Origin of the sequence: Pseudomonas khavaziana, assembly GCF_019145205.1 — a bacterium.
In the GTDB taxonomy this organism is placed as follows: Bacteria; Pseudomonadota; Gammaproteobacteria; order Pseudomonadales; family Pseudomonadaceae; genus Aquipseudomonas; species Aquipseudomonas khavaziana.
Genome location: NZ_JAHSTT010000005.1, coordinates 170,582 through 285,924, shown reverse-complemented (window position 1 = coordinate 285,924; position 115,343 = coordinate 170,582). Strand labels below are relative to the sequence as shown.

Below are 115,343 nucleotides of genomic sequence, written 5' to 3'. Positions count from 1 at the left end.
TAGTATCTAGCCTCTCACGTAGATGATGAGCCATAGCGTTCCAGGAAGAAAACGGACTCGAGGGCTAAAGAGAAACAAACTCTGCTAAACAGGCGGGTGCGCATCCTTCACCAATAAGTCGGGAGGCTCGTCGCAACCGCTATATAAATGTTTACGAGGCAGTTTCGGCGCTCTACGAAAGTGATATGCGCCGCGCCAGGTCCTCGAAGTTTTGCAAACCGGTTACTTATTGAGACATCGTCTTGCGTCATGGCTCAATTACAGAGTGAGCCGAGGGCAGATAGCTCTTTGACTCAAGCAAGGAAAGAATACATCAGGAGGCCAGTCATCGGTGGATTTCGGTTCATTGCCGCCGAAAAGCAGGATGGCGGTAAGCCTAATATGATTTGGAGGCTCCAATAGTGCGTAAAGATCAATAATGAAAGATTCAGCAGGTTCAATTTTTTTCCAAACGGTGACTTCAGGAAACTGATAGTCGCTACTGTACACTGCGTCGGAGCGCAGATAAATTTACGCCCTCAAACTTTGTACTGGATGTACATTGTATGAAGTCGATGCAAGGGAGGGGAATTATGTGCTGGTGCTACAGCAAGAAACTTATGGAGGAGCTAGTTGCAGCGGCTACAATTAGTGCAAAGGTATAGATCTATCTTTAACTTTTTAAAGCTATTATCCTAGCAATGGTGACGTTTGATAATTAAGGATCATGCAGTGATTGAAGAGATTGTTTCGGCGCTTGCTGGATCTATAGTATTTGTTATAAATCAGGACTACTATTCTTCCAAAAAAGCTATCGCTGCTTTCGGCTCGTCCTTTCTGATGGGAGTTGCCTCGGGTGAGGCTATTACCGTATTCATGTCTTCTTACTTTGGTGACGGGAAAAATATTTCTATAGAAACAAGTGCGTTTCTTACTAGTGCATTTATAGTTCCTGTAAGCCGTATACTATACAGAAGGCTTAAGTTTTAGTTAGGGAATATTATACATCGTCGAAGGAACCGCTGACGTCACAGAATAAATTGCAATGTTCGAATCGAGAGAGAGAGCCACCGGTAGAACCCGCCACTCACACCAAAAGGATTCAAGCTCGGATAATTGCCTCTACGTTCAGCTGACTCAGGGTCAAGTGCTTAGCCAATTAACCTCCGAACTCGGCGTCAGGGCATTTGGGCAATAAATTGGCAGATCAATGGGCATGTAGTGTATACGTTGACGGGACAACCACAAAGGAACGCAAAACTATGAGCGCATCGCGCACAGGAGCAATGTGTGGATCTGTATTTACACTATATTTTTTAAGCCAGCGCGACACGGTTAAAAAGCAGTTACACAGTTTTGGGGATCTTGGTCTATCAGAAATACAGCTCTGCGGCGCACTTACACCTTGCGTGGTTCGTTTTATTGGCCTTTGCAGTTTATCGGTCCAGATTTTATAGATTGCGTGTTGATGCGCTGCTTGTGCAACAACTATTTTACGGAGAGAGCGAAAGTTGAAAATCAGTGAACAGGGCGTCAATTTAATTAAGCGATACGAGGGCTTTAGAGCCAAAGCTTATCAGTGTTCTGCCGGCGTCTGGACTATTGGCTATGGAAGTACTTCTGATGTATATCCTGAGCTTTCTATTACCGAGCAACAAGCTGGTGAGCGTCTTCGCAACGATATTAAACACGCTGAACTAGTGATTAATCTCCGGGTGGTTGTTCCGCTTAATCAGTGTCAGTTTGATTCGCTTGTTTCATTTGTATTTAATATCGGAAAAACGGGTTTTGAAAAATCCGAAATGTTAGCCTACCTTAATGCTGGTGATTACCTTGATGCAGCTAATCAATTTCTAAGGTGGAACAAAGTTGGCGGCAACGTTGTTTATGGACTTGTTAAGCGTCGAGAGGAAGAAAAGAGAATGTTTGAAAAAGGAACTGGTTTATGACGTTATTGCGTATGTTTCCGCATTTTATCATACTAATAATGTTGGCAGGGCTCGGGGGGGCGGCCCATTGCTATTACGGGCAGGCTTCATCTTGGCGCAAGAAAGCTCATGTAGCGGAGAACCTTTTTAGACAACAGACTATAAGCTTACAACAAGCTAACCAGCGACAAAAAACACTGGCGGATTTGGATACACAACTAACGGAAAAACTGGTCCATGCTGAAAATGAAAGCACAATTCTGCGCGCTCAACTTGCTTCTGGTGCTCGTCGGATGTACATCCAAGCAAATCACACCCTGCGCAGTGGAAGTAATGTCACCTCCGCCTGCCGCATGGGCGATGCTACCACCGTCGAACTCTCTGGAAAAACTGGACAAGATCTTCTCTCTATCCGAGAAGAAATAATACGTGATAGAAAAAAAATAAAGTATTTGCAAGAGTATATACGTATTGGCTGTATGCGTGAGGCACATTGAGTTATGCGGTATTTATATGCCTGCGTATCGTACCAATGATAAATAAAAAGACAGCAATCCAGGAGCTCTGATTCATGATCACTCCATCTGAAGAAAGCTATATACAGGCTGAGGCAATTCGAAGCTATATTGACAGAAAACTATCTTGTATTGGAAGGCTTGAATATTTATTTATGATCATTAATAAAAAAAATTTTCACGATTGCTTACCGCTTCTTCGTATCCGGAAGAATGGACTGCAGAATACGAAAAGATGGAGCGCCATCTTATAGATCCCATTGTACGCATGGCTTTAAAGCGAGTATCACCTTTCACGTGGGAGGATGACATCGCATTGTTAGCGGAATTACAAGGCAGTAAGATTTTCTCCTGTTCAGGAAGAGGTGAAATTGTAAATGGTGTAACTTTTGTACTTCATGATGGAATGTATAATATAAGCTTATTGTCGATTTTATTTGAGCGAAACTTTCAGGCAGAACTCGAAGGCAAAGTAATGTCTAATAGATGCTGCTTGCAAATGCTACTCATTGATATTGATGAGCAGGTTAAACGAATTACTCAGTCGAAAAACTTGCGCGCCAATTTGCTAGAGGACAAGGGATTTTATTTAACTCCGCGAGAAGAAGAAGTTCTTTATTGGGCTGGCATGGGAAAAACATATGCGGAAATCTCAATAATTGCGAATATAGCTGTCAGGACTGTTAAGTTTCATATGGCGAATGTTGTCGAGAAGCTAGGAGTTGTAAACTCCCGGCAGGCAATTCGCTTAAGTTCCGAGTTGAATCTTGTCGCGCACTATAAAAATAGTTAGCCCAAAGCTCCATCCGATCAATCGCAACCGGTTCTGAATTAATATAATGAATGCATTGTTGACATGACAGATAGCCATGAATAATGAGCTTGCACTTTTCACAAGAAGGAGCGACTGCAGAAACTGAGTGCAACACCCAATCTTCCGGTACGGTGTTGTTCTTATGTCTTATCACAAACTTAGGGCAGGTCTGAAATACCCACCCTCTTTAGGAGACCGCCGTCATGATGCGTCCCGACGCCAAAGCTGAAAAAGTGTATCTGTATTCCAAGCCCGTCGACTTTCTAAAAACCATCTACGGCCTTACCGCTCTAGTTGAGTTTTATATCACAGGCGCGGTGTTTGATCCGGTGCTTTTTTTCTCAACGAGACCTCGGCGGTATCAAGGACCAAGAGCACCCTGATGTAAGGTGTTGCCATGCCAACGAAAGTACTCACATCTCAGCACTGAGGAGCGCGTCGCCATCATGGTGACGCAGCTTCAACAACTCACTCAAAAAATTCAACGGCATCCGTTACCTACCTGAAATTCACATGGAGTAGTTATTTTGAAAAAACCACCAACTTTCCAACGCAACGACAATAAGATTATTATGGGCTTTTGGCACAATTGGGCTCCAGAACCAGGCCAGGGCTATAAAAGGGGGCGCTTTGCGGAAATGGAACTGTCCAGTATCCCTCTTCAATATAATGTTATTGCAGTCGCTTTTATGAAGGTCTTGGATAGCCGCGATCGGATACCTGACTTCAAACCATATCGTGGCACTGCAGCGGAATTTCGTCAGCAGATCGACTTAGTCCACGCTCAAGGACGAAAAGTTTTGATCTCCCTCGGGGGGGCGGACGCACATATTGAGCTAATCTACGGCGACGAAAAAGCATTGGCCAATCGTATCATCGATCTGACCGACCAGTACGATTTCGACGGTTTGGATATTGACCTAGAACAGGAAGCAATTACAGCGGCAAACAACCAACACGTAATTCCTGCCGCATTAAAAACTGTCAAAGACCACTATCGCACACGGGGTAAAAACTTCACGATCAGTATGGCACCGGAATTTCCATATTTGGTGAAAGGCCGTGAATATAACGCATACATTGATGGGCTGGAGGGATATTACGACTTTATCGCCCCACAATTTTATAATCAAGGCGGCGATGGTGTTTACGTAGATGAGATAGGTTGGATCGCACAAAACAACGATCAACAAAAAGAAAACTTTCTTTACTACTTGACCGAAAGCTTAGTAACCGGCACCCGTGGTTTTATAAAAATCCCTCACAACAAGTTCATTATAGGTTTGCCTTCGAATAATGATGCAGCTGCCACGGGCTACGTGATCGATCCGAACAGTGTGTATAACGCGCTGACGCGTCTCAAAACAGCAGGCTTGGATATCCTAGGTTTAATGACTTGGTCAGTAAACTGGGACGCTGGCGTCAGCAGCAACGGCGACGCCTATGCTTGGGAATTTATCAACCGATACGGCTATCTCGCCGGAAATGGCACAGAACCGGAGCCCGATCCAGAGCCGGAGTTCCCTCAATGGGCTACCGATACGCGCTATAGAGATAATGACACCGTGCACTGGGAAGATTCGGTATGGGAATGCCTAACAGTTCACTCCTCAAATATCTACTGGCGTCCAAACCTGGCAACCTCCCTATGGCGAAGAGTTGTTAAACATAAAAAAGGCGGTACACAGATGACTGAACGCAATTTGAATATGATCAGCACCAGCAAGTCAGGCCCCCAACTTCGCCATGGCCATGTCCCTTCTCCAGCCTCCCGTGCTTATTTTGCATGGCTCGACGGCAAAATTGACAACGGCATGTTGAACCAGCGTGAGTGCGGGAAATTTTTCCCTGCTCAAACGAGCGGGTTAACCGACAGCGTTGCTCCAGACGACGTCACTAACTTTCTCCCCCCACCAGACGGTAAAATTGCAAGCGCCAATCAAGGAAATGGCAATTTTCTGGACGACGTTGGCACGCATTGGAAAAAACACAGCGTTACGTCTTCCGAGATGTTAAAATTTACATGGCACTATACCGCACTCCACGCGACCCGCCGCTGGAATTACTTTATCACCCGCCCGAACTGGAACCCGAACCTACCGCTTAGCCGCGCTCAGTTCGAAGATAAACCCTTCTATAAAGTGGAACTGACTGAACAGCCCTATTGGAGTCATGGGGCGGCTCTGACCCCACCGCAACCTACCGAACATAACGTCATGCTGCCACAGCGTTCTGGGTACCATGTGTTGCTCGCAGTCTGGGAGGTGGCCAACACCGGAAACGCCTTCTACCATGTCATCGACTTAGATTTCTCAGATAATGACTCAGACAATGACAACCCGGATGAAATCACGCCAGTTGCTCCGGACGGGCTACGCGCTGGCAAGGTTAGTACCAATAGCATCACGCTAACATGGAGCGCGTCTGCCCCCCCTACTTCCCTCTACCGCTTGTACCGAGACGATACTTTAATCGGCCAATGTTCAGAGCTAACACTTACTGACAGCAATCTGAGTGAAAACACTACTTATCGCTATGCTGTAAGCTCCGTTAACGCAGAGGGTAAAGAGTCTGCACCAAGCCAGACGATAACAGCCAAGACTAACGCGATGATAGTCCCAGGCTCCCCCCCCCTTGCCCCGTCAGGCCTGCATGATATGGGTGTCACTGCCGATACCGTTAATTTAATGTGGCGCGCGCCCATCGGTGGTACCGAAATTTCTGGTTATGTTATCTACCGAGACGGTAATGAAATTGCTCGCACCGGCATTGCTCAAATGACCTATGCCGATACCGGCCTTACATCCAAAACCGCCTATCGCTATTTTGTAGCCGCATTTGATGCTAAAGGGCAACTGTCAGTTCCATCCAATGTCCACTCAGCGACCACGCTGGAGAAAGAGGACAGCGGGGACAACGAAAATACCCCTTACCCGAAGTGGGCCCAGGGCAGCTACTACACAACGGGCGTCAAAGTCAGCCATAACGATAAAAAGTGGATTTGCCTACAAGCTCATACCGCCCATGTAAAAGAGTGGGCGCCAGGTGTGGCTGAAAGCCTATGGCGCATTACCAACTGATGGTTGCGCAGCGTCGACCAGATACCAAATAGAGAAGTTGCCGCAGTGCTCCTGCTAAATTTTTCGGCTGAACACCCGACGGGATGCTCCATCCCCGCTTGGACGTAAGCGGCTGGCGAAGTCATCTACCAATCCAGCAGGGGTCGCGGTAGGGATGGCAGTTACCTGCCACCCCCGCACAGATCCGTACGTGCGGAACTACCGCATACGGCTCCTGCCTCGGTATGTGACGCGAAGCGATCCTCAGGGTACGGACGTGCATTTCTGGGCTAGGTATGTAGAGGTCGGCAAGACGTCCGTAGCGTGACCACTGAAGCCGGTTACGCTGGCTTCGACGTTTGAGGGGTTGCCGCCATAGACGACATACCGCCGAACGAAAACCACCCAGACGTATTAGGTTTCCTGGCACCGCGTGGTAATTGAAGTAACTACTCACCACCCGAGTGAGCCATTGCTCTTAAACGGCGAAGTCAGCGGCACCGTCTGAACTGGGAACGCATGGCTACGTTGGCCCGGCTATTCATACCCTATCCAAGAGAGCTACCAATGCATCCGCATCCCATAACCCGCTTCGGCGTCAAAACCCAAGGCAGGAGCCGTATGCGGTAATTCCGCACGTACGGATCTGTGCGGGGGGTGGCAGGTGACTGCCATTCCTACCGCGACCGGTAAAAGAACTCCGATCAACTAAAAGACCGGAACGATGGTCAGACGAGACATGCAACTGGCCCCCTATCGGGACGGAGTATTTAAACCCTGAAAGGGTACTGAACGTGACCGAAAAGGCCGCGTAGTTGGACGGCGGATGCGACAACTACCTCGCAAGCGCCGCTATCATTTGCTAGGCTCAGTGGTACCACCTTTCAAGGAACTGTGGATCGTGCAACACCGCCAATCCTCGCAAACGTGAAGGGGGCGAGTAACTCGGAGTGGGAGCATTCCTCGATTCACTCAATCCATAAAGAGCGCTCACGGTCCCCATCCCAGCAAGACCCGGGGACGCGTCGGAAATCTTGGAAATAGGTCTGCTCAGGCCAGAGGAATAAAAAGAGCTGGCCGCAAAAGCAGATTTATATGTTAAGGCGGATTTAGATGCAGTAAATGAAGCAATAGAGTTTAAGGTTTTTTCTGTTTTCTGTTGAGATATATGAGCAGTTTTGAGAGACTCTTCTCGAATCATGTTGTTCTGATTGTTTGATATCTCTTGGTCCCTAAGAAGCTCTTTCGACTTCCCATGCCGAACTGCTGCTCGGTGCTTAATCTCCCGGTGATTCTGAGACAATGTTTCTTTATAGTTCTTTGAGCGCTGATATAGATAATCATTTTCCGCAAAGTGTGGTTGCAACCTCTCAAACATATAATCAAATGGATTAACACTAACCTTTTTTGATTCTTCTCCCGAACTAAATTCCTCACGATATTTTAGCACGGGGTTCTCGATTAAAGCGTTACAATTGTGGGCTGATATAGCCTCCTCTTGGAGTTTTAGTAAGTTTTCTCCAAAATTTTGAAGATACTTTCTGTGTGAGGAAGGCCGTACATAGGCCTGCGAGCCGTTAATTCCAAATGTTTTAGTTAATCGCATGAAATTTTCACGATCACTTTGGCCAAGGTTTTTCAAGAAGCCTCTTTGACTTAACACGCGAATAGCATTAATTGAGGATTCAAGGCTTCCCGCTGTGCCTTTTACAACCTTGTCAAGGTATTTATTTATTTCGCCGACAAGCGTTTCGGGTCTTCCAAAAATGTCAAAGCGATTCATATTACTTCGGAGCGTATCCGTAATCAGACTATTGTCCAACCCATTCGACAACATGACCACCGTAGAGAGAGCATTACCACCCCAGGCAGCATCCAGATTCTTGGCAGCGTCAATCATAAACTTGCTCATGGATTTAAATAGCGAGCCCCTTAGTTCGGGTGAAAAAGTTCTATCTTTAGTGAAACGGCATACGTCGACACAACAATTGGTAAGTAGCACATCATAATGAGTTAGTGCTAGAGCCTTATATTTAGAATAAGGGTTGTCATTTAATCTTACGATACTGGAAATTTCACTCAGGATATTTTGTATGTTTTTTTCAATATTTTGAGGCAGAAACTTATCCGCAACACTATGCGATGCTCTTACTACTGAGCTTGTTTGCACCGCCAGATGAGAATTGAGGTTTTCACCCTCCATATTAGGTGAACACATACTCGCCTCGGCTTTCACTGTAGACGATTTTATTTTATTTTCAGCATAGATACGTGCTAAACCTAAGAGATTCGATCCGGATAAGGTGACATATGGTAAAAGGCATCCCGCTGGCAGGCCGTGGGCTCTCTCATACTCTGGGCGCTTTAATCCATTAGGCTGCTTATTAAATACTATGGCGTGTTTACATAACTCATCGTCAGATTGAGAGCTGACCTTCGCCGCATTACCTGTCATTGAGATAGCCCCATCACTTGTGCTTATAAGAATACTCCCTTCTTTAGCGGGATTTAATGCGCCATACTCTGTAATACCCCTACAAGCCACATTAAGAGATTCATGTCTTACTTCTTCATTTATCGCATTCATAACTTGCTGCGATAAGTTCTCAGCCCTTTCTGCAATATTCGTTTCTTTGTAGATTTTTTTTGACGTCAATTTTTCAGTTAAGTTGCCTTTTCTATATGTATCGCTGCTGACTTCCAAATCGCCATCTAAACCAGAGTAAAACTGTCTAAGGGGTATGTTGTGCTCGCTACGGATTTTATTTTCGGTCAGCGGCAGATCTTCATACCCCATAATTCCTACCACCTCATATTCATCAATTTGTTTGTAGTGTCCTGCTCGTGACATTCCGGCAATGGATTCGTGTGTTAACTTCGACTCTCCATACAGGTTGCGGTAAGCATGCAATAACTCATGCGCTAACCCCACGAATGGAGGTCTGTCACCATCAGGAGTACTAACTTGCACAGGATTCCACTTTATCGACGATACTGAGCCTTTATTTAATAAAGAGGCATTTTCTTCGGAAGCAGCACGAGTTACATTTGTTCCAAGATATCGGCGCCTTTCAAAAAATAGCCATGAGGTTTTCGTCGAATCGGCTGGCTGAATGCATATTTTATAACCAAACTTAGCCTCAGCCCCGCGTTCGCCTCCACTTGCAGTAATTGATTCAAGCAATCGCTTTCCGATGGGACGGCTTGCGATCACTTCCAAGGCTCGGTTTACTGCATGGACGAACGTTAGAGAGTCGTCATCTTTTGTACGTATCAGAATGCCATTCCAACTCGTGGCTGTGTCTATACGACCCATATTCGCTTTTTCTCCAGCTACCCCAGCCCGACTGCATAATGCAGATAATCCTCTGGGGACGTGTGACGCCAACAAATTTGGCCGTTGCTCCTCAAGCTGGGCTTCTGTTACGACACTTCGGCGCTCCTTTGGCTGCATTGCAGATTTGCGTAAAAACATCGTTATCCCCTCGAAGTAAAAATAGTGTTAACGAAACATCCAGCGTATCCGATCCATGACCCACACCTACCGCCAGACTACCGCCTCGTTTACCGTGGCATTTCCGGTGAGCAGTTCCATGGTAACAATGCTTCGTAGTCTTCTACCGTCGACGCATGCGGTATCCGCTCCAGCACGTGGCGCCGCAGCCACGTATAGGGCACTTGGCCGTTGATCTTCGCGGTCTCGATCAAACTATAGATCTGCGCACTGGCGCTCGCACCTTTGGGCGTGTCGCTTAAGAGCCAGGCCTTGCGCCCGATGACAAACGGCTTTATCGCTCTTTCATCAGCCGAGTTCAGTGGGTGCGAATCCCACCCGGCTACTGTCGCTCCGGCCGGAAGCACTTTGGAGCAGTTCAGGAGGCAACGAATGGGCTGAAGTATCTGAAGAAAAGGCTTCTTTAGGAAGTCAGTGACTGTGCAGGCCGTAGCGCGCAGCGAACACCGAGCAGGCCCCGAAAAGGCTTTGCGGTAGCCGACCTGCCATAATAACGGGGAAGGTTGATAGTGCTGAGGGATCGAGCGTCAGGCGAACTTGGCACTGCCGCCGGGGTAGTGGTGATGGCATGTACAGAAGAGAACTCATACGAAACAGGGGAAGCCTGTCAGGGTGAAGTGGCCGTTAGACACGGCCATACAAACAGAGCGCCCGTGAGGGATGGCTCTGGCTCGGACAGGTGGCGGATGGGCTCGTAGTACCGTTGAGGCCGGGTAATGCCGGAGTAGGAAAGTAGCCCAGGTCCAAGAGAGGAGTACAAAGTGGTAAGAACGATGGGATTGGCGCCAAGCCTACTAACCCAAGTGTGAAATCTTGTTCGGAAACTACAGCGTGCCCTGTATGTGAAAGCTAAGACAGAGCCAGACTTTCGCTTCTACAGCCTGTGGGACAAAGTGTATCGAATTGATGTACTGGTCATCGCCTACCAGCGTTGCCGCGCAAACCGAGGCAGCCACGGTGTGGATGGCCAGCGATTCGATGACATTGAAAGCATGGGGCCTATGGAGTGGCTGGCTCAGCTACATGAGGAGCTGAAGTCGGGTGGATATCGACCTCAGCCCCTGCGGCGGGTATGGATTCCCAGAAAGAACGGAAAGCTTCGTTCCTTGGGGATCCTTGTATTCGAGACCGCGTTGTTCAAATGGCTGTCAATCTCACACTCCAAGCGATTGTCGAAGCGGATATGCAACCATCGCAGTATGCTTTCAGACCTCGTCGAGATGCTAAGGAAGCGGTGAGACAGGTGCACCATTACACCGCAAGGATTGGGTTGAGAGATGTCGTCGATACGGATCTTCGTGACTATTTCAATACCATTCCGCACGGGCCTTTGATGAAATGTCTGGCCCGGCGTATCTCGGATGGCAGGTATTGCGGCTGATCAAGCAGTGGCTTGAAGTAACCGTTATCGAACGCATTGACGGAAAGCCTCGACGTACCAACGAAGCCAAGCACACGCACCGTGGCAGCGCCCAAGGATCGGTGATTTCGCCGCTGCTAGCCAATGTGTATTTCAGGCGCTTCATTCTGGCTTGGGAAAAGTTTGGCTACGCCAGACGTCTGCATGCAAGGATTGTGAATTACGCGGACGACATGGTGATCTGCTGCCGCCCCGGCAGTGGAGAGCAGGCAATGGTGCTGATGAGTGGTTTGATGGCGCGGCTGGGGCTGACGGTCAACGAAGAGAAAACGGCGCTGGTGAAACTCCCAGAACAGACATTCGACTTTCTGGGGTACAACCTAGGCAGGCAATACGATCGTCATGGGAAAACCTATATCGGCACTCAACCTTCGAAAGGAGCGATGAAATCAATTATTGGGAAAATCCATGACGAAACAGCGATCAGCATGACGTGGGATACGGTAGAGCACCGGATAGTTGAACTCAACTCGATACTTCGAGGCTGGGCTGGCTACTTCGATCAAGGGCCTGTGCTCAAGCACTATCGCATCCTGCAACGTTACACTGAGCGCCGTATCCGACGCTGGTTGGTCAAGAAGCATAAGCGACGAGGCCGCTCTGTGTACCGTCTATACCCGGATGCATTTCTATATGGAAAGCTAGGCTTGCATCAGTCGCCCGTGCGAATGGCCGATGTGTCGAGTGCGAAGGCATATCGATCTCGGACGAAAGCCGGATGCGTTAGTAGCGCACGTCCGGTTTGACGAGCGGGGTGTGGAAACGGAGCGCAAGCCACCGCGCCACATCCCCGACTCTATCAATGGGTAAATCACCGCTGCCGGCATAGCGTGACAACGCCACCCAGCGCTTGAGCGCTATAGTCCATTGCCCTGGCCAGGCCGCTGCCGTTCGCCACACCTGGGCGGGTTGATAGCAGCCATTGATGCAGTGCCTGCAACTTGACCGCTGCTTCGCCGGTGCGCAGTTGTTGGCGTGCTTCACAGGTCAGTGTTCGGCCCCGTGATTCGATTTCGTACAGTTCAGCGATCCGCTGCAAAGCCTCTGCCGCTACCGCACTTTGATTCGCCGCATGTAATTCAAAAAACTTGCGACGTGCATGTGCCATACAGCCCACTTCGGTAACGCCCTGAGTAAACAACGCCTTGTAACCCGCGTAATCGTCAACCACCAAGTGGCCTTTCCAGTCATCCAGAAAAGCTCGTGCATGCGCGCCACTGCGCCCGGCCTGGTAATCAAATACCGTGATGCCCGTCCCAGGATCCAGGTCGTTGCTTCGATAGACCCACAAATAGGCTCGTTGGTTTGCCCTTGCCAGGGTCAAGTTGCTGTACCGGTGTTTCGTCGGCATGCAGGATCAGGCGTTGGCGCAACAGTTCGGCCAATCGATCAGCCAGCGGTTGCAAGGCAAATCCATATCGGCCCACCAGTCGGCCAAGGTTGAGCGTGCCAGGGTCACACCGGCGCGGTTGGCAATCTGTTCAAGACGATACAGCGGAAGATGATCGAGATATTTACTGATCAACACCCAGGTAATCAGTCCGGCAGCCGCCATGCCGCCGTCGATGATGGTCGGCGCAACGTCTGCTGAAGCAATACGTTCACAGGGTCGGCAGGCGTACTTGCTGCGGACATGATGATGTACAAAGAACTTTGCAGGCTCGACATCCAATTGCTCGGTGATATCTTCGCCTACTTTGATCCATTCACTGCCGCACTCGGGGCAATGACATGCCTTGGGATCGTGGCGATGTTCGATACGGGGCAGATGTTCTGGCAGCGGCTGACGACCGGCACGAGAGCGCCGTGCTCGCTGTTCAAGTACGAGCGCGTCAACCTCAATCTCAATGGCAGCGCAGTCGGCACCGGCCGTTTCTTGAAAAGGTCACGCTGTTCGGGTGACAACGCCTCGTTTCTGACCCCGAACCGGATGCGCTTGTAGTGCGCCAATTCAAGGGTCAATGCCTGGATTTTTAAGGCGTCGTATTGAGCCTGGGCACGTAACTTATCGACATCCTCCCCCTGTGAAAGCGCGGCCATGATCTGCTCCCGCAGTGCGGGATCAAGGTTGAGGGCGGCGATTTCGTCGGCGATAGGCATCCGTGGATTTTACTGAAAAGTAAGCAGTATCGTTATCTGAAGGATATTGAAGGGTATTTTTCTACACTGTCCAGTGATTCATCGGGCGAGCTTCCAGGCGCTGCCAGTCAACGCCGGTGATCAGCCACTGCCATTGAGCCTGAGTCAGTGTGAAGACTGTTTCGCCGGGGGCAGGCCACACAAAAGCGCCTTCATGCAAACGACGCTGGCTGAGCCAGACGCCGATGCCATCTCACTGTAGAAGTTTGAGGCGGTTACCTCGGCGATTTCGAAAAGCATAGGCGGTGCCGTTGCACGGCGAAGTGCCCAGCACATGCTGAACACGCGCCGAAAGACCGTCGATGCCAAGTCGCATGTCCATGGGCTCAAGAATCAACCAGACCTGTGTCGGCAACAGCATCAGCGCATCTCCCGAAGCAAATGGGCCAGCCACGCCGGCTCCACTGTGCGGGACAATACCAGTTCCCAGCCGCCGGGATGGCGCAGCGACAGTTCGTTTGCTTGCACAGGCTCGTGCACGGCAATGGGAACCATCGTTAGGGGCTCGTTTTCCAGCTCGCGGCTTCGAAACCAATAGCCAAAGGACTTAGCGTTGAGCTGGTGCTGCTGGCAGTAGGCGACTTGCGTGAGCGCGCCGCGGCGCCATGCCTGAACGTGCTCAGCCCAGAATGTACGCCGGGCGGTGAGTGTGGCAGGTGGTTTCATATATGCTCCCTCGTGGAAGGGCGTAGCGTGACGAGCTCTGAGAGGAAGTTACAGGTGGCTGGGCTGGACGCTTACTACATACCTAGACCCAGAAATGCACATCCTTACCCTGAGGATCGCTTCGCGTCACATACCCGAGACAGGTGCCGTATGCGGTAGTTCCGCACGTACGGATCTGTGCGGGGGGGCAGGTAACCTGTAGATGTCACGACCCCCACGAGGAGGCAGATATTGGAAGCACCGACAAGCCCATACCCCCCACTTTTTGATGACGCCTAGATGCACCTGGGAGGCAGGCCGGTATAGCGAGCGCTGCATAAGCGTTATAATGGGAGATAAACTCACGAGACGTGACCACCCGCTGCTGATCCCACTTCAGCAAGCCGTGATTGAAATGTTGGTAGGTTAGCGGTTGGTCCATTACTGCCTTTTTTCGATTAAGCCAATATGACGCTCGTGCTGACTGATCGATAGGATGTCCGTTCGTCGGCCCAGGAAAAAGGCAGCAAAACAGTTAGATTAGGTAACCGTTTGATTTGTGGATAATAAAGTTGATTTAACAGTTAGCGGAGCTCCGGAAGAAATGAGCGACTCTCCAATGGCCACCCCCCTGACCGCCGACAACCTTCTACGCGCCAGCCAGCAGGCCCAGGCCCTGCGTGTGGAATTGCGCAAGGCCGTGATAGGCCAGGACCCGGTGATTGACGACGTGCTCACCGCCTTGATAGCAGGTGGTCATGTGCTGCTCGAAGGCGTGCCAGGCCTGGGCAAGACCTTGCTGGTGCGTGCCCTGGCCCGTTGCTTTGGCGGTGATTTCGCACGTATCCAGTTCACCCCGGACCTGATGCCCAGCGATGTCACCGGCCATGCGGTGTACGACCTGCAGACCGAACAGTTCAAGCTGCGCAAGGGGCCATTGTTCACCCACCTGTTGCTGGCCGACGAAATCAATCGCGCCCCGGCCAAGACCCAGGCGGCACTGCTCGAAGCCATGCAGGAGCGCCAGGTTACCCTGGAGGGCGAGGCGCTGCCCATCGGCCAGCCCTTCATGGTGCTGGCGACCCAGAACCCCATCGAGCAGGAAGGTACCTACCCGTTGCCTGAGGCCGAGCTGGACCGGTTCATGCTCAAGGTGCGCATGGACTACCCCGACGCCCGGCAGGAACTGGAGATGGTCCGCGAAGTGACCCGCTCGTCCAGGGCCGACATGCTGGATGTACAGCCGCTTCGCACGGTGCTGCAAGCCGAGGACGTGGTGCTGATGCAGGAAATTGCCAGCGCCCTGCCCCTGGATGAACAGGTACTCGACTACGCGGTGCGGCTGGCGCGGGCCACGCGCAGTTGGCCGGGACTGACTATCGGTGCCGGCCCCAGGGCCTCCATTGCACTGGTACGCGGCGCCCGCGCCCGGGCGCTATTGCGCGGTGGCGAGTTCGTGACGCCAGATGACATCAAGGGTTGTGCGCTGGCGGTGCTGCGTCACCGGGTGCGCATTGCGCCGGAACTGGACATCGACGGCCTGGAGGTTGACCAGGTACTCCAGCAGCTACTTGACCAGATTGCTGCACCAAGGCACTGACGCAGCCATGAAACCGACCCGTCTGTTGCTGATCTGGCTGGGTGTGCTGTTGGGCCTGAACACCCTGTTGGGCGCTTCGATGGCGCTGCAGGTCAAGCTACCTCAAACCTTGCACTCCATCGCCTGGGGCCTGCTTCTGGCCCTGCTGCTCCTGGCGACACTGGATGCGGCACGCTTGCGCCGCCGTCCCTCGGCGCGTGTAAACAGGAAACTGCCCGGCAGCCTGGCGCTGGGGCGCTGGGAAGAGGTGCGCCTGTGCCTGGAGCATGACTACCCTCAACCACTGACTGTAGGGGTGTTCGACCACGTGCCCGACGGCTTGAGTGTGGATAACCTGCCCCAATCCATCCAATTGCACCCCGGCGCACGCGCTGAGCTGGGCTATCGCGTTCGCCCCGTGCGCCGCGGGCATTTCGCCTTCAGTCACTGCGAACTGCTGCTGCCCAGCCCATTGGGGTTGTGGTCGGCGCGCAGATTCGTCGAAACCCATGATGCCACCCGGGTTTACCCGGACTTCGCCCGTTTATACGGCGCGCAGTTGCTGGGGGTGGATAACTGGCTGAGCCAACTGGGGGTGCGCCAACATCAGCGGCGAGGGTTGGGCCTGGAGTTTCATCAACTGCGCGAGTTTCGTGAAGGTGACAGCCTGCGCCAGATCGACTGGAAGGCCACCGCTCGCCAACGCACGCCGATTGCCCGTGAATACCAGGATGAACGCGACCAGCAGATCGTGTTCATGCTCGATTGCGGCCAGCGCATGCGCAGCCAGGACGATGAACTGTCCCATTTCGACCACGCCCTCAACGCCTGCCTGCTGCTCAGTTATGTCGCCTTGCGCCAGGGCGATGCCGTAGGGCTGTGCACCTTCGCCAGCGACCAGCCGCGCTACCTCAAGCCGGTCAAGGGCAGTGGCCAGTTGAATAGCTTGCTCAATGCGGTCTACGACCTGGACACCACCCGTAGAACCGCTGACTACCAGGCTGCCGCCAGCCAATTACTGGTGCGTCAAAAGCGCCGGGCACTGGTGATCATCGTCACCAACCTGCGCGATGAGGATGATGAAGCGCTGATGACGGCCGTCAAACGTATTGGCCGACAACATCGGGTACTTGTGGCGAGCCTGCGGGAGGAAGTCCTCGACCAGTTACGCCAAGCCCCCGTGCAGACCTTGCCCGAAGCCCTGGCTTACAGTGGCACGGTTGATTACCTCAACACCCGCAATCAACTCCATGATCGTTTAAGCGCCCATGGGCTTGCAGTATTGGATACGCTGCCATCAGACCTGGGCGCCACGTTGGTGACGCGTTACCTGGGGTGGAAAAAAGCCGGTACGTTCTAATATGCCTGCATTCAGACGGGGGCCTGCTGGGGATCAAAGCTGAAGTACTGCACCAGCGCGTTGATCAGTTGCCCATACGCTTCGGGTGGCTGATGCACCGTGAACCCGGAGTCGTAATGCTGCGGGTTGACATCTTCATGGCTCCACAAGCAGGTCGCCGTCAGATCAATCGTCTGGAATTCGCCTTGCGCCACCGGAATTTTCAAACACAGCTGAAAATCCACATCGACCATCATGGGTAATTGGCTGATCAGCATCAGCCCATTTTCAGACACATTGCCCAAGAACCCAATCGGCTTGTCGGTAACACGATTGAACACCTGCAAAAAATAAGGCAGTTGATGCCGTTCGATCCGTCGCTCGGTAAACATGATGAAGTCGCCATCCAATAGCCAAGAGTCTGGCCGTGCCAGTGATTCGGAACGAGCAGTCGCTCGCTCTCCCTGGAGATCGGTGTGACAACCGGTAGCGTTTGTCACAAGACAGCTGCCGAATCCAGGCCCTGCATTCGTTCGAATAGAAACTTGTACAAACGAACATTCAAAGAATAGCCCAGGACTGGCGACGGGCCAGCTACAAAATGACAAATTTCATTATAAAGATGCCGGCCGTGGTTTTACGGCACCTGCACTCGGGAAATGCCCCAGTTGTTGCAAGGTATCGAGCCGCGCACGGGCGCGATAGGCGTACTCACTTGAAGGGTATTGGCTGATGATGAACTGATAGGTTTGTGCGGCATCAACAAACAGTTTCTGCCGTTCCAGGCACTGCCCGCGCAGCATCGACACCTCCGGCTGCACATAACGGCGGGTACGGCTTTCGCGATCGACCTGGGACAACTCCAGGGTGACGCGCGCGCAATCGCCCACCCCATAGGCACGGTAAGCGTTGTTCAAATGGTGGTCCATCGACCAGCGAGTACAGCCGACAACACTGACGGCCAGGGCAGCAACGAGCAAAATTCGCATGGGGGGTTCTCCTGTCTTGTGCAGTGTATCGACCCCTGTCCGAAAATCTTCAAGGATGTTTGCCCAGTCAAGCGCAGCAAAAACAAGCCAATCGTCGATAAGTAGTGCAAACGAACAATGACTACAACGAAAGAGCATAGTAGCCTTCTCCAGCGCTTGAACTCAGGAGTCTGTGCATGTCCGTCCGTCGCACCAAAATCGTCGCCACCCTTGGCCCGGCCAGCAACTCGCCGGAAGTCCTCGAACAGCTGATTCTGGCTGGTTTGGACGTCGCCCGTCTGAACTTCTCCCACGGCACCCCGGACGAGCACAAGGCTCGCGCCAAGCTGGTGCGTGACCTGGCCGCCAAGCATGGCCGCTTCGTTGCACTGCTGGGTGACCTGCAAGGCCCGAAAATCCGTATCGCCAAATTTGCCAACAAGCGGATCGAGCTGAAAATTGGTGACAAATTCACCTTCTCCACCAGCCACCCGCTGACCGAAGGCACCCAGGACGTCGTGGGTATCGACTACCCGGACCTGGTCAAGGATTGCGGCGTCGGTGACGAACTGCTGCTGGACGATGGCCGCGTGGTCATGCGCGTCGACACCGCGACCCCGACCGAGCTGCACTGCACCGTGATCATCGGCGGCCCGCTGTCCGATCACAAAGGTATCAACCGCCGCGGCGGTGGCCTGACGGCGCCAGCCCTGACTGAAAAAGACAAGGCCGACATCAAGCTCGCCGCTGAAATGGAAGTCGACTACCTCGCCGTGTCCTTCCCACGCGACGCCGCCGACATGGAATACGCCCGTAAACTGCGCGACGAAGCCGGCGGCACCGCCTGGCTGGTGGCGAAGATCGAACGCGCCGAAGCCGTGGCCGACGACGAAACCCTCGACGGCCTGATCAAGGCGTCCGACGCGGTGATGGTTGCCCGTGGCGACCTGGGCGTGGAAATCGGTGACGCCGAACTGATCGGTATCCAGAAGAAGATCATCCTGCACGCACGCCGCCACAACAAGGCCGTGATCGTTGCGACCCAGATGATGGAGTCGATGATCCAGAACCCGATGCCGACCCGTGCCGAAGTGTCCGACGTGGCCAACGCCGTGCTCGACTACACCGACGCCGTGATGCTCTCGGCTGAAAGTGCCGCCGGCCCGTACCCGCTGGAAGCCGTGCAGGCCATGGCGCGCATCTGCGTTGGTGCTGAAAAGCACCCGACCAGCAAGACCTCCAGCCACCGCATCGGCAAGGTCTTCGAAAGCTGCGACCAGAGCATCGCCCTGGCCGCCATGTACACCGCCAACCACTTCCCGGGCGTGAAGGCGATCATCGCCCTGACCGAAAGTGGCTACACGCCGTTGATCATGTCGCGCATCCGTTCCTCGGTGCCGATCTACGCGTTTACCCCTCACCGCGAAGCCCAGGCCCGCGCGGCATTGTTCCGTGGTGTGTACACCATCCCGTTCGACCCGGCTTCGCTGGCACCGAACGAAGTCAGCCAGAAGGCTATCGACGAGCTGGTCAAGCGCGGCGTGGTAGAGAAAGGCGACTGGGTCATCCTCACCAAGGGCGACAGCTACCACACCACCGGTGGCACCAATGGCATGAAGATCCTGCACGTGGGCGACCCGCAGGTCTGAGTGACACGCTGAAAAACAAAAGCCCTGCCATGTGAATGGCGGGGCTTTTTGCATTTCAAATCAGAGTCATCTGCTGGCTATAAGAGCCTCATCGCGGCATGGATATGCACACAACAATATAGCAACCAACGGTAAGCGCGATGCGCAGCGAGCCGCCCTTGATCTTGATCTGCTTTTGATCTTGATCTTAAGCGCCCCGTCAAACCACGCTGGCCGGAATTCGACAGGGATTTGGGGGGTAAACCGGCAGGGATGCCGGTTTAGCCGCCCCGCGCCATGGATGGCGCGTGGCGGCGGTCCCCCAAATCCCTGTCGGATTACGGGCACACCGAGCCTAAGCGAGGTGCCGAGTGGTGGGGCAAGAGCGTTTTGCTTACTTTGCCGCTTTTGCAAAGTGAGCCGCCGTAAGGGCGGAACCAATAGCAGCCGTTATCGCAGCAACGGATATGTACTCGGTCTGATCCAACATCCTTGGTCGGCTGTCAGGCCGCCATCGGGAGCAAGCCCCCTCCCACATTTGGATTGCAGTGCATTAGTTAGATAGCTATAAGCTGCCCGGGAGCAGGTACCCATGCCCACCGCGGACAAGCCCGACTCCCACATTGGAATGCGGTCAACTGTGGGAGCCGGGCTTGCCCGCGATGGCGCCAGAACAGCCAACACCGTTCTATCGCCGGGCGATAAACCCCGACAACGCCGCAATCGCCTCCGGCGATCTCAAGCGCTGGGTAAACAACGCCCCCTCCTCCTCGATCACCTGCCGCAACTGCTCGCGATCAACGCTTTTCATCAACTGCTTGGTGACCTGCACCGCGCCCGGCGCCAGGCTTTCAAAACGTTCGGCCATTTCTCGCGCCTTGGCCAAGGCCGCCTCGCCACTGCCCAACGCCTCGGTGGCAATCCCCCACGCTGCGGCTTGTTCGCCAGTGAAACCCTCGCCCAACAACAGCAGTTCAGCCGCCTTCGCATGCCCCAGCAACCGCGGCAGGATCAGGCTCGAACCAAACTCAGGGCACAAACCCAGGTTAACGAATGGCATGCGCAAGCGTGCATCGCGGCTGATATACACCAGGTCGCAATGCAGCAACAGCGTGGTGCCAATGCCCACCGCCGCTCCAGCCACGGCGGCGATCACCGGTTTGCGGCAGTTGAGCAGGCTTTTCATAAAGTGAAACGGTGGGCTGTCGAGATCGTTGGGTGGCTGGTCGAGAAAATCGCTGATGTCATTGCCGGCGGTAAAACACTCGCTGCTGCCCTGGAGCAGTACGGCGCAAATATCCGAATCTGCATCGGCCTGTTCCAGCGCCTCGGCCAGTTGCGTATACATGGCACGGGTCAGGGCGTTTTTCTTGTCAGGGCGATTGAGCTGCAAGGTCAGCAACCCGCGTTCGCGCTGCTGCAGGATGGCGTCGTTCATGGCGAATCTCGCGGCAAAGGGATTCAGCGCTCAACCACGGGGCAGGAACACATCGGCCAGCAGTTGATTGCGCGGCAGTCCGGCCAGGAACAGGCGCTTGGAAAAGGCCTCGACGCTGACAGGGTGACCGCAGAGTAAAGCCAGCGTTTGCCGCGAAACAAGCCGCAGTTGCGCCAATGCCTGGTTTAACTCTGCCGCCGTCCATAGCTCCACCATCAGGTTCCCATGCTGCGTGGCCAGCGCCGCCAGGGGGGCGGCCAGGTAATGAGCCTCGGCATCATGGGCCAGGTGAATGACGCGGATGGCACCTTGATGATCCTGGCGCAGCGCTTCGCGCAATACGCCCCACAACGGACCCAGGCCGGTGCCGGCAGCCAGCAGCCACAACGGCCGCGATTGCCAGTCAGGGTCATAGTGCAGCGCCCCGCCCCGCAACTCGCCCAGGCGCAGAGGCTCGCCAACCTTGAAATGGCGAGCGGCATCGCTGAATTCACCGTGTTGGCGGCAATCGATATGAAACTCCAGGTATGCATCCTCCTGGGGCAAGCTCGCCAGGGAATACGGACGCGCCACCTGCCCCGCCCACAACACCAGATGCTGCCCGGCCCGATACCGCAAGCCACGCTCCGGTTGCAGGCGCAGGCGCAGCACTGTCGAACTCAGCCAGTCGGCCCCCACCACCTGGGCCGCCACACCGTCACGCAACGGATCAAAGGCTTCGACCTGGAGATCGCCGCTGACCCGGCACTGGCACGCCAGGCGCCAACCTTGCTGACGTTGCGCCGGGCTCAGGGCGTCGGGCTGCTGGTCTTCAACCTCGCCCTGGCAACGCACCAGGCACGCATGGCAGCTGCCGGCCCGGCAACTGTAGGGCACGGCGACTCCCGCCTGGTTCAAGGCATCCAGCAGGTTAGTGCCGGTGGGCACCGACCAATGGCGTTCGCCGACGTGCAGTTCAGGCATAACACCGTTACCTCTATTGGTAGGAGCGAGCTTGCTCGCGAAGATCGCTAACGATAACGCGGACAACCTGATGAAACCCACCAGATTCACGCTTTTCGCGAGCAAGCTCGCTCCTACAGATAACCGGGCCGGGCATTCGTGACCATAGTCGGGTGTATCGGCCACCGCGCCGGGTTATACTGCCGCGCCTTTTTAGCGTCGCGCCTGCACCACTTTGGCGTGCCTTGGAAAGATGGTTTCAGCCGACCGACGCAATACTGAAGCCACCTTTATTGAATGTTCCCTTATAGAGGAGCGCGACTCATGACCGTGATCAAGCAAGACGACCTGATTCAGAGCGTTGCCGACGCCCTGCAATTCATTTCCTATTACCACCCCGTTGACTTCATCCAGGCCATGCACGAAGCCTACCTGCGCGAAGAATCGCCGGCGGCCCGTGACTCCATCGCCCAGATCCTGATCAACTCGCGCATGTGCGCCACCGGCCACCGCCCGATCTGCCAGGACACCGGTATCGTCACCGTGTTCGTGCGCGTAGGCATGGATGTACGCTGGGACGGCGCCACCATGGGCCTGGACGACATGATCAACGAAGGCGTGCGTCGCGCCTACAACCTGCCGGAAAACGTCCTGCGTGCATCCATCCTCGCCGACCCGGCGGGCGCGCGTAAAAACACCAAGGACAACACCCCGGCGGTGATCCACTACTCCATCGTCCCGGGTAACACCGTGGAAGTGGACGTAGCGGCCAAGGGCGGTGGTTCCGAGAACAAGTCGAAAATGGCCATGCTCAACCCGTCCGACTCCATTGTCGACTGGGTGCTCAAGACCGTTCCGACCATGGGCGCCGGCTGGTGCCCACCAGGCATGCTCGGCATCGGCATCGGCGGCACCGCCGAGAAAGCCGCGGTGATGGCCAAGGAAGTGTTGATGGAATCCATCGACATCCACGAGCTGAAAAAGCGCGGCCCGCAGAACCGTATTGAAGAGATGCGCCTGGAGCTGTTCGAGAAGGTCAACCAACTGGGCATCGGTGCCCAGGGCCTGGGTGGCCTGACCACCGTGCTCGACGTGAAGATCATGGACTACCCGACCCATGCCGCCTCCCTGCCGGTGTGCATGATCCCCAACTGCGCCGCCACCCGTCATGCGCACTTCGTGCTCGACGGTTCCGGCCCGGCGTCGCTGGAAGCGCCATCGCTGGACGCCTACCCGGAAATCGTCTGGGAAGCCGGCCCGTCGGCCCGCCGCGTCAACCTCGACACCCTGACCCCGGAAGAAGTGCAAAGCTGGAAGCCGGGCGAAACCGTGTTGCTCAACGGCAAGATGCTCACCGGTCGAGACGCCGCGCACAAGCGCATGGTCGAGATGCTCAACAAGGGCGAAACCCTGCCGGTGGACCTCAAGGGCCGCTTTATCTACTACGTCGGCCCGGTTGATCCGGTGCGCGAAGAAGTGGTTGGCCCGGCTGGCCCGACCACCGCGACGCGGATGGACAAGTTCACCCGTCAGATCCTCGAGCAAACCGGCCTGCTGGGCATGATCGGCAAATCCGAGCGCGGCCCGACCGCCATCGAAGCGATCAAGGACCATAAGGCCGTGTACCTGATGGCCGTGGGCGGCGCCGCTTACCTGGTGGCGCAAGCCATCAAGAAATCGCGCGTGGTGGCGTTCGCCGAACTGGGCATGGAAGCCATCTACGAGTTCGACGTGAAAGACATGCCGGTCACCGTGGCGGTCGACAGCCAGGGTGAGTCAGTGCACATCACCGGTCCTGCCATCTGGCAGAAAAAGATCAGTGAGAGCCTTGCGGTAGAAGTACAGTAAGTCGATGTGGGAGGGGCTTGCCCCTCCCACACACGTCCCAGACAGCTCATGGTATGGTGCTCGCCCTTACCGTGCCTGTTCATCATCGTATGATCGTGATCCCTCGCCCCCTGCGCCTGACCTTTTACTCGTTATTGATCATCGCCGGTGCGGTGCTGGCCGCTGCCTTGGCCACACGCCATGCCGAACGCCAGGCCCTGGTGGATGACGCCGCTCGCGCCAATCAGCAGCTTGCGCTGTATGCCAACTCCCTGCACACCCTGATCGAACGCTACCGCGCCCTGCCCGCCGTGCTGGCCCTGGACTCGGAAATGATCCGCGCCTTGAAGGGCCCGCTGGATGGCACCACCCAGGACGTGCTCAATCGCAAGCTCGAACGCATCAACGGCGCCGCCCAATCATCCACCCTGGAGCTGATGGACCGCACCGGCCTGGCGGTGGCCGCCAGTAACTGGAATCTGCCCAGCAGCTATGTCGGCCACAACTACGCATTTCGCCCGTATTTCAGCCAGACCCTGAGCCAAGGCACCGGGCGTTTTTACGCGGTGGGTGTGACGACTGGCATTCCCGGTTACTTCCTTTCCAGTGCGGTGGTCGATGAACACGAGCAGTTCCTCGGCGCCATGGTGGTCAAGCTGGAATTCCCTGAGCTTGAACGCGAATGGGCCCAGGGTAATGACTTGCTGCTGGTCAGCGATGCGCGGGGCATTGTGTTTATCGCCAACCAGCCGGGCTGGCGTTATCGCAACCTGCGGCCGTTGTCCGAAAGCGACCTGGCTGAACTCAAGGCCACCCGCCAATACGACAAGAAACACCTGCAGCCGCTGGAGACCAGCGTTCTGCAGCGCTTCGACGAAAACAGCCATTTGATGCGCGTCAATGGCCCCGACGGTAATGCCAATTACATCTGGGAGTCCCTGCCGTTGAAAGCCGAGGGTTGGACCCTGCACCTGCTGCGCAAACCCCTGTTCCCGTTTGAAGACCAACGCAACGCCGGTCTCGCCGCCGCGGGATCCTGGCTGGCGCTGGTATTCCTGGCGCTGTTCCTCAGCCAACGCTGGCGCCTGGCCCGCTTGCGTCAGCGCAGCCGCGAAGAGCTGGAACAGTTGGTCGAGGAACGCACCCAGGCGCTGCGCACCGCCCAGGATGGCCTGGTGCAGTCGGCCAAGCTGGCGGCACTGGGGCAGATGTCCGCTGCCCTTGCCCATGAAATCAACCAACCGTTGACGGCCCAACGCATGCAACTGGCGACGCTGCGGTTGTTGCTCGACCATGGCCGGGTGGACGATGCCTACAAGGCGCTCACGCCGCTCGATGACATGCTCACGCGCATGGCCGCGCTCACCGGGCACCTCAAGACCTTCGCCCGCAAGAGTCCCAGCGGCCTGCGCGAACGCCTGGACCTGGCCACCGTGGTCGATCAGTCCTTGCACTTGCTCGACGCGCGCCTGCGTGATGAAGCCATCGGCGTCGTGCTGGACCTGACGCGCCCGGCCTGGGTACGCGGCGACGCGATCCGCCTGGAACAGGTATTGATCAACCTGCTGCGCAACGCGCTGGACGCCATGGCCGACAAGCCGCGCAAGCGCCTGGAAATCCGCCTGCATGCCGATCAGCAGCTGTGGCAGTTGACTGTCAGCGACAGCGGCGGCGGGATCGCCGAAGCACACCTGAACAGCGTGTTCGATCCGTTCTTCACCACCAAGCCGGTGGGCGACGGCCTCGGTTTGGGGCTGGCGGTGTCCTACGCTATCGTGCATGAATTGGGCGGTCGCCTGAGCGCCGGCAACCGTGGCGACGGCGCAGTGTTTACCCTGACCTTGCCGATTGCATTGGAGACGCCAGCGCCATGTTGAACGCCGTAATTGTGGTCGATGACGAAGCCAGCATTCGCACCGCCGTCGAGCAATGGCTGAGCCTTTCGGGGTTTGAGGTGCAATTGTTCAGTCGCGCCGAAGAATGCCTGGCGCACCTGCCCAAAGACTTTCCCGGGGTGATTTTGAGCGACGTGCGCATGCCCGGGCTCAGCGGCCTTGAACTGCTGGCCGAGGTGCAGCGGCGCGATGCCGACCTGCCGGTGATTTTGCTCACCGGCCATGGCGATGTGCCGATGGCCGTCGAAGCCATGCGCGACGGTGCCTACGATTTCCTGGAGAAACCCTTCAGCCCCGAGGCCCTGCTCAACAGCCTGCGCCGGGCTTTGGACAAGCGTGGCCTGATCCTGGAAAACCGTCGCCTGCATCAACAGGCCGATCACCGCGCACAGCTGGAATCCAGCCTGCTGGGGGTGTCCAAGGGCCTGCAAAACCTACGTCGTCAGGTGCTGGACCTGGCGACCCTGCCGGTCAATGTGCTGATCCGTGGCGAGACTGGCAGCGGCAAGGAGTTGGTTGCTCGCTGTCTGCACGACTTTGGCCCCAGGGCGAAAAAGCCGTTTGTAGCACTCAACTGTGCCGCCATCCCCGAGCAGCTGTTTGAAGCCGAGTTGTTCGGCCACGAAAGCGGCGCCTTTACCGGCGCCCAGGGCAAACGCATCGGCAAGCTGGAATATGCCCATGGCGGCACGTTGTTCCTGGATGAGATCGAAAGCATGCCCCTGGCCCAACAGGTGAAACTGCTGCGGGTGTTGCAGGAACAGAAGCTGGAGCGGCTGGGTTCCAACCAAAGCATCCACGTGGATCTGCGCATCATCGCCGCCACCAAGCCTGACCTTCTGGAAGAGGCCCGAGCCGGGCGTTTTCGTGAAGACCTGGCCTATCGCCTGAACGTCGCGCAACTGCGCCTGCCGCCGTTGCGCGAGCGCCGCGAAGATATTCCGTTGCTGTACGACCATTTCGCGCAAAGTGCTGCTGAACGTCTGGGCCGTCATGTCGAACCCTTGAGTGGGCCACAGTTGGGGCGCCTGCTCAGTCATGACTGGCCGGGGAACGTGCGTGAACTGGCCAACGTCGCCGAGCGCCAGGTGTTGGGGCTCGGCGATCCGGAACCGGAAGGGATCGAAGCCGGGCAATCGTTGGCGGCCCAACAGGAAGCGTTCGAGGCACATTGCCTGAAAGCCGCGTTAACCCGGCATAAAGGCGATATCAAGGCAGTGCTGGCCGAGCTGCAACTGCCGCGCCGGACCCTCAATGAAAAGATGCAACGGCATGGGTTGGCGCGGGAGATGTTTCTCTAGCGACCTTCCGATCGCCATCGGGGGCAAGCCCCCTACCACAGGGGATCTGCGCTTGACTGACCGGCATCAGGGCTTGCCCCCGATGGCGTCAGCAACCATAAGCGGATTTCCGCTTACCAGCCAAAAATCATCGGCAACTTTCCGCTCAAAAAAATCCTGCAACCCTTCTATTCCGGGCCTTCATCTACCTGGCACAGCTCCTGCTATAGCCCGAACCAGGCAGTGCTCAAGCACGCTCCATAAAAACAACTAGATGAAGGATCCTTCAATGGATAACTCCAATACCTTGCCTCTGGGGTCGGCAACTGCGCCGGCAAAAGAGCGCACCACTTCCAGCCGAATCAAATCGATCTTCAGCGGGTCGGTCGGCAACATGGTCGAGTGGTACGACTGGTACGTCTACGCCGCCTTCTCGCTGTACTTTGCCAAGACCTTCTTCCCCAAGGGCGACACCACCGCCCAATTGCTCAACACCGCCGCGATCTTCGCCGTGGGCTTCCTGATGCGTCCGATCGGTGGCTGGCTGATGGGCCTGTATGCCGACAAAGTCGGGCGTAAAAAAGCCCTGATGGCCTCGGTCTACCTGATGTGCTTCGGCTCCCTGCTGATCGCCCTGAGCCCAAGCTATGAAGTCATTGGTATCGGCGCGCCGATCCTGCTGGTGTTTGCCCGCTTGCTGCAGGGCCTGTCGGTCGGTGGCGAATACGGCACCTCTGCCACGTACCTCAGCGAAATGGCGACCAAGGAACGCCGTGGCTTTTACTCCAGCTTCCAGTACGTGACCCTGATCTCCGGCCAGCTCATCGCGCTGGCGGTGCTGATCGTGCTGCAACAACTGCTGACCACCGAGCAACTGTATGCCTGGGGCTGGCGTATCCCGTTCGCCATCGGCGCTTTGTGTGCAGTGGTCGCGCTGTACCTGCGTCGTGGCATGGAAGAAACCGAATCGTTCACCAAGAAGGAAAAAGCCAAGGAAAGCGCCATGCGCACCTTGATGCGCCACCCCAAGGAACTGATGACCGTGGTCGGCTTGACCATGGGTGGCACCCTGGCGTTCTACACCTACACCACCTACATGCAGAAATACCTGGTGAACACGGTCGGCATGAGCATCTCCGACTCCACCACCATCTCGGCGGCGACGCTGTTCCTGTTCATGTGCCTGCAACCCCTGGTCGGCGGGCTGTCGGACAAGATTGGCCGGCGGCCGATCCTGATCGCCTTCGGTATCCTCGGCACCCTGTTCACCGTGCCGATCCTCACCACCCTGCACACCATCCAGTCCTGGTGGGGGGCGTTCTTCCTGATCATGGCGGCGCTGATCATCGTCAGCGGCTACACCTCGATCAACGCCGTGGTGAAAGCCGAACTGTTCCCTACCGAAATCCGCGCCCTGGGCGTGGGCCTGCCCTATGCCCTGACCGTGTCGATCTTCGGCGGTACCGCTGAATACATCGCCCTGTGGTTCAAGAGCATCGGCATGGAAACCGGCTACTACTGGTACGTGACCGCGTGTATCGCAGTGTCGCTGATGGTCTACGTGACCATGAAGGACACGCGCAAGCATTCGCGGATTACCACGGACTAAAAATCTGGGAGGGGGGCAACCCCCTTCTCATATTGGATATGATGTGGGCTTCAGAACTGAGAGCAGAACAGGTCATGTCCGACGATATCCACTTCTACGAACCCGCCAACGGCCACGGCCTGCCCCATGATCCGTTCAACGCGATTGTCGGCCCGCGGCCGATTGGCTGGATTTCGTCACACGACCGCGAGGGGCGCCTGAACCTGGCGCCCTACAGTTTCTTCAATGCGTTCAACTACATTCCGCCGATCATTGGTTTTTCCAGTGTCGGGCGTAAAGACAGCCTGAACAATATCGAACAGACAGGCGAGTTCGTATGGAACCTGGCCACCCGCCCGCTGGCCGAGCAGATGAACCAGAGCTGCGCGGCGGTCTCGCCCGAGGTGAATGAATTCGAGTTATCCGGCCTGACGCCGGTGGCCTCGAAAATCGTCGACGTGCCACGGGTGGGCGAGAGTCCGGTGTCGTTCGAATGCAAGGTGACGCAGATCATTCAGCTGCAACGTGCTGACAAAGAGCTGGTGCCGAGCTGGCTGGTGCTGGGCGAAGTGGTGGCGGTGCATATTGCCAAGTGGTTGCTCAAGGATGGTATCTACGACACCGCTGCCGCCGAGCCGATTTTGCGTGGCGGGGGACCCGCTGATTACTTCCAGCTGGGCCCTGAGGCCCTGTTCAAAATGTACCGCCCAGGCGCTACGAAACCCTGACTGAAATGCATTAAAAATGTGGGAGGGGCGGTGCGACGATTCGACTTGCTCCCGATAGCGGTGTGTCAGCCAGCAAATTTGTAGCTGATACATAGCCATCGGGGGCAAGCCCCCTCCCACATTTGGCTCATCTGTGTTGTTTAGTTCGCAGCAGGTGCCCAAGTCAGCTGACCTTCCACGTCCACATCGACCAGGCACTCAAGTTGCTGCGTCGCCGCGTCATCGGCATCGGACGCCGTCTTGAACGTCTGCCCGTCGAGGATCTTGTGGAACTGCGGGGCGCCCATGCCATCCAGTGCCTTGACGGCGACGGCGGCGCTGTAGCCATCTTCTCCCGGTACTACGGCGGAAACGGCTTCGTGGTGGGCAAATTGTCTACGTGCCATGTTGCAAGTCCTGGCCAATTAAAAGTCGGCCATTGTAACCCTCAACCGGCCAGTTGCAGGTACTCGCCGTAGGCATGGGCGGCAGATGCATCGGTGAAGGTCTGGAAGTCCATGCTGCGGATCACCATGTCGTTCAACAGCTCGGTGAGGATCATCAGGGCCGGCGAGTTGAAGTAGGCGCTCATGGCCTGTTCGCTGCTCCAGAACCCTGAGACCAGCCACACATCGGGGTCGACCTGTGAATGCTGCAACGAGAATTGCAGGCAACCCTCGGCCTGGCGTCCTGGTTCGATCAAACTGCTCAAGCGTGCACCGAGTTCGGTGCTGCACCCGCTACGGGCGCGGATAAAGGCCATATGGCTCGCGGGAATGGGGGTGGACATGTTCGACTCTCCCGTTGAGAAGTGATGCTCGGCAAGCACTGTGGGGGCGTGTTGCCACAGGATCAAAGATAACGGCGCGGGTACGGGCGCGGTTAGTCGATTCCTGCAGGCTTATTGCACAATCCTGCGAAAAGCCTAGATAGGACGTTTGCCCCCAGGATTTATTCCACGCGTTCGCCCAGTGTTTCAGGGAGATGACAGGCCTGGCGCTTGCCTGATTCACGACAGATCGCAGGATCAGGCAAGGATCAGGCAGAATCGACGTAACACTATTTGAAAAGCTGCCGCTAAGCTGAGCCCATCAAAGCAGCGTGTAGAGGACGCCCCATGCCGTCGCCCGATCCAAAGTCCACTCCTCTCGATGCCGAGATGGAAAAGCAACGCGCCGAGTTGGCCAGTATCGTGCACCGCCATACCTGGGAAGACGGCTCCTACGGCACCGCGATCACCTCGCTGTACCTGAACCGCCACAACACACCGCGGGATTTCATGCCGGTGCTGGTGGAACCTGCGCTGTGCATCCTGGCCAGCGGCAGCAAGGAAGTGCGCCTGGCCGACGAAATCTTCGCCTACGACCCGCTCAACTACCTGGTGTTCTCGGTGGCGATGCCGGTGGCCGGGCGGATTATCGATGCCAGCGCCGAGAACCCCAACCTGTCGGTGCGTATCAACATCGACCCGACGCAACTGACGGCCCTGATCGCAGAGGCCGGGCCCATGGGCGTGCCTTCGCGCCCGTCGACCCGCGGAATGTACGTCGACCGCATCGACCACCAATTGCTCGACGCCGTGCTGCGCTTGACCCGACTGCTGGATACGCCCAAAGACATCGCCATGCTTGCGCCGCTGATCAACCGTGAGATTCTCTACCGCTTGTTGCGTGGCCCCCAGGGTTATCGCCTGTATGAAATCGCTGTGGCCAACAGCCAGAGCCATCGTGTCAGCCAGGCGATCAAATGGTTGAACGGCAACTATGAACAACCGCTGCGCATCGACGACCTGGCCAAAGAAGTGAACCTGAGCGTCTCGACCTTGCACCATCGTTTCAAGGCGATCACTGCCATGAGCCCCCTGCAATACCAGAAACAACTGCGTTTGCAGGAAGCCCGACGACTGATGATTGCCGAAGGGCTGGAAGCCTCGGCGGCGGGCTATCGGGTAGGGTATGAAAGCCCGTCGCAGTTCAGCCGGGAATACAGCCGGTTGTTTGGCGCGCCGCCGCTGAGAGACCTGGCCCGGCTGCGCCAAAGTATTTAAACGGATGGAGATCAAAATGTGGGAGGGGGCTTGCCCTAATGCCAGTCAGTTAAGGCTTTTTTGTAGGAGCGAGCTTGCTCGCGAAAAACTTACAGGCGCCGCGCTCATTCAGCAAAGACGCGTTATCGTTGACGTTTTTCGCGAGCAAGCTCGCTCCTACAGAAGGCGATGACCGCTTAACTGACTGGCATTAGGGCTTGCCCCCTCCCACGTTTAATCAGCGTGTGTTCAGTCAAGTCCGCGGGGCAGTTGCAGGGTGACGCGAAGGCCGCCTTCGCGCAGGTTTTGCAAACTCACTTCCCCTCCATGGCTATGGGCGATGTTGCGCGCAATCCCCAATCCCAACCCATACCCCTGCTGCTGGCCGGCCAGGCGAAAGTGCGGCTCGAAGACTTGCTCCAGGCGCTGTTCCGGCACACCTGGCCCTTCATCATCCACATGCAGGGTGAACAGCGCGCCATCGTCCTCAATATGCAAATGCGCGTTCTGCCCATATTTCAAGGCGTTGTCGATCAGGTTGCCGATGCAGCGCTTGAGCGCCAGCGGCTTGCCCGGATAAGGCGCCAAGGCCGCACCATCCAGAGTCACGCGACCATTGCCATTGGGCGCCAGGTAGGGCTCCACCAGGCATTCGAGTACGTGGTTGAGGTCTACCGGCTGGATGTTTTCGTGAATGTCGGTGTCTTTCACGCATTGCAGCGCGCCCTTGACCAGCAACTCCAATTCATCCAGGTCGCGGCCGAACTTGGCTTGCAGGTTCTCGTCTTCGAGCAGTTCCACACGCAGCCGCAGGCGGGTAATCGGTGTGCGCAAGTCGTGGGAAATCGCGCTGAACAACTGGCTGCGTTCGGTCAGGTAACGGCTGATGCGTTCGCGCATCGCATTAAAGGCACGGCCCACCTCCACCACTTCACTGCCGCCGCCTTCGGCCACCGGTTCCACATCGGCGCCCAGGGACATGTCCCGCGCCGCACGCGCCAGGCGTTTGAGCGGCCGGCTTTGCCAGTGCACCAGCAGGCCGATGAACAGCAGCAGCAAGCCGCTGGTCAGCACGATAAACCACACCTGCTGGGACGGCAGGCCCTGTTCTTCAAGGCTGGTATAGGGCTCGGGCAGCAGCGAGGCGATGTACAGCCATTCTCCGGGGGCAAGCTGGATCTGGGTGACCAGTACCGGCGGGTTTACCGGTTCCAGGGTCAAGGCGTAATGCGCCCAGGAACGCGGCAGCTCGTCGAGCTTCAAGCCGGCATTGAAGATACGCAGATCTTCGGCGCTGACAAACTCCACCGAGATAAGCACGCTGGCGCCCAGGGTCTGGCGCAACACGTCATCGACCGCTTCCAGCACCGCCTGTTTGCGCGGAGTTTGCGGCAGCAAGGCCATATCCAGCGGGCGATCATTGAGAGTCACGACAAAACGCGTGCCGCCCATGCTGCGCAACTGGTCGAGCACCAAGGGCCGATAGGCCACCGGCAGCGAACGAAAATAACTCACGCTGGCGGTCATCGAATGCGCCAGGCTACGGGCGCTGGTGACCAGGCCCTCAAGTTGGGTGGCGCGCAACTGCGAGACCCAGATCACGCTGGACAATGCCTGGGCGAACAGCACCACCAGCAAGGTCAGCAGCAGCATGCGCCCCAACAGCGAGCGCGGCACCGGAAAGCGGCGGCGTCGTTCGGCCGGGTGGTCAGTGGGCATTGCCGGCAACCACGCTGGCTGCCAGTTGATAACCGCTGCCGCGCACAGTGCGGATCAGCCGCGGGGGTTTTTCGGTATCGCGCAGGCGTTGACGCAGGCGGCTGACGGCCATGTCGACGATACGGTCCAAGGGCATCAGGTCGCGGCCACGGGTGGCGTTGCCGATGGTATCGCGGTCGAGGATCTGTTGCGGGTGGTCGAGAAACAATTTGAGCAAGGCAAAGTCGGCGCCGGAGAGGATCACCTCTTCACCGTCAACGTGGAACAGCCGATGGCTGATCGTATCCAGGCGCCAATCGTCGAACACCAGCACGTCGCTGCTGCTGCCGCGCTCCTGGCCAAACTGGCAACGACGCAGCAGGGCCTTGATCCGCGCCTGCAATTCGCGGGGGCTGAATGGCTTGCCGATATAGTCATCGGCGCCCAGCTCCAGGCCGATCACCCGGTCGGCTTCGTCGGAACTGGCGGTGAGCATGATGATCGGCACCTGCGCCTGGCGCGGGTGCTGGCGGATCCAGCGACAAAGGCTGAAACCGTCTTCGTCCGGCAGCATCACATCGAGGATGACCAGGTCGCACGGCGCCTCGTTCATCGCCTGGCGGAACCCCGCGCCATCCGGCACGCCACGCACCTGGAAGCCGGCGCGACTGAGGTAGGTTTGCAGCAATTCGCGGATTTCCTGGTCGTCGTCGACGAGGAGAATGGATTTACTGATTACGCTCACGGGGTCCTCCTTGTTGTTATGGGGGGCTCTTCAGGGCCTCATCGGGGGCTGGCCCCCGATGAGGCCATCACTGCCTACGCAAAAGCCTGCTCAAGCGCCACACCCGCCCCGGTCAACCCGGAATATGGCGCGGTCACCAGCCACACCGGAATGCCCTTGAAGTAGTCGCTCATGCAGCCTTTATCCGCAAAGCTCTTGGCGAAACCGCTGGCGATAAAGAAGTCGGCAAACCTCGGTATTACCCCACCCACGATGTAAACGCCACCGCGCCCACCCGTGGTCAGTACGTTATTGCCCGCCACCCGGCCCAGCCAGATGCTGAACTGGTCCAACACTTCCATGGCCACGGGGTCACCAGCCAGCCCCGCTGCGGTAATAGCCTCGGGACTGTCCAGCACCGGAGTATGCCCGTCGACCGCACAGATAGCGCGGTACAGACGCGGCAACCCACCGCCACTCAACGCGGTTTCGGCGCTGACATGGCCAATCTCGTTGTAAATGTGCTGCCACAGCTGGGTTTCCCGCGGGCTGCTCAGGGGCAGGTCGACATGCCCGCCCTCCCCCGGCAGCGCCGCGAAGCGGCCAGCGCCCAAATCCAGCAACGTCCCCACACCGAGGCCGGTGCCCGGGCCAATCACTACGGCCGGGCGCAACGGTTCCGGCGTGCCTTGGCAGACCACGCGGAATTCGTCGGGCTTGAGGCGCGTCATGCCCAGGGCCATGGCGGAGAAATCGTTGACCAGCAGCAGTTCATCCACCTGCAACGCCTGGCAAAACGCAGTCTTGCTCAAGCGCCAATGATTGTTGGTGAATTTAAATTCATCACCGCTCACCGGCCCGGCCACCGACAGGCACACCGCGCCGATATCGCCGACTTGCAGGCCCTCTTCCTTGAGGTAGACCTTGATGGCCTCCTCAGGGCTCGAGTGATCTGCGGTGGCATGCACGCGGATCGAATGCAGTTCCTGGTCCCGCCACAACGCAAAGCGGGCGTTGGTACCCCCGATGTCACCGACCAGCGCAAGTTTCACTTAAGCGTCTCCAAGGCACAGGTAAAGGCGCTGGCGCCCTGCTCTGCGGAGCTCGCGGCCAAGCGCATGAATGCAAACAGCTCACGACCGGCGCCTACGTTATTGCCCAACAGGCCCGTGGCAGGCGTGCGCGCTGCAAAAGTTGCGGCGTCTACCTTAAGCTCCAAGGTGCCGGTAACGCCATCCACACGAATGATATCGCCATCCTGCACTCGCGCCAGTGGCCCGCCGCTCTGGGCTTCGGGGTTGACGTGAATCGCGGCGGGGATCTTACCCGAGGCGCCGGACATACGCCCGTCTGTCACCAATGCGACTTTGAAACCTCGGTCCTGCAACACGCCGAGGAACGGCGTCATTTTGTGCAATTCGGGCATGCCGTTGGAGCGCGGGCCCTGGAAGCGCATCACCGCAACGAAGTCTTTTTCCAGCAGGCCGGCCTTGAAAGCGTCCGCCAGGTCCTGTTGGTCCTGGAACACCACCGCCGGCGCTTCGACAACCTGATGCTCCGGCGCCACCGCCGAGACTTTCATCACTCCACGGCCAAGGTTGCCTTCCATCACGCGCAGGCCGCCTTCGGGCGAGAACGCCCGAGCCACCGGGCGCAGGATGGTTTCGTCGAGGCTTTCGATGGGGCCGTCGCGCCAGACCAGCTCGCCATCGACCAGGAACGGTTCCTGGATGTACCGGCTCAAGCCCTTGCCAGCCACGGTATTGACGTCTTCGTGGAGCAGGCCGGCTTCGAGCAGTTCACGGATCAGGAACGACATGCCGCCCGCCGCCTGGAAGTGGTTGATGTCGGCCTTGCCGTTTGGGTACACGTGGGACAGGGTCGGCACCACCTCGGAGAGGTCGGCCATGTCCTGCCAGGTCAGGATGATGCCCGCCGACATGGCGATGGCCGGCATGTGCAGGGTGTGGTTGGTGGAACCACCCGTGGCGTTGAGGGCGACGATGGAGTTGACGATGGACTTCTCGTCGACAATCTCGCCGATCGGCGTGAAGTTGCCATTGGCCTTGGTCAAGCGGGTGACCTGGTGCGCGGCCTCGCGGGTCAACGCATCACGCAGCGGCGTGTACGGGTTGACGAACGACGCGCCCGGCAAGTGCAGGCCCATCACTTCCATCAGCAGCTGGTTGGTGTTGGCGGTGCCGTAGAAGGTGCAGGTGCCGGGGCTGTGATAGGACTTCATCTCCGATTCCAGCAGTTCTTCGCGGCTGGCCTTGCCTTCGGCATAGCGCTGGCGCACATCGGCCTTCTGCTTGTTGGAGATACCCGACGGCATCGGCCCGCCGGGCACGAAGATCATCGGCAGGTGGCCATAGCGCAGCGCGCCCATCATCAGGCCGGGGACGATCTTGTCGCAGATCCCCAGCATCAGCGCGGCGTCGAACATGTTGTGGGACAGCGCTACCGCCGTGGACATGGCGATGACTTCACGGCTGAGCAGGCTCAGTTCCATGCCTGGCTCACCCTGGGTCACGCCGTCGCACATGGCGGGCGTGCCGCCAGCGAACTGGCCGACCGAGCCCACTTCACGTAGGGCTTTCTTTATTTGTTCAGGGAAATGTTCGTAGGGCTGGTGCGCCGAGAGCATGTCGTTATACGAAGAAACAATTGCCACGTTGGCGGCATTCATCATGCGCAGGCTGTTTTTATCTTCGGTGCCGCAACCGGCCACGCCGTGGGCGAAGTTGGCGCATTGCAGCTTGCCGCGCATCGGCCCGTCGCTGGCGGCGCCGCGAATGAGCGCAAGGTAAGCCTCGCGGGTGGCGCGGCTGCGGGCGATAAGCCGTTCGGTGACCTCAAGGACGCGGGGATGCATGTATAGAACTCCAGGCTAACGGATGTGGCGACCTGAGTGTCTATGCTGATCAAACGCCCACGGCTCATGGGATGGCAGGGGGTCGTTTGGATCATCGGACCAGTTGATTCAGGTCACTCGTTGTAGATTGAACAAAATATTGCCACTAAAAAGGCTTGTTTTCTATTTTTATGCGAATAATCTTGTAATTCTTACAACAAATCGACGATAGGCACTTTCCAATGACTCTACGTATCGCAATCAATGGTTTTGGCCGTATCGGCCGTAATGTCCTGCGCGCACTGTATACCCAAGGCTATCGCCAGGATTTGCAGATCGTCGCCATCAATGATCTGGGCGACAGCTCGATCAATGCCCACCTGCTCAAGTACGACACCGTACACGGCACTTTCGATGCAGAGGTCGCCCACGATCAGGAAAGCCTGACCGTCAATGGTGACCGGATTGCCGTCAGCGCCATTCGCAACCCCGCCGACCTGCCGTGGGCTGCACACAAGATCGACGTGGTGTTCGAATGCACCGGTCTGTTCACCGACCGCGACAAGGCTGCCGCCCATATTACCGCCGGCGCACGCAAGGTGATCATCTCAGCACCGGCCAAGGGCGCGGATGCCACTGTGGTCTACGGGGTCAACCATGACATTTTGCGTCAGTCCCACCAGATCATCTCCAACGCTTCTTGCACCACCAACTGCCTGGCACCGGTAGCCCAGGTGCTGCACCGTGAGCTGGGTATCGAAAGCGGCCTGATGACCACCATTCACGCCTATACCAACGACCAGAACCTTACCGACGTCTACCACACCGACCCCTACCGCGCGCGTTCGGCCACCCAGAACATGATCCCGAGCAAGACCGGCGCTGCCGAAGCGGTGGGCCTGGTGCTGCCGGAACTGGCGGGCAAGCTGACCGGCATGGCGGTGCGTGTACCGGTGATCAACGTGTCCCTGGTCGACCTCACCGTGCAATTGAAGAAAGAAGCCACGGCCGATGAGGTCAATGCCTTGCTCAAACAGGCCAGCCAGCATTCGAAGATCCTCGGCTACAACACCCTGCCGCTGGTTTCCAGTGACTTCAACCATAACCCGCTGTCGTCGATCTTCGACGCCAACCACACCAAGGTCAGCGGCAAGCTGCTCAAGGTACTGGCCTGGTACGACAACGAATGGGGCTTCTCTAACCGCATGCTGGATAACTGCCTGGCGCTCTGCAACGCCGAATAAACTCACCTGTGGGAGGGGGCATGCTCCCTCCCACAGTTACATTTTGTCCAGAGTAGGTTCAGGGAAATAGCCACTTGCCATTTCAGTTGATGATAAGCATTATCATTCACTGCAAATCGGTCTGGTATCACTGTGAGCCAATCTCGCTTCAACCACGTCTTTCTCACCCAACGGGTGATTCTGCTTCGCACTCTGCAGCGCATGGTCAATAACCACAGCACGGCCGAGGACCTGTTGCAGGAAACCTACCTGCGCGTGACTCGGGCCCTGAGCGAGCGGCCAATCGACCACCTCGAACCTTTTGTCTACCAGACAGCGCGCAACCTGGCGCTGGACCACCTGCGTTCACGCCGGATCCAGGCCCGCACGTTGCAGGAAGATGTGCCACTGGACGTGCTGCAAAGCGTGGCGGCCCCGGTCAGTACGCCGGAAGAAGCCACCCAGGCCGAGCAACTGCTGGAGCACCTGAGCGTCAGCCTCGGCCAGTTGAGCGCCCGCCAGCAACGGATTTTCATCCTCAGCCGCCTCCACGGTTGCAGCTATCAGGAAATTGCCGATCAGTTGAACGTGTCCTTGAGCACCGTGCAAAAGGAACTGAAATTGATCATGGCCATCTGTGTAGGTGTGGCCGAACGGTTGGATCAGCCTTAAGCTTCACCCGACAGAGCTATCGATCCAAGCTGTAGGAAAGATGAATAGAACGTGGCGAAGACCCGAGGAACACCGTGACGGACCCGAATAAACTGCCCCCTCATGAGCTGGCTCATGAGGTGTTGCAAGACGCGGCCATGGATCAAGCCCTCGATTGGCTGATCGCCTTGCAGTGCCCACAACCCGGGCAGCAGGCCGCGTTCGACGCTTGGCTGGCCGCAGATCCGGCCCACGTCCACGCCTTCAGCAAGGCCCGTGCCGCCTGGGGTGGCGCGCCAGTACACAGTGCCGCCGTGGCCCTCGCTGCGCCGCGCAAGCCAAGGGGTTGGCGCCGGGTCAAACCGCATTGGAAACCCCTCGCTACCGCCGCCGTGCTGCTGATCGGCCTGTTCAGCTTCAGCAACCTGCCGGTGCGCCTGCAGGCTGACCACCTCACCGTGGTCGGCGAGCGCCAGCGCCTGCAACTGGACGATGGCTCCAAGGTGCTGTTGAACACCAACTCGGCGTTTTCCAGCAGCTTCAAAGACCACCAGCGCATTGCCCGCCTGTACCAGGGCGAAGCGTTTTTCGAAATCGCCCCCACCCGTGGCCTGCCCCTGGAAATCGACGCCGGCCCCGTGCGCGCCAGCGTGCGCGACACGGCATTCGCCGTGCGCTACCTCAATGGCGAAGCACAGGTACAGGTGCAGCGTGGCGATGTCGACTTGAGCAACACTTTCGACGATGCCCGCGTGCGACTGAGCGCCGGGCAAAGCATCCGCATCGGGCCTAAGGGGTTCGGCCAGCCGGCCAAGCTGGATGCCGGCAAGGACCTGGCCTGGATCCAGGGCCGCCTGGTATTTGAAAACTGCCCGCTGAGCGAAGTGCTGGCCGAACTGCGGCGCTATTACCCAGGCTGGATCGTCAACAACAACGAGCAACTGGCCAGCGTCGCCGTCACCGGCAACTATCGCCTCGACCAGCCCCTGGATGTGGTGCGCTCACTGGCCCACATCACCTCGGCCAAGCTCTCGGAATACCCGGCATTGGTGATCCTGAACTAAATGAGAATTATTTTTACTCGATAGCGCACGGTGGTACGTCTCGTCTTAGCCAATGCAACTGATTCCTATTTGGTTCGGTTCGCAACTATAAGATTCGTATCCCCGGAGCGCTCTCGATGTCCTCTCGTTTCAACCGCCGGTGTTCTTCGCCCGTCTTGTCCTTGCTGGCCGCCGCGATCCTGCTGGCTGGCGCGCCTGTCATGGCCGCCACCGCCGCCGAGCCGACCCCGCGCAGCCATGCAAATTACAATTTCAGCATCGAGCAGCAGCCGCTCGTGTCGGCACTCAATGCCTTTACCGCGGTAACAGGCTGGCAAGTCGGCCTGCCGGCCGAGCTCGGCCAGGGTGTGTTATCCCCAGGCGTACGCGGCCCGCTGCCGCCGGAAAAAGCCTTGGACCGGCTGTTGGTGGGGACCAACCTGAGCTACCGCAAGTTGAGCAATAACAACATCGTGCTGGAAAAACGTGCCGCGGGCGGCGCGCTCAACCTGCAACAGGTGACCATCAGCGCCACCCGTAACGAACAGGATGTGAACAGCGTACCGAGCACCGTCAGCGTGCACGACCGCGAGGAACTGGACCGCCAGAACACCAACAACATCCGCGAACTGGTGCGCTACGAGCCCGGTGTCTCCGTCGGCGGCGCCGGTACCCGCTCGGGTAACTCGGGCTACAACATCCGTGGTATCGACGGTGACCGCATCCTCACCCAGGTCGACGGCGTCGAAGTGCCCAACAACTTCTTCAACGGCCCCTACGCCAAGACCCGTCGCAACTACGTCGACCCGGAAATCGTCAAGCGCGTGGAGATCCTGCGCGGCCCGGCCTCGGCCCTCTACGGCAGCAACGCCATCGGCGGCGCGGTAAGTTATTTCACCCTCGACCCGGACGACATCATCAAGCCTGGCAAAGACGTCGGCGCCCGCCTGAAGACCGGCTACAGCTCCGCCGACGAAAGCTGGCTGACCTCCGGCACCTTCGCCGGGCGCGTACAGGACTTCGACGGTTTGCTGCACCTGAGCCAGCGCAACGGCCACGAGACCGAATCCTACGATGGCAATAACGCCACCGGCCTGGCCCGTACCGGCGCCAACCCGGAAGATGCGCGCACCACCAATGTACTGGCCAAACTGGGGTGGAACTACGGCGATGACAACCGCCTGGGCCTGACCTACGAGAAGTTCAAGGATGATCGCGACGTCAACCTGAAGAACGCCGTGGGCGGCCCGTTCATCGGCGGTCGGGGCATGAACCTCTACCGTGCCCGCTCAGGCAACGACACCATCACCCGCGAGCGCTTCGGGCTGGAAAACAGCTTTGCCCTGGAGTCTCCGATTGCCGACCGCATCAAGACCAGCCTCAACTACCAGACCGCCAAGACCGACCAGACCACCGCCGAGATCTACCAGGCTGGCCGTCGTGTCCTGCGTACCCGCGATACCCTTTACGAAGAAAAACAGTGGGTCTTCGATGCCCAGTTGGACAAGGCTTTCAGCCTGGATGAGACCGATCACCAGGTGACCTACGGCACCACCCTCAAGCAGCAGAAAGTCACCGGTTCCCGCGAAGGCTCGGCCTCGTGCCTGGCGGTGGGCGCCGGATGCACGGCCATCGGCGCGCCGAGCCCCTCAGCCGGTGATAGCGTGAAAAAGGCCAGTGACTTCCCCGACCCGACCATCAACACCTACTCGCTGTTCGCCCAGGACCAGATCACCTGGGACAAATGGACCTTCCTGCCCGCCGTGCGTTATGACTACACCCGGCTCAAGCCCAAGCTGACCCAGGAATTCCTCAACACCGTCAACCCTACCGGCGAATACGCAGTCGACGGCAAGGACAAGACCTGGCACCGCGTCACGCCCAAGTTCGGCCTGACCTATGCCCTGACCGATCACTACACCTGGTTCGGCCAATACGCCGAAGGCTTCCGCACCCCGTCCGCCAAGGCCCTGTACGGCCGCTTCGAAAACCTCAACCTGGGTTACACCGTCGAACCCAACCCCGACCTCAAGCCGGAAACCAGCAAGGGCATCGAAACCGGGATTCGCGGCAAGTTTGACCAAGGCTCCTTTGATATCGCGGTGTACTACAACAAGTACCGTGACTTTATCGACGAAGACAACGCCGTGGTCGGTGGCACCGTGGAGCAGTTCCAGGCCGTGAACATCAAGCGCGCCACCATCAAGGGCATGGAAGCCAAGGGCCGCCTGGACCTGGACGCCTTCGGCGCGCCAAAAGGTCTGTATACCCAGGGTTCCATTGCCTACGCCCATGGCCGCAACGACGACAACGGCGAGCCATTGAACAGCGTCAACCCGCTCAAGGGCGTGTTTGGCCTGGGCTACGACCAGGACAACTACGGCGGCCTGCTGAGCTGGACCCTGGTGAAGAAACAGAACCGCGTCGACAGCACCACCTTCCACGCCCCTGACGGCAGCACCGACGGCCCGTTCAAGACCCCAGGCTTCGGCATCCTCGACCTGACCGCCTACTACAAGGTCAGCAACGACGTGACCGTCAACGGTGGCCTCTACAACCTCACCGACAAGAAGTACTGGAACTGGGATGACGTGCGCAGCTACGACAGCGTCGGCGAAGCTGGCGTAACCGGCCCGGCCAACCTCGACCGCCTGACCCAGCCAGGTCGCAACTTTGCGATCAACCTGATCTGGGACATCTGACCCACCCGCCTCACCTCGCCGGAATCCACAGCGGCGGGGTGAGGATTTTTTACTGTGCCGCGTCTTCTTGTTCGTCTAGTTGATAACAGCTCTCTTTAAGGGCACCCAGGCGCTTACCTTCTCAAGGACTTTTACATGACCGCTTCTCCTACCGCAGAACGCCCGAGCCTGCGCTCCCAGCGCCTGAACCAGATCACCAATGAACCGCACACCAAGCTGGATGCGTTGGTGAAGGCTCATGCGCCGTTCGAAACCCAAGCCAACTTCGCCCGCTTCGTGGTGGCCCAGTACCTGTTCCAGTCGGAACTGGTAACCCTGTACAACAATGCCGAACTGATCAAGATCGTCCCGGACCTGGCCGCACGCTGCCGCGCCGAAGCCGCCAAGCTCGACCTGGCAGACCTGGACACTGAGATCCCGGCCCCGGTGGCTGGTGCGGTGCAGAATCCGAGTAAAGCCGAGGCCCTGGGCTGGCTGTTCGTGTCCGAAGGCTCCAAGCTGGGCGCCGCGTTCCTGATCAAGCGCGCCGTGGGCCTGGGACTGAGTGAAACCTTCGGTGCCCGCCACCTGGGCGAACCGGCCGGCGGTCGCGCCGAAGGCTGGAAAAGCTTCACCCGCACCCTCGACAGCCTGGAATTCAGCGCCGAAGAAGAAGCCGCCGTGGAGAAAGGTGCAATCGATGCGTTTGTGCGCTTCACCGTGTTGCTGGAACAGGCGTACGCTAGCGCCCCTGAAATGGCCTGACCTCCAGATTGAAATGCAATCAGAAAATGTGGGAGGGGGCTTGCTCCCGATGGCAGTGTGCCAGCTAAACATAAGCTGACTGACACTCTGCCATCGGGAGCAAGCCCCCTCCCACACTGAGCACTCATTTCACATCGATTTTTTGTGATATTCCTACCTATGACCGGCAAACCCCAATCCTCCTCCAAAATCGCCCAAGTCCTCTTCGGCCTGCTGGCCTACGTCAGCCTGGGGATCGGCCTGGTGGCGATTGTCATACCGGGTTTGCCCACCACCGAATTCATCCTCCTCGCCGCCTGGGCCGCCACCAAAAGCTCACCACGCCTGAGCGCCTGGCTGGAAAACCACCGCCTGTTCGGGCCTATCCTGTTCAACTGGCGCAACGGCAAGATCATTGCGCGTCGGGCCAAGGTCAGCGCCACCGTGAGTATGTTGCTGTGTGCCGTCCTGATGCTGGTGATGCTGGATCACGGCTGGCCGGTGTATCTGGCCATTGCCGGTATGAGCCTGGGCAACCTGTGGATCTGGTCCCGCCCCGAGCAGCTGGCACGCCCCATATAGGGCTCCATGTAGGCGGTATCCTACCGCTCATCGCCTATTCCTCATGAATCGATTTGTGACGCCGATGTTTCAGACATGGCGCCGAATGGACTTGGCTCTGCTGCCCGCATTCCAACAAGTCATTCGTGAGTGACCCTATGTTCGACACCCTCTCCATTCGCTTCAAAATCGTGCTGCTGTCCGGTCTTTGCCTGTTGGGGGTCATTGCACTGGTGGTCGGCATCAATATCTACAACACCAACCAGAACGACCTATTGGTCAGTGACTCAAGCTCACGAATGCTGACCGCCAGCGTGGAACAACTGCTGCAAGCCAAGGCAGCCGAACAGGCCGGGCACTTGCAAACAACTTTTGGTGAAAATCTGCTGGTGGTCACGGCCCTCGCCGACCAGATCAAAGACTTGCGTCAGCTGGGGACCAAGCGCTCTCTTGAAGCCGGCGCCCTGCGCGAAGAAATCAACCAGAGCGTAAAAACCGCATTCGAACGCAACACCAAGGTGCTGGGCATCTGGCTGTCGTTCGAACCCAACGGGCTGGATGGCAAAGACAGCGAATTCGTCGACGACAAAGCGCGCGTTTCCAACGAAAAAGGCCGCTTTTCCAGCTACTGGAGCCGTGCCGGCGGTGAAGGCCTCAACACCATCATGGTCGAGGATGACCTGACCAAGACCACCCTCAACCTCAGCGGCACGCCCTATAACATTTGGTATACCTGCCCACGGGACACCCGCAGCACCTGTCTGCTGGACCCCTACGAAGACACAGTGGCCGGCAAACCTGTGCTGATGACCACCATTTCCCTGCCACTGATCGTTGATGGCAAAGTCATCGGCGTCGTCGGCATCGATATCGCCCTTACGGCCCTGCAAGCGACCACCGATGCGGCGCAGAAAGATCTGTTCAACGGCGCAGCGCACCTAGAGATTCTGTCCAGCACCGGCTTGATCGCGGCCTATAGCGGTGAACCGGCCAAGGTAGGCAAGAACCTGATCGATAGCCTCGGCGCCGAAGGCAGGGAAATTGTGCAACTGCTCGCCAATGACCGGCCAGTGATCCGCGGGCAGAACGACATCATTCACGCCGTATACCCGGTCAAGCCGATTGCCGATGCCAAGTCCTGGGGCGTGGTAATCAAACTGCCGAAAGCCGTGATGCTGGCCGATAACGTCAAGCTGCAAGCGGTGCTCGATGAGGCCCAGGCCAGCGGTACCCTCAAAGCCTTGCTGGTAGCAGCGGCTGCCGGCCTGTTGGGCTTGCTGCTGATCTGGCTGACCGCCACCGGCGTCACCCGGCCGATCAACAGCGTGGCCGCCATGCTTAAGGACATCGCCAGCGGCGACGGCGACCTCACCCAACGCCTGGCGTACGCCAAGAAAGACGAACTCGGCGAGCTGGTGAACTGGTTCAACCGCTTCCTCGACAAGCTGCAACCGACCATAGCGCAGATCAAGCAAAGCATTACCGAAGCCCGTGGTACGGCGGATCAGTCCTCGGCCATTGCGCGCCAGACCAGCGAAGGCATGCAGGTGCAGTTCCGCGAAATCGACCAGGTGGCGACCGCGTCGAATGAAATGAGCGCCACCGCCCACGACGTCGCCAACAGTGCCTCGAATGCCGCCAGCGCGGCACGCGGCGCCGATCAGTCGGCCCGCGAAGGCATGTCGATCATCGAGCAGAGCACCCGTGATATCACCACCCTTGCCGAGGAAGTCAGCAAAGCGGTGAGCGAAGTCGAAGCCCTGGCGGTCAACAGCGAACAGATCGGCTCGGTCCTGGAGGTGATCCGCAGCATCGCCGAACAAACCAACCTGCTCGCATTGAACGCCGCGATTGAAGCGGCACGCGCCGGCGAAAGCGGGCGTGGCTTTGCGGTGGTGGCCGACGAAGTACGCAACCTGGCCAAGCGCACCCAGGATTCGGTCGAGGAAATCCGCCTGGTGATCGAACGTATCCAGAGCGGCACCCGAGGCGTGGTAGCGACCATGCACTCCAGCCAGCAACAGGCCCAGAGTAATGCCGGGCAGATCCACCAGGCGGTGCAGGCCCTGGGCAAGATCAGTGACGCGGTCACGGTGATCAGCGACATGAACCTGCAAATCGCCAGTGCCGCCGAAGAGCAGAGCGCAGTGGCCGAAGAGGTCAACCGCAACGTCTCGGCGATTCGCACCGTGACCGAAACCCTCACCGGCCAGGCCACCGAGTCGGCGGCGATCAGCAGCCAGCTCAATGCACTGGCCAGCCAGCAGATGAAGTTGATGGATCAGTTCAGGGTCTGACTCGGTTCTGAAACTTTGATTCCTGTAGGAGCGAGCTTGCTCGCGAAAAACGTCAACGATAACGCGTGCTTTCTGAATAAACGCGGCGCCTTTGAGTTCTTCGCGAGCAAGCTCGCTCCTACATATAGAGCAGGGCGGTGGTGAATTACCGGCCGGGCCAGGCCTGGACGAACGGCGTCAGGTCTTCCTTCGGCGCGGTGCGTGGCGGGTTCTGCGGTGTGCCCAAGTAGAGAAAACCAATTACTTCTTCATCCGCCGTCAGCCCCAACCCTTTGGCCACATGGGCCGAGTAGGACAATTCACCGGTCCGCCACACTGCCCCAATCCCCTGGGCATAGGCCGCCAACAGGATGCCGTGGGCTGCACAAGCCGCCGCCAGCAATTGCTCGGACTTGGGCACCTTGAAGTGCTCTTGCAGGCGCGCGATCACCACCACCACCAACGGCGCACGCAGCGGGCCGTTCTGGGCCTTGTCGATGACCGCCTGGGGAGCTTCGGCATCCTGCAGGCGCGCGGCCTCGGCCAACAGCGTGCCCATCTGCTCACGGGCTGCGCCTTCTACGGTAAGGAAACGCCAAGGGCGCAGTTGACCGTGGTCGGGCGCACGCATGGCGGCGGCGAACAACAGGTCGCGCTGCTCCTGGGTCGGTGCCGGTTCCAGCAAACGTGGCACGGAAACACGGTTGAGCAAAGCGTCGAGAGCCTGCATTGGCCACCTCCAGAGAAAAATGTGCGGTCATTCTAGCGGGAAAGAATCCGGATGCCACCAAACGATAATTGCTCTTATTCAAACCGCCCTGCCCTGTTAGACTTTGCGACCACATTTTCCGACCGTTTCCAGGAATTTCGATGTTCCGTGCGCTTTTTTGCCTGTCCGCAGCGTTGATGGCTTTAACCCTGACCGCTTGCGACGACGCCCCCCGCTTCACCAAGGCCGAGCCTGGTGAGTCGCGGTCCGGTGGCGCGACGACGGTGAACAAGCGCGACCAGAACGCTTTTTCGTTGCCCTCGGCCAACCTGGCGCCCACCCGACGCCTGGATTTCAGCGTCGGTAACAGTTTCTTCCGTAGCCCTTGGGTGATTGCGCCGTCCACCACCACGGCACGGGATGGCCTGGGCCCGCTGTTCAATACCAACGCCTGCCAGAACTGCCATATCAAGGACGGTCGGGGCCATCCGCCGCTGCCTGATGCGCCGAATGCGGTGTCGATGCTGGTGCGCCTCTCCATCCCTCTCTCCATTACAGAGCAGCCCCCCTACGCCAAGCTCATCGAACAGCTCGGCGTGGTCCCCGAGCCGGTGTATGGCGGGCAGTTGCAGGACATGTCCGTGCCTGGCGTCGTGCCGGAAGGCAAGGTGCGGGTCGACTACAGCCCTGTCCAGGTCAGCTTCAAGGACGGCACCGTCGTCGAGCTACGCAAACCCGACCTGCAAATAACCCAACTCGGCTACGGCCCGATGCATCCTGATACACGCTTCTCCGCCCGGGTAGCACCGCCAATGATCGGCCTGGGCCTGCTCGAAGCGATCAGCGACGCCGATATCCTGCGCAACACCGACCCCAAGACGGCCGACAAAGAGGCCATTGTCGGCCGCGCCAATTGGGTCTGGGATGACGCCCTGCGTAAAACCGTACTCGGGCGTTTTGGCTGGAAAGCCGGGCAACCCAACCTTAACCAACAAAATGTTCACGCGTTTTCTGGTGATATGGGCCTCACGACCTCCCTGAGACCCTTCGATGATTGCACCGATGCCCAAGTGGCCTGCAAGCAGGCGCCCAACGGCAATGGCCCAGATGGCGAGCCGGAAGTCAGCGATAACATCCTGCGCCTGGTGCTGTTCTATACCCGCAACCTCGCGGTACCCGCACGCCGAGACGTCAATACCCCGCAGGTGCTGGCCGGCAAGAACCTGTTCTACCAGGCCGGTTGCCAGGGCTGCCACAAGCCGACATTCACCACGGCCGCCAACGCCGCCGAGCCTGAGCTGGCCAATCAGGTGATACGCCCTTACAGCGACCTGTTGTTGCACGACATGGGCGAAGGCCTCGCCGATAACCGTACCGAATTCAAAGCCTCTGGCCGCGATTGGCGCACCCCGCCGTTGTGGGGTATTGGCCTGACGCAAGCCGTGAGTGGCCACACCCAGTTCTTGCATGACGGCCGGGCCCGCAACCTGCTCGAGGCCGTGCTGTGGCATGGCGGTGAAGCACAAGCGGCGCAGCAGCATGTGTTGTCGTTCAATGCCGAGCAGCGTGCCGCGTTGCTGGCGTTCCTGAATTCTTTATAAGCTTTGCCCCACTTACAGAAGGGAGCTCGACATGTTTCGTCCCAAGTTGTTGTTCACCAGCCTGGCCGCCCTGGCGCTCGGCGCCTGCTCGCCCCAGGACCCGCAAGCGGTGACCTCGGCGGCCATCGCCAAGCAAGTGATCCTGCCGACCTACAGCCGTTGGGTTGAAGCCGACCGCCAACTGGCCGTCAGCGCCCTGGCCTACTGCCAGGGCAAGGAAAGCCTGGACACCGCCCGCGCCGACTTCCTGCACGCGCAAAAAGCCTGGGCCGAGTTGCAACCACTGCTGATCGGTCCGCTGGCCGAGGGCAACCGTGCCTGGCAGGTGCAGTTCTGGCCGGACAAGAAGAACCTGGTCGGTCGCCAGGTTGAGCAACTGGTCAGCGCCCAGCCGCAGATCGATGCCGCCGCCCTGGCTAAATCCAGTGTTGTGGTGCAGGGCCTGTCGGCCTACGAATACATCCTCTACGACGCCAAGCCAGACGTCGCCGACGAAGCGCAGAAAGCCCGCTATTGCCCACTGTTGATGGCGATCGGCGAGCGCCAGAAAGTCCTGGCTGAAGAGATTCTCGCCAGCTGGAACAGCACCGACGGCATGCTTGCGCAGATGACCAAGTTCCCGAACCAGCGCTACGCTGATTCCCACGAGGCCATTGCCGACCTGCTGCGCGTGCAAGTGACTGCCCTGGACACCCTGAAGAAAAAACTCGGCACGCCCATGGGTCGCCAGACCAAGGGCATCCCGCAACCGTTCCAGGCCGATGCATGGCGCAGCCAGTCGTCGCTGCAAAGCCTGGAGGCGAGCCTCGCCGCGGCCCAGACCGTGTGGGTCGGCGTTGACAACAAAGGCTTGCGTGGCCTGCTGCCGGCGGACCAGAAGCCGTTGGCCGAGAAGATCGACGCCGCCTATGCCGCGTCCTTGAAACTGTTCGCCAGCAACCAGCGTAGCCTCAACGAACTGTTGAACGATGACGCCGGGCGCCAGCAGCTCAACGACATCTACGACAGCCTCAACGTGGTCCACCGCCTGCACGAAGGCGAGCTGGCCAAGGCCCTGGGAATCCAACTGGGCTTCAACGCCAACGACGGTGACTGATGATGCTCAGGCGACAGGCTTTGGCGGTGGGCAGCGTGCTGCTCAGCGCCCTTACGTTGGGCGGCTGGACGCTGTTCAAAGGCAAGGATAAAGGCCCGCTGCTACTGTCGGCGCGGGATGATGCCGACGGCAAGCACTACGCCGTCGGCTATCGCCTGGATGGCAAGCAGGTGTTTGCCACCCAGGTCGGCCAGCGTTGCCACGACATCATCAATCACCCTACGTTGCCGATCGCGCTGTTCGTCGCCCGCCGCCCGGGCACCGAGAGCTACCTGATTGACCTGCGTGACGGCGCGCTGCTGCAAACCATCAGCTCGAACGCCAACCGCCACTTCTATGGGCATGCGGTGATCCACAAGAGCGGCGACTGGCTGTACGCCACCGAGAACGACACCTCCGACCCCGGTCGCGGCCTGTTGGGTGTGTATAAGTTCGAAGGCGAGCGGCTGGTACACAGCGGCGAGATTTCCACCCACGGCATCGGCCCGCACCAAGTGTCCTGGATGCCCGACGGCGAAACCCTGGTGGTGGCCAACGGCGGCATTCGCACCGAAGCTGAAAGCCGGGTAGAGATGAATCTCAACGCCATGGAGCCGAGCCTGGTGCTGATGCATCGCGATGGCACCTTGATCAGCAAGGAAACCCTGGGCCAGCAGATGAACAGCGTGCGCCATATGGGCATCGCCAGCGATGGCACTATCCTCACCGGGCAGCAGTTCATGGGGCCGTCCCAGGAACGCTCCGAGTTGCTGGCGATCAAGCGCCCGGGCCAGCCTTTCGTGGCGTTCCCGGTGGCTGATGAGCAGTTGCAGGCGATGGGGCACTACACCGCCAGCGTGGCGGTGCACAGCGAACTGCGCCTGGTGGCATTAACCGCGCCACGGGGCAATCGTTTCTTCATTTGGGACATGGACAGCGCCGAGCTGCGCCTGGATGGGCCGCTCCCCGACTGCGCCGGTGTGGGTGCAGTGGCCGATGGATTCGTCGTCACGTCAGGCCAAGGGCGTTGCCGCTTCTATGATTGCCGCCAGGACCAACTGATGGCCAAGCCATTGGAACTACCGGCGGGGTTTTGGGATAACCATCTGCACCTGATCTGAAATTCCCCTCTGTAGGAGCGAGCTTGCTCGCGAAGGTCGCCAACGATAACGCGCCCATTTTGGATACGCGCCGTTCTCAGGTTTTTCGCGAGCAAGCTCGCTCCTACAGTTAAAGCATCAGGCGTAAAAAAAGGGCCTCGCATCGCAAGGCCCTTTTTGGGGGGTTAATCGTTTCAACTCTGCGGCTTCATCGCTTGAGACATCCCGAACATGAATAACAGCAATTCATGATCAGGCTTGGCCGCCACACTCGCCTTGGCAATGCGTGGCAGCAGGCATTGCCCGCCACCGTCTACCGCACTGAGCACTTGTGTGCGAGGTTGTTCCCACACAGCCAGGGCCAGGGCTGAAACGCCCAACGCGCCGACCAGGAACAAACCTCGTGCTATTTCTAGCTTCATCTGGTTAAACCTTTGATAGCGCTGCCAAACGCCGTCTCGTAAAAGTAGCTGAGTTTTTCCCAGTCGGTATCATTCCACGACGAATGGCGGCGCAATTGCAGCATGTCATGGGAAGCGGCCCGATAAGCGGTCAAGCGCTGGCGACATTTTTCAAAGTCCAACAGGGCCACTTCTACAGTCGCCGCCTCGGGTTCGCCGGTGACCCGCACGAAGATGTGCTTGATATACAAGCAACCGTGCTGCCAGCGGCCTTTGTGCATGCGGGCCAGGGTGCCGGCCAATTCCTGCAGCAAGCGCTCGTGGACAGCCTCGCCATACTGTTCACGGCCGCCAGCGGCGTACCAGTTTTCGATCTCGTCGAAACCGTCCAGGGACGCAGTGACCAGCAACGCTTTCCACTGGTGCTCCGGGTCGCGTCGCGCCTCGCAGAACACCAGCTCCGGCACGCGCACATCCAGCAAACGCAGGCCCTTGAGGGCATCACGTTCACGCAGCACGGTCGGGCGACCGAAGGGATGCAGCCAACTGCGATAAATGTGGCCAGTCTGGCGCTTGCTATAGAGCAACCGCCCATTGGGGCCTACCACCCGCTGCACGCCACTTTCGCCACCACGTCGACGGTTGGGCTCTTCAACCCACTCACCTTGCTGACGCCAGAAAAAATCAAATCGTTCTTCGGGAGCTACATGACTGCCTGCTACGCACTCAACTGCCATCCTGTTACCTCTTGCGCAATACATATACTCGCCACATGGCGTAGAGCGGTATGAAGTCCAGGGATTCCTGAACACGGAAACCGGCCTGCTCGAATTCTGCCTCGACAGTAGCAGCCGGTAACACAAACCGGTTTTGGTAACCTTCCTGCTCACCTCGTTTGCGACGACGTACTTCGTTGCGCTTGCGCTTCCAGGCCTTGAAATTACCGTCTACCCACAGCGAAATAATCACACTGTCACGGGTAACCCGCTGAAACTCGCGCAATATTGTCAGCCTGTGCTCAGGTTCACCGATGTGGTGCATCAAGCGCATGCAGAAAATACTGTCGACGGAGTTATCTGGCAAATCGATATCAAAGGCAGATGTCTGCAAAGGGCGTACCCGTTTCACCACATCCGCCGGTTGCGCGGTGGTGGCGATCTTCAACATCGACGCCGAATTGTCAGCCCCGATAATTACACGGTTGGGTTTTTCGGCCAGCAACGGCCAGAAGCGTCCAGCGCCACAAGGCAGATCCAGCACCAGGCCGGGTTCACCGGCCATGGCCAGCGCACCGCGCGCCAGTTGCTCGTCGCGTTTGTGGGACAACCGGCGAGCCAGATTGTCCTGATGTTTGAGTAAATATTGTTGCGCGTGTTGATCGTCGTACTTTTCGGAAAATTCCAACTTGATTGGGGAAGGCATCGCACGTCTCCAGTAACCGATGCCTACAACTTTATGCAGCGAACTGTGATCAACAGGTCAACTCATTGTGAAAATCTTGTCCTGTCCAACTGTATACATTTCAAGACTTTACAGAAACATTCAGTAGCATGGGGCCATCTTCGCTGAAAAGCGGGCAGTCTGCATTAGTAAAACGACAGACTGAACGGTCAAGATTTGACCTGGCTCAACTCCACGTGAAATCGGCAGCCATTGGGCTCCATGGTGCTCAAACTCACGTTCCAACCTTGGCTCTCGCAGATCCGCTGCACCAGTGACAATCCGAGTCCCAGGCCCTCGCCGCGGTTCTCGCTGCCGCGTACAAACGGCTCGAACATCGCTTCGCGCTTTTCTTCGGGGATGCCGACACCGGTGTCCTCCACCACGAAGCCACTGGGCTCCAACGTGAGGCGGATAAACCCGTGCTCGGTGTAGTGCAGGGCATTGCGCAGAAGATTGCCCATCACCGCGTGCAAGAAGGTGGTGTTGTAGCGGGTGTCCAGGGGATTGCCTGGCCGGTAGATCAACTCCAGACCTTTTTTCTCGATAGGCTCGCGCCAGATTCCGAGCAGGTCTTCGGCGACTTGGGTCAGGCTGCCCTGGGGCGATGCGGCCGCATCGTCGTGTTTGGCGCGAGCCAGCATCAGGAAGGTCTGCACCAGCTCGCGCATTTCTTCACAGGCACGGGCGATGCGCTCCACCTGGCGGCGGCCACGTTCATCGATGGCGGGGTTTTCCAGCAGCAGTTCGCAGGAACTGGCCAATACCATCAAGGGCGTGCGCAACTCGTGACTTACATCGCTGGTAAACAGCTGCTCGCGGGACAGCGCCTGGCGCAAGCGGCCCAGGGTAGCGTCGAACGCCACCGCCAGCTCGCCCACTTCATCGGCGGCATAATCCGGAGCCAGGGGCGGGGCCAGGCCCAGCAGTTGGTCACGGTGACGCACCTGGCGAGCCAGCCGCACCACTGGAGCCATTACCTTGCGGGCCAGCACCCAGCCGAGGAACACCGCCAGTGCCAGACTGAGTACGAACCCCACCAACACCACGGCAAACAGCACACGCTCACGCTCTTCGAAATCGCTTTGGTCTTGCAGCAGCACATAACGCCGACCGTCGATCACTTCGACCATGGCGTGGTACGAAAGCGATTCGCGAAACACTTCGTGAAAACCCGGCTCCAGATGGCGCAGGTCCTTGGGCAGTTCGAAATCGCCGCGCCCGCCGCTGAAGTAAAACAGCTGGTCCGGCTCCGGTCGATGTCGCCAGTCTTCCATGCTGTCCATCAACAGCAGGCGTTGCAGGTCACCGCCCAGGCCCGCCGAAATCAACTTCTCTTCCACCAGGTGCACCGTCGCAACGATCCCCATGGCGAAGGCTCCTGCCACCAACGCACTCATCAAGGCAAAAGCGATGATGATCCGCTGGGCAAGGCTCTGCTTAAACTCCATCACGACCCTCGGCCAACCGGTAACCCACGCCGTGCACCGTTTGCAGCAACGGCTTGGCGAATGGCTTATCGATCACCTGGCGTAATTGGTGAACATGGCTGCGCAGGCTGTCGCTGTCCGGGCAATCGTCGCCCCATAGCGCTTCTTCGAGTATTTCCCGGCGCAGTACGTGCGGGCTCTTCTGCATCAACACCGCCAGCAGTTTAAGTCCCACTGGGTTGAGCTTGAGCAGGCGCCCTTCGCGGGTGACTTCCAATGTATCGAGATCGTAGTTCAGGTCACCCACCTGCAGGGCACGGCGCCCGCCACCCTGTGCACGACGCAGCACCGCCTCGATACGCGCGGCCAGTTCCGACAAGGCGAATGGCTTGAGCAAGTAATCATCGGCGCCAGACTTGAAGCCCTGCAGGCGGTCGTCCAACTGGTCACGGGCGGTGAGCATGATCACCGGCGTATCGCGGCGCGCGTCTTCGCGCAGGCGTTTGCACAAGGTGTAGCCATCGATGCCGGGCAGCATGATATCGAGCACGATCAGGTCGTAATGCTCGGTGGCCGCCAGGTGCAGGCCCGACAAACCGTCCTGCGCACAATCCACTGTGTAGCCTTTGAGCCCCAGGTAATCGGCCAGGTTGGCGAGGATATCGCGGTTGTCTTCAACCAATAGAATTCGCATGGGCAGTGTCTCCGTACGCGGTAACAGCCGTGTTGGCTCGCGCAGCTTAAGGCCAAGCGGGGTTCAGGGATAGAGCTGCAAAGGCCCTTGATATTGGTTTTCAACCGATATTTGAATTGAACGAGATTTTGACTATAACTTCACAGACTTGCTACAGCCGCGCAGGGAAAATCGTCGCGCATTTAAATGAAGAAACATGTGGGTGGGGGCTTGCCCCCGATGAGCATAGGTATCTACACAACTTCATATCAGCCGACCCAACCGTAACCACGATGCGAAGCGAGCCGCTCTTGATCTGCTTTTGATCTTAGCCGCCCCGTTAAACCACGCTGGCCGGAATTCAACATCCTGGTGGGCTGCCAGGCCGCCGTCGGGAGCAAGTTGAATCGTCGCACCGCCCCTCCCACAGGGGCCTGCGGCGCACCTGAAGTTGTGTAGATACCCATGCCCCGATGAGGGTGGGTCAGTTGATAAATATTTAACTGACACACCGCCATCGGGGCAAGCCCACATTTTTGAACGAGCACACCCGCATTATCACCGGCCAGGCCGAGACAACAAAAAACCCCGCCTGCATCACTGCAGGCGGGGTTTTTCAGTGCCGGGTGAGGCTGGCTTACATCATGCCGCCCATGCCACCCATGCCGCCCATGTCTGGCATACCACCGCCAGCTGCGCCTTCAGCCTTCGGCTTTTCAGCGATTGCGGCTTCGGTGGTCAGGATCAGGCCACCGATGGAGGCTGCAGCTTGCAGCGCGGAACGGGTCACCTTGGTAGGATCCAGGATGCCCATTTCGATCATGTCGCCGTAGATGCCAGTCGCAGCGTTGTAACCGTAGTTACCTTTGCCGTTCTTGACTTCGTTGACCACAACACTTGGCTCGTCACCGGAGTTGGCAGCGATCTGGCGCAGCGGTGCTTCAACAGCACGACGCAGTACCGCGATACCGACGTTCTGGTCAGCGTTGTCGCCGGTCAGGTTAGTCAGCGCTTCCAGGGCGCGGATCAGCGCAACGCCACCGCCAGGTACCACGCCTTCTTCAACGGCCGCACGGGTTGCGTGCAGGGCGTCTTCAACGCGGGCTTTCTTCTCTTTCATTTCGACTTCGGAGCCAGCGCCAACCTTGATCACTGCAACGCCGCCGGACAGCTTGGCCAGACGCTCTTGCAGTTTTTCACGGTCGTAGTCCGAGGAGGTTTCAGCAACCTGTGCACGGATCTGGGCGATACGGGACTCGATGTCGCCTTCAACGCCAGCACCGTCAACGATGATGGTGTTTTCCTTGGAGATGGTCACGCGCTTGGCGCTACCCAGGTTTTCCAGGGTGGCGCTTTCCAGGCTCAGGCCGATCTCTTCGGAGATAACGGTACCGCCGGTCAATACGGCGATGTCCTGCAGCATGGCCTTGCGACGATCGCCGAAGCCTGGAGCCTTGACGGCCGCAACTTTAACGATGCCACGCATGTTGTTCACGACCAGGGTCGCCAGGGCTTCGCCTTCAACGTCTTCGGAAACGATCAGCAGTGGGCGGCCGGCTTTGGCAACGGCTTCCAGTACTGGCAGCATTTCGCGGATGTTGGAGATCTTCTTGTCGACCAGCAGGATCAGCGGGTTGTCCAGCTCGGCAACCATGGTTTCCGGCTTGTTGACGAAGTACGGGGACAGGTAGCCACGGTCGAACTGCATGCCTTCTACAACCGACAGTTCGTTTTCCAGGCCCGAGCCTTCTTCAACGGTGATCACGCCTTCTTTACCGACTTTTTCCATGGCTTCGGCAATGATGTCGCCGATGGAGCTGTCGGAGTTGGCAGAGATGGTACCTACCTGAGCGATGGCCTTGGTGTCCGCGCATGGCTTGGACAGGTTCTTCAGCTCAGCGACGACGGCGATGGTCGCCTTGTCGATGCCGCGCTTGAGGTCCATCGGGTTCATGCCGGCAGCGACGGCCTTGTAGCCTTCGTTGACGATCGCCTGGGCCAGGACGGTAGCGGTGGTGGTGCCGTCGCCTGCGTCATCGTTGGCACGGGAGGCAACGTCTTTGACCAGCTGCGCACCCATGTTTTCGAAACGGTCTTCCAGTTCGATCTCTTTGGCTACGGAAACGCCGTCCTTGGTGATGGTCGGAGCGCCGAAGCTCTTCTCGATGATCACGTTACGACCTTTCGGGCCGAGGGTCGCTTTTACTGCGTCAGCCAGGACGTTGACACCGGTGAGCATTTTCTTGCGGGCGGAATCGCCGAATTTAACTTCTTTAGCAGCCATGATCGATATTCCTTAAATACTTTGTAGTAACGGGAAAATGAACGGGGAATCAGTCTTCCAGAACGGCGAGAATCTCGCTCTCGCTCATGACCAACAGGTCTTCGCCGTCGATTTTCACAGTGTTGCTGCCGGAGTAAGGGCCGAAAACAACCTTGTCACCCACTTTCACGGCCAGCGCACGTACTTCACCGTTTTCCAGAGCCTTGCCTGGACCCGCAGCAAGAATCACACCGTGGTTGGCTTTTTCAGCAGCCGAACCTGGCAGGACGATGCCGCCAGCGGTTTTCTTTTCTTCTTCACTGCGACGGATGACGACGCGGTCATGCAGAGGACGAAGCTTCATTGTCGATCTCTCCTAATTGTGATTTTCATCGGCCGGTATCAATTCCGGCGGGTTAAATTCCGGCGGTGCCGGTCGCGACTCGCAGGGCAAATCGCGGAAGTCTGTCTGATGTCACCACCAGAAACCTTGCGGTGACCGTTACATAAGGGCGGCTGTGGTTATTACAAGGGGCCGAGGATGAAATTTTTTGTGTCGGCCGCGGGGTGAATGCAACACGGCACCCGAGGGTGCCGTGCCAGTGAAGCGGTTATTTGCTGTCGCGGTGTTCGAATTCGCCTTCGATCACATCGCCTTCACGTCCCAGGGGCTGGCGCGGTGCCGGGCCGCCACGGGGTTGCAGGTCGTCGGCGAAGGCGCGTTGGCGAATCGCGGCCTCTTCGGCACGCTGGCGCATCTTGCCGGCCAGCAGCTTGCGCGTGAACGGCAGCAGCAGGACCAAGCCGACCACATCGCTGACAAAGCCCGGCAGGATCAACAAGCCACCTGCCAGCGCCATCATCAAGCCCTCCAGCATGGTCTGGGCAGGTAACTCGCCGCGGTTCAGGCTTTCACGGGCACGCAGCGCCGTAGCCAGGCCGGCGACGCGCAGCACGAGGACGCCGAGCATCGAGCCGGCGATGATTAACAGCAATGCCGGGAAAAACCCGATCGCACCACTGACTTGAACGAATACGAACAGCTCCAACACCGGGAACAGCAGAAAGAGCAATAAAAAAGGGCGCATCAAATGGTTCCTCAACGCAAGAATGCCTTGCCAGTTCACCTTAGATGACGTCGCCATTTCGTGAATTCAAGCATTGGCGGCGGTTATTTTCGGCCAGGCCTCGGCGTGAGCCAATGAAACCAAGGCTTCGCGCACTTGTGTCGGCGTGTTGCAAGGCGTTGCGAAGGGCAACCAATGCAGGGACTGGCCGATACGCAGATGCATGCCTTCGCTGTCGATGCCAGCCAACTGCGCAGGCTCGGACGTAGGCAACCCGCTGAGCTCGACGTAATGGGCGATGGCCTTGGTGTGATCGCTGTTCATGTGCTCGATCATGCTGCGCTCGGCTTTCCCGGCAAACGGGTTGGCCAAGGTCAACTGATCGACCCAGTGAATCGCGCCAAACCCGCCGATGTAACGGTGGCGTACCGGCTTGAGTACCCAGAAGTCGAAATCGTGGGCCTTGTGGTAGTTGGCCGAATCGGGGAAATAGCGGTAATAGCGCTCGGCAGCGGCTTCAATCGCTGCTTCGTCTTCAAGCTTTTCGGCTTCGCCCAGGTAGGTCAGGCGCCCCACGGCCTGCACATCATCGGCCCCGCGCTCTCCCACCAACAGCGAGCACTTGGGATCTTTTTGCAGGTTGTGGGTGTGCTGGGCGATGCGGCTGATCAGGATCAGCGGGCGGCCCTGTTCGTCGAGGCAGTAGGGCACGACCGACCCGAAGGGAAACCCGGGCATGGCTTTGGACAATGTGGAGAGAGCCCCACGGTATTCCTTGAGCAACAGCTCTCGGGCGTTCTTGGCAACGTGCGCGCTCAACGTATGACTCCTCGGGTGTTGCGCCGTCCATGGCATATGGGAATGGATCTCAACACAAGGTAATCAATATCCGCGCAGGTTGCCAGGCTGGCCGACGCAGGTTTTACCAGGCCACACCAAAGCCTGCGGTGTAGCGGGTCTTGCTCAAGCTGCTGTCGGAGTTGCCGCTGACCTCGTTGCGCTCAGCCTTCAAGTTCAGCGAAGCCCACTCGGTGACCTTGTAGCGCAGGCCCATTTCGGCATCCAGGGAATACTCGGCCGGTCCGGCCAGGGGCTTGCCCAATTCACCGTTGGTGAAGAACTCGACGGTCTTGCCCACCAGGTAGCGGTTGTAGTTCCACTTCATGGCCAGGGAATAGAAGTTGTCCTTGCCGCCGTCGGCATATTCATAATCGGTACGGTTGACCAGCGACCCCAGGGAGAAAGCGCCCAGTTCATCATCCCAGAACTGATAGCCCGGGCCGGTACCGACAACGCGCTGGCGGGCCAGGTCTTCGACCTTGTCGCGCTTGTAGGTCAAGCGGCCCTGCCAGAACCAGTGTTCGGTGATGAAACGGTCGAGGTTGTATTCCAGCGCCCAGTTGTCGGTGGTGGTGACGTCATCCTGGAACTCGCGGTTGTATTCGCCCTTGCCCGTATGACGCCACTGGCCGTGACGGGCCGAGGTCTTGAAGTCGACGTCGTAGTCGTTGGTGTCTTTGTCGGCACGCTTGTAGTCCAGCGCCAGGTCGACGTTGCCCTTCCACACCAGGTCTTCGATCACTGGCTTGGGCTTCATGATCTGCTGGATACTTGCCAGCTCCACGGTCTTGGGTGCCTCGCCATTGGCCAGCACCACCTTGCCATCATCCGATGCCTGCAAGGACTTGGCCTTTTCACCGCTGTAGGCGTCCTGCTTGACCAGCAGTTCCTGGTCGCTTTCCAGGGTCTTGACCTGCTTCCAGTCCACCGGGATTGAGCCTGCGTAGGTGGTCTGGATCAGCAATTTGCCGCCGTCGAAGACTTTGATCTTGCCGGTCAGGCGGTCACCGTTTTTCAACCACACGGTGTCGGCGAGCAAGGGCGTGGAAGCACTGAAAACAGCAAGGCACAACAGGGTTCTGGACAACATAAGCAGATACGGGGCTCAGGGGTGGCGAAAATAAGGGGCGTTATAGTGTTACATGGCTAGAACTGACTCAAGGATTTATATTGAGTTCAATTCTCACCGCCATGTTTACAGACGTTTCTGACAAAACAACGACGATCTCAACGGATGCCCACACACAGTGAATCTACCTGCCGATACGCCGCAAAGCCCCGCCGACATGCGTCGTACCGCCTTGTACCTGACGCTGGCGCAAGTGCCGGAAGGCTGCGTGGTGAGCTACGGCGAGCTGGCCCGACTGGCCGGCCTGGGCCGCGCCGCCCGCTGGGTCGGGCGCACCCTGAGCCAGTTGCCCGAGGATACGCGATTGCCCTGGCATCGGGTGCTGGGTGCCGGCGGTCGGATAAGCCTGCCGGTGGGCAGTGCCTCGGGTGACGAACAACGTGCGCGTTTGCGTAGCGAAGGCGTCACTATCTTGAACAATCGCGTTGATATTCAGCGTCATGGCTGGCGCCCGGTAGAGCACAGCGGTTAGAGTGCGCGCTTTGTTTCCGCAAATCTGAGGCAGACTCCAGCCCATGCCCCGTAAAACCTGGCGCGCCGCGCTCGCCGCCTATGCCAGCCCCTCGACGTTAGTGCTGTTGTTGCTCGGTTTCGCCGCCGGCATGCCTTACATGTTGGTGTTCTCGACGCTTTCCGTGTGGCTGCGTGAAGCCGGTGTGGCCCGCGAGACCATCGGTTATGCGAGCCTGATCGGTCTGGCCTACGCCTTCAAATGGGTCTGGTCGCCGCTGCTCGACCAATGGCGCCTGCCGTTACTCGGAAAACTGGGGCGTCGTCGTTCCTGGCTGGTGCTGGCCCAGTCGCTGGTGATCCTCGGATTGATCGGCATGGGCTTCTGCGATCCGCAAAAGCACTTGTCCTGGTTGATCGCCATTGCGGTGGTGGTCGCGTTCGCGTCGGCCACCCAAGACATTGCCGTGGATGCCTATCGCCTGGAAATTGCCGACGACAGCCGCCAGGCCGCCCTGGCCGCAAGCTACATGTCCGGTTATCGCATCGCCGCCCTGCTGGCCACGGCCGGCGCGCTGTTCTTTGCCGAAGGCTTCGGCTCCACCGGCTTCAACTATAAACACTCGGCCTGGACCGGCACCTATGTGCTGTTCGGCGTGTTGATGGTTCCAGCCCTGCTGACCACGCTGTTGATGCGTGAGCCCGATGTGCCCCTGCGCACGCAGTTGCAGGCCGGGCGCTACAGCTTCGTGCACCAGCTGGTGTCAGTGTTCGTACTGATCGTGCTGCTGGTGTCGGTGCCGGCGATGTTCACCCAACTGTACAACACTGACTTCGCCAGCGTGTTGTTCCAGGGTGTGAGCCTATGGGAACTGCTGATGGAAGACCGCGCATTCCTGCGCGCCATTCTCTATATCACGCTCACTTCGCTGTGCCTTTCGGCCATGGGCCGCCGGGGCCTGGCGCCGGTGCTGACGCCGGTCAACGACTTCATCCTGCGTTATCGCTGGCAGGCACTGTTGCTGCTCGGGCTGATTGCCACCTATCGCATGTCCGACACGGTGATGGGCGTGATGGCCAACGTGTTCTACATCGACCAGGGCTTTACCAAGGACCAGATCGCCGGGGTGAGCAAGATCTTCGGCCTGATCATGACCCTGGTCGGCGCCGGCATGGGCGGCCTGTTGATTGTGCGGTTCGGTATCCTGCCAATCCTGTTTATCGGTGGCGTGGCTTCGGCCGGCACCAACTTGCTGTTCGTGATGCTCGCCGACATGGGCCCCGACCTGCAGATGCTGATCGTCACCATATCCCTGGATAACTTCAGCTCGGGCCTGGCCACATCGGCGTTCGTCGCCTACCTGTCGAGCCTGACCAACCTCAAGTTCTCCGCCACCCAGTACGCGTTGCTCAGCTCGATCATGCTGTTGCTGCCCCGCCTGATCGGCGGGTACTCGGGAGTGATGGTGGAGAAGTTCGGTTATCACAACTTCTTCATGATCACCTGCCTGCTGGGCCTGCCGACGCTGTTCCTGATTGCGTTGCACTGGTTCCAGGAAAACCGGCGCGCCCGGTTGAACCCCTCTGAAGAAACGGATCCCTTGTAGGAGCGAGCTTGCTCGCGAAGAACTCACAGACACCGCGTTCTCCCCGGTTTCCCACGTCATCGTTGACGATCTTCGCGAGCAAGCTCGCTCCTACATAGCTCATGCCTGTACGCGAGCAGCAAGCGCCCGTACAATCCCAAGTCATTTCAAGTCCAAGCAACCGACAACGGCCTACCATGCGTACCAGTCAATATTTGCTCGCCACACAGAAAGAAACGCCTTCCGACGCGGTAGTGATCAGCCACCAGCTGATGCTGCGCGCCGGTATGATCCGCAAACTGGCCTCCGGCCTGTACACCTGGTTGCCCATGGGCTTGAAGGTGATGCGCAAGGTCGAAGCCATCGTTCGTGAAGAAATGAACGCCGCCGGCTCTCTGGAAGTGTTGATGCCGAGCACCCAACCGGCTGAGTTGTGGCAGGAATCCGGGCGCTGGGAAGAGTACGGCCCTGAGTTGCTGCGCTTCAAGGACCGTCATGGCCGCGATTTCTGCGCCGGCCCGACCCATGAAGAGGTCATCACCGACCTGATGCGCAACGAGTTGAGCAGCTATAAGCAGTTGCCGCTGAACCTGTATCAGATCCAGACCAAGTTCCGTGATGAAATCCGCCCACGCTTCGGCCTGATGCGTGGCCGCGAGTTCATCATGAAGGACGCTTATTCCTTCCACGCCGACCTCGCGTCGCTGCAGGTCACCTACGACCGCATGCACCAGGCCTACTGCAACGTGTTTACGCGCCTGGGCCTGAAATTCCGCCCGGTTGAAGCGGACAACGGCTCCATCGGCGGTGCCGGCTCCCACGAATTCCACGTGCTGGCCGAATCCGGCGAAGACGATATCGTGTTCAGCAACGGTTCCGACTACGCGGCCAACATCGAGAAAGCCGAAGCGGTGCCACGGGAAACTTCCCGCCCCGCACCGGCCGAAGAACTGCGCCTGGTCGATACTCCTGACACCAAGACCATCGCGGCCCTGGTGGAAAAATTCAATCTGCCGATTGAAAAAACCATCAAGACCCTGATCGTGCACGCCGAAGAAGAAGGCAAGCTGATCGCCCTGGTCATCCGTGGCGACCACGAGCTCAACGAAATCAAGGCGGCCAACCAACCTGGCGTGGCCAGCCCACTGGTCATGGCCTCCGACGCCGAACTGCGTGACGCCATCGGCGCCGGCGCCGGTTCCCTGGGCCCGCTGAACCTGCCGCTGCCGATCATCATCGACCGTTCGGTGGAGCTGATGAGCGACTTCGGCATCGGCGCGAACATCGACGACAAGCACTACTTCGGTGTGAACTGGGAGCGCGACTTGCCGGTTCCGACGGTGGCTGACCTGCGTAACGTTGTCGCCGGCGATCCAAGCCCGGATGGCAAGGGCACCCTGGAAATCAAGCGCGGCATCGAAGTCGGGCATATCTTCCAGCTGGGCAACAAGTACAGCAAGGCGATGAAGTGCGAAGTGCTGGGCGAAAACGGCAAGCCGATCACCCTGGAAATGGGTTGCTACGGCATCGGTGTTTCTCGTGTGGTAGCCGCTGCCATCGAACAGAATAATGACGAAAAAGGCATTATCTGGAGTGACGCCCTGGCACCGTTCCAGGTGGCCCTGGTGCCACTGCGCTACGAAACCGAGCAAGTACGCGAAGCCACCGACAAACTGTATGCCGAACTGACGGCCGCCGGTTTTGAAGTGCTGCTCGATGACCGGGACAAGAAGACCAGCCCGGGTATCAAGTTCGCCGACATGGAACTGATTGGCATCCCGCACCGGATCGTGGTCAGTGACCGCGGCCTGGCCGATGGCAACCTGGAATACAAGAGCCGGACCGAAGCTGAAGCCCAACCCTTGCCGGTGGCTGACGTGCTGTCTTTCCTCCAGGCGCGTATTCGTCGCTGAAAACCAGACCAAGAGACGTCATGTTCAAGCCACACACCAGAGCCCTGGGGGGCGCCGCCTTGTGCGGCGCCCTGCTGGTCAGCGGCTGCGCCAATCAAATGTCGCAACGCAGTGAGCACGAGGAGCGGATCGAGCGCAAGTTGCTCGACCACAGCCTGCAGATCGATGTCGGCGAACCCAAAGTGCTGGAGCTGCCGCAACGCAGGGTTCGCATTCATGAGCAGAAGACCTTCGAGGTCACCGAATTCGAAGTCACCCGTCGTTACGACCGCTACACGCCCTACCAGCCCTGGCGCAAACTCTACGAGATGCCCCTGGGGGCCGTGGCGTTGGTAGCTGGCGTGGGCGCCAACGTGGCGAATATCTTCGCCCTCGGCAACTTGCCCACTAGCGTGACCCATGACTGGTTGAGCTACGGTGTGGACGGCATCAACCCGTTCATGAACGTGCAATCCCACGGCCGTGCGCAACAGAACCTGGCAGCCATCGATGAAGTCCAGCGCGACAAGCGCCTGGAGTATTCGAGCCTGCCCTGGAGCGAACGCCCGGTACAGGTCACCGCCGGCAAGCAGACCCATGAGCTGACCACCGACCGCAACGGCATACTACGCCTGAACCTGTTGGACAGCCCCTTCGCCGAGCAGGACCTGAACCGCATCACCACCTTGAAGATCAGCGTCGAAGACGGCCAGGATGACGTGCATACGGACTCGACCCTGGCGGTCAGCAACAGCCTGCGCGGCAAGTTGCTGGAAGCCCATGGGCTGATCTACGACGACTTGGAAGATGACGAGGTGAACCAGTGGGTGCACCGGGTCAAGCGCCTGTCAGAGCTGGGCCTGGAAGAAGAGGCCAGCGAACTGGAACAGAGCCTGATTGAACTGACCCGCAATGATCCGGAATTGCAGCAGGAGTTTGTGCAAGCGTTGACCAAGGATGCGGGGCGGTTGGTGGCGGATCCAGGCGCACGCTAGTTAAGGCTTTTTGTAGGAGCGAGCTTGCTCGCGAAAAACTCACAGGCGCCGCGTTCATTCAGGAAACACGCGTTATCGTTGACGTTCTTCGCGAGCAAGCTCGCTCCTACAAGGGACACCCGGCTTCTACCAGGAGAACTCGAGTTGTTCGTTGCCGCCACTTAAATCCAGCAACCGCACCCCAATCCCCAGCAATCGCACCGGTTTCCCCCCACGGTTAAACGCCTGGGTCAGCAACTGTTGATAACTCTCCAGATCCCGCCCTGCCCCGGCCTGCTCCAGCGTCGTCTGGGTAAAGTCATGAAACTTCACTTTGACAAACGGCTTGCCTGCCCGGTAGCTGCTGTCTATGCGCGCCATACGCCCGGCCAGGGTTTCCATCAGCTCGGGCAGTTTCGCCAGGCAGCTTGAGAGATCCGGCAAGTCCACGTCGTAGGTATTTTCCACACTGATGGATTGTCGACGGCTGTCGTTCTGTACCACGCGGTCATCAATCCCACGGGCCAGGCTCCAGAGGCGTTCGCCAAAACTGCCGAATTCGCGCACCAGCGCCAGTTTGTTCCACTCGCGCAACTGCAGGCAGTCTTCAATACCCAGGCGTGCGAGCTTATCCGCCGTGACCTTGCCGACGCCGTGCAGCTTGCTGACGCGCAACTGCGAGACAAAGTCTTCGACCTGGCCCGGGGTAATCACGAACAGGCCGTTGGGTTTCTTCCAGTCACTGGCGATCTTGGCCAAAAACTTGTTCGGCGCCACACCGGCAGACACGGTGATATGCAGCTGGTTGGAAACACGGCGGCGGATATCCTGGGCAATGCGCGTGGCACTGCCGCCAAAATGCGGACTGTCGGAGACATCAAGGTAGGCTTCATCCAGCGACAACGGCTCGATCAAGTCGGTGTAGTCGCGAAAGATCGTCTGGATTTCCTTCGAGGCTTCTTTATAGGCATCCATGCGCGGCTTGACGATGGTCAGGTCCGGGCACAGCTTCAAGGCGTGGCGCGACGACATGGCAGAACGCACCCCGTACGCCCGTGCTTCGTAGTTGCAAGTAGCGATCACGCCACGACGGTCCGCCGAGCCACCCACGGCCAAGGGCTTTTGCGCCAGGCTCGGGTCATCGCGCATCTCAATGGCGGCGTAGAAGCAATCACAATCGACGTGGATGATTTTGCGCTGCGTCATATAAACGGGGTGTGAACCAACGGGTGGGCAGTATCGCATCCACACCTGTATATAGCACCAGTAGTTTGATTCTTCCTTCCAAGTGGTAGGAAATTTTTCAGGTGAATTTATTTTCTCAATCGAATTCAGCCTTCCGATAGAGCTGAAAGCCTCGGCCTGACTGGCCCCGAGCGGTTCAAGGCCGCACTTTTGAGAGCTAACCGATTGAAGCACAAGCGCTTTTCTTCGATTAACGGGTTGACACACTCGCGTTCCTCTGTAGAATGCCGACACACAGACGCGGGATGGAGCAGTCTGGTAGCTCGTCGGGCTCATAACCCGAAGGTCGTCGGTTCAAATCCGGCTCCCGCAACCAAACATCAAGAAAGGCTACTCGAAAGAGTGGCCTTTTTTGTGCGCGCCTGTTTTTCATCCCAGCTGACCAAAAAACGCGCCAACGCCTTGATTTCAGAATAATTCACACTAATTGGCCTCATCGGCGCATTAACGGTTGACACCCTGCCGCTGGGCTGTAGAATGCCGGCCACAGACGCGGGATGGAGCAGTCTGGTAGCTCGTCGGGCTCATAACCCGAAGGTCGTCGGTTCAAATCCGGCTCCCGCAACCAAACATCAAAAAAGGCTACTCGAAAGAGTGGCCTTTTTTGTATCCGGTGAAAAAGTTCTTCTGAAACAATGGCATGGCATCTTTCATGAAACCCTACTCGGTTTGTTGAGTCCATCTCATTGCACGTCAGACTCAATGCTCAAGCGCTACCCTCTACGACCAATGGCCGCAGTCGCCGCACCCGGCGTTCCGCGTTAATATTTGTAATTATTTTGTCCATAGGGATTGGTAACTTGGCTGGATACCCCCATCCTGTCGCGCACAATCCACGAGGTGATTGATGCGCGCCAACTCGTCTGAACCACAAGACACCGTCACAGCAGAACAACCGATCACGCCAACCCGCTTGCGCTGGCTGGATCTGTTGAGCAAGTACCGGCAGCCCATCGGCCTGGCGGTTACGTTGCTGTTGTTTGCAATCGCCCTGATTGCCTGCCGGCACCTGCTGCTGGAACTGGATCTCTATGCCCTGCATGACTCGATCCTGGAAGTGCCCAAGCCAGCCCTGCTCGGCGCGTTTGCAGCGGCGGTCGCCGGCTTCGTCATCCTGCTCGGCTATGAATTCTCCGGTGCCCGTTATGCCGGGGTGAAGTTGCCCGCCAAAACCCTGGCCCTGGGTGGCTTCACCGCCTTTGCCATCGGTAACGCCATTGGTTTGTCGATGCTCTCGGGCGGCTCGGTGCGCTACCGTCTATATGCACGGCATGGCATCGGCGCGTCGGAAGTAGCGCACATGACCGTGTTCGCCAGCCTGGCCCTGGGCTGCGCCCTGCCGCCACTGGCCGCATTGGCCACCTTGAGCAACCTGCCGGCCGCCTCGACCTACCTGCATTTGCCGCAAGGCCTGCTCGGTGGCGTTGCCGGTGCCGTGCTGCTGCTGTCAGCCGCGTTGTGCATCGGTATCTATCGCCGCCGCCTGCCGGAACAGCCCTACCCCGACAACCTGCTGGTCAAGGCCGGACGCCGTACCCTGCGCCTGCCTGGCCGTCGCCTGACCTTCCTGCAACTGATCATCACCGCACTGGACGTCGCCGCTGCTGCTGCCGTCCTTTATATGTTGTTGCCGGAAGCACCGCCCTTCGGCCCGTTCCTGCTGGTGTACCTGTTGGCCCTGGCCGCCGGTGTACTCAGCCATGTGCCGGGCGGCGTGGGTGTATTCGAAGCGATCCTGCTGGCGGCGTTTGCCGATAAGCTCGGTGCCGCGCCCCTCGCTGCAGCCTTGCTGCTGTACCGGATGATCTACGTGGTCTTGCCGCTGCTGATTGCCTGTGTGTTCCTGCTGGTCAACGAGGCCCAGCGTCTATTCCAGACCCAGCAAAGCCTGCGGGTGGCCTCGGGGTTGGCGGCGCCAGTACTGGCCGTACTGGTTTTTTTGTCCGGCGTGGTCCTGCTGTTTTCCGGCGCCACGCCAGAGATCGACTCACGCCTGGAAAACATCGGCTTCCTGATTCCCCACCGCCTGATTGACGCTTCGCACTTTGGTGCCAGCCTGATCGGCGTGTTGTGCCTGCTGCTCGCCCAGGGCCTGCGTCGACGTTTGTCGGCGGCCTGGATGCTGACCATGGTGTTGCTGCTGGTGGGCGCCCTGCTCTCGCTGCTTAAAGGTTTCGACTGGGAAGAAGCCAGCCTGATGACCATGACTGCGGTGCTGCTGGCGATCTTCCGTCGCTCGTTCTACCGCGCCAGCCGCCTGACCGAATTGCCTTTTTCGCCGCTGTACCTTGTGGCCAGTGTCTGTGTACTCGGCGCTTCGATCTGGCTGCTGCTGTTTGCCTACCAGGACGTACCCTACAGCCACCAGCTCTGGTGGCAGTTCACCCTCGACGCCAACGCCCCGCGTGGTTTGCGTTCGCTGCTCGGCGCCGCCGTGTTGCTGGTAATCGTGTCGCTGACCTGGCTGCTGCGTACGGCACGCCCGGTCATTCACCTGCCGACCCCGGAAGAACTGGAGCGCGCCACCAAGATCCTGATGGCCTCCTCCCAGCCCGACGGCGGCCTGGCGCTGACTGGCGACAAGGCGCTGCTGTTCCACCCCAACGACGAAGCCTTCCTGATGTACGCCCGTCGCGGACGCAGCCTGGTGGCCCTGTACGACCCGATCGGCCCGACCCAACCGCGTGCCGAGATGATCTGGCAGTTCCGTGACCTGTGCGACATCCATCATGCCCGCCCGGTGTTCTATCAGGTCCGTGCCGAGAACCTGCCGTACTACATGGACATCGGCCTTACCGCGATCAAGCTGGGCGAAGAAGCCCGCGTCGACCTGAAACGCTTTGACCTGGAAGCCAAGGGCAAAGAGATGAAGGATTTGCGCTACACCTGGAACCGTGGCACCCGGGACGGCCTGTCCCTGGAAATTTTCGAACCCGGCCAGGCGCCGATGGATGAATTAAAAGTTATCTCCGATGCCTGGCTGACAGGTAAGAATGTGCGGGAAAAGGGCTTCTCCCTGGGCCGTTTCAGCGACGACTACCTCCGGCACTTCCGTATCGCGATCATTCGCTTCGAAGGGCGCCCGGTGGCCTTTGCCAACCTGCTCGAGACCTACAACCATGACCTGGCCAGCCTTGACCTGATGCGTGCCCACCCGGACGCGCCCAAGCTGACCATGGAGTTCATGATGGTGGGCCTGATTCAACACTATAAGAACCACGGCTACGCGCGCTTCAGCCTCGGCATGGTGCCGTTGTCGGGCCTGCAACCGCGGCGTGGCGCACCGTTGACCCAGCGCCTGGGTTCGATGGTGTTCCGCCGTGGCGAGCAACTGTATAACTTTCAAGGTCTGCGCCGCTTCAAAGACAAGTTCCAGCCTGACTGGGAACCCCGTTACATGGCCGTGCCCGCAGGACTTGACCCGCTGGTGGCATTGGCCGATACCGCCGCCCTGATCGCGGGCGGCTTGACTGGATTGGTGAAACGCTGATGATTCGACGCTCCTGGCGGTATGTATTGGCCTTTGTAGTGCTGCTCGCCCTGATCCTGGGTGGCGGCTATTGGTATTGGAACCGCCCTGCTCCGCAACCGACCCTGGAGCAATTGCCCCAGGCCGACGGCTCGGTGATGACCCGTGTAACTCCGGCCAGCACCGCGAAAGCTCGTGTAGCCGTGGCGGTGATGGCTGATGAAACCCTGACCGACAGCCAACTGATTGCCCTGAGCCAGGGCGGCACGGCACAGATCATCCAGGTGGTCCTGCCCAAGGCTGATTGCACAGTGCAGGAACAAGCCCTGCAAGGCGCCCTGGCCCAGCTCAAAGGTCCGGCGACCCTGGTCAGTGGCATCGGCCCGGGCGCCGCACTGGCCTGGCGCTGGCTGGCCACACAGAGCGATGACAAGGCCAACGCCATCTCGGTGGGCTTCGCATTGACCCAGGAAGGCTGCAAGGACCCGCTGCCGAAAACCGCCGCCCATGGCAGCTGGCTGGTGGCGTGGAACGACAACCCTGACGATGAGAGTGCCAGTTTCGTACGCGACACACCGCGTGCCACTACCAGCATCAGCGACTACGACATTCATTACCCGCAAATCCTGAACAACGAGCTGCGCAAGCAACTGGTAGGTTCGGACAACGGCGGCCTGGCCATTCCGGTGGTGGAAGTGCCGGCCGGCCAAGCCAAGGACACCGTGACCCTGTTCCTCTCCGGTGATGGCGGCTGGCGCGACCTGGACCGCGACGTAGCCGGCGAGATGGCCAAGATCGGCTACCCGGTGGTCGGCATCGACACCCTGCGCTACTACTGGCAGCACAAGACCCCGGAACAAAGCGCCAAGGACCTCACTGAACTGATGCAGCACTACCGGCAGAAATGGGGCACCAAGCGTTTCGTGCTCACCGGTTATTCGTTCGGCGCCGACGTACTGCCGGCCATTTACAACCGCATGCCGGAAAACGAACAGCAACGGGTCGATGCAATCATCCTGCTGGCCTTCGCCCGCACCGGCAGCTTTGAAATCGAAGTGGAAGGCTGGCTGGGTAACGCCGGCAAAGAAGCCGCGACCGGCCCGGAAATGGCCAAGCTGCCGCCAGAGAAGGTCGTGTGCATCTACGGTGCAGAAGAAGTCGACGAGAGTGGCTGCACCGACAAGACCGCGGTGGGTGAAGCCATGAAGTTGCCGGGCGGGCATCACTTCGATGAAAACTACCCGGCGCTGGCCAAGCGCTTGGTGGATATTATCGTCAAGCACCAGGCCAAAGCCGAGTAGTTCCAGGCTGCACACAGGACCCAATGTGGGAGGGGGCTTGCTCCCGATAGCTGAATGTCAGTCAATGATTTAGTGACTGACATTCAGCTATCGGGAGCAAGCCCCCTCCCACATTTGTTTTGTATTGTCAGTAATAGCTAGCGCGGTTCGATGTGGGCAATCATCAGCTGTACGGTTTCATTGCCGCGAAACTCATTCACGTCCAGCTTGTAGGCCAACTCCACCCACCGCACCGTCGGGTTTGGCCACACCTCGCGGTCCACGCCAAAGGCGATGCCATCGAGCTTCACGGACCCGCACTCGCTCTTGAGCACGACTTTCAGGTGTCGCTCGCCGACCACCCGCTGTTCCACCAACTGGAACACGCCGTGAAACAACGGCTCGGGAAAGTGCTGCCCCCACGGGCCGGCATGGCGCAGGGCACGGGCCAGCTCCAGGTGGAACTCTTCCACGGCCAAGGTGCCGTCGGAGAGCAGCCGGCCGGTGAGGTCCTCTTCACGCAGCTGCCGACGTACTTCGGCATCAAAGGCTTCGGCAAACAGTGGAAAGTTCGCTTCGGGCAAGGTCAGCCCCGCCGCCATGGCGTGGCCACCGTATTTGGTGATCAGGTTGGGATGCTGGCTGGCAACGACCGCCAGTGCATCGCGGATATGAAAGCCTTGCACCGAGCGGCCAGAGCCCTTGAGCAGGCCATCGCCTGCATCGGCGAAAGCGATGGTCGGGCGGAAATAGCGCTCCTTCATGCGCGACGCGAGGATGCCGATCACCCCTTGGTGCCACTCCGGGTCGAACAGGCACAAGCCGTACGGCATCGACTCCACCGGCAAGTCCTTGAGCTGGGCCAGGGCCTCGCGCTGCATGCCTTGCTCGATGGATTTGCGATCCTGGTTCATGCCGTCCAGTTGCGCGGCCATTTCCCGTGCGGCAGCAACGTCGGTGGTCAGCAGGCACTCGATGCCCAGGCTCATATCATCCAGGCGCCCGGCCGCATTCAGACGCGGGCCGAGAATGAAACCCAGGTCGGTGGAGGTGATGCGGGCATGGTCGCGCTTGGCTACTTCAAGGATCGCCTTGATCCCCGGCCGCGCCCGCCCCGCACGAATACGCTCCAGGCCCTGATGGACGAGGATGCGGTTATTGGCATCCAACGGCACTACGTCGGCAACGCTGCCCAGGGCCACCAGGTCGAGCAGTTCACCAATGTTCGGCTGTGGGCTGTTGTCATACCAGCCCAAGCTGCGCAAACGCGCACGCAGGGCCATCAGCACGTAGAAGATCACGCCGACCCCGGCCAGGGCCTTGCTGGGGAACCCGCAGCCAGGCTGGTTCGGATTGACGATGGCGTCCGCCGCCGGCAGTTCATCGCCCGGCAAGTGATGGTCGGTCACCAGCACCTTCAATCCCGCCGCTTTCGCCGCCGCCACGCCTTCGACGCTGGAGATACCGTTGTCCACGGTGATCAGCAACTGCGGCTCGCGTTGCAGCGCCACTGCAACGATTTCCGGCGTCAGGCCGTAGCCGTACTCGAAACGGTTGGGCACCAGGTAATCGACATGGGCCGCTCCAAGCAAGCGCAGGCCCAGGGTACCTACGGTGCTCGCCGTGGCGCCATCGGCGTCGAAGTCACCGACGATCAGGATGCGCTGGCGCTGCTCGAGGGCCGTCACCAGCAAATCCACCGCCGCGTCGATGCCCTTGAGCTGCTGGTAGGGAATCAACCGCGCCAGGCTCTTGTCCAGCTCGGCTTCCGATTGCACCCCGCGTGCGGCGTAGAGACGGGTCAACAGCGGCGGCAATTCACCGAGGAAAGGCAGGACGGCGGGCAATGGGCGGGGATCGATACGCATACGGTGGTGATAACTTCTCTTTAATAATTGTAGGAGCGAGCTTGCTCGCGAAGGTGATTAACGATGACGCGGGATGTCTGGGTGATCGCGGTGCCCTGAGGTTTTTTCGCGAGCAAGCTCGCTCCTACAGGGAGCCGTGCTCAGCCACGATTCAACCACGCTCGCCAACCAGCCATTGCAGTTGCACTTCATGCTGGCCACGGTCGTCGGTCACGAAGATCGTGCCTTCACTGATCATCACGTCCCACTTGATCACCCGCGGCATGTCCTTGGCCAGGGTCTCGAGCACTTCCTGGGGCACGGCGGCGATGTGTACGTTTTTCAGGTTGTTGGCCACCGGCACCACCTTGCCTTCCCAAACACGCAGGCTGCCATAGGCCAGCAGGCTGGTGCGTTCGGTGCGGCGCGAGCACCAGGTCAGACGATCGGCATCTGGTTGGCCGACTTCGATCCAGTGCAAAACCCGATCATCCAGGCTTTTTTCCCACAGGGCCGGCTCGTCTACATCTGACAGGCCACGCCCGAACGCCAACTGCTCGTTGTACCAAAGGGCGTAGGCCAGCAGACGCACAGTCATGCGCTCTTCGGTTTCCGAAGGGTGGCGGGCGATGGTCTGTTTGACGCTCTCATACACCGAGCGGTCGAGGTCGGTGAGGTTGAGTTCGAATTTGTAGGTCGTGGACGGCTGGGCCATGAACGGGCTTCTAGAGACAGGGAAAGGTGGTCAGTCTAACCGATGGCGGGGTCATTCAACGAATCTGCGCTGCATCTGCTCACCTATGTTAAAAAGCAAGGCACCTCCGTCCCGTGCTTGTAAGGATCCCCATGTCGCTTAATGCCAAACCCCTTGCCGGTCTGAAAGTCATCGAACTGGGCACATTGATCGCCGGCCCGTTCGCGTCGCGGATCTGCGCTGAATTCGGCGCCGAGGTGATCAAGGTCGAATCGCCGGACGGCGGCGACCCACTGCGTAAATGGCGCAAGCTGTACGAGGGCACTTCGTTGTGGTGGTTCGTGCAGGCGCGTAACAAGCAGTCGCTGACGCTCAACCTCAAGCACCCCGACGGCCTGGCCATCCTCAAGCAACTGCTGGCCGACGCCGACATCCTGATCGAAAACTTCCGCCCCGGCGTGCTGGAAAAGCTCGGACTGAGCTGGGAAACCCTGCACGCATTAAACCCCAAGCTGGTGATGGTGCGCCTCTCGGGCTTCGGCCAGACCGGGCCGATGAAAGACCAGCCCGGGTTTGGCGCGGTGGGCGAGTCCATGGGCGGCTTGCGCTATATCACCGGCTTCGAGGACCGCCCGCCCGTGCGCACCGGGATCTCCATCGGCGACTCGATTGCCGCGTTGTGGGCGGTGATCGGGGCGTTGATGGCGCTGCGTCATCGCGAAGTCAACGGCGGCCTGGGCCAAGTGGTGGATGTAGCGCTGTATGAAGCCATCTTCGCCATGATGGAAAGCATGATCCCCGAGTTCGACGTATTCGGGTTTATTCGCGAACGCACCGGCAACATCATGCCTGGTATCACCCCGTCCTCGATCCACACCAGCGCGGACGGCAAGCATGTGCAGATCGGCGCCAATGGCGATGCGATCTTTAAACGCTTCATGGCGACCATAGGCCGTGACGACTTGGCGAATGACCCACAGTTGGCCAGCAATGACGGGCGAGACCTGCGCCGCGACGAACTGTACGGCGTGATCGACCGCTGGGTCAATTCGCTGCCGCTGGACCAGGTGGTTGAGCAACTGAACAAGGCTGAGGTGCCCGCCAGCCGCATCTACAGCGCCGAAGACATGCTGGGCGACCCCCAATTCCTGGCCCGGGAAATGTTCCTCAAGGCGCAGCTTCCAGACGGCAAGGGCTTCAAGATGCCGGGCATCGTGCCCAAACTCTCGGATACACCGGGCAGCTGCGAATGGGTCGGGCCGCAATTGGGTGAACACAACAGCGTAGTGCTCAATGCCCTGGGCTACGACGCGGCGGCTATTACCCGCCTGCGTGAGAATGGTGCGATCTGAAAATCGCGGGCAAAAAGAAACCCCGAGCAGTGGGGAGACAACTCGGGGTTAAACGTGGCCTGCAAAAAAGGCCCGCACAGCAAGCGACAAACACCGGAGCACAATGATTGCTCTTGCTGTTACGAACTCTGACTGAGCGCCCCGCAGGAAGGTTCCGAAGAAAAATAATCTTTCATGCAACGGCATTGCCACGGGTTTGGGCAGCGTTGCGCAAGGCCGCAATGACTGAGGGTTCAAGACGCCCTTCAGCGATCTTCAGGTCGCGAAGCAGGCAATCCACCACATCCACCAACGCACGTTTATCGGTTAATTGCCCACGGTCGACTTCACGCTCGACCACAATGGCGCCACCGGGATTCTTCACGGTTACCAGGCAGTCGTCGCGCACACCAGAAGTGGTCAGCGTAACCTGATAAGGGCTCAGTGCCGCACTGAGCAATAGGTTGATACTTTCCATCTCGATCACCACTCAATCATTCGAAAAAGGTTCGAAAAACAAAAATGTCACGAAGGTGCTGACATTCAAGTGACCCGTGCTCAAAGCAGAAAGTTCGACCTTTTGTGTAATCCACTGCTTGAGGGAAACGAGCATGCACGGAAAACATGACAGAGAAAAAACAACCGCTCACAGGCTAGAATCCCTGGATTATCCTGGGAGCCTGCCTTGAGAGCCGCGTCTGAAACACCTTTGCGCGTCGTCATTGCCGACGATCATCCGATTTTCCTGATTGGCCTGCGCGCCGTGCTCGAGCGTGACCCGCACCTCAGCATCGTCGGCGAGGCGAACTCACCCCAGGCTCTCAGTGCGTTGCTGCAACACTGTGCCTGCGATGTGCTGGTGACCGACTTCATGATGCCCGCCGAACCCGAGGCCGACGGGTTGCGCCTGATCGAGCAACTGCGCAGGCACTATCCTGACCTGCCCATTGTGGTGGTGACCATGCTCAATAATGCCGGCCTGTTTCATTCCATCCTGGCGTTGGGGGTGAGAGGCCTGCTGAGCAAGGCCAGCCTGGCCGATGAACTGCCGCAGGCAATCCGCCAGGTGCGCCAGCAACGCAGCTATGTGGCCCAGACCATTGGCCAGGCGTTGAGCCTGGCGGGGGAAGTCGGCGCTGATCGCCTGCATTCCCAGGACCAGCTGTCACCCCGGGAGCTGGAAGTGATTCGCCTGTTGGCCAGTGGCATGACCGTAGGTGCGATCGCTGCACACCTGCATCGCAGCAAGCAGACCGTCAGCGCGCAAAAAGTCAGCGCCATGCGCAAGCTGGGGCTGGGCAACGACGCCGCGCTGTTTATCTATGTGCAGGAACACGGGCTGGCCTAGCCTGGAACGCGATCCAGTGCTTGAGCGCCTCGGCGTCCATCGGCCGCGCAATGAAGCAGCCTTGCAGCCACGCCGCTCCCAGTTCACTCACAGCGTGATAGTCGGCGGCAGTTTCTACACCGGTCACCACCACGGCGATGTCCAGTCGCTTGGCCATGCTCATGGCACCCGCCACCACCGCGGTCTTACGGTCGTCATTGGATATCCCGCAGGCAAACGCCGGGGGGATTTTCAGTTCGGTGAAAGGCAGCTCCAGCAAATGCTGCAGGCTGGTGCCGCCCATGCCGAAATCACCGATAGATAACTGGCAACCCAACATACGCAGGCGCAGCAGGCCGGTCACATGCGCGCTGTCGGTTTTCAACGTTGAGGTTTCCACCAGTTCCAGGGTCAGGCTGTGGGCGGGCACGCCGTGAAGTTGCAGCAAGCCTTGCAGCACCTGGGGAAAGTGCGCACGCTCGAGCATGCGCCCGGGAATGTTCACCGCTACCGGCAACACTTGGCCGGTCTCGCCCATGACCAGGTTCGCGAGGCCCAGCGCCTGTTCCAGCACGTGCCAGGTAAAGGCCTCCTCCATGCCGGCAAACTCGAGTACCGGCAGGAATTCATCGGGCAGTAGCAGCTCGCCTTCCGGCAACTGCCATCGCGCCAGCGCCTCTACACCTTGCAACGCACCGGCCTGGCTGACGATGGGCTGATACCAGACCCTGCCACACGCCGCGATAGTGACCTGGCTGACATCCGCCGACGGCGGCAATTGTTCGCTGTCGCTCAAGCCCAGCAACTGGCGCACGCGCTCCCAGGACAGCACCAATGGCCCAGGGCGCAAGTGCGCCTGGCAGTCGGCCAGGACTTGCCCGATCAACGTTGCCGAGGCCGGTTTGGGCAGGCACGCCAACACCTTGAGTCCCATCTGCCGTGCCATATTCGCCACGCCTTCCAACACATCAGGCTCGGCATTACTGAGCAGGACCAGCACCTGGGCCAGACGGCGCTCGGCCAATTCGCGGATCAGCTCCAGGCCATCGCCCTGCTCCAGGTACAGATCGCAAATGGCGATATCCACCGGGCCTTTGCTGCCCAGGGATTGGCGGGCCGTCTCGACATTCTCGGCGGTCAGCACGTTGAACACGCCATTGGCATTGAGCATCTGGTGCAGTGCCATCAGTTGAAACGGGTTGTCTTCGAGGATCAGGACGTTGAGAGAGCGCATGGGTCATTGAGTCGGCATCGGGACAGAGACTGACACACTACTCAGATGTCCCGCACAACCCCATAGGACATGTCCTAAATGCGATCTCAGAGATGATCAAATGTGGGAGAGGGCCTGCCTAATACCAGTCAGTTAAGGCCTTTGGTAGGAGCGAGCCTGCTCGCGAAACACTCACAGGCGCCGAATTCATTCAGGAAGCATGCGTTTTCGTTAACGTTTTTCGCGAGCAAGCTCGCTCCTACAGAGGGCGATGTACGCTTAACTGACTGGCATTAGCCCCTCCCACATTGCACCGCGTCGGCAGTCAATCCAGATAGGGCTGCAGGTCACGGCGAAACACCTTCAACGCCTCGGACAACTTCAACCAAGGCTCCTCCAGCTCCGCGCCGCGCTGTTCGCGTGCACATTTCTCCAGGGCCATGCACGCCTTGGCCAGCGGCAGGGCATCTACCAGCGAACAAATACCCTTGAGCCGATGCAACGCCGCATTCAAACGCGCAAGGTCATGCTCGGCCAGGGCACTCGCCAATACCTCATGTTCGTGATCCAGGCTCTTCGCCAGTTCCTGCAACATGCTGTGCAACACCGGCCCATCGGCCTGGGTCATGGTGCGCAAGGCCTGGATGTCGAACGAGCGCTGCGACGCCACGCGGGCCAACACGCGGCTCCAGTGCTCCAGGGTCACCGGCTTGACCAGCAGTTCATCCATGCCGGCGTCCTCGCAGCGTTGTTGTTCATCGTTCATGGCGTTCGCGGTACAACCTATCACCGCGCAACGGGGCCGTTGTTGCTCGGCTTCGATGCGCCGGATCGCCTCGCTCAAGGCATACCCGGACATGCCCGGCATCTGACAATCGGTCACCAGCACGTCGAAAGGTTGCTCACGCCAACGCTGCAACGCGGCGTCGGCTGAATCCAGGGCAATCACCTCATGCCCGAGGAACTGCAACTGCTGGGCCAGCACCAGGCGGTTGGCCGCCAGGTCATCGACCACCAACACCGAGAGGCTGCGCCCCAGGGGTGGCAATGTTGCGGTAGGCGTCGCTGGTACATCATCGGTGCTGACCCGATCCAGGCGCAGGTCAATACACACCACCGTACCCTCCCCCACCACGCTGTCGAGGTGGATGCGCCCGCCCATCAACTCCACCAGCTGCTTGCAGATACTCAGGCCCAACCCGGTGCCGCCATGTTCGGCCGGGGTCAACGTGCTCACCTGGGTAAACGGCTTGAACACTCGCGGCTGCTGCTCGGCGCTGATCCCCGGGCCGCTGTCCTCGACGCACAGGTGCAGATACTCGGTTTCGTTCTCATCGCACTGGCAACTGACACTGAGGCGAACTGCGCCCCGCTCGGTAAATTTCAACGCGTTGCCCAGCAGGTTGTGCATAACCTGGCGCAAGCGCAGCGGGTCAAACCAGTAATGGCCCTGGGCGGTCGGATCAAATGCCAGGGTCAAATGCAGGCCCTTTTTTTGTGCCGTGGCTTCGAACAGGCGCTGGATGCCTTCAAAAAAGCCCTTCAACTCGGTGGTCTGGGGAACCAGTTGCAGGTGACCGGCCTCGATCTTGGCCAGGTCCAGGCTGTCGCCCATCAAGGCAATCAACTCGCGGGCCGAACGATGAGCCACCTGCAGCGCTTCAGACACCGTCTGGCCGCTTGCCAGGCAGCGCTCTTGTTCCAGCTCGAGCAAGCCAATGATGGCGGTCATGGGTGTACGAATCTCGTGGCTCAAGGAGGAGAGAAACGCACTTTTGGCGTAGTTCGCTTCGTCGGCGGCCTGGCGGGCATCCATCAGTTGATGCTCCAGGTCTTTGCGTTCGCTGATATCGATCCAACCGCCCAATAACCCCTGTAAACGACCCTGGGCGTCGAAGAAGGGCACGGTCCACTGGTAGACATGAATGCTGCCGCCGTTGAACTCCAGCTGCCGGTCGACAAATAACGGCTGCTGCGTGGCCAGTTGCTCCATGTGGCCTGCGTGCAGGCGCGCCGCCGTGGCCTCGGGCATAACCCCGCTCTCCATCAGCGTCAGGCCCTGGATCAACTCCAGCCGGGTCGCCAGTTGCTGTTCATAACTTTTGTTACAGGTCATCAGCCGCCCGGCCAGGTCGCGGACGAACAGCGGGTTGGGCATGCCATCGAGCAAGGCGCGCTTGAACGCCAATTGGTCATTGAGGCGCTGCTCGGCTTCCAGCCGCTGGCGGATCTGGCGCTTGAGCCGGCTGTTCCACACCAGCGACACCAGCACAAACAGCAGCGCCGTGGCCACCGTCCAATAAGCCCATGACGGCACCCGCTGCCAGGCCGGCAGCGGAATCGCCACGGCGCCGATCCAGCGCAGGCGCAACGCACTCAACTCGGCCACCGGTAATGCCTCCAGGGCCTTGTTCAGGATGCTCAACAGCTCAGGTTGATCCTTGCGCACCGACAGGCAGTTTGACGACCACTTGCCGTCGACACTGCGGCCGATCCGCAAACCATCCTCGGTATAACTCTGCACCTCCACTTCGGTCTGCACAGTGGCGGCGGCTTCACCCCGTTGCACCAGCTCACGGGCCTGGGCGTAATTGTCCGCCAGCCGCAGCTTGATCCGGGGGTACATCCGGCGGATATCACTCTCCAGCACATGGCGCGCCGGCAGCGCCAGGACCTTGCCCTCCAACTGTTTCAAACCGGTCAGCGGCGCGGCATCGGCGCGTTCGACAAACACCCAGCCGGAGCCGCCAAAACCATGACTGAAGTCGAGCAACGCCCTGCGTTCCTGATTCGCCGCCAGGGTGGTGTTCATCTGCGCCCTGCCCGTCTCCAGCCATTCCAGGGTTTGCGCGGTGGAATGCACTTCTTCGATGACAAACTGCAAACCGGTCATGCGCGAAATACGCTGCAGCAGGTCGATGTTCAGGCCCACCCAATGACCGTCCTTGTCCTTGAATATGTAAGGCGACATCTGCTGCGCCACCACCACGACGTGGGGGTGCTGCAACAGCCAGGTACGCTCCGAGGCCGACAATTCAACGCGCTCACCACTAAAGCCAACGCCGAGTCCTGTCGTCCAGCGGCCCAGGATCTCCCGCTGCACCGACTCGTCAATGCTCGCTAGAGCGCGGTTCATCATTGCCCCCAGCAATGGGTCGGCCTGGCGGGTGGCGAAGGCAAAGCCAATGGGCGCCAGCCGGCTTTGTTCCTTGATTTGCAAGCCCAGGTAGGGCCGCAGCGATTTGTAGGCCCGCACAATCACTTCATTGCCGATAAACGCATCGGCGTCACCTTGCTTGAGCGCTTCCAGGCCGCTGTAAAGGTTGGGTGCAAGCATGATCTGGCTGTCGGGATAGGCCGCCTGCACGTTATGCACATTGGCGTAGCCGTCGAGCAACACCACTTTCTTGCCCGCCAGGTCGTCGTCTTGAAACTCGTCACGACGCAATACCACCACGGATTGATCGGGCATGTAGTCCTGGGTGAACTGCAACCCGGGGACATCACGCTCATAGCCATTGGCGCTGGTCAGGATATCGATGGCCCCACTGCGCAGCGCCTCAACCGCCTGGGCCCGCTCGGCAAAACCCAGCACCTGCATGGGCACCTGCAACCGAGCACCGACCAGGCCCAGGTAATCGGCACTGATGCCCTGGTAGCGATTGCGGTCGCGGGTGATATCAATCGGCTGATAGTCATCAATGGAAATGCCCACCTTCAATGTTCGGTGCGTCGCCAGCCATTGCTGCTCGGCGGGCGCCAGGGGCAACGGCTCAAGGGGGATAAATGCCGGCACCAGCTTGAAGGGCAGGCTGACGGCCGCCAGGGTCATGGGCACCTGGTTGAGCCATAGCATGCACATCAGCCGCAACGTCCATTGGATCAAAACCTGCACCGATTGGGTTTCCTTGATTGGGCGAATGGGCAAGTATGGCTCGCCAAAATAAAAAAGCCCGTCACGAGGACGGGCTTGGCCGACTGCAAAAGCGATACTTGCCGGATGAAATCGGATCAAATGTGGGAGGGGCGGGCCGACGATTCGACTTGCCCCCGATTGCGATATGTCAGTTACGAACAGGCTGACTGACACACTGCTATCGGGGGCAAGCCCCTCCCACATTTTGATCGAGGAACATCAGATAGATGCCTCTCAATATTCAGGCCGAACTATCGATCAGAGCGGCTTGCCGCGATTACCGTGCAGGCTGACAAACGCCTGCACTGCCTTCAGGTCGTTAGCCAGCACGGTGCAGCGCTCTTCACGCTCGAACAGGTCGACCAAATGCTCCGGTAATTCCAAGGCCTTGCCCACACCGGCCTTCTCCACCGCTTCGGGGAATTTCACCGGGTGGGCGGTACCAAGGATCACCATCGGGATGTCCAGGCTGCGGCGGCATTCGCGGGCGGCCTTCACACCGATGGCCGTGTGCGGGTCGAGCACTTCGCCGGTCTGGGCATAGACCTCGGCAATGGTTTCGCAGGTCTGCGCATCGTCCACGGCCAGGGAGTCGAACAGCTTGCGGGTTTCGGTCCAGCGTTCTTGCTCGACGCTGAAACCGCCACCTTGCTTGAAGCTGCTCATCAGCTCGGCCAGCGCCGCGCCATTGCGGCCGTGCATGTCGAACAGCAGGCGTTCGAAGTTCGACGACACCATGATGTCCATCGACGGCGACAGCGTGGCGTGCAGGGTTTCCTTGACGTACTGGTTGCCGCTCATAAAGCGGTGCAGGATGTCATTGCGGTTGGTGGCAACGATCAGCTGGTTGATCGGCAGGCCCATGTTGCGTGCCAGGTAACCGGCGAAGATGTCGCCGAAGTTGCCGGTGGGTACCGAGAACGACACCGAACGCGCCGGGCCGCCCAACTGCAGGGAGGCATGGAAGTAGTAGACGATCTGGGCCATGATCCGCGCCCAATTGATCGAGTTCACCGCCACCAGGCGTGTGCCCTTGAGGAAGCTCTGGTCAGCGAAGCTGTTCTTGACCATTTCCTGGCAGTCATCGAAGTTGCCTTCGATGGCGATATTGTGGATGTTCTCGCCGAAGATGGTGGTCATCTGCCGGCGCTGCACTTCCGACACGCGCTTGTGCGGGTGCAGGATGAAGATGTCGACGTTTTCGCAGTGCTTGCACCCTTCGATGGCCGCCGAGCCGGTATCACCGGAAGTGGCGCCGATGATCACCACGCGTTCGCCGCGCTTCTCCAGCACATAATCGAGCAAACGCCCCAGCAATTGCAGGGCGAAGTCCTTGAACGCCAGGGTCGGGCCGTGGAACAGTTCCAGCACCCACTCGTTGCCGTTCAGCTGGCGCAGGGGTGCGATGGCGTTGTGGGAAAACACGCCGTAGGTCTCTTCCAGGATTTTCTTGAAATCCGCATCCGGGATGCTGCCGGTGACGAACGGGCGCATCACCCGGAACGCCAACTCGTGGTACGGCAGGCCGGCCCAGGAAGCGATTTCTTCCTGGGTGAAGCGCGGCAGGTTTTCCGGCACGTACAGGCCGCCGTCGGTGGCAAGGCCTGCCAGCAGGACGTCTTCGAAATTCAGGGCCGGTGCCTGGCCGCGGGTGCTGATGTAACGCATGACTGGCTCCTCTAAAACATTCTCGAACAGAGGCCGCCAAACAGTCGGGGCCCCTGGAACAATCGGTTAGTTCAGGTGTTCGACGCGAATACGCACCACCGGGCCAACCACACCTTGCAGGGCTTCCAGGGCGTGGATGGCATCGTTGATATGCTGCTCGAGCACGCGGTGGGTCAGCAGGATCATCGGCACCTGGCCGTTTTGCTCCTCGACTTCCTTCTGCATGATCGACTCGATATTGATGCCGCGCTCCGACAGGATGCTCGCCACCTGGGCCAGCACGCCGGGATGATCCTGGGCCTGGATGCGCAGGTAGTAGGCGCTTTCGCAGGCTTCGATCGGCAAAATCGGATGGGCCGACAGCGAGTCCGGCTGGAAGGCCAGGTGCGGTACGCGGTTTTCCGGGTCGCTGGTCATAGCGCGGACCACGTCCACCAGGTCGGCGATCACCGACGAGGCGGTCGGCTCCATGCCGGCGCCGGCGCCGTAGAACAGGGTGGAACCGGCGGCGTCGCCATTGACCATCACCGCATTCATCACACCATTGACGTTGGCGATCAGGCGGTCGGCCGGGATCAGCGTCGGGTGCACACGCAACTCGATGCCTGCCGGGGTACTGCGCGCCACGCCCAGATGCTTGATGCGGTAGCCCAGGGCTTCGGCGTAGTTCACGTCGGCAGTGGTCAGCTTGGTGATGCCTTCGGTGTAGGCCTTGTCGAACTGCAGCGGGATACCAAAGGCGATGGAGGCCAGGATGGTCAGCTTGTGCGCAGCATCTATGCCTTCCACGTCGAACGTCGGGTCGGCTTCGGCGTAACCCAGAGCCTGGGCTTCGGCCAGTACGTCTTCGAAGGTACGGCCCTTCTCGCGCATTTCGGTGAGGATGAAGTTGCCGGTGCCGTTGATGATGCCGGCCACCCAGTTGATACGGTTGGCAGACAGGCCTTCACGGATCGCCTTGATCACCGGGATACCACCGGCCACCGCGGCTTCGAACGCGACAATCACGCCTTTTTCACGGGCCTTGGCGAAGATCTCGTTGCCATGCACGGCGATCAGCGCCTTGTTGGCGGTGACCACGTGCTTGCCGTTCTCGATGGCCTTGAGCACCAGCTCGCGGGCCACGGTATAGCCGCCCACCAGTTCGATGACGATATCGATTTCAGGGTTGGTGGCTACGGCGAAGACATCGTTGGTAATAGCAATACCGGTCGTTTCGTACTGAGGCTTTGGCGAACGCGTGGCAATTTGCGCCACTTCAATCCCACGCCCTGCACGGCGGGAAATTTCTTCAGCGTTACGCTGAAGTACGTTGAAGGTACCGCCACCGACGGTCCCTAACCCACAGATGCCTACTTTGACCGGTTTCACTGAAGAACTCCCCATGAAACGGCCGACTCAAGGTCGGCCGTGAAAACAGCCGCACAACTGCGGCTCTCAATTAATGACCCGTCGACGGTTCGCCGGGTCATGATCGTCAAAGGCTCGACGATTAATGCTTACTTGGCACCCAGTGCCAGTTTGGCAACTTGCGGCGCCGGCTGGTAGCCCGGAATCACCTGGCCGTCGGCCAAAACGATGGCCGGTGTACCATTCACACCAATGGACTGGCCGAGGGCGAACTGCTTGGAAACCGGATTGGCGCATTTGGCTGCCTTGATTTCCTTGCCGTCGACCATCTTGTCCATGGCCGCCTTCTTGTCGGCCGAGCACCATACGGCCTGCAACTGCTCGTCACCCGGCGAACCCAGGCCCTGGCGCGGGAACGCTACGTAGCGCACTTCCACTCCCAGCTTGTTCAACGCAGGCACTTCGGCGTGCAGCTTGTGGCAGTACGGGCAGGTGGTGTCGGTGAACACGGTGATGTGGGTCTTGGTCTCGCCGATGGCCGGGTACACCACGGTTTCAGCCACCGGGATACCGTTGATCAGCTTGGACACGCCCAGGCGCTCGGCCTTCTCGGTCAGGTTGACCGGCTTGCCGTCCTTGAGCTGGAACAGGTAGCCCTGGACGATGTACTGGCCATCGGCACTGGCGTACAGCACACGGCTGCCCTTGAGCTTGACTTCATACAGGCCGGCCATGGGGCTGGCGCTGATGCTTTCGATCGGGGTGTCGAGCGCCAGGTTGGCCAGGCTCTTGCGAATGGTCTGCTCGGCCGCATCATCGGCGACAGCAAAGGTGGAAACCAACGCAATGGCTGCGGCGGCAATAATCTGGGTCAAGCGCATGGGAACTCCTGAAGGCAGAGGCAGGGACGGGAGCAGAATATCGATCTGGAACCCAACTCGGGTCGTCCCCTTTGCGAACCGGCAAAGCCTACCACAGTTGGGCCGGGGGGCAGACTGCGGCAGGTAAATTGGGCCGTTTCTGACAGTTTTATCCCCTTGGGTGATGCTTGGCGTGCATGTCCTGCAAACGTGCGCGGGCCACATGGGTGTAGATCTGCGTGGTGGATAAGTCGCTGTGACCGAGCAGCATTTGAACCACACGCAAATCGGCGCCGTGGTTGAGCAAATGGGTGGCGAACGCATGGCGCAAGGTGTGGGGCGACAGGGCCTTGCCGATCCCGGCCACTTTGGCCTGATGCTTGATGCGGTGCCAGAAGGTCTGGCGCGTCATCTGCTCGCCGCGCAGGCTGGGAAACAGCACATCGCTGGGGCGCCCGCCGAGCAGCTCGTGGCGCGCATCGCGCATGTAGCGCTCGACCCACACAATCGCCTCCTCGCCCATGGGCACCAGCCGCTCCTTGCTGCCCTTGCCCATCACCCGCAGCACGCCCTGGCGCAGGTTGACCTGCTCCAGGGTCAGGCTGATCAGTTCGGTCACACGCAGGCCGCAGGCGTACAACACTTCCAGCATGGCGCGGTCGCGTTGGCCAATGGCTTCGCTCAGGTCCGGGGCGGCGAGCAAAGCATCCACGTCGGCTTCCGACAGGGATTTGGGTAACGGCCTACCGAGTTGCGGCATGTCGATTTGCAGGGTCGGATCGACGGCGATGAGCTTTTCCCGCAGCAGGTGGCGATAAAAGCCACGCACGCCAGAGAGGAATCGTGCGGTGGAGCGCGGCTTGTAGTTCTGCTCCAGGCGCCAGGCCAAGTGATCGAGGATCAGCTCGCGCCCGGCATTGATCAGCTCAAGGTTTTTCTCCTGCAGCCAACCGTTGAACAGGGCCAGGTCGCTGCGATAGGCCTGGCGCGTGTTGTCCGACAGGCCTTTTTCCAGCCAGAGGGCGTCGAGGAAGCGGTCGATCAAAGGGTGGTCGATGGCGGGCATGGGCTCTCAAGCGACGCAGCACGGGGCTTTGCGCAAATTATTTAGTGAACTGTGACAAGGGTCGCTAGTCTTTCATAGCCCGCTACTTCAAGGAACAGGAAGCTTCGATGAACGAACAACAGATTCTGCTGGCCTTCGGTGGCATTGGCGTGGCGGCACTGGCCTGCCAATGGCTGGCCTGGCGCTTGAAGTTGCCGGCGATTCTCTTCCTGTTATTAACCGGCATCCTGGCGGGGCCAGTGCTCGGCTGGCTCGACCCCCAGGAGATGTTTGGCCCGTTGCTGATGCCATTGGTATCCCTGGCCGTGGCGCTGATCCTGTTCGAAGGCAGCCTCACCCTGCACCTTTCGGAGTGGAAGGAGATCGGCAGCGTGGTACATCGCCTGGTCACGGTCGGCGCCCTGTCGACCTGGGCAGTGATTACCCTGGCCACCCACTGGCTGCTGGGGTTTGACTGGATGCTCGCCCTGCTGTTCGGCACCCTGACCCTGGTGACCGGCCCGACCGTGATCGTGCCCATGCTGCGCGTCGTACGCCCCAAGGCCTCCATTGCCAACATCCTGCGCTGGGAGGGCATCGTCATCGACCCGATTGGCGCGCTGCTGGCAGTAGTGGTCTACAGCTTCATCATTGCCCGGGCTGCGGGCGACGGCTTGAGCCATAGCCTGCTGACCTTCGGCGGTGTGATCCTGTGCGGCAGCCTGTTCGGGATTGCCGGCGGCTGGGTACTGGGGCAGATCATGCGCCGGCAGTGGTTGCCGGAATACCTGCATAACCTGGCGACGTTGGCCGGCGTGCTGGGCATTTTCATCGCCGCCAACCAGGTGATGCATGAATCCGGCCTGCTGGCGGTCACGCTGATGGGCATGTGGATGGCCAATATGAAGGGCGTGGATGTCAGGCACATCCTGCATTTCAAGGAAAACCTCAGTGTGTTGCTGATTTCCGGGCTGTTCATCCTGCTGGCGGCGCGCCTGGACTTGAATGCCTTGATCGCACTGGGCCCATTCGTATTGATCTTGCTGCTGATCATCCAGTTTATTGCGCGCCCGTTGAACGTGGCGCTTTCAACCTTTGGCTCCGGGCTGAACTGGCGCGAGCGCGCGCTGCTGGCCTGGATCGCGCCACGGGGCATTGTGGCGGCGGCGGTGTCGGCGATCTTTGCGATTCGCCTGGACGAGGCAGGTCATCAAGGCGCGTTATTGCTGGTGCCGCTGACCTTCGCGGTGATCATCGGCACCGTGGTGCTGCAAAGCGCCACGGCACGCCCCTTGGCGCGCCTGCTGAAAGTCGCCGAGCCTGCGCCCAGCGGTTTCCTGATTGTCGGCGCGAACGGCCCGGCGCGGGCACTCGGCAAGGCGTTGCAGCAATTGGGCAGCCGGGTATTGCTGACGGATTCCAGCTGGGAAAATATCCGCGCCAGTCGCATGGAGGGGCTGCCCACTTATTTCGGTAACCCGGCTTCCCAGCATGCCGAATCCCATCTGGACCTGGTCGGCCTGGGGCATCTGCTCGCGCTCTCGCCTTCCGGCGAACTGAATGCCTTGGCCACCATGCGTTTTCGCCATGACTTCGGCCATCGCCTGTTCGTCCTGGCCAGCAACCAGGAAAGCCGTCGCACCGATAAACACAAGGCCAGCCACGAACACCGCGGCCACCTGCTGGGCAGCCAACCCTTGAGCTACGCCAAGCTGGCCAGCCTGCTGGGTCAGGGTGCCGAGTTGTATAGCACCAATCTCACCGACGGCTTTGGCTGGGAGCAGTACCAGACGCTGCATGGAGAGCGCGCCACCCTGTTGTTTGCCCGCGACACCGGCGGCTGGGTGCATGTGGTCACGCCCCAGAGCAGCTTGAAACCTGTGGCCGGCTGGACCTTGCTGGCCGTGGTTCAGCCAGAGAACAGTACTGCCACGTAATCAGTCGGCAAACCCAGGCAATACCGGTACAGGGCGTTTGTCCGCGTCAATTGCGACAAAGCTGAATACGCCCTGGATCGCCTTTTCACGGCCATCGACACTCATGCTCTCGACAAACACTTCTACTTCGACCTTGAGGCTGGTGTTGCCGACCTTGATCACCCGACCGATCAGCTCAACGATGGAGCCGGCCGGAATTGCGTGATTAAAGTCGATACGGTCGGTGGACACCGTCACCAAAGGCAAGCGGCAGAAACGCGTGGCAGTGATGAACGACACTTCGTCCATCCACGCCAGGGCGGTGCCGCCGAACAGGGTGTTGTGGTGGTTGGTGGTGGGCGGGAACACGGCCTTGGTCACGTGGGTAACGGACAGGTCGGTGCGGCGCTGGATTTCTTCGAGGCGGGTGGTCATGGACAAATACCGGCAGATAGACAAATTTCAGGCACAAAAAAGCAGCCCGTAGGCTGCTTTTTTCTGCATCGGGAAGCTGGACTTAAGCCAGTTTTTCCTTGATGCGAGCTGCTTTACCGGACAGGTCACGCAGGTAGTACAGCTTGGCTTTACGTACGTCACCGCGACGCTTAACGGCCATGCTGTCGATCTGCGGGCTGTAGGTCTGGAAAGTACGCTCTACGCCAACACCGTTGGAGATTTTACGAACAGTGAAAGCACTGTTCACACCACGGTTACGCTTGGCGATTACCACGCCTTCGAACGCTTGCAGACGCGAACGGTCGCCTTCCTTCACTTTCACCTGAACGACAATAGTGTCGCCCGGGGCAAAGGTAGGGATCTCTTTGGTCATCTGCTCTGCTTCGAGTGCAAGGATGATTTTGTTAGTCATGCTGTGCTCCTAAGGTAAGTCAATGGACCTACCATCGATACGTTGTTAACTATCGTCCCGCGCGAGGATGTATTCCTCGAGCAGCTTCTTCTCTTCTCCAGAAAGCGAGCGGCTTTCCAGAAGATCGGCGCGTCGTTCATAGGTCCGACCAAGGGACTGCTGTAAACGCCAACGCCGGATGTGTGCGTGATTGCCACTTAGCAATACGTCGGGAACACGCTGATCCGCATACACCTCCGGTCGGGTGTAGTGCGGGCAATCCAGCAAACCATCCGTGAAGGAATCTTCCTCCGCAGAGTCCACATGCCCTAAAGCTCCAGGCAGCAGTCGTGTAACCGCATCTATCAGGACCATTGCCGGCAGCTCGCCGCCAGACAATACATAGTCCCCAATCGACCACTCTTCATCGACATGAGCTTCAATAAAACGCTCGTCAATGCCTTCATAGCGACCGGCAATCAGGATCAAACTTTCCTCATTCGCCAGTTCGCGTACCGCCGCCTGTTTCAGCTGACGGCCTTGAGGGGACAGGTAAATTACCTTCGCCTTCTCCCCGGCGGCTGCCTTGGCCTGAACCAACGCATCTTCCAGGGGCTTGATCTTCATCACCATGCCCGGGCCACCGCCAAATGGGCGGTCGTCCACAGTGTGATGTCGATCCGTCGTGTAGTCTCGCGGGTTCCAACAGGTAAGCTGCAACAGCCCCTGTTTCACCGCCCGACTGGTGATGCCGTACTCGCTGATGGCGGAAAACATCTCGGGAAACAAACTGATCACTTCAATGCGCAAATTAGCCACGCTTAGAAGTCCGCGTCCCATTCCACCTTCATCTCGCCCGCTGCCAGGTCGACGGCCAACACGCATTGCTCGGTATAGGGCAACAGGCGTTCGCGATCATCCAGGCTGCCAGCGCAAGGCTTGACCACCATTACATCATTGGCGCCGGTTTCCAGAAGATGGTCGATTTTCCCCAGCAATTGCCCGAGTTGATCGATAACCTTCAGACCTTCGAGTTGGTACCAGTAGTACTCGCCGTCGGTCAATTCAGGGAACAGGTTGCGCGGCACGCAGATCTCATAACCGGCCAGAAGACGAGCTTCTTCACGATCATCAAGACCCTTGAGCTTCGCGACCAGGAACTTATCGCTCCCGCGTCCACTGACCAGCTCAACCTGTTTCACACTACCCTCACGCTTGAGCGTCCAGGTCTTGTACTGCAACAGGTTTTCAGTCGGATCAGTAAAGGAATACACCTTCACTTCGCCGCGAACGCCATGAACAGAGTAAATCTTGCCGATAACGATCAAATCATCAGCAACAGCTGGCGTCGCGTTCATATTGCTCAGGCTGCGGCCTTAGCCGAGTCCTTCAACAGTTTTGCAACGCGCTCGGATGGCTGTGCGCCAACGCTCAGCCAGTAGGCTACGCGCTCTTGGTTCACGGACAGACGAACTTCTTGACCACGAGCAACAGGGTTGAAGAAACCAACCTGTTCCTTGTGCGAACCGTCGCGCGGGTTGCGGCTGTCGGTTACGGTCAAGTGGTAAAACGGGCGCTTTTTGGAGCCGCCAAGGGCAAGACGGATTGTTAGCATGTGAACATCGTTCCTGTAGTCGGTGCTGCAAATCTAAATGCACAGCGGGCATAGGTGCCCGAAAGGCCGCATATTCTAAGGAATATCCGGACTTTTGCAAATGTCTTTTTCTGGCGCCTAGTCAGCGTGCCACTCAGATCTGCTATAGAGCCGTCGGTTAAAACGGCGAGTCAGCCCCCGCCAACGGCGGGTTTGCTGGAGATCCCACATCCCTGTGGGTCGGAGCAGGAGTGAACTCCCGCTCGAATCTTTTACATTTTCGGCATGCCGCCGCCGGGCAACATACCGCCCATGCCGCGCATCATCTTGGCCATACCGCCTTTGGCGGAGAATTTCTTCATCATCTTCTGCATTTGCTTGTGCTGCTTGATCAAGCGACCGATGTCCTGCACCTGGGTGCCGGAGCCCATGGCGATCCGACGCTTGCGCGAACCGCTGATCAGCTCAGGGTCGCGGCGCTCGGCCGGGGTCATGGAGTTGATGATGGCTTCCATCTGCTTGAACTGCTTCTCTGCCGCACCCTGGGCATTGCCCATCTGCGCCAGGTTCACGCCACCGATGTTCGGCAGCTTGTCCATCAGTCCGCCGAGGCCGCCCATGTTCTTCATCTGTTGCAGCTGGTCACGGAAGTCTTCGAGGTCAAAGCCCTTACCCTTCTTCAGCTTCTTGGCCAGCTTGTCGGCCTTGTCCTTGTCCAGCGTGGCTTCGGCCTGCTCGATCAGGCTGAGCACGTCGCCCATGCCGAGGATGCGCGAAGCGATACGCTCGGGGTGGAACGGCTCGAGCGCGTCGCTCTTCTCGCCCATACCGATGAACTTGATCGGCTTGCCGGTGATGGCGCGTACCGACAGCGCAGCACCGCCACGGGCGTCGCCGTCGACCTTGGTGAGGATCACGCCGGTCAGCGGCAGTGCGTCACCAAAGGCCTTGGCGGTGTTGGCCGCATCCTGGCCGGTCATGGCATCGACCACGAACAGCGTCTCGACCGGATTGATCGCGGCATGCAGCGCCTTGATCTCACCCATCATCTCTTCGTCGATGTGCAGGCGACCGGCGGTATCGACGATGACCACGTCGATGAACTTGAGCTTGGCTTCTTTAATCGCCGCATTGGCGATGTCGACCGGCTTCTGGCTCAGGTCGGACGGGAAGAAGGTCACGCCCACTTCGCCGGCGAGCATTTCCAACTGCTTGATGGCCGCCGGACGGTACACGTCGGCCGACACCACCATCACGGACTTCTTCTTGCGCTCTTTAAGGAAGCGCGCCAGTTTGCCGGCGGTGGTGGTTTTACCCGCACCTTGCAGACCGGCCATCAATACGACGGCCGGTGGCACGGCGCTGAGGTTCAGGTCTTCGTTGGCCGCGCCCATCAGGCTCTCGAGCTCGGCCTGGACGATTTTCACAAAGGCCTGACCCGGGGTCAGGCTGCGGGACACTTCGGTGCCGACCGCACGTTCCTTGACCGAGTTGACGAAGTCCTTCACCACCGGCAAGGCTACGTCGGCTTCCAGCAACGCCATGCGCACTTCACGCAGGGTGTCTTTAATATTGTCCTCGGTCAGCTTGGCCTTGCCGGTTACGTGGCGCAGCGTCTGCGAGAGACGGTCAGTCAGGTTTTCAAACATGCGCGATCCTTTCAGGCCCTATGGAAGACCGAGGTAATGGCGGCCCAGGCTGTGGTAAATCGCTATTAAAAACAGCGCTCGGCGAGCCTGCGGCGTGGGCAGGTCGCGGATTATAGCGAAGACTGCGCCCATGCACACCCGCTGTCTGGCCCGGGAGTCTTTCGTGGAGCGCGGGTGTGTGCCAAACTCAGCGCCTTTCGGGCTTGTCTATCAGGATTTATGCTCCCCTTGTCACCCAGTTTGCTACCCAGCCTCGCCGCCGCCATTTTGTATGCCGCTGCGACTCTCTATCAGGGCACTCGTCTGGCCCAAGGCGCCAAAGCGGACAAACGTCTGCTCGTCGGCCTTGGCGTGCTGGCCCTGCTGGCCCATGCCGCCAGCCTGTTCACTCACCTGATGACGCCGGTGGGCCTGGGCCTGGACTTTTTCAGCGCCGCCAGCCTGATCGCCGCTGCCGTCATCGCGCTGACGCTGCTGGCCTGCTACCGCATTCCAGTCGAGAACCTGCTGGTGCTGCTATTCCCCTTGGGCATGCTGACAGTGCTGCTGGCGCAATTCGCGCCCACTGGCACCGTGCAGGTGATTGACGAGGAACCGGGCATCCTTGCCCATATCCTGTTGTCGATCCTGGCCTACGGCATGTTCACCATCGCGGTGTTCCAGGCCCTGCTCCTGCTGTTGCAGGACCACCAGCTCAAGCACAAGCACCCGTCCGGGCTGATCAAGAACTTCCCGCCGCTGCAAACCATGGAAAGCCTGCTGTTCGGGTTCCTGTGGGCCGGCTGGACCCTGCTGTCGCTATCGCTGATCTCCGGCTGGCTGTTCGTCGAGAACCTGTTCGCCCAGCACCTGGTGCACAAGACCTTGCTGGCGTGCCTGGCCTGGGTGGTGTTCAGCGTGTTGCTGTGGGGCCGCAACCGCCTCGGCTGGCGCGGGCACAAGGCAATCCGCTGGACCCTGGCCGGTTTCTGCCTGCTGATGCTGGCCTATTTCGGCAGCAAGCTGGTTCGCGAATACATCCTGCATATCTGACGGGCAGCGATCATGGACAACTTGCCCTTAGGGCCGATGCTCGCCGTAATTGCCCTGCTGGTTTTATGGGCGGCGCTGTTTACCGCCATTGAAGCCGCGCAGCAACACCTGCTGGCCCTGCGCCCCGGTACACGCCAGGGCGACAAGGCTGCCGCACGCCTGAGCTTCCCGCGCTATAGCCTGATCCTGTGCAACAGCCTGTGCCGTGCCGCGGTGGTGATCCTCTGCACGCTGCTGGCAATCTATGCCTGGGCGCAGAACGGCCCATGGCTGGGTTGGCTGATCTCCTGCACCCTGCTGCTGATACTCGCCGACTACCTGCCCCGCGCCCTGGCCACCCGCCATCCACAGGCGGTGCTGGGTTTTGGTAACGCCCTGCTGGGCGTACCGCTGAAAATCCTCTACCCCCTGGCCTGGCTGCTCAATGGCATCAGCCTGTTGCTGCTGCGCCCGTTTGCCCGCAAGGCCGGCGTGGTGAAACACAGCGACGAGCCCCAACCCCACCACGACAACGAACCGCAGCCCGAAGCCGACGAAGACCGCATGCCCGCGATGCCTGGTATCCACGCCCTGGATAACATCACCGTCAACGACATCCTGGTACCACGCAGCGAAGTGGACGGTATCAACCTGGATGACTCGATCGACGAGATCATCGAACAACTGCGCAGCTCCCAACGCACCCGCCTGCCGGTGTTCCACAGCGATATCAACCAGGTCGAAGCGGTGCTCAACACCCGGCAGGTCCAGCACCTGCTGCCCGACGCCGGCCTGACCAAAGAGGCGCTGCTCGCTGCCTGCCACGAACCCTACTTCGTCCCGGAAAGCACGCCATTGCAACTGCAACTGCTGAACTTCCACAAGCAGCAGCGGCGCCTGGGCATGGTGGTGGACGAATACGGCGAAGTGCTGGGCATTGTCACCCTGGAAGACATTCTTGAAGAGATCGTCGGCGAATTCGAAAGCGACCACGCTGTGGATAACCCGCATATCGAAGCCCAGACCGATGGCCGCTACATCATCGACGGCGCTGCCTCGATCCGCGAACTGAACAAGAGCCTGGGCTGGCACCTGCCCAGCGATGGTCCCAAGACCCTCAACGGCCTGGTGACCGAGGCCCTGGAAACCATTCCGGATTGCGCGGTGTGCCTGAAGATCGGCCGCTATCGCCTGGAAATCCTCGAGACCGAGGACAACCGGGTGAGCAAGGTATTGATCTGGCATACCAGCCATGTGCCCGTCGCCGCATAATCCCTGACAAACCAAATCCAATGTGGCATTCCAACCACTTGTTGTAATTCCAACCTCCTTCCTATAATCCATCCGGCTTACCCAAGCCCCGCCCGACCGCGTGCTACCCGCACTCAGCGTGTCCAGGCACCGCTTCATCATGTCCGACCGGTGTTTGCTCCCATCCCGAGCCGCCCCGCGCACAACCCTGATCCATGGGTGTTCGACCAATAATAATCCGCGTCCAAACGCGCAATGACCGTCAGGGATACTGCCATGAGCACCACCTACCAAGAGGCTGCGAGCGCCGCGCCGACCAACTCGACCGCACGTGTCGCCACGGCGAGCATCGTCGGCACCGCTATCGAGTTCTACGATTTCTATATCTACGCCACGGCTGCGGCACTGGTGATCGGCCCGGTGTTTTTTCCCCAGAGCTCCGGAACCGCGCAGATGCTGGCCTCGTTCCTGACCTTCGGCATCGCCTTTATCGCCCGCCCGCTGGGCTCGGCGTTGTTCGGCCACTTCGGTGACCGTATCGGGCGTAAATCCACCCTGGTGGCCTCGCTGCTGCTGATGGGCGTGTGCACCACCTTGATCGGCTTGCTGCCAGGCTACGACAGCATCGGCGCCTGGGCACCGATCCTGTTGTGTGTATTGCGCTTCGGCCAGGGCCTGGGCCTTGGCGGGGAATGGGGCGGCGCGGCATTGCTGGCGACCGAGAATGCGCCCAAGGGCAAGCGCGCCTGGTTTGGCATGTTTCCGCAATTGGGCCCATCGATTGGCTTTTTGGCGGCCAACGGCTTGTTCCTGATCTTGGCCATGAGCCTGGATGACGAGCAGTTCCGCAGTTGGGGCTGGCGCATTCCGTTCATCCTCAGCGCTGCACTGGTGATGGTCGGCCTGTATGCGCGCCTCAAGCTGCACGAGACCCCGGTGTTCGCCAACGCCGTCGCTAAAGAAGCGCCGGTGAAAGTGCCGCTGGTAGAACTGTTCAGCCAGCATTGGCTGCCGGTGCTTCTGGGCGCCGCGTCGATGGTGGTGTGCTACGCGCTGTTCTACATCACCACGGCGTTTTCCCTGAGCTACGGCGTTTCCACACTGGGCTACAGCCGCGAGACGTTCCTCGGCTTACTGTGCTTTGCCGTGCTGTTCATGGGCTTGGCGACGCCGCTGGCAGCGCTGGCCAGTGATCGTTATGGACGTAAGCCGGTGCTGATCGTTGGGGCGATCCTGGCGATTCTCTCGGGCTTTACCATGGAGCCACTGCTGACCCACGGCTCGACCTGGGCCGTGGCGCTGTTCCTGGCTTTGGAGCTGTTTCTGATGGGTGTGACCTTCGCACCGATGGGTGCCCTGCTGCCGGAGTTGTTCCCGACGCGTGTGCGTTATACCGGTGCTTCGGCGGCGTATAACCTGGGTGGGATTGTCGGGGCGTCTGCAGCACCGTTCTTCGCGACCAAGCTGGTGGCGATGGGTGGGCTGAGTTATGTCGGTGGGTATGTGTCGGCGGCAGCGTTGTTGAGCTTGATTGCGGTGCTGTGCCTGAAAGAGACGCGGGATAATGATTTGAACAAGGTCGCCGGATAAACCGCTATCGGGAGCAAGCCCCCTCCCACATTCGACCGCATTCCAGAGGTTATACGCAGTTAAATGTGGGAGGGGGCTTGCTTCCGATGCTTTTAGAGCTCTACAACAACCGCTTGGGAGGCCCGGGTCGCCTTGGCACGAGCCGCTTCAATCGACTCATCCCGCGCCAACGCCACACCCATGCGGCGCTGGCCGTTGACCTCTGGCTTGCCAAACAGGCGCAACGCCGTGTCCGGCTCACTCAACGCCGCGCCCAGATTAGCAAACGCGGTCTGGGTCGACTGCCCTTCCACCAGGATCACCGCCGACGCCGAAGGCCCGAACTGACGGATCAACGGGATCGGCAGGCCGAGGATGGCACGGGCGTGCAGGGCAAACTGCGACAGGTCCTGGGAAATAAGGGTCACCAGACCGGTGTCATGTGGGCGCGGCGACACTTCGCTGAACCACACCTGATCGCCCTTGATGAACAACTCCACACCAAACAGACCGCGGCCGCCCAGGGCTTCGGTTACCGCCTTGGCAACGCGCTCGGACTCGGCCAGGGCAATCGGGCTCATGGCCTGTGGCTGCCAGGATTCCTGATAGTCGCCCTTCTCCTGACGATGACCAACCGGTGCACAGAAAGTGGTGCCGCCAACATGACGCACGGTCAGCAGGGTGATTTCGTAGTCAAAATCGATAAAGCCTTCGATGATCACCCGGCCTTTACCGGCACGCCCGCCTTCCTGGGCGTAATCCCAGGCTTTTTGCACATCTTCTGCGCTGCGCAGCAGGCTCTGGCCCTTACCCGACGAACTCATCACCGGCTTGACCACGCAGGGGAAGCCCAGGTCCTGGACGGCCTTGCTGTAGTCTTCAAAGGTGTCGGCGAAGTGATACGGTGAGGTCGGCAGGTCCAGCTCTTCGGCGGCCAGGCGACGGATGCCTTCGCGGTTCATGGTCAGCGATGTGGCGCGGGCGGTCGGGATCACCGTGAAGCCTTCGGCTTCCAGTTCCACCAGGGTCGCAGTGGCGATGGCTTCGATTTCCGGCACGATGAAATGTGGCTTCTCCGCCTCGATCACCGCACGCAGGGCGGCGCCGTCGAGCATGTTGATCACATGGCTACGGTGCGCCACCTGCATGGCCGGCGCGTTGGCGTAACGATCCACGGCAATCACTTCAACGCCCAGGCGTTGCAGCTCGATTACCACTTCCTTGCCCAGCTCACCGCAGCCACACAGCAAAACACGGGTCGCGGTTGGCGACAATGGAGTTCCGATTCGGGTCATCTCAGGTCCTCAGGGGAGCGGATCATGGGGAGAAAGGCCGGCATTTTACATGAACTGCAAGAATTGGCCTCAGTTGGCGACGGCACGCTTGCGCAGGCGCCAGGCCATGATCAACCACACCACCGTGACCCCGGCGAACTTCGACACCAGCGCAGTACCGGCCACCGCAGGCGTCAGCGCACCGATCAGGCCGAAAAAGATAAAGGTATCGAGGGGAATGCTCAGCGCCGAACTTATCCACAGGCGGTCATGCAGCGGGCGCTTGGTGATGCTGAATACCAGCCAGTCGATGCACTCGGACACCGCGAACGCCGTGGCACTGGCCAGGGCAATGGATGGATCGGAGGTGATATACGACAGCACCAGCGCCGCCAGCATGGCGATGATGGCACCGTGGCCGAAGCGGGTTTGCACCATGTCGCGCAGGATAAATACCAAGCCACCCCAGGCAGACCAGATGACGTCCAGGTGCGGGGCAGTGGAGAAGGCGAAGTTGATCAGCACGACGCTGCTGATGTAGGCGATCAGGAAAAACATGGGGCAGAAAACCTGTAGGAGCGAGCTTGCTCGCGAAAAACGTTAACGATGACGCGGGGAATCTGACTATACGCGGTGTTCTTGGGTTTTTCGCGAGCAAGCTCGCTCCTACAGGGGGGGCAGTCAGGCGCCAGATTTCCCAGGGGTCATCCACATCATCCCACTCGCCAGCGCCCGCTCATGGCACAACCCCAGCACCACCCGGCGCTCGGCGTTATCCATGCGACTCCAGCGCGTGATCTCATCCACGCTGCGCTGGCAACCGGTGCAGATATCGTCCTCATCCAGCGCGCAAATACTCACGCACGGAGAGGCAACAGGCCGATCAACCGCACTCATTCTTCCTGCTCAACCAAGTCTCGGGCATAGCGCTGCGAGTTATGCACATAGTGCGCGGCACTGGCCTCGAGCATACGTTTCTGCGCCTCGGTCAGCTCACGCACGACTTTGCCAGGCGAGCCCATCACCAGCGAACCGTCGGGAATTTCCTTGCCTTCGCCGATCAGCGAATTGGCGCCGATGATGCAGTGCTTGCCGATCTTGGCACCGTTGAGGATCACGGCGTTGATGCCGATCAAACTGTAGTCGTCGACGCTGCAGCCGTGCAGCATGGCGTTATGGCCGATGGTCACGCCGGTGCCGAGGGTCAGCGGGTAGCCCATGTCGGTGTGCATCACGCTGCCGTCCTGCACGTTGCTGTTCTTGCCGATCAGGATCAGCTCGTTATCACCGCGCAACACCGCGTTGAACCAGACGTTGGCGCCCTCCTCCAGCTTGACCTTGCCCACCAGCGTGGCATTCGGTGCGACCCAACTGTTGGGATGGGTCTCGACGCGGGCATCGCCCAGGCGGTATTTCATGGTTTTCCCTCACGGCTTGCCATTCATGCGATGGCTTAGATATTGATAAAACTCTTGGGCGGCTGGTGCAGGCTGATCTTGGCATCGTCATAGAGCAGATTGATCAGCTCGACAATCATGATTGCCGTCAGGCCCCAGATCTTGTATTCGCCGAACCGGTAGCTGGGCACGTACCAACTGCGACCCTGATAATCAATCCGGTGGGTATGTTCGCGTGGGTCCTGTCGGAAAAACTCCAGGGGTACGCTGAAGACGGCGGCGATTTCGGCGTCGTTGGCCAGGTATTCGACGTAATCGGGAATGACGCCCACGTAGGGCGTTACGCGAATGCCATGCAGGGAAATCAATGGGCTCAACGGCCCGATCACCTCGACCAAGCCGGGTGGCAGGCCGATTTCTTCTTCGGCCTCGCGCAAGGCGGTGAAGATCAGGTCCGGGTCGTCAGGGTCGCGGCGCCCGCCAGGAAAGGCCACTTCGCCACCATGGGTCGACAGGCCGCTGGCGCGCAGGGTCAGGATCAGCTCAGGTTCGTCACTGCGGGTAATCGGCACCAGTACCGCGGCCTCGGGGAAACGCCCGTCAGTTTCCAAGGTGTGAGGGGTGTGATTGCTTACCCGGCGAAGTAGCTCGTCCAGCATGAGTCATCTCGGTCTGTTGGCTACCTTGCATCATGCACCAAAGCGTGCAGGCGCCCAAGCCCAAAACCCGGTGCATGTCGCGAAACGACAACTTGCAGGAACGCCCGGCACCAAGCCAAGATGTGCCCATTGTTCAGGAAACCCAGCATGAATTTCTGCAGCCAGTGCGGTAAACCGGTTACCCAACGCATTCCCGAGGGCGACGCACGCCTGCGTTATGTGTGTGATCACTGCTCGACCATTCATTACCAGAATCCCAACATCGTCGCGGGTACCGTGCCGGTGTGGGGCGACCAGGTGCTGCTGTGCCGCCGCGCCATCGAGCCACGCCTGGGTTACTGGACCCTGCCCGCCGGCTTTATGGAAAATGGCGAGACCGTCGAACAGGCCGCCATGCGTGAAACCCTGGAAGAAGCCTGCGCCCGGGTGCGCAACCTGAGCATCTATACCCTGATCAATGTGCCGCACATCAGCCAGGTGCATATCTTCTACCGCGCCGAACTGATCGACCTGGACTTCGCCGCTGGCCAGGAAAGCCTGGAAGTGAGGCTGTTCGACGAAGCCGATATCCCTTGGTCCGAGCTGGCTTTCCGCACAGTCGGGCGTACCTTAGAATGCTTCTTCGCTGACCGTCGCCAACAGGCCTACCCGGTGCGCAGCGAGTCCGTGCCACCGCTGTCCAAGCCCGCCCAATAACAAGCCGGCCGATCGTCGCCAAAGGGATACCGTTTCAATGCGTTGGTTGCTTGCTCTGATCTGCCTGTCGTTCGCCACGCTGTCCCCGGCCGCCACGGTGCAAACCCTTGGCGGTAGAACGGTCGAGAAAGTCCTGGTGCTCAAGTCCGCCCACCAATTGCAACTGATCAACGACGGCAAACCGTTCAAGACCTACCGCATTTCCCTGGGCAAGAACCCCAAGGGCCACAAGCTGATCGAAGGCGACCGCCGCACGCCCGAAGGTCTCTACTGGATCGACTGGCGCAAGACCAGCGATCGCTTCAACCTGGCCATGCACATCTCCTACCCGAACATCAGCGACGCCGCACGCGCCCGCCGCGAGGGGGTGAAACCGGGCAGCATGATCATGATTCATGGCACGCCCGATACCGAGGACTACCCGGAGCAGTGGTTCCACACCCTGGACTGGACCGACGGCTGCATCGGCATGCGTAATGTGGATATGCGTGAAGTCTGGAACCTGGTCAAGGACGGCACCCTGATCGAGATCCGGCCGTAATTTCGTGCCGCTCGTAAAATAATTCGAAAATAATTCCTGCCTCCAGCAGCGCCTGCCGGTGAATACCAGTTCACCGCGCGGGACAGTGCACTTGTGCGCGACACAAAGACCTCTCTAATACCACTTGATACCAAGCCCCATTAAGGAGCCCTGAAACCGGGGATCGCACCGTTTTGGTGGCATTGACATGGTATTTAAGTGGTATTAATTTCCGGCCATTACCGGGCGACAACACTCCAATAACCGCATCGGAAACTTCACAGATGAACCCCATCCTGACGCTGCGCCCCGACGACAAGCAATCCACGCCACTGTACCTGCAACTGGCCCGCAACCTTGAAGCGGCGATCCACGCCGGCCAGTGGAAATCCGAGCAGGCCCTGCCGTCGGAACGCGCCCTCAGCGAGCAGTTGAGCATCTCGCGGGTCACCGCCCGCAAAGCCTTGGAAGTGCTGTTTGCCCAGGGCCTGATCCGACGCAGCCAAGGCTCTGGCACCTTCATCACACCGCGCCTGGAACAACCTTTGTCGCGCTTGTCGGGGTTCAGCGAAATGCTGCGGCTCAAGGGCTTTGTTCCCACGTCACAGTGGCTGGAGCGCGACATCACCCCGCCGACCCACGAAGAGCTGATCCGCCTTTGCCTGTCGCCCACCGACAAAGTGGCGCGCCTCAAGCGTTTGCGCAAAGCCGATGACACGGTGATGGCAATTGAAATGACCGCCATGCCCGCCTCGGTGTTGCCGCACCCGCAAGCCATCGGCAATTCGCTGTACGAATACCTGGAAGGCATCGGCAAGCCCATCGTGCGCGCCCTGCAACATATCCAGGCAATCAATGCCTCGGACGAATTCGCCAAGCTGGTGGGCATCGCCCCCGGCACCGCCATGCTGCTGATGACCCGCGTGGGCTACACCGCCGACAACACGCCGATTGAAATTACCGATACCTACTGCCGCAACGACTACTACGACTTTGTCGCAGAGCTGCGTCGCCACGACTATTCCGCTGAATTGCGACTCTAGAGAACTGCCCATGCCAGAAGACAATATCCTCACGCCCAGTGGCTGGATTCGCGGCCGCCTGGTGCACGAGCACGGCAAGGTGGTTGCCATCGAAGGCACACCTTGCGACCCGGCTGACAACGACCTGCCCTACCTGCTGCCAGGCTTTATTGACCTGCATGTGCACGGCGGTGGCGGTGCCGACATCATGGAAGGTGCGCAAGCCTTTGAGACCATTACCCGCACCCACGTGCGCTTTGGTACCACCTCGCTGCTGGCCACCACCATGACTGCCCCGGTGGATGAAATCTCCCAGGTCCTCAGTGAACTCGGCAACTTCTGCGAGCAACGCCCGGCCGGCAGTGCGCGGGTGCTCGGTGTGCACCTGGAAGGCCCTTATATCAACCCGGGCAAACTCGGCGCGCAACCCAACTTCGCCCACACCGCGTTGATGGCCGAAGTCGAAGCCTATTTGCGCCTGGCGCCAATTCGGGTAATCACCATCGCCCCGGAAATCGCCGGCCATGACGGCCTGATCCGCGCCCTCAGCGAACGCGGCGTGCGCATGCAGATCGGCCACACCCTGGGCAGCTATGAGGAAGGCGTCGCCGCCCTCGCCGCCGGCGCCACCAGCTTCACCCATTTGTACAACGCCATGAGCCCGCTGCATCATCGCGAACCCGGCATCGTCGGTGCCGCGCTGGCCCATGCCCAATACGCCGAACTGATCCCGGACCTGCTCCACGTACACCCCGGCGCCATGCGCGTGGCCTTGCGCTCGATCCCATGCCTGTACTGCGTCACTGACTCCACTGCCGCCGCCGGCATGCCCGACGGCGAATACAAACTGGGCAGCCACACCGTGACCAAATGCCTGGGTGGCGTGCGCCTGGCCGACGGCACCCTGGCCGGCAGCACCCTGACCATGGACCAGGCGCTGCGCAATCTGGTGAAGATCGGCCTGCCCATCAGCGAAGCCTCACAGCGCCTGTCGCAATTTCCTGCGGACTACCTGGGCCTGGAAGAACGCGGCCGCCTGCAACCCGGCAGCTTCGCCGACTGCGTGCGCCTGGACCGTTCCCTGACACTCACCGACGTAATGGTCGAAGGAGACACCATTGACTTCAAAAATGCTTGAAGAGGCCCTGGCCTCCTGCGACGCCGTTGCGGCACAACTGCAACGCCTGAACCCGCTGCTGGAAGAAGTGGCCGGTCGCCTGCGCCGTCAGCCGCCGCAAGTGGCGATGACCATCGCCCGCGGCAGTTCCGACCACGCCGCCAGTTACTTCGCCTACCTGGCCATGCAGCATGTGGGCATCCCGGTGGCGTCGTTGCCGATGTCGGTGGTGACCCTGTTGCAGGCGCCGATGAAAGTCAGCGGCCAGGTGGCGTTTGGCTTTTCCCAGTCGGGACAGAGCCCGGACCTGGTCAACAGCCTGCGTCTACTGCGCAAACGTGGCGCCCTGAGCATCTCGCTGGTGAATGCCGAAGACTCGCCGCTGGAAGCCGCCTGTGAATTCCATGTGCCGCTGTGCGCCGGTTCGGAACAAAGCGTGGCCGCAACCAAGAGCTTTATCGCCACCCTCAGCGCCAGCGCGCAGTTGATTGGCCAATGGAATCAGGAAACCGAGTTGCTTCAAGCCTGCCAGGCGCTGCCCGACGGTTTGCGTGAAGCCGCCAAGCAGGATTGGACTCAAGCTATCGAGGCCCTGCGCGACTGCCAGCAATTGATGGTGATCGGTCGGGGTGCCGGGTTTGCCATCGCCCAGGAAGCCGCGCTCAAGCTCAAGGAAACCTCGGCGATCCAGGCCGAAGCCTTCAGCAGCGCCGAGGTGCGCCATGGGCCGATGGCCTTGATCGACAAGAACTACCCGCTGTTGGTATTCGCCCCACGCGGTGCCGAACAAGCCGGCCTGTTGAGCCTGGCCGCCGATATGCGCCAACGCGGCGCCCGCGTACTGCTGGCCGCGCCAGATGATATCGCCGAGCGTGACCTGACCCTGAGCCGCGCCGAACACCCGAGCCTGGACCCGATCCTGGCGATCCAGAGCTTCTACGTGATGGCCGCCGGCCTGGCTGAGGCACGGGGCATGGACCCGGACCAGCCGCGTCACCTGAGCAAAGTCACCCGCACTCACTGAGTGGCGTTTTCCTGATGAGTACCGTGCCCATGTCCAACAACAATAATGTACTGACCCTCAGCGCCCCCTTAAGCGGGCCGGTGCTGGCCCTGGGCAACGTTCCCGACGAAGTATTCGCCAGCGGCGCCATGGGCGATGGCCTGGCCATCGACCCGCTGAGCGATAGCCTGCACGCGCCCTGTGACGGCGTGATCGTCCATGTCGCCCGCACCGGGCATGCACTGACCATCCGCGCCGACAACGGTGCCGAAGTGCTGATGCATGTGGGCATCGACACCGTGGAGCTCAATGGCGAAGGCTTTGCCTTGCTGGTGAAGGATGGCGCACGGGTGAGCGAGGGCCAGCCGTTGGTGCAGTTTGATCTGGACCGTATTGCGCGCCAGTGTAAAAGCCTGGTGAGCCTGATCATCCTGACCAACAGTGACCGCTTCGAGCTGCAACCCATCGCGGGCAAGACCGTGAAGGTCGGTGAAGCGCTGATGCGGATTGCCCTGCGTACATCCGCACCGGCTCAAACCGCTGTGGATAACTCGGTCGCAGAAGTGAGCGCCACGGTACGCATCACCCACCGTGGCGGCTTGCATGCGCGCCCTGCCGCGCTGATCCGCAAGACTGCCCAGGGCTTCAGCAGCCAATCACAGCTGCACTTCGGTGATAAGACCGCGGCTTGCGACAGCCTGATCGGCCTGATGGGGCTGGGTATTGGTGAAAGTGACGAGGTACGGGTGACCTGCCGCGGCAAGGATGGCGAGGCGGCGTTACAGGCATTGGTCGCCGCGCTGTCCGTGGCGATCCACGAGGAGCATCACGCGCCGGTCGTTGCCACGCCACGCCGGGCGAATACCGAAGCCAATGTGCTGCAGGGCGTATGCGCGGCACCGGGCCTGGTATGTGGGCCATTGTTCCGCCTGACGGGCATCGAGCTGCCGCAAGACAGCGGCAATCATAGCGTCGACGAACAACTGCAAAGCCTGGATGCCGCCCTTGAGCAAGTGCGCGGCGAAATCCGCAATACGCTGGACCAGGCGCGCCAACGCAAGAACGTCGAGGAAGAAGAGATCTTCGCCGCCCACCTCGCCCTGCTGGAAGACCCGGCGTTACTCGACGCAGCCACCGCCGCCATCGAACAGGGCAGCGCCGCCACCCACGCCTGGCGTGATGCGATCCAGGCCCAATGCGCCGTGCTGCTGGCGTTGGGCAAGCCACTGTTTGCCGAGCGCGCCAATGACCTGCGTGACCTGCAACAACGGGTGCTGCGGGCGTTGCTGGGTGAAGCCTGGCATTTCGAATTGCCGGCGGGGGCGATTGTCAGCGCCCATGAGCTGACGCCCTCGGACTTGCTGCAACTGAGCGCGCAACAGGCCGCGGGCATCTGCATGGCCGAAGGCGGCGCGACTTCCCATGTGGCGATTTTGGCCCGGGGCAAAGGCTTGCCTTGTGTGGTGGCGCTGGGCAGTGAAGTGCTTGATGTGCCCCAAGGTCAACGGGTGGTGCTCGACGCCGCCAACGGGCGCCTGGAACTGGCCCCTAGCGAAACACGCCACGCCGAGGTTCATCAGATTCGCGAAACGCAGAAACTGCGGCGCCAGCAACAGCAGGCCCAAGCCCGGCAACCGGCGTGCACCGTCGACGGTGTAACGGTTGAAGTCGCCGCGAATGTCGCCTCCAGCGCCGAGGCCCAGGTGGCGTTTGACAACGGCGCCGATGGCGTCGGCCTGCTGCGCACTGAATTTCTGTTCGTCGACCGCCGTACCGCGCCGGATGAGCAGGAGCAACGCCAGGCCTATCAAGCCGTGCTGGATGCAATGGGCGACAAATCGGTGATCATCCGCACCATCGATGTGGGTGGCGACAAGCAGCTCGATTACCTGCCGCTGCCTGTCGAGGCCAACCCGGTACTGGGCCTGCGCGGTATTCGCATGGCCCAGGTGCGCCCGGAACTGCTCGACCAGCAACTGCGTGCCCTGTTGCAGGTCTCGCCATTGGCGCGTTGCCGCATCCTGCTGCCGATGGTCAGCGAAGTGGATGAATTGCTGCAGATTCGCCAGCGCCTGGATGAACTGTGCGTGGAGCTTGAGCTGACGCAGCGCCCCGAATTGGGCGTGATGATCGAAGTGCCCGCCGCCGCGCTGATGGCCGAGCAGTTGGCCAAACATGCTGACTTTTTGTCCATCGGCACCAATGACCTGTCCCAGTACACCCTTGCCATGGACCGCGATCACGCAGGCCTGGCCGCCCGGGTCGACGCCCTGCACCCGGCGCTGCTGCGCCTGATCGCCCAGACCTGCGCGGGCGCGGCGAAACACGGGCGTTGGGTCGGCGTGTGTGGCGCCCTGGCGTCTGACCCACTGGCCACGCCGGTACTGGTCGGCCTGGGGGTCAGCGAGCTATCGGTGAGCCCGCCGCAGATCGGCGAAATCAAGGACCGCATCCGTCATCTGGACGCGGCGCAATGCCGGCAACTGAGCCATGAACTGCTCGACCTGAGCAGCGCCAAGGCCGTTCGCCAAGCCTGTCAACACCACTGGCCGCTGAGCTGAAAACAACAAGAATAGGGAGACACGCCATGTACCAACACTTTATCGAAGGCCTGCAACGCCTGGGCCGCGCCCTGATGCTGCCGATTGCGATCCTGCCAATCGCCGGCCTCTTGCTGCGCCTGGGCGACACCGACTTGCTCAACATCGCGGTGATGCACGATGCCGGGCAGGCGATCTTCGCCAACCTGGCGCTGATCTTCGCCATCGGCATCGCCGTGGGCTTTGCCCGCGACAACAACGGCACGGCAGGCCTGGCCGGGGCGATTGGCTACCTGGTGATGATCTCGACTCTCAAGGTGATGGATACCACCATCAACATGGGCATGCTCGCCGGTATCGCCAGTGGCCTGATGGCGGGCGGGCTGTATAACCGCTTCAAGGACATCAAGCTACCGGAGTACCTGGCGTTCTTTGGTGGGCGACGGTTTGTGCCGATTGTCACCGGCTTTTCGGCGGTGGGCCTGGGCGTGATCTTCGGCCTGATCTGGCCGCCGATCCAGCACGGCATCAACAGCTTCGGCGTGTTGCTGATGGAAAGCGGCAGCTTCGGTGCCTTCGTGTTTGGCGTGTTCAACCGCCTGCTGATCGTCACCGGGTTGCACCACATCCTCAACAACATGGCGTGGTTCGTGTTCGGCAGCTTTACCGATCCGGTCACCGGCGCGGTGGTGACGGGCGACCTGACCCGCTACTTCGCTGGCGACCCGAAAGGCGGCCAGTTCATGACCGGCATGTTCCCGGTGATGCTGTTCGGCCTGCCCGCTGCGTGCCTGGCGATGTACCGCAATGCGTTGCCGGAACGCCGCAAAGTGATGGGCGGGATTTTCCTGTCCATGGCGCTGACTTCGTTTTTGACCGGGGTGACTGAACCGATTGAATTTGCCTTCATGTTCCTGGCACCGTTCCTGTATCTCATCCACGCACTGCTCACCGGCCTGTCAATGGCGGTCACCAATATGCTGGATATCCACCTCGGGTTTACCTTCTCCGGCGGGTTTATCGACATGGTGCTCGGTTGGGGCAAGTCCACCAATGGCTGGCTGGTGTTCCCGGTTGGCTTGGCTTACGCGCTGATCTACTACTCGGTCTTCACCTATTGCATCCGCCGCTTCAACCTGAAGACGCCAGGCCGGGAAGATATCCAGGTGGTGCAGGCCGAAGCGATGAGCGATAACCAGCGCGCCACGGCTTACATCCAGGCGCTGGGCGGCGCAGAGAATTTGTTGAGTGTCGGTGCCTGCACTACGCGCCTGCGCTTGGACATGGTTGATCGCAACAAAGCGGTGGATGCGGAACTTAAAGCGCTGGGCGCCATGGCCGTGGTGCGGCCGGGCAACGGCGGCAGTTTGCAGGTAGTAGTCGGGCCGATGGCGGACAGCATTGCTGATGAAATTCGCTTGGCCATGCCTTCATTTGTTGCCCGTGCACCTGTGACGGTTGCACCTGTGGATAAGCCGGTGGCGGTGAATGTGCAGGAGGCCGAGAAATGGCTGAGCGCCTTGGGTGGCCGAGGGAATGTGCGCCAGCTGGAAGCGGTAGCGATGACACGGTTGCGGGTGGAATTGGGGGACGATTCGGTGTTGTCTGAAGCTCAGCTCACACTGCTCGGTTGCCAAGGTGTGAGCCAATTGGATAGCGGTGTTTGGCACCTGTTGATTGGTGACAAGGCCTCGGGGCTGGGTGAGGCGCTGGAGCGGTTGGTCAGTGGCAGTGAGGTCGGCGCCAGGGTTTAGAGGTGTAGTGGCTTTTCTGGCCTCATCGGGAGCAAGCCCCCTCCCACATTTGAAGGTGTTCTCAATTCAAAATGTGGGAGGGGGCTTGCTCCCGATTGGCCCTCACAGGCGCCTGATTACTTCTGCTCAGGCACCTCAACTAAATCCAGCACCCGATCCACCATCAACTGAATACCCTCCACCATCCGATGAATCCCCAGCACCGCATCACGCTGCGGACCGTCGATATCAAAAGCCAGATTACCCGCCAGTGCCTGCACGGATGCCAGGTCTTGGGAGGCGTTGGCGAGCAGGGTTTCGCTGTTCAGGTTGGTTAGGACGGTGAAGATTTGGTCGGTGGGCGGAGAGTCAGATGGGGGATTTGGGCTGTCTTTGATCATGGCAAAATTCCTAACAAAAAGTGGGAGCTACCGACATCACTTGCAGATGATGGGTGGCAGCTGTGTACGGGTCTGCAAGACCGAGTTGTTAGGAACCCCGGCAGACCCGAGGGTCTCCCGCACACAGCCACCATGACTCGAACCACTTTATGAAAGCGGCACGATTATAGGCGTGCTGTTGAGCACTAACAAACTATCGGCGGGCTTGCAGTCCCGGTCACTGAATTGGCAGCGACTCGAGAAGGTTAGTTGTGCGAGTTCCGACGGACAACCTGAAAGGCTTATCGGAAAGGTCTGAGGCGCCTGGGTAGACGCCATCGGGAGCAAGCCCCCTCCCACATTTGAAAGTATTCACAACTCAAAATGTGGGAGGGGGCTTGCTCCCGATGAGGCCCTGACAGGCAACAAAAAACCCGCTGACCAAACTGGCCCAGCGGGTTTCTTGTTTATACAGCCAGCCAATCAAAAATCCGCCAACTGCCACACCTCATACGCCGGTGTCTCATACGGGTGGCTAAGTTTGAGAGCAGCCACAACAGCCACAATCAACTCATCCGCCACCACCAACTCAACCTTCCACTCCTCAACCACTTCAACCTGACCGACCTGCCCGATAAACGGCTGACTGCCATCCAACGCGCGGAATTGGCCCTGGCCCAGTACTTGCCAGGCGCAGTGGTCGTAGTCGCCGATGCGCCCGCCGCCAGCTGCGAAGACGGCGGTTTTCACCGTTTCTACATGGCTGTCGGGCACGAAGAAGGCGAGCTTGTACACGGCTTTAGTTCACCCACACGCGGGCGTTGCGGAACATGCGCATCCAGGCGCCGTCTTCGTTCCACTCTTCCGGGCGCCACGAGTTCTGCACGGCGCGGAATACACGCTCCGGGTGCGGCATCATGATGGTCACGCGGCCGTCGCGGCTGGTGAGGCCGGTGATCCCGCGTGGCGAGCCGTTCGGGTTGGCCGGGTAGGTTTCGGTGACCTTGCCGTGGTTGTCGACAAAACGCAGGGCTACAGTGCCGGACAGGTCGGCTTCGAGCAACGCCTCTTCGCTGGCGAACTCGGCGTGGCCTTCACCGTGGGCGATGGCGATCGGCATGCGCGAACCGGCCATGCCTTGCAGGAAGATCGAGTTGGATTCCTGCACCTGCACCATGGCGACACGGGCTTCGAACTGCTCGGAACGGTTGCGCACAAAGTGCGGCCAGAACTCGCTGCCCGGGATCAGTTCGCTAAGATTGGACATCATCTGGCAACCGTTGCACACACCCAGGGTGAAGCTGTCGTTGCGTTCGAAGAAGCCCTGGAACGCATCGCGGGCACGGCTGTTGAACAGGGCCGACTTGGCCCAGCCTTCACCGGCACCCAGCACGTCGCCGTAGGAGAAACCACCGCAGGCCACCAGGCCTTTGAACTCATTGAGGTCAACGCGACCGGCGAGGATATCGCTCATGTGCACGTCGATCGCATTGAAGCCGGCGCGGTCGAACGCGGCCGCCATTTCCACCTGGCCGTTGACGCCCTGCTCGCGCAGCACGGCAACCTGTGGGCGGATGCCCTTCTTGATGTAAGGCGCGGCGATGTCCTGGTTGACGTCGAAGCTGAGCATGGTACTCAGGCCCGGGTTGTCTTCTTCCAGGATCGCGTCGAACTCCTGCTCGGCGCACTCGACGTTGTCGCGCAGGCGCTGGATCTGGTAGCTGGTCTCGGCCCACTGGCGTTGCAGCAGGCGGCGCTGGCCGGCAAATACGGTGTCGCCATTGAAGGAGATGTTGACTTCACCGTTGTTGATTGGCTGGCCGATCACCGCCACACAGTCGTCCAGGCCGGCGGCGCTGAATTGTGCGAGTACGTCCGGAGTCGCGTCCTGGCGCACTTGGATCACGGCGCCCAACTCTTCGTTGAACAGGATGCCATTGATCTCGGCGGCATCCTCGGCAACGCTGTCGAGCACGATGTTCAGGCCGCAGTGACCGGCGAAGGCCATCTCCACGACGCTGGTCAGCAAGCCGCCGTCAGAACGGTCATGGTAAGCCAGCAGATGACCGTCGGCGTTGAGGCCCTGGATCACGGCGAAGAAGGCTTTGAGGTCTTCGGCGTCATCGACGTCCGGTGCCTGTTTGCCCAACTTGCCGTGGGTTTGCGCGAGGATCGAGGCGCCCATGCGGTTCTGGCCACGGCCCAGGTCGATCAGGATCAGGTCGGTGGTGCCCTTGTCCATGCGCAGTTGCGGGGTCAGGGTCTGGCGGATGTCGGTGACCGGCGCAAAGCCGGTAACGATCAGCGACAGCGGCGAGGTCACGCTCTTGTCGGTGCCATCTTCGTTCCAACGGGTGGCCATGGACATGGAGTCCTTGCCCACCGGGATGGTGATCCCCAGTTCCGGGCACAGCTCCATGCCAACAGCCTTGACGGTGTCGTACAGGCGCGCATCTTCACCCGGGTGGCCGGCAGCGGACATCCAGTTGGCCGACAACTTGATGTCGGACAGCTTGCCAATGCGCGAGGCGGCGATGTTGGTCAGGGTTTCACCAATGGCCATGCGGCCCGACGCGGGTGCGTCCAGCAGTGCCAGCGGCGTGCGCTCGCCCATGGCCATGGCTTCACCGGTGTAGACGTCGAAGCTGGTGGCGGTGACGGCAACGTCGGCCACCGGCACCTGCCATGGGCCGACCATTTGGTCACGGGCCACCAGGCCAGTGATGGTACGGTCGCCGATGGTGATCAAAAAGCTTTTGCTTGCTACGGCCGGGTGGTGCAGCACGCGTTCGATGCTGTCGGCCAGCTCCAGCGTGCTTGGGTCGAAATCATCGCCCAGTTCGCTTTCGCGTACGGCCGAACGGTGCATGCGTGGGGCTTTGCCCAGCAGCACTTCCAGCGGCATGTCTACCGGGCTGTTGCCGAAGTGGCTATCGGTAACCGTCAGCTGCGGCTCGGCAGTGGCTTCGCCGACCACGGCAAACGGGCAGCGCTCGCGTTCGCAGATGGCCTGGAAGCGTGCGAAGTCTTCAGGGCCGACGGCCAGCACGTAGCGTTCCTGGGATTCGTTACTCCAGATCTCGTGCGGGGCCATGCCCGGCTCGTCGTTTGGAATGTTGCGCAGTTCGAAGCGGCCACCACGGTCGCCATCATTGACCAGTTCCGGGAAGGCGTTGGACAAACCACCGGCGCCGACGTCGTGGATGAAGCTGATCGGGTTCTTGTCACCCAACTGCCAGCAACGGTCGATGACTTCCTGGCAACGGCGTTCCATCTCAGGGTTTTCACGCTGTACGGAAGCGAAGTCCAGATCTGCCGAGCTGGTGCCGGTGGCCATGGAAGAGGCCGCGCCGCCGCCCAGGCCGATCAACATCGCCGGGCCGCCGAGCACGATCAGCTTGGAGCCGACCAGAATCTCGCCTTTCTTGACGTGTTCTTCACGGATGTTGCCCATGCCCCCAGCCAACATGATCGGCTTGTGATAACCGCGCACTTCATCGCCACGGGGGGTGGTGATGGACTGCTCGAAGGTCCGGAAGTAACCGGTCAGCGCCGGGCGCCCGAATTCGTTGTTGAACGCGGCGCCGCCCAGCGGGCCTTCGATCATGATGTCCAGCGCGGTGACGATGCGCTCAGGCTTGCCGTACGGCACTTCCCACGGCTGTTCGAAGCCCGGGATCTGCAGGTTGGACACGGTGAAACCGGTGAGGCCCGCCTTGGGCTTGGCGCCACGGCCGGTGGCGCCTTCGTCGCGGATTTCACCGCCCGAACCGGTGGCCGCGCCCGGGAATGGGGCAATCGCGGTCGGGTGGTTGTGGGTCTCGACCTTCATCAGGATGTGCACAGGCTCCTGCACCGCGCCGTACTGGCGGGTTTCCGGGTCCGGGAAGAAGCGGCCGGCGACAGAGCCGACGATGACCGAGGCGTTGTCTTTATAAGCCGACAGAACGCCTTCGCTGTGCATCACGTAGGTGTTCTTGATCATGCCGAACAGGCTTTTTTCCTGGCTCTGACCGTCAATATCCCAACTGGCGTTGAAGATCTTGTGACGGCAGTGCTCGGAGTTGGCCTGGGCGAACATCATCAGTTCGATGTCGTGGGGGTTGCGCTTCAAGCCGGTGAAGGCGTTGACCAGGTAGTCGATCTCGTCTTCGGCCAGGGCCAGGCCCAGCTCGGTGTTGGCCTTCTCGAGGGCGGCGCGGCCACCACCAAGCACGTCAATCGCGGTCAGCGGCTTGGGCTCAGCGTGGCTGAACAGGCCGGCAGCCTGTTCAAGCTGGCCGACGATGATCTGGGTCATGCGGTCGTGCAGGCTGCTGGCGATCAGCTCGGCGTCGGCATCACTGAACTGGCCGGCGACATAGAAAGCGATACCACGCTCCAGGCGCTGGATTTTATCCAGGCCACAGTTGCGGGCGATATCGCTGGCCTTGCTCGACCAGGGCGAGATGGTGCCGAACCGCGGCAGAACCAGGAACAAGCGGCCGGTCGGCTCTTGCACGGGAACGCTTGGGCCGTACTTCAGAAGGCGTGCCAGCACTTGCTGTTCGTCGGCGGTCAAGACGCCGGTTACGTCGGCGAAGTGAGCAAATTCAGCATACAGGCCTGTAACAGCTGGAACCTTCTGGCTCAGTTGCTCAAGGAGTTTGCTGTGGCGAAAGGCAGAAAGGGCAGGAGCGCCGCGCAGGATCAACATCTTCGGGACAGCCTCGGAAGGGGGTGTGCTTTGAGGCCGTGCATTCTAGCGTAAACCTTCGCCAACGGCACCCGAAACGCTACCGGTGGCCGCAGCCGAACGTCAGTTGGCACGCTTTGCACGCAATCGCGGTGTTATCCACGGCGTTGGGCGCAGTTATTTTAACCATCACAATCGCTCGCCAAGCCGCGTTTCTGCGGGCTGCAGCACAGTTTGGGCGGCGCTAGCAGACAAGTGCGCCGCTGTCGAGATATGGCGCCGTGGGCCGTTTGCGTATACTGCGCAGATGTTCTCCCCAACCGTTTTGCGCCCGCGATGGGTCAAATGGCTCATCGCCACCTTGCTCTTCCTGATGCTCAGTGCCTGTGTTGACAAACCCAGCACCCTCGAGCGAATCAAGGAGGATGGCGTATTGCGGGTGGTCACCCGGAACAGCCCGGCCACCTATTTCCAGGACCGCAACGGTGAAACCGGTTTCGAATACGAGCTGGTCAAGCGCTTCGCCGACGAACTGGGAGTAAAGCTGGAAATCGAGACCGCCGACAACCTCGACGACCTGTTCAACCAGTTGGGCAAGCCCAACGGCCCGGTACTCGCCGCCGCGGGCCTGGTCAGCAGCGAACAGCGCCAGCAGCAGGTGCGCTTTTCCCACCCGTACCTGGAAGTGACCCCGCAGATCATCTACCGCAACGGCCAATCGCGCCCGACCAATGCTGCTGACCTTGTGGGCAAGAAGATCATGGTGCTCAAGGGCAGCACCCACGCCGAGCAACTGGCGGCGTTGAAAAAGCAGAATCCTGCAATCGAATACGAAGAATCCGACGCCGTTGAAGTAGTCGATCTGCTGCGCATGGTCGACGAGGGTCAGATCGACCTGACCCTGGTGGACTCCAACGAAGTAGCGATGAACCAGGTGTACTTCCCCAACGTGCGCGTAGCATTCGACCTCGGCAACGCCAGCCACCAGAGCTGGGCCGTGGCCGCCGGCGACGACAACAGCCTGCTCAATGAGATCAACGGCTACCTGGACAAGGTCGAAAAGAATGGCACGCTGCAGCGTCTGAAAGATCGCTATTACGGGCATGTCGATGTACTCGGCTATGTGGGTGCCTATACCTTCGCCCAGCACCTGCAACAGCGCCTGCCCAAGTACGAGAAGCACTTTCGCGCCTATGCCAAGGCTGAAAAGGTCGATTGGCGGCTACTGGCAGCCATCGGTTACCAGGAGTCTCTATGGCAGCCGACCGTTACCTCCAAGACCGGCGTGCGCGGCCTGATGATGCTGACCCAGAACACCGCGCAGGCCATGGGTGTGTCCAACCGCCTGGATGCCAAACAGAGCATCATGGGCGGCGCCAAGTACCTCGCCAAGATCAAGGATGAGCTGGACGGCAAGATCGCCGAGCCTGATCGCACCTGGTTCGCCCTCGCCGCCTATAATGTGGGCACCGGCCACTTGGAAGACGCTCGCATCCTGGCGAAGAAGGAAGGCCTGAACCCGAACAAGTGGCTGGACGTGAAGAAGATGCTGCCGCGCCTGTCGCAGAAGCAGTGGTACAGCAAGACCCGCTACGGCTACGCCCGGGGCGGCGAGCCGGTGCACTTTGTGGCGAACATCCGGCGTTACTACGACATCCTTACCTGGGTGACCCAGCCGCAGCTGGAAGGCGACCAGGTGGTTGAAGGCAACCTGCATGTGCCGGGTGTGGACAAGACCAAGCCGCCGCAGGACAGCCCGCAATTATAAGAACACTGAATACCAATGTGGGAGGGGGCTTGCTCCCGATAGCCTGGTGCCAGTCACTACTACAGTGACTGATCCACCGCCATCGGGAGCAAGCCCCCTCCCACATTTTGATCTGCGCTTGGCTTAAAGGCCGGTGAGCAGGTGGACTACGCCGCCCGACAACACCATCACGCCTGCTACACCCGCCGCCTTCAACGCCGCCTCATCCAACCGCCCCGCATCCTGCAACTGCACCCTCACCCGCGTCAGCGCCACACGCTGTTGTGACTTGAGATTCTCGGCGCCGCCCAAGGCACTCAGCACATCGGCGGCCAACAGACTGGGGGTCGGCGCTTCAAGCGTCTCGGCAATCAGGTCCGGGGTCAGGGCTTTCCAGAATGCCCGCTGCAATTTCTCGAACATGCTCAGTGCTCCACGACAGGTGAGGTTTCAACGGTGGCCGCGTGGAACAGGCGCAGGGCCTCACGCACTTGGCCGGCTTCCTCCAGGCCCAGCACCTGGCGGGCGATGAGTTGGCAGTCGACCAGTTCCAGTTCGCGTACGGTGGCCTTGATGCTCGGAATCAGCGGCACGCTGACCGACAGTTCATCCACCCCAAGTCCGATCAACACCGGCACCGCCAATGGCTCAGAGGCCAGCGCACCACACACGCCTACCCACTTGCCATGGGCGTGGGCCGCCTTGACGGTGCTGGCGATCAGGCGCAGCACGGCGGGATGGAAGCTGTCGGCCTGGCTGGCCAGGCGCGGGTGATCGCGGTCCATGGCCAGTGTGTATTGGGTCAGGTCATTGGTGCCGATGGAAAAGAAATCCACATGGGGTGCAAACACATCCGCCATCAACGCCGCCGAAGGCACTTCAATCATGATGCCCAGCTTGGGCAATTCGGTGAGCCCGAGCGCCAGCGCTTCTTCTTCGAGCATCCGGCGCGCCAGGTGCAGCTCGCAGAGCAGGCTGACCATCGGCAGCATGATATGCAGCCGCGCCAAGCCCGCACTGGCGAGGATCGCGCGAAACTGTTCGCGCAGCAGTTCGGGGCGTTCCAGGCACAACCGAATACCGCGCAGGCCCAGGAACGGGTTGGTCTCGCTTTCCATTGGCACATAGGCCAAGGGTTTGTCGCCTCCCACGTCCAGGGTGCGCACCACCAGATTGCGTTCGG

96 protein-coding genes, 2 tRNA genes and 4 pseudogenes (1 of these 102 cut by a window edge) are annotated in these 115,343 nt (G+C 59.5%); 50 read left to right on the top strand and 52 right to left on the bottom strand.

Annotated features, from left to right (window positions below; all coding sequences use genetic code 11):
• The first annotated feature begins 711 nt into the window (after positions 1–711).
• The 7 genes and pseudogenes from KVH01_RS14820 (at position 712) to KVH01_RS14790 (ending at position 6,316) form a co-directional block, all read left to right on the top strand.
• A complete protein-coding gene (locus KVH01_RS14820) occupies positions 712–969 on the top strand; it encodes a putative holin (protein WP_158528907.1) in 258 nt (85 codons plus the stop codon).
• Positions 970–1,490: 521 nt separating this feature from the next.
• Positions 1,491–1,928: a lysozyme gene (locus KVH01_RS14815; RefSeq protein WP_046069348.1), complete on the top strand. Its 438-nt coding sequence runs from the start codon at positions 1,491–1,493 to the stop codon at positions 1,926–1,928.
• Entirely contained in the window at positions 1,925–2,404 is a 480-nt protein-coding gene (locus KVH01_RS14810; protein WP_217881907.1) for a lysis system i-spanin subunit Rz, read from the top strand. The genes KVH01_RS14815 and KVH01_RS14810 overlap by 4 nt, the downstream gene beginning before the upstream one ends.
• Positions 2,405–2,606: 202 nt before the next feature.
• Positions 2,607–3,215, top strand: coding sequence for a LuxR family transcriptional regulator (locus KVH01_RS14805; RefSeq protein WP_199525530.1), 609 nt, complete (start codon positions 2,607–2,609; stop codon positions 3,213–3,215).
• A 224-nt stretch (positions 3,216–3,439) separates the two neighbouring features.
• Positions 3,440–3,619, top strand: coding sequence for a transposase (locus tag KVH01_RS14800; protein WP_046069350.1), 180 nt, complete (start codon positions 3,440–3,442; stop codon positions 3,617–3,619).
• Positions 3,620–3,802: 183 nt separating this feature from the next.
• Positions 3,803–4,810 (top strand): annotated as a pseudogene (locus KVH01_RS14795) (glycosyl hydrolase family 18 protein); the annotation flags it as partial.
• 114 nt (positions 4,811–4,924) lie between these two features.
• A complete protein-coding gene (locus KVH01_RS14790; RefSeq protein WP_318836575.1) occupies positions 4,925–6,316 on the top strand; it encodes a lytic polysaccharide monooxygenase in 1,392 nt (463 codons plus the stop codon).
• Between the two features lie 847 nt (positions 6,317–7,163).
• Here the strand turns inward: KVH01_RS14790 and KVH01_RS14785 are convergent.
• Together KVH01_RS14785 and KVH01_RS14780 are read right to left on the bottom strand one after the other, a co-directional pair.
• Positions 7,164–9,770 carry a M91 family zinc metallopeptidase gene (locus KVH01_RS14785; protein ID WP_217881906.1) on the bottom strand — a complete coding sequence of 869 codons (2,607 nt, stop codon included), beginning with the start codon at positions 9,768–9,770 and terminating at the stop codon, positions 7,164–7,166.
• Positions 9,771–9,859: 89 nt separating this feature from the next.
• Positions 9,860–10,108 (bottom strand): annotated as a pseudogene (locus KVH01_RS14780) (transposase domain-containing protein); the annotation flags it as partial.
• Between the two features lie 773 nt (positions 10,109–10,881).
• Here KVH01_RS14780 and KVH01_RS30610 point away from each other — a divergent pair.
• Positions 10,882–11,190: a reverse transcriptase domain-containing protein gene (locus tag KVH01_RS30610; protein ID WP_404822065.1), complete on the top strand. Its 309-nt coding sequence runs from the start codon at positions 10,882–10,884 to the stop codon at positions 11,188–11,190.
• Positions 11,181–11,975, top strand: a complete 795-nt coding sequence (locus KVH01_RS30310) for a group II intron maturase-specific domain-containing protein (RefSeq protein WP_217881904.1) — start codon at positions 11,181–11,183, stop codon at positions 11,973–11,975. The genes KVH01_RS30610 and KVH01_RS30310 overlap by 10 nt, the downstream gene beginning before the upstream one ends.
• 65 nt (positions 11,976–12,040) lie before the next feature.
• Here the strand turns inward: KVH01_RS30310 and tnpC are convergent.
• The 3 genes and pseudogenes from tnpC to tnpA all read right to left on the bottom strand — a co-directional run bounded on the left by tnpC (position 12,041) and on the right by tnpA (position 14,034).
• Positions 12,041–13,072: pseudogene (gene tnpC / locus KVH01_RS30605) on the bottom strand (IS66 family transposase).
• A 318-nt stretch (positions 13,073–13,390) separates the two neighbouring features.
• A pseudogene (tnpB, locus tag KVH01_RS30600) lies at positions 13,391–13,729 on the bottom strand (IS66 family insertion sequence element accessory protein TnpB).
• The gene (tnpA, locus tag KVH01_RS14740; protein WP_217881900.1) at positions 13,729–14,034 is read right to left on the bottom strand and encodes an IS66 family insertion sequence element accessory protein TnpA; all 306 of its coding nucleotides are present in this window, start codon (positions 14,032–14,034) and stop codon (positions 13,729–13,731) included. Before tnpA ends, tnpB begins: the two are co-directional and overlap by 1 nt.
• Before the next feature lie 583 nt (positions 14,035–14,617).
• Between tnpA and KVH01_RS14735 the strand changes: the two genes are divergently transcribed.
• Together KVH01_RS14735 and KVH01_RS14730 are read left to right on the top strand one after the other, a co-directional pair.
• Complete coding sequence (locus KVH01_RS14735; protein ID WP_217881899.1) at positions 14,618–15,613, top strand: AAA family ATPase; 996 nt, start codon at positions 14,618–14,620, stop codon at positions 15,611–15,613.
• A gap of 7 nt (positions 15,614–15,620) precedes the next feature.
• On the top strand, positions 15,621–16,952 hold the full coding sequence (locus tag KVH01_RS14730) for a DUF58 domain-containing protein (RefSeq protein ID WP_043050038.1): 1,332 nt from the start codon (positions 15,621–15,623) through the stop codon (positions 16,950–16,952).
• An 11-nt stretch (positions 16,953–16,963) separates the two neighbouring features.
• Here the strand turns inward: KVH01_RS14730 and KVH01_RS14725 are convergent, their stop codons facing one another.
• On the bottom strand, positions 16,964–17,323 hold the full coding sequence (locus KVH01_RS14725; protein WP_057013749.1) for a PilZ domain-containing protein: 360 nt from the start codon (positions 17,321–17,323) through the stop codon (positions 16,964–16,966).
• 222 nt (positions 17,324–17,545) lie between these two features.
• Positions 17,546–17,920, bottom strand: a complete 375-nt coding sequence (locus KVH01_RS14720; protein ID WP_043050040.1) for a tetratricopeptide repeat protein — start codon at positions 17,918–17,920, stop codon at positions 17,546–17,548.
• Positions 17,921–18,096: 176 nt separating this feature from the next.
• Here KVH01_RS14720 and pyk point away from each other — a divergent pair, with 176 nt between their 5' ends.
• A complete protein-coding gene (pyk, locus tag KVH01_RS14715) occupies positions 18,097–19,548 on the top strand; it encodes a pyruvate kinase (protein WP_043050041.1) in 1,452 nt (483 codons plus the stop codon).
• 667 nt (positions 19,549–20,215) lie between these two features.
• Here pyk and KVH01_RS14710 read toward each other — a convergent pair.
• A complete protein-coding gene (locus tag KVH01_RS14710) occupies positions 20,216–20,965 on the bottom strand; it encodes an enoyl-CoA hydratase-related protein (protein WP_217881898.1) in 750 nt (249 codons plus the stop codon).
• Between the two features lie 30 nt (positions 20,966–20,995).
• Complete coding sequence (locus tag KVH01_RS14705; protein WP_217881897.1) at positions 20,996–21,928, bottom strand: iron-sulfur-binding ferredoxin reductase; 933 nt, start codon at positions 21,926–21,928, stop codon at positions 20,996–20,998.
• 303 nt (positions 21,929–22,231) lie between these two features.
• Here KVH01_RS14705 and KVH01_RS14700 point away from each other — a divergent pair, with 303 nt between their 5' ends.
• The 5 genes from KVH01_RS14700 (at position 22,232) to KVH01_RS14680 (ending at position 29,225) form a co-directional block, all read left to right on the top strand.
• Positions 22,232–23,755, top strand: a complete 1,524-nt coding sequence (locus tag KVH01_RS14700) for a fumarate hydratase (RefSeq protein WP_046069363.1) — start codon at positions 22,232–22,234, stop codon at positions 23,753–23,755.
• Between the two features lie 89 nt (positions 23,756–23,844).
• A complete protein-coding gene (locus KVH01_RS14695; RefSeq protein ID WP_217881896.1) occupies positions 23,845–25,611 on the top strand; it encodes an ATP-binding protein in 1,767 nt (588 codons plus the stop codon).
• Positions 25,605–26,930, top strand: a complete 1,326-nt coding sequence (locus tag KVH01_RS14690; RefSeq protein ID WP_217881895.1) for a sigma-54-dependent transcriptional regulator — start codon at positions 25,605–25,607, stop codon at positions 26,928–26,930. Before KVH01_RS14695 ends, KVH01_RS14690 begins: the two co-directional genes overlap by 7 nt.
• Positions 26,931–27,198: 268 nt before the next feature.
• Positions 27,199–28,518 (top strand): MFS transporter, encoded by a 1,320-nt coding sequence (locus KVH01_RS14685; protein WP_217881894.1) that lies wholly within the window; start codon positions 27,199–27,201, stop codon positions 28,516–28,518.
• Between the two features lie 74 nt (positions 28,519–28,592).
• Positions 28,593–29,225, top strand: coding sequence for a flavin reductase family protein (locus KVH01_RS14680; protein ID WP_217881893.1), 633 nt, complete (start codon positions 28,593–28,595; stop codon positions 29,223–29,225).
• Positions 29,226–29,365: 140 nt separating this feature from the next.
• Here the strand turns inward: KVH01_RS14680 and KVH01_RS14675 are convergent, their stop codons facing one another.
• Positions 29,366–29,611 carry a hypothetical protein gene (locus tag KVH01_RS14675; protein WP_217881892.1) on the bottom strand — a complete coding sequence of 82 codons (246 nt, stop codon included), beginning with the start codon at positions 29,609–29,611 and terminating at the stop codon, positions 29,366–29,368.
• A gap of 41 nt (positions 29,612–29,652) precedes the next feature.
• The gene (locus tag KVH01_RS14670) at positions 29,653–29,994 is read right to left on the bottom strand and encodes an antibiotic biosynthesis monooxygenase family protein (protein WP_043050050.1); all 342 of its coding nucleotides are present in this window, start codon (positions 29,992–29,994) and stop codon (positions 29,653–29,655) included.
• Positions 29,995–30,321: 327 nt separating this feature from the next.
• Between KVH01_RS14670 and KVH01_RS14665 the strand changes: the two genes are divergently transcribed.
• Positions 30,322–31,251 carry an AraC family transcriptional regulator gene (locus KVH01_RS14665; protein WP_043050051.1) on the top strand — a complete coding sequence of 310 codons (930 nt, stop codon included), beginning with the start codon at positions 30,322–30,324 and terminating at the stop codon, positions 31,249–31,251.
• Positions 31,252–31,479: 228 nt separating this feature from the next.
• Here KVH01_RS14665 and KVH01_RS14660 read toward each other — a convergent pair whose 3' ends face one another.
• The 4 genes from KVH01_RS14660 to edd form a co-directional block, all read right to left on the bottom strand.
• On the bottom strand, positions 31,480–32,907 hold the full coding sequence (locus tag KVH01_RS14660; protein WP_200893595.1) for an ATP-binding protein: 1,428 nt from the start codon (positions 32,905–32,907) through the stop codon (positions 31,480–31,482).
• Between the two features lie 31 nt (positions 32,908–32,938).
• Positions 32,939–33,673, bottom strand: a complete 735-nt coding sequence (locus tag KVH01_RS14655) for a response regulator (protein ID WP_043051111.1) — start codon at positions 33,671–33,673, stop codon at positions 32,939–32,941.
• Positions 33,674–33,747: 74 nt separating this feature from the next.
• On the bottom strand, positions 33,748–34,704 hold the full coding sequence (locus KVH01_RS14650; RefSeq protein ID WP_056847602.1) for a glucokinase: 957 nt from the start codon (positions 34,702–34,704) through the stop codon (positions 33,748–33,750).
• Positions 34,701–36,527, bottom strand: coding sequence for a phosphogluconate dehydratase (gene edd, locus KVH01_RS14645; protein WP_057021643.1), 1,827 nt, complete (start codon positions 36,525–36,527; stop codon positions 34,701–34,703). Before edd ends, KVH01_RS14650 begins: the two co-directional genes overlap by 4 nt.
• A gap of 221 nt (positions 36,528–36,748) precedes the next feature.
• On the opposite strand from edd, the gene gap reads away from it, so the two are divergent.
• The 7 genes from gap (at position 36,749) to KVH01_RS30835 (ending at position 45,706) form a co-directional block, all read left to right on the top strand.
• Complete coding sequence (gene gap / locus KVH01_RS14640; protein WP_005791003.1) at positions 36,749–37,750, top strand: type I glyceraldehyde-3-phosphate dehydrogenase; 1,002 nt, start codon at positions 36,749–36,751, stop codon at positions 37,748–37,750.
• Between the two features lie 132 nt (positions 37,751–37,882).
• A complete protein-coding gene (locus KVH01_RS14635) occupies positions 37,883–38,401 on the top strand; it encodes an RNA polymerase sigma factor (protein ID WP_043051108.1) in 519 nt (172 codons plus the stop codon).
• Positions 38,402–38,475: 74 nt separating this feature from the next.
• Positions 38,476–39,444 (top strand): FecR family protein, encoded by a 969-nt coding sequence (locus KVH01_RS14630; RefSeq protein ID WP_217881891.1) that lies wholly within the window; start codon positions 38,476–38,478, stop codon positions 39,442–39,444.
• A 116-nt stretch (positions 39,445–39,560) separates the two neighbouring features.
• Entirely contained in the window at positions 39,561–42,125 is a 2,565-nt protein-coding gene (locus KVH01_RS14625) for a TonB-dependent receptor (RefSeq protein ID WP_217881890.1), read from the top strand.
• A 135-nt stretch (positions 42,126–42,260) separates the two neighbouring features.
• Complete coding sequence (locus KVH01_RS14620; RefSeq protein ID WP_217881889.1) at positions 42,261–42,869, top strand: biliverdin-producing heme oxygenase; 609 nt, start codon at positions 42,261–42,263, stop codon at positions 42,867–42,869.
• A gap of 159 nt (positions 42,870–43,028) precedes the next feature.
• Positions 43,029–43,430: a YbaN family protein gene (locus tag KVH01_RS14615; protein ID WP_217881888.1), complete on the top strand. Its 402-nt coding sequence runs from the start codon at positions 43,029–43,031 to the stop codon at positions 43,428–43,430.
• A 137-nt stretch (positions 43,431–43,567) separates the two neighbouring features.
• Complete coding sequence (locus KVH01_RS30835) at positions 43,568–45,706, top strand: methyl-accepting chemotaxis protein (protein ID WP_217881887.1); 2,139 nt, start codon at positions 43,568–43,570, stop codon at positions 45,704–45,706.
• A 145-nt stretch (positions 45,707–45,851) separates the two neighbouring features.
• Here KVH01_RS30835 and KVH01_RS14605 read toward each other — a convergent pair whose 3' ends face one another.
• Positions 45,852–46,415 (bottom strand): NAD(P)H nitroreductase, encoded by a 564-nt coding sequence (locus KVH01_RS14605; protein ID WP_217881886.1) that lies wholly within the window; start codon positions 46,413–46,415, stop codon positions 45,852–45,854.
• A 140-nt stretch (positions 46,416–46,555) separates the two neighbouring features.
• Here KVH01_RS14605 and KVH01_RS14600 point away from each other — a divergent pair, with 140 nt between their 5' ends.
• The 3 genes from KVH01_RS14600 to KVH01_RS14590 are packed head-to-tail and all read left to right on the top strand — an operon-like array spanning position 46,556 to position 50,191.
• Entirely contained in the window at positions 46,556–47,995 is a 1,440-nt protein-coding gene (locus tag KVH01_RS14600; RefSeq protein ID WP_217881885.1) for a di-heme oxidoreductase family protein, read from the top strand.
• Positions 47,996–48,026: 31 nt separating this feature from the next.
• Positions 48,027–49,091 (top strand): imelysin family protein, encoded by a 1,065-nt coding sequence (locus tag KVH01_RS14595; RefSeq protein WP_043051100.1) that lies wholly within the window; start codon positions 48,027–48,029, stop codon positions 49,089–49,091.
• Between the two features lie 2 nt (positions 49,092–49,093).
• Positions 49,094–50,191 (top strand): DUF1513 domain-containing protein, encoded by a 1,098-nt coding sequence (locus KVH01_RS14590; RefSeq protein WP_217882029.1) that lies wholly within the window; start codon positions 49,094–49,096, stop codon positions 50,189–50,191.
• A gap of 173 nt (positions 50,192–50,364) precedes the next feature.
• Here KVH01_RS14590 and KVH01_RS14585 read toward each other — a convergent pair whose 3' ends face one another.
• The 10 genes from KVH01_RS14585 to KVH01_RS14540 all read right to left on the bottom strand — a co-directional run bounded on the left by KVH01_RS14585 (position 50,365) and on the right by KVH01_RS14540 (position 59,374).
• Complete coding sequence (locus KVH01_RS14585; RefSeq protein ID WP_043051098.1) at positions 50,365–50,592, bottom strand: hypothetical protein; 228 nt, start codon at positions 50,590–50,592, stop codon at positions 50,365–50,367.
• Positions 50,589–51,308 (bottom strand): lipopolysaccharide kinase InaA family protein, encoded by a 720-nt coding sequence (locus KVH01_RS14580; RefSeq protein ID WP_217881884.1) that lies wholly within the window; start codon positions 51,306–51,308, stop codon positions 50,589–50,591. Before KVH01_RS14580 ends, KVH01_RS14585 begins: the two co-directional genes overlap by 4 nt.
• Before the next feature lie 4 nt (positions 51,309–51,312).
• A complete protein-coding gene (locus KVH01_RS14575) occupies positions 51,313–51,993 on the bottom strand; it encodes a class I SAM-dependent methyltransferase (RefSeq protein WP_043051096.1) in 681 nt (226 codons plus the stop codon).
• Between the two features lie 188 nt (positions 51,994–52,181).
• Entirely contained in the window at positions 52,182–53,462 is a 1,281-nt protein-coding gene (locus KVH01_RS14570; protein WP_043051095.1) for a sensor histidine kinase, read from the bottom strand.
• Positions 53,452–54,135: a two-component system response regulator ColR gene (gene colR / locus KVH01_RS14565; protein WP_003208587.1), complete on the bottom strand. Its 684-nt coding sequence runs from the start codon at positions 54,133–54,135 to the stop codon at positions 53,452–53,454. Before colR ends, KVH01_RS14570 begins: the two co-directional genes overlap by 11 nt.
• 616 nt (positions 54,136–54,751) lie before the next feature.
• Positions 54,752–56,398: a chaperonin GroEL gene (groL, locus tag KVH01_RS14560; protein ID WP_217881883.1), complete on the bottom strand. Its 1,647-nt coding sequence runs from the start codon at positions 56,396–56,398 to the stop codon at positions 54,752–54,754.
• Between the two features lie 49 nt (positions 56,399–56,447).
• Complete coding sequence (locus KVH01_RS14555; protein WP_043051598.1) at positions 56,448–56,741, bottom strand: co-chaperone GroES; 294 nt, start codon at positions 56,739–56,741, stop codon at positions 56,448–56,450.
• Between the two features lie 247 nt (positions 56,742–56,988).
• A complete protein-coding gene (locus KVH01_RS14550; protein WP_043051599.1) occupies positions 56,989–57,465 on the bottom strand; it encodes an FxsA family protein in 477 nt (158 codons plus the stop codon).
• A 66-nt stretch (positions 57,466–57,531) separates the two neighbouring features.
• Positions 57,532–58,263 carry a HugZ family pyridoxamine 5'-phosphate oxidase gene (locus KVH01_RS14545; protein WP_217881882.1) on the bottom strand — a complete coding sequence of 244 codons (732 nt, stop codon included), beginning with the start codon at positions 58,261–58,263 and terminating at the stop codon, positions 57,532–57,534.
• 103 nt (positions 58,264–58,366) lie between these two features.
• Complete coding sequence (locus KVH01_RS14540; RefSeq protein ID WP_217881881.1) at positions 58,367–59,374, bottom strand: DUF481 domain-containing protein; 1,008 nt, start codon at positions 59,372–59,374, stop codon at positions 58,367–58,369.
• A gap of 196 nt (positions 59,375–59,570) precedes the next feature.
• Here KVH01_RS14540 and KVH01_RS14535 point away from each other — a divergent pair, with 196 nt between their 5' ends.
• The 4 genes from KVH01_RS14535 to KVH01_RS14520 all read left to right on the top strand — a co-directional run bounded on the left by KVH01_RS14535 (position 59,571) and on the right by KVH01_RS14520 (position 64,336).
• Positions 59,571–59,885, top strand: a complete 315-nt coding sequence (locus KVH01_RS14535; RefSeq protein WP_043051602.1) for an MGMT family protein — start codon at positions 59,571–59,573, stop codon at positions 59,883–59,885.
• Positions 59,886–59,928: 43 nt separating this feature from the next.
• Positions 59,929–61,470: an AmpG family muropeptide MFS transporter gene (locus KVH01_RS14530; RefSeq protein WP_043051603.1), complete on the top strand. Its 1,542-nt coding sequence runs from the start codon at positions 59,929–59,931 to the stop codon at positions 61,468–61,470.
• A gap of 176 nt (positions 61,471–61,646) precedes the next feature.
• Entirely contained in the window at positions 61,647–63,362 is a 1,716-nt protein-coding gene (locus tag KVH01_RS14525; protein ID WP_043051604.1) for a proline--tRNA ligase, read from the top strand.
• Between the two features lie 20 nt (positions 63,363–63,382).
• Entirely contained in the window at positions 63,383–64,336 is a 954-nt protein-coding gene (locus KVH01_RS14520) for a hypothetical protein (RefSeq protein ID WP_217881880.1), read from the top strand.
• A 126-nt stretch (positions 64,337–64,462) separates the two neighbouring features.
• Here the strand turns inward: KVH01_RS14520 and dinB are convergent, their stop codons facing one another.
• Positions 64,463–65,521: a DNA polymerase IV gene (dinB, locus tag KVH01_RS14515; protein ID WP_043051606.1), complete on the bottom strand. Its 1,059-nt coding sequence runs from the start codon at positions 65,519–65,521 to the stop codon at positions 64,463–64,465.
• 278 nt (positions 65,522–65,799) lie between these two features.
• Between dinB and KVH01_RS14510 the strand changes: the two genes are divergently transcribed.
• The 4 genes from KVH01_RS14510 (at position 65,800) to KVH01_RS14495 (ending at position 70,330) form a co-directional block, all read left to right on the top strand.
• A tRNA-Met gene (locus KVH01_RS14510) sits at positions 65,800–65,876 on the top strand.
• A gap of 175 nt (positions 65,877–66,051) precedes the next feature.
• Positions 66,052–66,128, top strand: a tRNA-Met gene (locus tag KVH01_RS14505).
• 279 nt (positions 66,129–66,407) lie between these two features.
• Positions 66,408–69,050, top strand: coding sequence for a bifunctional lysylphosphatidylglycerol flippase/synthetase MprF (mprF, locus tag KVH01_RS14500; RefSeq protein ID WP_217881879.1), 2,643 nt, complete (start codon positions 66,408–66,410; stop codon positions 69,048–69,050).
• Entirely contained in the window at positions 69,050–70,330 is a 1,281-nt protein-coding gene (locus KVH01_RS14495) for a virulence factor family protein (RefSeq protein WP_217881878.1), read from the top strand. The genes mprF and KVH01_RS14495 overlap by 1 nt, the downstream gene beginning before the upstream one ends.
• 137 nt (positions 70,331–70,467) lie before the next feature.
• Here KVH01_RS14495 and recJ read toward each other — a convergent pair whose 3' ends face one another.
• Entirely contained in the window at positions 70,468–72,177 is a 1,710-nt protein-coding gene (gene recJ, locus KVH01_RS14490; protein ID WP_046069396.1) for a single-stranded-DNA-specific exonuclease RecJ, read from the bottom strand.
• A 151-nt stretch (positions 72,178–72,328) separates the two neighbouring features.
• Positions 72,329–72,871 (bottom strand): YaeQ family protein, encoded by a 543-nt coding sequence (locus KVH01_RS14485; protein WP_003193952.1) that lies wholly within the window; start codon positions 72,869–72,871, stop codon positions 72,329–72,331.
• A gap of 131 nt (positions 72,872–73,002) precedes the next feature.
• Here KVH01_RS14485 and KVH01_RS14480 point away from each other — a divergent pair, with 131 nt between their 5' ends.
• Complete coding sequence (locus KVH01_RS14480; protein WP_217881877.1) at positions 73,003–74,202, top strand: CaiB/BaiF CoA transferase family protein; 1,200 nt, start codon at positions 73,003–73,005, stop codon at positions 74,200–74,202.
• Between the two features lie 172 nt (positions 74,203–74,374).
• Here KVH01_RS14480 and KVH01_RS14475 read toward each other — a convergent pair whose 3' ends face one another.
• On the bottom strand, positions 74,375–74,659 hold the full coding sequence (locus tag KVH01_RS14475) for a DUF3509 domain-containing protein (protein WP_043046878.1): 285 nt from the start codon (positions 74,657–74,659) through the stop codon (positions 74,375–74,377).
• Between the two features lie 207 nt (positions 74,660–74,866).
• Here KVH01_RS14475 and KVH01_RS14470 point away from each other — a divergent pair, with 207 nt between their 5' ends.
• Positions 74,867–75,529, top strand: coding sequence for a response regulator transcription factor (locus KVH01_RS14470; RefSeq protein ID WP_217881876.1), 663 nt, complete (start codon positions 74,867–74,869; stop codon positions 75,527–75,529).
• Here KVH01_RS14470 and KVH01_RS14465 read toward each other — a convergent pair.
• The 6 genes from KVH01_RS14465 to xerD form a co-directional block, all read right to left on the bottom strand.
• Positions 75,498–76,742 (bottom strand): EAL domain-containing response regulator, encoded by a 1,245-nt coding sequence (locus tag KVH01_RS14465; protein ID WP_217881875.1) that lies wholly within the window; start codon positions 76,740–76,742, stop codon positions 75,498–75,500. The genes KVH01_RS14470 and KVH01_RS14465 overlap by 32 nt on opposite strands.
• A gap of 304 nt (positions 76,743–77,046) precedes the next feature.
• On the bottom strand, positions 77,047–80,616 hold the full coding sequence (locus KVH01_RS14460; protein ID WP_217881874.1) for an ATP-binding protein: 3,570 nt from the start codon (positions 80,614–80,616) through the stop codon (positions 77,047–77,049).
• Positions 80,617–80,895: 279 nt separating this feature from the next.
• Positions 80,896–82,305, bottom strand: a complete 1,410-nt coding sequence (thrC, locus tag KVH01_RS14455) for a threonine synthase (protein WP_217881873.1) — start codon at positions 82,303–82,305, stop codon at positions 80,896–80,898.
• Between the two features lie 66 nt (positions 82,306–82,371).
• Positions 82,372–83,676: a homoserine dehydrogenase gene (locus KVH01_RS14450; RefSeq protein ID WP_043046862.1), complete on the bottom strand. Its 1,305-nt coding sequence runs from the start codon at positions 83,674–83,676 to the stop codon at positions 82,372–82,374.
• A gap of 128 nt (positions 83,677–83,804) precedes the next feature.
• Positions 83,805–84,536, bottom strand: a complete 732-nt coding sequence (locus tag KVH01_RS14445; RefSeq protein WP_043046861.1) for a thioredoxin fold domain-containing protein — start codon at positions 84,534–84,536, stop codon at positions 83,805–83,807.
• Positions 84,537–84,684: 148 nt separating this feature from the next.
• Complete coding sequence (xerD, locus tag KVH01_RS14440) at positions 84,685–85,581, bottom strand: site-specific tyrosine recombinase XerD (protein ID WP_043046860.1); 897 nt, start codon at positions 85,579–85,581, stop codon at positions 84,685–84,687.
• Between the two features lie 107 nt (positions 85,582–85,688).
• Between xerD and KVH01_RS14435 the strand changes: the two genes are divergently transcribed.
• Complete coding sequence (locus KVH01_RS14435) at positions 85,689–87,497, top strand: cation:proton antiporter (protein ID WP_217881872.1); 1,809 nt, start codon at positions 85,689–85,691, stop codon at positions 87,495–87,497.
• Here KVH01_RS14435 and KVH01_RS14430 read toward each other — a convergent pair whose 3' ends face one another.
• The 6 genes from KVH01_RS14430 to ffh all read right to left on the bottom strand — a co-directional run bounded on the left by KVH01_RS14430 (position 87,498) and on the right by ffh (position 91,566).
• Positions 87,498–87,911 (bottom strand): acyl-CoA thioesterase, encoded by a 414-nt coding sequence (locus KVH01_RS14430; protein WP_034115851.1) that lies wholly within the window; start codon positions 87,909–87,911, stop codon positions 87,498–87,500.
• 82 nt (positions 87,912–87,993) lie between these two features.
• Positions 87,994–88,344 carry a 50S ribosomal protein L19 gene (gene rplS / locus KVH01_RS14425; protein ID WP_003175895.1) on the bottom strand — a complete coding sequence of 117 codons (351 nt, stop codon included), beginning with the start codon at positions 88,342–88,344 and terminating at the stop codon, positions 87,994–87,996.
• 45 nt (positions 88,345–88,389) lie between these two features.
• Entirely contained in the window at positions 88,390–89,163 is a 774-nt protein-coding gene (gene trmD, locus KVH01_RS14420; protein ID WP_173664496.1) for a tRNA (guanosine(37)-N1)-methyltransferase TrmD, read from the bottom strand.
• Entirely contained in the window at positions 89,145–89,681 is a 537-nt protein-coding gene (gene rimM / locus KVH01_RS14415) for a ribosome maturation factor RimM (protein ID WP_003175898.1), read from the bottom strand. The genes trmD and rimM overlap by 19 nt, the downstream gene beginning before the upstream one ends.
• 5 nt (positions 89,682–89,686) lie before the next feature.
• On the bottom strand, positions 89,687–89,938 hold the full coding sequence (gene rpsP, locus KVH01_RS14410; RefSeq protein ID WP_003175899.1) for a 30S ribosomal protein S16: 252 nt from the start codon (positions 89,936–89,938) through the stop codon (positions 89,687–89,689).
• Between the two features lie 251 nt (positions 89,939–90,189).
• Positions 90,190–91,566: a signal recognition particle protein gene (gene ffh, locus KVH01_RS14405; protein WP_010207982.1), complete on the bottom strand. Its 1,377-nt coding sequence runs from the start codon at positions 91,564–91,566 to the stop codon at positions 90,190–90,192.
• A 219-nt stretch (positions 91,567–91,785) separates the two neighbouring features.
• Between ffh and KVH01_RS14400 the strand changes: the two genes are divergently transcribed.
• From KVH01_RS14400 to KVH01_RS14390, 3 genes are all read left to right on the top strand, one after another.
• A complete protein-coding gene (locus KVH01_RS14400) occupies positions 91,786–92,598 on the top strand; it encodes a cytochrome C assembly family protein (protein WP_043046858.1) in 813 nt (270 codons plus the stop codon).
• A gap of 12 nt (positions 92,599–92,610) precedes the next feature.
• Entirely contained in the window at positions 92,611–93,849 is a 1,239-nt protein-coding gene (locus KVH01_RS14395) for a transporter associated domain-containing protein (RefSeq protein WP_217881871.1), read from the top strand.
• 255 nt (positions 93,850–94,104) lie between these two features.
• On the top strand, positions 94,105–95,418 hold the full coding sequence (locus KVH01_RS14390; protein ID WP_217881870.1) for an MFS transporter: 1,314 nt from the start codon (positions 94,105–94,107) through the stop codon (positions 95,416–95,418).
• A gap of 92 nt (positions 95,419–95,510) precedes the next feature.
• On the opposite strand, the gene purT is transcribed toward KVH01_RS14390, so the two are convergent.
• The 5 genes from purT to KVH01_RS14365 all read right to left on the bottom strand — a co-directional run bounded on the left by purT (position 95,511) and on the right by KVH01_RS14365 (position 98,727).
• Positions 95,511–96,692 (bottom strand): formate-dependent phosphoribosylglycinamide formyltransferase, encoded by a 1,182-nt coding sequence (purT, locus tag KVH01_RS14385; RefSeq protein ID WP_043046855.1) that lies wholly within the window; start codon positions 96,690–96,692, stop codon positions 95,511–95,513.
• A gap of 69 nt (positions 96,693–96,761) precedes the next feature.
• The gene (locus KVH01_RS14380; protein ID WP_078822237.1) at positions 96,762–97,229 is read right to left on the bottom strand and encodes a preQ0 transporter; all 468 of its coding nucleotides are present in this window, start codon (positions 97,227–97,229) and stop codon (positions 96,762–96,764) included.
• 123 nt (positions 97,230–97,352) lie between these two features.
• Positions 97,353–97,568 carry a DUF1289 domain-containing protein gene (locus KVH01_RS14375; RefSeq protein WP_217881869.1) on the bottom strand — a complete coding sequence of 72 codons (216 nt, stop codon included), beginning with the start codon at positions 97,566–97,568 and terminating at the stop codon, positions 97,353–97,355.
• Positions 97,565–98,089, bottom strand: coding sequence for a gamma carbonic anhydrase family protein (locus KVH01_RS14370; RefSeq protein WP_005791135.1), 525 nt, complete (start codon positions 98,087–98,089; stop codon positions 97,565–97,567). The genes KVH01_RS14375 and KVH01_RS14370 overlap by 4 nt, the downstream gene beginning before the upstream one ends.
• Before the next feature lie 35 nt (positions 98,090–98,124).
• Positions 98,125–98,727 carry a CoA pyrophosphatase gene (locus KVH01_RS14365; RefSeq protein ID WP_046069410.1) on the bottom strand — a complete coding sequence of 201 codons (603 nt, stop codon included), beginning with the start codon at positions 98,725–98,727 and terminating at the stop codon, positions 98,125–98,127.
• 147 nt (positions 98,728–98,874) lie between these two features.
• Between KVH01_RS14365 and KVH01_RS14360 the strand changes: the two genes are divergently transcribed.
• From KVH01_RS14360 to nagE, 7 genes are all read left to right on the top strand, one after another.
• Positions 98,875–99,423, top strand: coding sequence for an NUDIX hydrolase (locus KVH01_RS14360; RefSeq protein WP_003193976.1), 549 nt, complete (start codon positions 98,875–98,877; stop codon positions 99,421–99,423).
• Positions 99,424–99,460: 37 nt separating this feature from the next.
• Positions 99,461–99,964, top strand: coding sequence for a L,D-transpeptidase family protein (locus KVH01_RS14355; RefSeq protein ID WP_217881868.1), 504 nt, complete (start codon positions 99,461–99,463; stop codon positions 99,962–99,964).
• A gap of 263 nt (positions 99,965–100,227) precedes the next feature.
• Complete coding sequence (locus KVH01_RS14350; protein ID WP_043046851.1) at positions 100,228–100,986, top strand: GntR family transcriptional regulator; 759 nt, start codon at positions 100,228–100,230, stop codon at positions 100,984–100,986.
• Positions 100,987–100,996: 10 nt separating this feature from the next.
• The gene (nagA, locus tag KVH01_RS14345; RefSeq protein WP_217881867.1) at positions 100,997–102,103 is read left to right on the top strand and encodes an N-acetylglucosamine-6-phosphate deacetylase; all 1,107 of its coding nucleotides are present in this window, start codon (positions 100,997–100,999) and stop codon (positions 102,101–102,103) included.
• Positions 102,096–103,106, top strand: coding sequence for an SIS domain-containing protein (locus KVH01_RS14340; protein ID WP_404822067.1), 1,011 nt, complete (start codon positions 102,096–102,098; stop codon positions 103,104–103,106). The genes nagA and KVH01_RS14340 overlap by 8 nt, the downstream gene beginning before the upstream one ends.
• 29 nt (positions 103,107–103,135) lie before the next feature.
• Positions 103,136–105,646, top strand: a complete 2,511-nt coding sequence (gene ptsP, locus KVH01_RS14335) for a phosphoenolpyruvate--protein phosphotransferase (RefSeq protein WP_217882028.1) — start codon at positions 103,136–103,138, stop codon at positions 105,644–105,646.
• Between the two features lie 26 nt (positions 105,647–105,672).
• Positions 105,673–107,379, top strand: a complete 1,707-nt coding sequence (gene nagE, locus KVH01_RS14330) for an N-acetylglucosamine-specific PTS transporter subunit IIBC (RefSeq protein ID WP_217881865.1) — start codon at positions 105,673–105,675, stop codon at positions 107,377–107,379.
• Between the two features lie 116 nt (positions 107,380–107,495).
• Here the strand turns inward: nagE and KVH01_RS14325 are convergent, their stop codons facing one another.
• From KVH01_RS14325 to purL, 3 genes are all read right to left on the bottom strand, one after another.
• On the bottom strand, positions 107,496–107,759 hold the full coding sequence (locus KVH01_RS14325; RefSeq protein WP_046069417.1) for a DUF6124 family protein: 264 nt from the start codon (positions 107,757–107,759) through the stop codon (positions 107,496–107,498).
• A 462-nt stretch (positions 107,760–108,221) separates the two neighbouring features.
• Complete coding sequence (locus tag KVH01_RS14320; RefSeq protein ID WP_068967666.1) at positions 108,222–108,533, bottom strand: NGG1p interacting factor NIF3; 312 nt, start codon at positions 108,531–108,533, stop codon at positions 108,222–108,224.
• Positions 108,534–108,537: 4 nt separating this feature from the next.
• A complete protein-coding gene (gene purL / locus KVH01_RS14315; protein ID WP_217881864.1) occupies positions 108,538–112,434 on the bottom strand; it encodes a phosphoribosylformylglycinamidine synthase in 3,897 nt (1,298 codons plus the stop codon).
• Positions 112,435–112,720: 286 nt separating this feature from the next.
• Between purL and mltF the strand changes: the two genes are divergently transcribed.
• Positions 112,721–114,181 (top strand): membrane-bound lytic murein transglycosylase MltF, encoded by a 1,461-nt coding sequence (gene mltF / locus KVH01_RS14310; RefSeq protein ID WP_217881863.1) that lies wholly within the window; start codon positions 112,721–112,723, stop codon positions 114,179–114,181.
• 123 nt (positions 114,182–114,304) lie between these two features.
• Here mltF and KVH01_RS14305 read toward each other — a convergent pair whose 3' ends face one another.
• Together KVH01_RS14305 and ptsP (KVH01_RS14300) are read right to left on the bottom strand one after the other, a co-directional pair.
• Positions 114,305–114,583 carry a PTS transporter subunit EIIB gene (locus KVH01_RS14305; RefSeq protein WP_217881862.1) on the bottom strand — a complete coding sequence of 93 codons (279 nt, stop codon included), beginning with the start codon at positions 114,581–114,583 and terminating at the stop codon, positions 114,305–114,307.
• A 2-nt stretch (positions 114,584–114,585) separates the two neighbouring features.
• A protein-coding gene (ptsP, locus tag KVH01_RS14300) for a phosphoenolpyruvate--protein phosphotransferase (protein WP_217881861.1) crosses the window boundary here: on the bottom strand, positions 114,586–115,343 show its end. The gene runs 1,771 nt beyond the window's last position; the window shows 758 of its 2,529 coding nt (coding positions 1,772–2,529); the start codon falls outside the window, past its right edge; the stop codon is at positions 114,586–114,588.

Coding starts and splice junctions, on each gene's coding strand:
- KVH01_RS14810 (WP_217881907.1), top strand. CDS start 1,925: ATGACGTTATTGCGTATGTTTCCGCATTTTATCATACTAATAATGTTG.
- KVH01_RS14800 (WP_046069350.1), top strand. CDS start 3,440: ATGATGCGTCCCGACGCCAAAGCTGAAAAAGTGTATCTGTATTCCAAG.
- KVH01_RS14790 (WP_318836575.1), top strand. CDS start 4,925: ATGACTGAACGCAATTTGAATATGATCAGCACCAGCAAGTCAGGCCCC.
- KVH01_RS14785 (WP_217881906.1), bottom strand. CDS start 9,770: ATGTTTTTACGCAAATCTGCAATGCAGCCAAAGGAGCGCCGAAGTGTC.
- KVH01_RS30610 (WP_404822065.1), top strand. CDS start 10,882: ATGGATTCCCAGAAAGAACGGAAAGCTTCGTTCCTTGGGGATCCTTGT.
- tnpA (WP_217881900.1), bottom strand. CDS start 14,034: ATGAAACCACCTGCCACACTCACCGCCCGGCGTACATTCTGGGCTGAG.
- KVH01_RS14735 (WP_217881899.1), top strand. CDS start 14,618: ATGAGCGACTCTCCAATGGCCACCCCCCTGACCGCCGACAACCTTCTA.
- KVH01_RS14730 (WP_043050038.1), top strand. CDS start 15,621: ATGAAACCGACCCGTCTGTTGCTGATCTGGCTGGGTGTGCTGTTGGGC.
- KVH01_RS14725 (WP_057013749.1), bottom strand. CDS start 17,323: ATGTTTACCGAGCGACGGATCGAACGGCATCAACTGCCTTATTTTTTG.
- KVH01_RS14720 (WP_043050040.1), bottom strand. CDS start 17,920: ATGCGAATTTTGCTCGTTGCTGCCCTGGCCGTCAGTGTTGTCGGCTGT.
- pyk (WP_043050041.1), top strand. CDS start 18,097: ATGTCCGTCCGTCGCACCAAAATCGTCGCCACCCTTGGCCCGGCCAGC.
- KVH01_RS14710 (WP_217881898.1), bottom strand. CDS start 20,965: ATGAACGACGCCATCCTGCAGCAGCGCGAACGCGGGTTGCTGACCTTG.
- KVH01_RS14705 (WP_217881897.1), bottom strand. CDS start 21,928: ATGCCTGAACTGCACGTCGGCGAACGCCATTGGTCGGTGCCCACCGGC.
- KVH01_RS14700 (WP_046069363.1), top strand. CDS start 22,232: ATGACCGTGATCAAGCAAGACGACCTGATTCAGAGCGTTGCCGACGCC.
- KVH01_RS14695 (WP_217881896.1), top strand. CDS start 23,845: ATGATCGTGATCCCTCGCCCCCTGCGCCTGACCTTTTACTCGTTATTG.
- KVH01_RS14690 (WP_217881895.1), top strand. CDS start 25,605: ATGTTGAACGCCGTAATTGTGGTCGATGACGAAGCCAGCATTCGCACC.
- KVH01_RS14685 (WP_217881894.1), top strand. CDS start 27,199: ATGGATAACTCCAATACCTTGCCTCTGGGGTCGGCAACTGCGCCGGCA.
- KVH01_RS14680 (WP_217881893.1), top strand. CDS start 28,593: ATGTCCGACGATATCCACTTCTACGAACCCGCCAACGGCCACGGCCTG.
- KVH01_RS14675 (WP_217881892.1), bottom strand. CDS start 29,611: ATGGCACGTAGACAATTTGCCCACCACGAAGCCGTTTCCGCCGTAGTA.
- KVH01_RS14670 (WP_043050050.1), bottom strand. CDS start 29,994: ATGTCCACCCCCATTCCCGCGAGCCATATGGCCTTTATCCGCGCCCGT.
- KVH01_RS14665 (WP_043050051.1), top strand. CDS start 30,322: ATGCCGTCGCCCGATCCAAAGTCCACTCCTCTCGATGCCGAGATGGAA.
- edd (WP_057021643.1), bottom strand. CDS start 36,527: ATGCATCCCCGCGTCCTTGAGGTCACCGAACGGCTTATCGCCCGCAGC.
- gap (WP_005791003.1), top strand. CDS start 36,749: ATGACTCTACGTATCGCAATCAATGGTTTTGGCCGTATCGGCCGTAAT.
- KVH01_RS14625 (WP_217881890.1), top strand. CDS start 39,561: ATGTCCTCTCGTTTCAACCGCCGGTGTTCTTCGCCCGTCTTGTCCTTG.
- KVH01_RS14620 (WP_217881889.1), top strand. CDS start 42,261: ATGACCGCTTCTCCTACCGCAGAACGCCCGAGCCTGCGCTCCCAGCGC.
- KVH01_RS14615 (WP_217881888.1), top strand. CDS start 43,029: ATGACCGGCAAACCCCAATCCTCCTCCAAAATCGCCCAAGTCCTCTTC.
- KVH01_RS30835 (WP_217881887.1), top strand. CDS start 43,568: ATGTTCGACACCCTCTCCATTCGCTTCAAAATCGTGCTGCTGTCCGGT.
- KVH01_RS14605 (WP_217881886.1), bottom strand. CDS start 46,415: ATGCAGGCTCTCGACGCTTTGCTCAACCGTGTTTCCGTGCCACGTTTG.
- KVH01_RS14600 (WP_217881885.1), top strand. CDS start 46,556: ATGTTCCGTGCGCTTTTTTGCCTGTCCGCAGCGTTGATGGCTTTAACC.
- KVH01_RS14595 (WP_043051100.1), top strand. CDS start 48,027: ATGTTTCGTCCCAAGTTGTTGTTCACCAGCCTGGCCGCCCTGGCGCTC.
- KVH01_RS14590 (WP_217882029.1), top strand. CDS start 49,094: ATGCTCAGGCGACAGGCTTTGGCGGTGGGCAGCGTGCTGCTCAGCGCC.
- KVH01_RS14585 (WP_043051098.1), bottom strand. CDS start 50,592: ATGAAGCTAGAAATAGCACGAGGTTTGTTCCTGGTCGGCGCGTTGGGC.
- KVH01_RS14580 (WP_217881884.1), bottom strand. CDS start 51,308: ATGGCAGTTGAGTGCGTAGCAGGCAGTCATGTAGCTCCCGAAGAACGA.
- KVH01_RS14575 (WP_043051096.1), bottom strand. CDS start 51,993: ATGCCTTCCCCAATCAAGTTGGAATTTTCCGAAAAGTACGACGATCAA.
- KVH01_RS14570 (WP_043051095.1), bottom strand. CDS start 53,462: ATGGAGTTTAAGCAGAGCCTTGCCCAGCGGATCATCATCGCTTTTGCC.
- colR (WP_003208587.1), bottom strand. CDS start 54,135: ATGCGAATTCTATTGGTTGAAGACAACCGCGATATCCTCGCCAACCTG.
- groL (WP_217881883.1), bottom strand. CDS start 56,398: ATGGCTGCTAAAGAAGTTAAATTCGGCGATTCCGCCCGCAAGAAAATG.
- KVH01_RS14555 (WP_043051598.1), bottom strand. CDS start 56,741: ATGAAGCTTCGTCCTCTGCATGACCGCGTCGTCATCCGTCGCAGTGAA.
- KVH01_RS14550 (WP_043051599.1), bottom strand. CDS start 57,465: ATGCGCCCTTTTTTATTGCTCTTTCTGCTGTTCCCGGTGTTGGAGCTG.
- KVH01_RS14540 (WP_217881881.1), bottom strand. CDS start 59,374: ATGTTGTCCAGAACCCTGTTGTGCCTTGCTGTTTTCAGTGCTTCCACG.
- KVH01_RS14535 (WP_043051602.1), top strand. CDS start 59,571: ATGCGTCGTACCGCCTTGTACCTGACGCTGGCGCAAGTGCCGGAAGGC.
- KVH01_RS14530 (WP_043051603.1), top strand. CDS start 59,929: ATGCCCCGTAAAACCTGGCGCGCCGCGCTCGCCGCCTATGCCAGCCCC.
- KVH01_RS14525 (WP_043051604.1), top strand. CDS start 61,647: ATGCGTACCAGTCAATATTTGCTCGCCACACAGAAAGAAACGCCTTCC.
- KVH01_RS14520 (WP_217881880.1), top strand. CDS start 63,383: ATGTTCAAGCCACACACCAGAGCCCTGGGGGGCGCCGCCTTGTGCGGC.
- dinB (WP_043051606.1), bottom strand. CDS start 65,521: ATGACGCAGCGCAAAATCATCCACGTCGATTGTGATTGCTTCTACGCC.
- mprF (WP_217881879.1), top strand. CDS start 66,408: ATGCGCGCCAACTCGTCTGAACCACAAGACACCGTCACAGCAGAACAA.
- KVH01_RS14495 (WP_217881878.1), top strand. CDS start 69,050: ATGATTCGACGCTCCTGGCGGTATGTATTGGCCTTTGTAGTGCTGCTC.
- recJ (WP_046069396.1), bottom strand. CDS start 72,177: ATGCGTATCGATCCCCGCCCATTGCCCGCCGTCCTGCCTTTCCTCGGT.
- KVH01_RS14485 (WP_003193952.1), bottom strand. CDS start 72,871: ATGGCCCAGCCGTCCACGACCTACAAATTCGAACTCAACCTCACCGAC.
- KVH01_RS14480 (WP_217881877.1), top strand. CDS start 73,003: ATGTCGCTTAATGCCAAACCCCTTGCCGGTCTGAAAGTCATCGAACTG.
- KVH01_RS14475 (WP_043046878.1), bottom strand. CDS start 74,659: ATGGAAAGTATCAACCTATTGCTCAGTGCGGCACTGAGCCCTTATCAG.
- KVH01_RS14465 (WP_217881875.1), bottom strand. CDS start 76,742: ATGCGCTCTCTCAACGTCCTGATCCTCGAAGACAACCCGTTTCAACTG.
- thrC (WP_217881873.1), bottom strand. CDS start 82,305: ATGCGTTACATCAGCACCCGCGGCCAGGCACCGGCCCTGAATTTCGAA.
- KVH01_RS14445 (WP_043046861.1), bottom strand. CDS start 84,536: ATGCGCTTGACCCAGATTATTGCCGCCGCAGCCATTGCGTTGGTTTCC.
- xerD (WP_043046860.1), bottom strand. CDS start 85,581: ATGCCCGCCATCGACCACCCTTTGATCGACCGCTTCCTCGACGCCCTC.
- KVH01_RS14435 (WP_217881872.1), top strand. CDS start 85,689: ATGAACGAACAACAGATTCTGCTGGCCTTCGGTGGCATTGGCGTGGCG.
- KVH01_RS14430 (WP_034115851.1), bottom strand. CDS start 87,911: ATGACCACCCGCCTCGAAGAAATCCAGCGCCGCACCGACCTGTCCGTT.
- rplS (WP_003175895.1), bottom strand. CDS start 88,344: ATGACTAACAAAATCATCCTTGCACTCGAAGCAGAGCAGATGACCAAA.
- trmD (WP_173664496.1), bottom strand. CDS start 89,163: ATGGGACGCGGACTTCTAAGCGTGGCTAATTTGCGCATTGAAGTGATC.
- rimM (WP_003175898.1), bottom strand. CDS start 89,681: ATGAACGCGACGCCAGCTGTTGCTGATGATTTGATCGTTATCGGCAAG.
- rpsP (WP_003175899.1), bottom strand. CDS start 89,938: ATGCTAACAATCCGTCTTGCCCTTGGCGGCTCCAAAAAGCGCCCGTTT.
- ffh (WP_010207982.1), bottom strand. CDS start 91,566: ATGTTTGAAAACCTGACTGACCGTCTCTCGCAGACGCTGCGCCACGTA.
- KVH01_RS14400 (WP_043046858.1), top strand. CDS start 91,786: ATGCTCCCCTTGTCACCCAGTTTGCTACCCAGCCTCGCCGCCGCCATT.
- KVH01_RS14395 (WP_217881871.1), top strand. CDS start 92,611: ATGGACAACTTGCCCTTAGGGCCGATGCTCGCCGTAATTGCCCTGCTG.
- KVH01_RS14390 (WP_217881870.1), top strand. CDS start 94,105: ATGAGCACCACCTACCAAGAGGCTGCGAGCGCCGCGCCGACCAACTCG.
- purT (WP_043046855.1), bottom strand. CDS start 96,692: ATGACCCGAATCGGAACTCCATTGTCGCCAACCGCGACCCGTGTTTTG.
- KVH01_RS14380 (WP_078822237.1), bottom strand. CDS start 97,229: ATGTTTTTCCTGATCGCCTACATCAGCAGCGTCGTGCTGATCAACTTC.
- KVH01_RS14375 (WP_217881869.1), bottom strand. CDS start 97,568: ATGAGTGCGGTTGATCGGCCTGTTGCCTCTCCGTGCGTGAGTATTTGC.
- KVH01_RS14370 (WP_005791135.1), bottom strand. CDS start 98,089: ATGAAATACCGCCTGGGCGATGCCCGCGTCGAGACCCATCCCAACAGT.
- KVH01_RS14365 (WP_046069410.1), bottom strand. CDS start 98,727: ATGCTGGACGAGCTACTTCGCCGGGTAAGCAATCACACCCCTCACACC.
- KVH01_RS14360 (WP_003193976.1), top strand. CDS start 98,875: ATGAATTTCTGCAGCCAGTGCGGTAAACCGGTTACCCAACGCATTCCC.
- KVH01_RS14355 (WP_217881868.1), top strand. CDS start 99,461: ATGCGTTGGTTGCTTGCTCTGATCTGCCTGTCGTTCGCCACGCTGTCC.
- KVH01_RS14350 (WP_043046851.1), top strand. CDS start 100,228: ATGAACCCCATCCTGACGCTGCGCCCCGACGACAAGCAATCCACGCCA.
- nagA (WP_217881867.1), top strand. CDS start 100,997: ATGCCAGAAGACAATATCCTCACGCCCAGTGGCTGGATTCGCGGCCGC.
- KVH01_RS14340 (WP_404822067.1), top strand. CDS start 102,096: ATGCTTGAAGAGGCCCTGGCCTCCTGCGACGCCGTTGCGGCACAACTG.
- ptsP (WP_217882028.1), top strand. CDS start 103,136: ATGTCCAACAACAATAATGTACTGACCCTCAGCGCCCCCTTAAGCGGG.
- nagE (WP_217881865.1), top strand. CDS start 105,673: ATGTACCAACACTTTATCGAAGGCCTGCAACGCCTGGGCCGCGCCCTG.
- KVH01_RS14325 (WP_046069417.1), bottom strand. CDS start 107,759: ATGATCAAAGACAGCCCAAATCCCCCATCTGACTCTCCGCCCACCGAC.
- purL (WP_217881864.1), bottom strand. CDS start 112,434: ATGTTGATCCTGCGCGGCGCTCCTGCCCTTTCTGCCTTTCGCCACAGC.
- mltF (WP_217881863.1), top strand. CDS start 112,721: ATGTTCTCCCCAACCGTTTTGCGCCCGCGATGGGTCAAATGGCTCATC.
- KVH01_RS14305 (WP_217881862.1), bottom strand. CDS start 114,583: ATGTTCGAGAAATTGCAGCGGGCATTCTGGAAAGCCCTGACCCCGGAC.